General features: G+C 56.1%; 107 protein-coding genes, 8 tRNA genes, 1 other RNA gene and 1 pseudogene (2 of these 117 cut by a window edge). 66 read left to right on the top strand and 51 right to left on the bottom strand.

Annotated features, from left to right (window positions below):
- A pseudogene (locus A7Q03_RS01075) lies at window positions 1–219 on the top strand (chorismate-binding protein) (it extends 1347 nt beyond the left edge of the window).
- Between the two features lie 163 nt (window positions 220–382).
- On the opposite strand, the gene thiD reads toward A7Q03_RS01075, so the two are convergent.
- From thiD to A7Q03_RS10695, 5 genes are all read right to left on the bottom strand, one after another.
- A complete protein-coding gene (gene thiD, locus A7Q03_RS01070) occupies window positions 383–1222 on the bottom strand; it encodes a bifunctional hydroxymethylpyrimidine kinase/phosphomethylpyrimidine kinase (protein ID WP_067446603.1) in 840 nt (279 codons plus the stop codon).
- Between the two features lie 22 nt (window positions 1223–1244).
- Complete coding sequence (gene thiM / locus A7Q03_RS01065; RefSeq protein ID WP_067446601.1) at window positions 1245–2045, bottom strand: hydroxyethylthiazole kinase; 801 nt, start codon at window positions 2043–2045, stop codon at window positions 1245–1247.
- Window positions 2046–2714: 669 nt separating this feature from the next.
- A complete protein-coding gene (greB, locus tag A7Q03_RS01060; RefSeq protein ID WP_067447339.1) occupies window positions 2715–3206 on the bottom strand; it encodes a transcription elongation factor GreB in 492 nt (163 codons plus the stop codon).
- Window positions 3207–3245: 39 nt separating this feature from the next.
- Window positions 3246–4637, bottom strand: a complete 1392-nt coding sequence (locus A7Q03_RS01055) for a DHA2 family efflux MFS transporter permease subunit (protein ID WP_082880636.1) — start codon at window positions 4635–4637, stop codon at window positions 3246–3248.
- 2 nt (window positions 4638–4639) lie between these two features.
- Window positions 4640–4771 (bottom strand): hypothetical protein, encoded by a 132-nt coding sequence (locus tag A7Q03_RS10695; RefSeq protein WP_255361280.1) that lies wholly within the window; start codon window positions 4769–4771, stop codon window positions 4640–4642.
- 146 nt (window positions 4772–4917) lie between these two features.
- Here A7Q03_RS10695 and A7Q03_RS01050 point away from each other — a divergent pair, with 146 nt between their 5' ends.
- From A7Q03_RS01050 to rarD, 3 genes are all read left to right on the top strand, one after another.
- On the top strand, window positions 4918–5958 hold the full coding sequence (locus A7Q03_RS01050) for a type IV pilus twitching motility protein PilT (RefSeq protein WP_067446597.1): 1041 nt from the start codon (window positions 4918–4920) through the stop codon (window positions 5956–5958).
- A gap of 483 nt (window positions 5959–6441) precedes the next feature.
- Window positions 6442–7608 (top strand): PilT/PilU family type 4a pilus ATPase, encoded by a 1167-nt coding sequence (locus A7Q03_RS01045; protein WP_369799156.1) that lies wholly within the window; start codon window positions 6442–6444, stop codon window positions 7606–7608.
- 212 nt (window positions 7609–7820) lie between these two features.
- Window positions 7821–8777: an EamA family transporter RarD gene (gene rarD / locus A7Q03_RS01040; RefSeq protein ID WP_231863692.1), complete on the top strand. Its 957-nt coding sequence runs from the start codon at window positions 7821–7823 to the stop codon at window positions 8775–8777.
- A 110-nt stretch (window positions 8778–8887) separates the two neighbouring features.
- Here the strand turns inward: rarD and A7Q03_RS01035 are convergent, their stop codons facing one another.
- The gene (locus tag A7Q03_RS01035) at window positions 8888–10381 is read right to left on the bottom strand and encodes a patatin-like phospholipase family protein (RefSeq protein ID WP_067446588.1); all 1494 of its coding nucleotides are present in this window, start codon (window positions 10379–10381) and stop codon (window positions 8888–8890) included.
- 189 nt (window positions 10382–10570) lie between these two features.
- Here A7Q03_RS01035 and ppx point away from each other — a divergent pair, with 189 nt between their 5' ends.
- The 12 genes from ppx to A7Q03_RS00975 all read left to right on the top strand — a co-directional run bounded on the left by ppx (window position 10571) and on the right by A7Q03_RS00975 (window position 23919).
- Entirely contained in the window at window positions 10571–12064 is a 1494-nt protein-coding gene (gene ppx, locus A7Q03_RS01030; RefSeq protein ID WP_067446585.1) for an exopolyphosphatase, read from the top strand.
- Window positions 12065–12313: 249 nt separating this feature from the next.
- A complete protein-coding gene (locus A7Q03_RS01025; protein ID WP_067446582.1) occupies window positions 12314–13504 on the top strand; it encodes a lysozyme inhibitor LprI family protein in 1191 nt (396 codons plus the stop codon).
- A 53-nt stretch (window positions 13505–13557) separates the two neighbouring features.
- Complete coding sequence (locus A7Q03_RS01020) at window positions 13558–14094, top strand: NUDIX hydrolase (RefSeq protein ID WP_067446579.1); 537 nt, start codon at window positions 13558–13560, stop codon at window positions 14092–14094.
- A gap of 42 nt (window positions 14095–14136) precedes the next feature.
- Entirely contained in the window at window positions 14137–14448 is a 312-nt protein-coding gene (locus tag A7Q03_RS01015) for a hypothetical protein (RefSeq protein ID WP_067446576.1), read from the top strand.
- Window positions 14448–14627 carry a cbb3-type cytochrome oxidase assembly protein CcoS gene (gene ccoS / locus A7Q03_RS01010; protein WP_003822854.1) on the top strand — a complete coding sequence of 60 codons (180 nt, stop codon included), beginning with the start codon at window positions 14448–14450 and terminating at the stop codon, window positions 14625–14627. The genes A7Q03_RS01015 and ccoS overlap by 1 nt, the downstream gene beginning before the upstream one ends.
- Window positions 14624–15934, top strand: a complete 1311-nt coding sequence (locus A7Q03_RS01005; protein WP_067446573.1) for an MFS transporter — start codon at window positions 14624–14626, stop codon at window positions 15932–15934. Before ccoS ends, A7Q03_RS01005 begins: the two co-directional genes overlap by 4 nt.
- Window positions 15935–16085: 151 nt before the next feature.
- Complete coding sequence (mltG, locus tag A7Q03_RS01000; RefSeq protein WP_064084722.1) at window positions 16086–17081, top strand: endolytic transglycosylase MltG; 996 nt, start codon at window positions 16086–16088, stop codon at window positions 17079–17081.
- A gap of 1 nt (window position 17082) precedes the next feature.
- A complete protein-coding gene (locus A7Q03_RS00995; RefSeq protein WP_067446570.1) occupies window positions 17083–17685 on the top strand; it encodes an inner membrane-spanning protein YciB in 603 nt (200 codons plus the stop codon).
- A gap of 19 nt (window positions 17686–17704) precedes the next feature.
- The gene (gene tmk, locus A7Q03_RS00990) at window positions 17705–18325 is read left to right on the top strand and encodes a dTMP kinase (RefSeq protein ID WP_067447337.1); all 621 of its coding nucleotides are present in this window, start codon (window positions 17705–17707) and stop codon (window positions 18323–18325) included.
- 109 nt (window positions 18326–18434) lie between these two features.
- The gene (tkt, locus tag A7Q03_RS00985; RefSeq protein ID WP_067446567.1) at window positions 18435–20417 is read left to right on the top strand and encodes a transketolase; all 1983 of its coding nucleotides are present in this window, start codon (window positions 18435–18437) and stop codon (window positions 20415–20417) included.
- A gap of 412 nt (window positions 20418–20829) precedes the next feature.
- Window positions 20830–22857 (top strand): OPT family oligopeptide transporter, encoded by a 2028-nt coding sequence (locus tag A7Q03_RS00980; RefSeq protein ID WP_067446564.1) that lies wholly within the window; start codon window positions 20830–20832, stop codon window positions 22855–22857.
- A 414-nt stretch (window positions 22858–23271) separates the two neighbouring features.
- On the top strand, window positions 23272–23919 hold the full coding sequence (locus A7Q03_RS00975; RefSeq protein WP_082880635.1) for a DUF4189 domain-containing protein: 648 nt from the start codon (window positions 23272–23274) through the stop codon (window positions 23917–23919).
- Window positions 23920–23976: 57 nt separating this feature from the next.
- On the opposite strand, the gene A7Q03_RS00970 is transcribed toward A7Q03_RS00975, so the two are convergent.
- Window positions 23977–25380 (bottom strand): chloride channel protein, encoded by a 1404-nt coding sequence (locus A7Q03_RS00970; protein WP_067446559.1) that lies wholly within the window; start codon window positions 25378–25380, stop codon window positions 23977–23979.
- 284 nt (window positions 25381–25664) lie between these two features.
- On the opposite strand from A7Q03_RS00970, the gene A7Q03_RS00965 reads away from it, so the two are divergent.
- Window positions 25665–25758 (top strand) — tRNA-Ser (locus A7Q03_RS00965).
- Window positions 25759–26054: 296 nt separating this feature from the next.
- Here the strand turns inward: A7Q03_RS00965 and A7Q03_RS00960 are convergent.
- The 5 genes from A7Q03_RS00960 to A7Q03_RS00945 form a co-directional block, all read right to left on the bottom strand.
- Window positions 26055–27704, bottom strand: coding sequence for an electron transfer flavoprotein-ubiquinone oxidoreductase (locus A7Q03_RS00960; RefSeq protein ID WP_067446556.1), 1650 nt, complete (start codon window positions 27702–27704; stop codon window positions 26055–26057).
- 234 nt (window positions 27705–27938) lie between these two features.
- Window positions 27939–28049 (bottom strand): methionine/alanine import family NSS transporter small subunit, encoded by a 111-nt coding sequence (locus tag A7Q03_RS09630; protein ID WP_035580098.1) that lies wholly within the window; start codon window positions 28047–28049, stop codon window positions 27939–27941.
- The gene (locus A7Q03_RS00955) at window positions 28046–29578 is read right to left on the bottom strand and encodes a sodium-dependent transporter (RefSeq protein WP_067446553.1); all 1533 of its coding nucleotides are present in this window, start codon (window positions 29576–29578) and stop codon (window positions 28046–28048) included. The genes A7Q03_RS09630 and A7Q03_RS00955 overlap by 4 nt, the downstream gene beginning before the upstream one ends.
- A 305-nt stretch (window positions 29579–29883) precedes the next feature.
- On the bottom strand, window positions 29884–30765 hold the full coding sequence (locus tag A7Q03_RS00950) for a DMT family transporter (RefSeq protein WP_067446550.1): 882 nt from the start codon (window positions 30763–30765) through the stop codon (window positions 29884–29886).
- Between the two features lie 80 nt (window positions 30766–30845).
- Complete coding sequence (locus tag A7Q03_RS00945; RefSeq protein ID WP_067446547.1) at window positions 30846–31820, bottom strand: SIS domain-containing protein; 975 nt, start codon at window positions 31818–31820, stop codon at window positions 30846–30848.
- An 82-nt stretch (window positions 31821–31902) separates the two neighbouring features.
- Between A7Q03_RS00945 and tal the strand changes: the two genes are divergently transcribed.
- From tal to yfaE, 9 genes are all read left to right on the top strand, one after another.
- Complete coding sequence (gene tal, locus A7Q03_RS00940) at window positions 31903–32928, top strand: transaldolase (RefSeq protein WP_067446544.1); 1026 nt, start codon at window positions 31903–31905, stop codon at window positions 32926–32928.
- Window positions 32929–33036: 108 nt separating this feature from the next.
- Window positions 33037–33492 (top strand): GNAT family N-acetyltransferase, encoded by a 456-nt coding sequence (locus tag A7Q03_RS00935; protein ID WP_067446542.1) that lies wholly within the window; start codon window positions 33037–33039, stop codon window positions 33490–33492.
- 183 nt (window positions 33493–33675) lie between these two features.
- Window positions 33676–34404, top strand: a complete 729-nt coding sequence (locus A7Q03_RS00930) for a YebC/PmpR family DNA-binding transcriptional regulator (RefSeq protein ID WP_067446538.1) — start codon at window positions 33676–33678, stop codon at window positions 34402–34404.
- Window positions 34405–34525: 121 nt separating this feature from the next.
- On the top strand, window positions 34526–36388 hold the full coding sequence (locus tag A7Q03_RS00925) for a hypothetical protein (protein WP_067446536.1): 1863 nt from the start codon (window positions 34526–34528) through the stop codon (window positions 36386–36388).
- Window positions 36389–36551: 163 nt separating this feature from the next.
- On the top strand, window positions 36552–38003 hold the full coding sequence (locus A7Q03_RS00920) for an NAD-dependent succinate-semialdehyde dehydrogenase (protein WP_067446533.1): 1452 nt from the start codon (window positions 36552–36554) through the stop codon (window positions 38001–38003).
- A gap of 266 nt (window positions 38004–38269) precedes the next feature.
- On the top strand, window positions 38270–39409 hold the full coding sequence (obgE, locus tag A7Q03_RS00915; protein WP_067446530.1) for a GTPase ObgE: 1140 nt from the start codon (window positions 38270–38272) through the stop codon (window positions 39407–39409).
- 30 nt (window positions 39410–39439) lie between these two features.
- Window positions 39440–39769, top strand: a complete 330-nt coding sequence (locus A7Q03_RS00910; RefSeq protein ID WP_067446527.1) for a hypothetical protein — start codon at window positions 39440–39442, stop codon at window positions 39767–39769.
- Window positions 39770–39806: 37 nt separating this feature from the next.
- Entirely contained in the window at window positions 39807–40289 is a 483-nt protein-coding gene (locus tag A7Q03_RS00905; protein ID WP_067446524.1) for a copper resistance protein NlpE, read from the top strand.
- A 117-nt stretch (window positions 40290–40406) separates the two neighbouring features.
- Entirely contained in the window at window positions 40407–40712 is a 306-nt protein-coding gene (gene yfaE / locus A7Q03_RS00900) for a class I ribonucleotide reductase maintenance protein YfaE (RefSeq protein WP_067446521.1), read from the top strand.
- Window positions 40713–41020: 308 nt separating this feature from the next.
- On the opposite strand, the gene A7Q03_RS00895 is transcribed toward yfaE, so the two are convergent.
- Together A7Q03_RS00895 and A7Q03_RS00890 are read right to left on the bottom strand one after the other, a co-directional pair.
- A complete protein-coding gene (locus A7Q03_RS00895; protein WP_067446518.1) occupies window positions 41021–41536 on the bottom strand; it encodes a single-stranded DNA-binding protein in 516 nt (171 codons plus the stop codon).
- Window positions 41523–41732 carry a hypothetical protein gene (locus A7Q03_RS00890; protein WP_153705463.1) on the bottom strand — a complete coding sequence of 70 codons (210 nt, stop codon included), beginning with the start codon at window positions 41730–41732 and terminating at the stop codon, window positions 41523–41525. The genes A7Q03_RS00895 and A7Q03_RS00890 overlap by 14 nt, the downstream gene beginning before the upstream one ends.
- A 15-nt stretch (window positions 41733–41747) precedes the next feature.
- Between A7Q03_RS00890 and A7Q03_RS10690 the strand changes: the two genes are divergently transcribed.
- Entirely contained in the window at window positions 41748–41876 is a 129-nt protein-coding gene (locus A7Q03_RS10690; RefSeq protein ID WP_255361279.1) for a hypothetical protein, read from the top strand.
- 713 nt (window positions 41877–42589) lie between these two features.
- Here A7Q03_RS10690 and A7Q03_RS00885 read toward each other — a convergent pair.
- Window positions 42590–43219: a lytic transglycosylase domain-containing protein gene (locus tag A7Q03_RS00885; protein ID WP_067446511.1), complete on the bottom strand. Its 630-nt coding sequence runs from the start codon at window positions 43217–43219 to the stop codon at window positions 42590–42592.
- Between the two features lie 386 nt (window positions 43220–43605).
- On the opposite strand from A7Q03_RS00885, the gene A7Q03_RS00880 reads away from it, so the two are divergent.
- A complete protein-coding gene (locus tag A7Q03_RS00880) occupies window positions 43606–44436 on the top strand; it encodes a basic amino acid ABC transporter substrate-binding protein (RefSeq protein ID WP_067446508.1) in 831 nt (276 codons plus the stop codon).
- Between the two features lie 591 nt (window positions 44437–45027).
- Here A7Q03_RS00880 and A7Q03_RS10330 read toward each other — a convergent pair.
- The 8 genes from A7Q03_RS10330 to frr form a co-directional block, all read right to left on the bottom strand.
- Window positions 45028–45231, bottom strand: a complete 204-nt coding sequence (locus tag A7Q03_RS10330) for a DUF4261 domain-containing protein (RefSeq protein WP_067446505.1) — start codon at window positions 45229–45231, stop codon at window positions 45028–45030.
- Between the two features lie 807 nt (window positions 45232–46038).
- Window positions 46039–46854, bottom strand: a complete 816-nt coding sequence (gene pflA / locus A7Q03_RS00870) for a pyruvate formate-lyase-activating protein (protein ID WP_067446502.1) — start codon at window positions 46852–46854, stop codon at window positions 46039–46041.
- 197 nt (window positions 46855–47051) lie between these two features.
- Window positions 47052–49331, bottom strand: coding sequence for a formate C-acetyltransferase (gene pflB, locus A7Q03_RS00865; protein WP_067439495.1), 2280 nt, complete (start codon window positions 49329–49331; stop codon window positions 47052–47054).
- 839 nt (window positions 49332–50170) lie between these two features.
- Window positions 50171–50246 (bottom strand) — tRNA-Thr (locus A7Q03_RS00860).
- Between the two features lie 12 nt (window positions 50247–50258).
- Complete coding sequence (gene efp / locus A7Q03_RS00855; protein WP_067439498.1) at window positions 50259–50819, bottom strand: elongation factor P; 561 nt, start codon at window positions 50817–50819, stop codon at window positions 50259–50261.
- Between the two features lie 2 nt (window positions 50820–50821).
- On the bottom strand, window positions 50822–51436 hold the full coding sequence (locus A7Q03_RS00850; protein ID WP_197474737.1) for a hypothetical protein: 615 nt from the start codon (window positions 51434–51436) through the stop codon (window positions 50822–50824).
- A gap of 84 nt (window positions 51437–51520) precedes the next feature.
- On the bottom strand, window positions 51521–52267 hold the full coding sequence (locus A7Q03_RS00845) for an isoprenyl transferase (protein ID WP_067446498.1): 747 nt from the start codon (window positions 52265–52267) through the stop codon (window positions 51521–51523).
- An 88-nt stretch (window positions 52268–52355) separates the two neighbouring features.
- The gene (gene frr, locus A7Q03_RS00840) at window positions 52356–52913 is read right to left on the bottom strand and encodes a ribosome recycling factor (protein ID WP_064083836.1); all 558 of its coding nucleotides are present in this window, start codon (window positions 52911–52913) and stop codon (window positions 52356–52358) included.
- A gap of 364 nt (window positions 52914–53277) precedes the next feature.
- Here frr and A7Q03_RS00835 point away from each other — a divergent pair, with 364 nt between their 5' ends.
- Window positions 53278–53760, top strand: coding sequence for a hypothetical protein (locus A7Q03_RS00835; RefSeq protein ID WP_067446495.1), 483 nt, complete (start codon window positions 53278–53280; stop codon window positions 53758–53760).
- A 316-nt stretch (window positions 53761–54076) separates the two neighbouring features.
- Window positions 54077–54547, top strand: a complete 471-nt coding sequence (locus A7Q03_RS00830; protein WP_067439514.1) for a Dps family protein — start codon at window positions 54077–54079, stop codon at window positions 54545–54547.
- A 342-nt stretch (window positions 54548–54889) separates the two neighbouring features.
- Here A7Q03_RS00830 and pyrH read toward each other — a convergent pair whose 3' ends face one another.
- From pyrH to A7Q03_RS00815, 3 genes are all read right to left on the bottom strand, one after another.
- A complete protein-coding gene (gene pyrH / locus A7Q03_RS00825) occupies window positions 54890–55603 on the bottom strand; it encodes a UMP kinase (RefSeq protein WP_067439517.1) in 714 nt (237 codons plus the stop codon).
- 156 nt (window positions 55604–55759) lie between these two features.
- Window positions 55760–56260 (bottom strand): SMI1/KNR4 family protein, encoded by a 501-nt coding sequence (locus A7Q03_RS00820; RefSeq protein ID WP_255361788.1) that lies wholly within the window; start codon window positions 56258–56260, stop codon window positions 55760–55762.
- Window positions 56261–56412: 152 nt separating this feature from the next.
- The gene (locus tag A7Q03_RS00815; protein ID WP_067446492.1) at window positions 56413–57384 is read right to left on the bottom strand and encodes a YheT family hydrolase; all 972 of its coding nucleotides are present in this window, start codon (window positions 57382–57384) and stop codon (window positions 56413–56415) included.
- Between the two features lie 266 nt (window positions 57385–57650).
- On the opposite strand from A7Q03_RS00815, the gene A7Q03_RS00810 reads away from it, so the two are divergent.
- A complete protein-coding gene (locus A7Q03_RS00810; protein ID WP_067439523.1) occupies window positions 57651–57935 on the top strand; it encodes a hypothetical protein in 285 nt (94 codons plus the stop codon).
- Between the two features lie 120 nt (window positions 57936–58055).
- On the opposite strand, the gene murA is transcribed toward A7Q03_RS00810, so the two are convergent.
- Window positions 58056–59309 (bottom strand): UDP-N-acetylglucosamine 1-carboxyvinyltransferase, encoded by a 1254-nt coding sequence (gene murA / locus A7Q03_RS00805; RefSeq protein WP_067446489.1) that lies wholly within the window; start codon window positions 59307–59309, stop codon window positions 58056–58058.
- 315 nt (window positions 59310–59624) lie between these two features.
- Here murA and pheA point away from each other — a divergent pair, with 315 nt between their 5' ends.
- The 8 genes from pheA (at window position 59625) to rnpB (ending at window position 66525) form a co-directional block, all read left to right on the top strand.
- On the top strand, window positions 59625–60704 hold the full coding sequence (gene pheA, locus A7Q03_RS00800; RefSeq protein ID WP_067447335.1) for a prephenate dehydratase: 1080 nt from the start codon (window positions 59625–59627) through the stop codon (window positions 60702–60704).
- A gap of 189 nt (window positions 60705–60893) precedes the next feature.
- The gene (locus A7Q03_RS00795; protein WP_067446486.1) at window positions 60894–61334 is read left to right on the top strand and encodes a hypothetical protein; all 441 of its coding nucleotides are present in this window, start codon (window positions 60894–60896) and stop codon (window positions 61332–61334) included.
- A 53-nt stretch (window positions 61335–61387) separates the two neighbouring features.
- Window positions 61388–61792, top strand: a complete 405-nt coding sequence (locus tag A7Q03_RS00790) for a DUF6636 domain-containing protein (RefSeq protein WP_082880633.1) — start codon at window positions 61388–61390, stop codon at window positions 61790–61792.
- A 329-nt stretch (window positions 61793–62121) separates the two neighbouring features.
- Window positions 62122–62742 carry a thiamine phosphate synthase gene (gene thiE, locus A7Q03_RS00785; RefSeq protein ID WP_067446483.1) on the top strand — a complete coding sequence of 207 codons (621 nt, stop codon included), beginning with the start codon at window positions 62122–62124 and terminating at the stop codon, window positions 62740–62742.
- Window positions 62743–62865: 123 nt separating this feature from the next.
- Window positions 62866–63612: a 23S rRNA (guanosine(2251)-2'-O)-methyltransferase RlmB gene (gene rlmB, locus A7Q03_RS00780; RefSeq protein WP_067446480.1), complete on the top strand. Its 747-nt coding sequence runs from the start codon at window positions 62866–62868 to the stop codon at window positions 63610–63612.
- Window positions 63613–63790: 178 nt separating this feature from the next.
- Complete coding sequence (locus tag A7Q03_RS00775) at window positions 63791–64726, top strand: cation diffusion facilitator family transporter (RefSeq protein WP_067446477.1); 936 nt, start codon at window positions 63791–63793, stop codon at window positions 64724–64726.
- Window positions 64727–65097: 371 nt separating this feature from the next.
- Window positions 65098–66003, top strand: a complete 906-nt coding sequence (locus A7Q03_RS00770; protein ID WP_067446474.1) for a patatin-like phospholipase family protein — start codon at window positions 65098–65100, stop codon at window positions 66001–66003.
- A gap of 167 nt (window positions 66004–66170) precedes the next feature.
- Window positions 66171–66525, top strand: an RNA gene (gene rnpB / locus A7Q03_RS00765) — RNase P RNA component class A.
- A gap of 168 nt (window positions 66526–66693) precedes the next feature.
- On the opposite strand, the gene A7Q03_RS00760 is transcribed toward rnpB, so the two are convergent.
- On the bottom strand, window positions 66694–66900 hold the full coding sequence (locus A7Q03_RS00760) for a glycine zipper 2TM domain-containing protein (RefSeq protein WP_067439543.1): 207 nt from the start codon (window positions 66898–66900) through the stop codon (window positions 66694–66696).
- Window positions 66901–67062: 162 nt separating this feature from the next.
- On the opposite strand from A7Q03_RS00760, the gene A7Q03_RS00755 reads away from it, so the two are divergent.
- The 9 genes from A7Q03_RS00755 to A7Q03_RS00715 all read left to right on the top strand — a co-directional run bounded on the left by A7Q03_RS00755 (window position 67063) and on the right by A7Q03_RS00715 (window position 76046).
- Complete coding sequence (locus tag A7Q03_RS00755) at window positions 67063–67296, top strand: hypothetical protein (RefSeq protein ID WP_067439548.1); 234 nt, start codon at window positions 67063–67065, stop codon at window positions 67294–67296.
- A gap of 242 nt (window positions 67297–67538) precedes the next feature.
- Window positions 67539–67964, top strand: a complete 426-nt coding sequence (gene rimP, locus A7Q03_RS00750; protein WP_067446471.1) for a ribosome maturation factor RimP — start codon at window positions 67539–67541, stop codon at window positions 67962–67964.
- Window positions 67965–68003: 39 nt separating this feature from the next.
- A complete protein-coding gene (nusA, locus tag A7Q03_RS00745; RefSeq protein WP_067446468.1) occupies window positions 68004–69500 on the top strand; it encodes a transcription termination factor NusA in 1497 nt (498 codons plus the stop codon).
- 15 nt (window positions 69501–69515) lie between these two features.
- Window positions 69516–72233 (top strand): translation initiation factor IF-2, encoded by a 2718-nt coding sequence (gene infB / locus A7Q03_RS00740; protein WP_067446465.1) that lies wholly within the window; start codon window positions 69516–69518, stop codon window positions 72231–72233.
- A gap of 292 nt (window positions 72234–72525) precedes the next feature.
- Window positions 72526–72858 (top strand): hypothetical protein, encoded by a 333-nt coding sequence (locus A7Q03_RS00735; RefSeq protein ID WP_067447331.1) that lies wholly within the window; start codon window positions 72526–72528, stop codon window positions 72856–72858.
- 21 nt (window positions 72859–72879) lie between these two features.
- Window positions 72880–73251, top strand: coding sequence for a 30S ribosome-binding factor RbfA (rbfA, locus tag A7Q03_RS00730; protein WP_067446462.1), 372 nt, complete (start codon window positions 72880–72882; stop codon window positions 73249–73251).
- A 109-nt stretch (window positions 73252–73360) separates the two neighbouring features.
- The gene (locus A7Q03_RS00725) at window positions 73361–74269 is read left to right on the top strand and encodes a MoxR family ATPase (RefSeq protein WP_067446459.1); all 909 of its coding nucleotides are present in this window, start codon (window positions 73361–73363) and stop codon (window positions 74267–74269) included.
- Window positions 74266–75174, top strand: coding sequence for a DUF58 domain-containing protein (locus A7Q03_RS00720; protein WP_067446456.1), 909 nt, complete (start codon window positions 74266–74268; stop codon window positions 75172–75174). The genes A7Q03_RS00725 and A7Q03_RS00720 overlap by 4 nt, the downstream gene beginning before the upstream one ends.
- Before the next feature lie 89 nt (window positions 75175–75263).
- The gene (locus tag A7Q03_RS00715; protein WP_067446453.1) at window positions 75264–76046 is read left to right on the top strand and encodes a hypothetical protein; all 783 of its coding nucleotides are present in this window, start codon (window positions 75264–75266) and stop codon (window positions 76044–76046) included.
- 131 nt (window positions 76047–76177) lie between these two features.
- On the opposite strand, the gene A7Q03_RS00710 is transcribed toward A7Q03_RS00715, so the two are convergent.
- Both A7Q03_RS00710 and arsC read right to left on the bottom strand, forming a co-directional pair.
- Window positions 76178–76843 (bottom strand): YdcF family protein, encoded by a 666-nt coding sequence (locus tag A7Q03_RS00710; RefSeq protein WP_067446450.1) that lies wholly within the window; start codon window positions 76841–76843, stop codon window positions 76178–76180.
- A 32-nt stretch (window positions 76844–76875) separates the two neighbouring features.
- On the bottom strand, window positions 76876–77238 hold the full coding sequence (arsC, locus tag A7Q03_RS00705) for an arsenate reductase (glutaredoxin) (protein ID WP_067447329.1): 363 nt from the start codon (window positions 77236–77238) through the stop codon (window positions 76876–76878).
- A gap of 227 nt (window positions 77239–77465) precedes the next feature.
- Between arsC and A7Q03_RS00700 the strand changes: the two genes are divergently transcribed.
- Window positions 77466–77960: a TlpA disulfide reductase family protein gene (locus tag A7Q03_RS00700; protein ID WP_153705668.1), complete on the top strand. Its 495-nt coding sequence runs from the start codon at window positions 77466–77468 to the stop codon at window positions 77958–77960.
- Window positions 77961–78060: 100 nt separating this feature from the next.
- Here A7Q03_RS00700 and thrC read toward each other — a convergent pair whose 3' ends face one another.
- Entirely contained in the window at window positions 78061–79473 is a 1413-nt protein-coding gene (gene thrC / locus A7Q03_RS00695; RefSeq protein WP_067446448.1) for a threonine synthase, read from the bottom strand.
- An 80-nt stretch (window positions 79474–79553) separates the two neighbouring features.
- On the bottom strand, window positions 79554–80303 hold the full coding sequence (locus A7Q03_RS00690; RefSeq protein ID WP_067446444.1) for a rhomboid family intramembrane serine protease: 750 nt from the start codon (window positions 80301–80303) through the stop codon (window positions 79554–79556).
- A 230-nt stretch (window positions 80304–80533) separates the two neighbouring features.
- Here A7Q03_RS00690 and A7Q03_RS00685 point away from each other — a divergent pair, with 230 nt between their 5' ends.
- Entirely contained in the window at window positions 80534–81874 is a 1341-nt protein-coding gene (locus A7Q03_RS00685; RefSeq protein ID WP_067446441.1) for a replication-associated recombination protein A, read from the top strand.
- An 86-nt stretch (window positions 81875–81960) separates the two neighbouring features.
- Here A7Q03_RS00685 and A7Q03_RS00680 read toward each other — a convergent pair whose 3' ends face one another.
- The 4 genes from A7Q03_RS00680 to smpB all read right to left on the bottom strand — a co-directional run bounded on the left by A7Q03_RS00680 (window position 81961) and on the right by smpB (window position 84574).
- A complete protein-coding gene (locus A7Q03_RS00680) occupies window positions 81961–82647 on the bottom strand; it encodes a hypothetical protein (RefSeq protein WP_067446438.1) in 687 nt (228 codons plus the stop codon).
- A gap of 151 nt (window positions 82648–82798) precedes the next feature.
- Window positions 82799–83575 carry a type I methionyl aminopeptidase gene (gene map / locus A7Q03_RS00675; protein WP_003823082.1) on the bottom strand — a complete coding sequence of 259 codons (777 nt, stop codon included), beginning with the start codon at window positions 83573–83575 and terminating at the stop codon, window positions 82799–82801.
- Between the two features lie 96 nt (window positions 83576–83671).
- Window positions 83672–84043: a hypothetical protein gene (locus A7Q03_RS00670; protein ID WP_067446435.1), complete on the bottom strand. Its 372-nt coding sequence runs from the start codon at window positions 84041–84043 to the stop codon at window positions 83672–83674.
- An 84-nt stretch (window positions 84044–84127) separates the two neighbouring features.
- The gene (gene smpB, locus A7Q03_RS00665; protein ID WP_255361181.1) at window positions 84128–84574 is read right to left on the bottom strand and encodes an SsrA-binding protein SmpB; all 447 of its coding nucleotides are present in this window, start codon (window positions 84572–84574) and stop codon (window positions 84128–84130) included.
- Window positions 84575–84797: 223 nt separating this feature from the next.
- Between smpB and A7Q03_RS00660 the strand changes: the two genes are divergently transcribed.
- From A7Q03_RS00660 to A7Q03_RS00640, 5 genes are all read left to right on the top strand, one after another.
- A complete protein-coding gene (locus A7Q03_RS00660; RefSeq protein ID WP_067446432.1) occupies window positions 84798–85454 on the top strand; it encodes a GrxB family glutaredoxin in 657 nt (218 codons plus the stop codon).
- 2 nt (window positions 85455–85456) lie between these two features.
- Window positions 85457–86782, top strand: coding sequence for a DUF445 domain-containing protein (locus A7Q03_RS00655; RefSeq protein WP_067446429.1), 1326 nt, complete (start codon window positions 85457–85459; stop codon window positions 86780–86782).
- Between the two features lie 228 nt (window positions 86783–87010).
- The gene (locus A7Q03_RS00650) at window positions 87011–87607 is read left to right on the top strand and encodes an SUKH-4 family immunity protein (protein WP_067446426.1); all 597 of its coding nucleotides are present in this window, start codon (window positions 87011–87013) and stop codon (window positions 87605–87607) included.
- Window positions 87608–87697: 90 nt separating this feature from the next.
- Window positions 87698–88357 carry an NAD(P)H-dependent oxidoreductase gene (locus A7Q03_RS00645; RefSeq protein ID WP_067446423.1) on the top strand — a complete coding sequence of 220 codons (660 nt, stop codon included), beginning with the start codon at window positions 87698–87700 and terminating at the stop codon, window positions 88355–88357.
- A gap of 140 nt (window positions 88358–88497) precedes the next feature.
- The gene (locus A7Q03_RS00640) at window positions 88498–89265 is read left to right on the top strand and encodes a DUF4336 domain-containing protein (RefSeq protein ID WP_067446420.1); all 768 of its coding nucleotides are present in this window, start codon (window positions 88498–88500) and stop codon (window positions 89263–89265) included.
- Window positions 89266–89395: 130 nt separating this feature from the next.
- On the opposite strand, the gene lepB is transcribed toward A7Q03_RS00640, so the two are convergent.
- The 3 genes from lepB to lepA form a co-directional block, all read right to left on the bottom strand.
- Window positions 89396–90433 (bottom strand): signal peptidase I, encoded by a 1038-nt coding sequence (gene lepB, locus A7Q03_RS00635; RefSeq protein ID WP_082880632.1) that lies wholly within the window; start codon window positions 90431–90433, stop codon window positions 89396–89398.
- Between the two features lie 214 nt (window positions 90434–90647).
- Window positions 90648–90983 carry a hypothetical protein gene (locus A7Q03_RS00630; RefSeq protein WP_067446417.1) on the bottom strand — a complete coding sequence of 112 codons (336 nt, stop codon included), beginning with the start codon at window positions 90981–90983 and terminating at the stop codon, window positions 90648–90650.
- Between the two features lie 84 nt (window positions 90984–91067).
- Entirely contained in the window at window positions 91068–92861 is a 1794-nt protein-coding gene (gene lepA / locus A7Q03_RS00625; RefSeq protein ID WP_067446414.1) for a translation elongation factor 4, read from the bottom strand.
- Window positions 92862–93182: 321 nt separating this feature from the next.
- Here lepA and menA point away from each other — a divergent pair, with 321 nt between their 5' ends.
- The 3 genes from menA to A7Q03_RS00610 all read left to right on the top strand — a co-directional run bounded on the left by menA (window position 93183) and on the right by A7Q03_RS00610 (window position 95490).
- A complete protein-coding gene (gene menA, locus A7Q03_RS00620; RefSeq protein ID WP_067446411.1) occupies window positions 93183–94085 on the top strand; it encodes a 1,4-dihydroxy-2-naphthoate octaprenyltransferase in 903 nt (300 codons plus the stop codon).
- Window positions 94086–94151: 66 nt separating this feature from the next.
- Entirely contained in the window at window positions 94152–94484 is a 333-nt protein-coding gene (locus A7Q03_RS00615; protein ID WP_067446408.1) for a DUF1304 domain-containing protein, read from the top strand.
- Window positions 94485–94830: 346 nt separating this feature from the next.
- The gene (locus A7Q03_RS00610) at window positions 94831–95490 is read left to right on the top strand and encodes a hypothetical protein (protein WP_067446405.1); all 660 of its coding nucleotides are present in this window, start codon (window positions 94831–94833) and stop codon (window positions 95488–95490) included.
- A gap of 211 nt (window positions 95491–95701) precedes the next feature.
- On the opposite strand, the gene A7Q03_RS00605 is transcribed toward A7Q03_RS00610, so the two are convergent.
- Window positions 95702–96610 carry an AraC family transcriptional regulator gene (locus A7Q03_RS00605; RefSeq protein WP_067446402.1) on the bottom strand — a complete coding sequence of 303 codons (909 nt, stop codon included), beginning with the start codon at window positions 96608–96610 and terminating at the stop codon, window positions 95702–95704.
- 271 nt (window positions 96611–96881) lie between these two features.
- On the opposite strand from A7Q03_RS00605, the gene A7Q03_RS00600 reads away from it, so the two are divergent.
- Both A7Q03_RS00600 and A7Q03_RS00595 read left to right on the top strand, forming a co-directional pair.
- The gene (locus A7Q03_RS00600; protein ID WP_067438680.1) at window positions 96882–97223 is read left to right on the top strand and encodes a carboxymuconolactone decarboxylase family protein; all 342 of its coding nucleotides are present in this window, start codon (window positions 96882–96884) and stop codon (window positions 97221–97223) included.
- A 73-nt stretch (window positions 97224–97296) separates the two neighbouring features.
- On the top strand, window positions 97297–97683 hold the full coding sequence (locus A7Q03_RS00595; protein ID WP_067446399.1) for a rhodanese-like domain-containing protein: 387 nt from the start codon (window positions 97297–97299) through the stop codon (window positions 97681–97683).
- A 193-nt stretch (window positions 97684–97876) separates the two neighbouring features.
- On the opposite strand, the gene A7Q03_RS00590 is transcribed toward A7Q03_RS00595, so the two are convergent.
- From A7Q03_RS00590 to A7Q03_RS00580, 3 genes are all read right to left on the bottom strand, one after another.
- Entirely contained in the window at window positions 97877–98461 is a 585-nt protein-coding gene (locus tag A7Q03_RS00590) for a biliverdin-producing heme oxygenase (protein WP_067446396.1), read from the bottom strand.
- Window positions 98462–98619: 158 nt separating this feature from the next.
- Entirely contained in the window at window positions 98620–100908 is a 2289-nt protein-coding gene (locus A7Q03_RS00585) for a TonB-dependent hemoglobin/transferrin/lactoferrin family receptor (RefSeq protein WP_369799375.1), read from the bottom strand.
- Window positions 100909–101147: 239 nt separating this feature from the next.
- Window positions 101148–102113, bottom strand: coding sequence for a transferrin-binding protein-like solute binding protein (locus tag A7Q03_RS00580; protein ID WP_067446391.1), 966 nt, complete (start codon window positions 102111–102113; stop codon window positions 101148–101150).
- Between the two features lie 152 nt (window positions 102114–102265).
- On the opposite strand from A7Q03_RS00580, the gene A7Q03_RS00575 reads away from it, so the two are divergent.
- Window positions 102266–103804: a porin family protein gene (locus A7Q03_RS00575; protein WP_067446388.1), complete on the top strand. Its 1539-nt coding sequence runs from the start codon at window positions 102266–102268 to the stop codon at window positions 103802–103804.
- A 193-nt stretch (window positions 103805–103997) separates the two neighbouring features.
- On the opposite strand, the gene A7Q03_RS00570 is transcribed toward A7Q03_RS00575, so the two are convergent.
- Complete coding sequence (locus A7Q03_RS00570) at window positions 103998–104912, bottom strand: hypothetical protein (RefSeq protein ID WP_067446385.1); 915 nt, start codon at window positions 104910–104912, stop codon at window positions 103998–104000.
- Between the two features lie 254 nt (window positions 104913–105166).
- On the opposite strand from A7Q03_RS00570, the gene mpl reads away from it, so the two are divergent.
- The 3 genes from mpl to A7Q03_RS00555 all read left to right on the top strand — a co-directional run bounded on the left by mpl (window position 105167) and on the right by A7Q03_RS00555 (window position 108224).
- Complete coding sequence (gene mpl / locus A7Q03_RS00565; protein ID WP_067446382.1) at window positions 105167–106546, top strand: UDP-N-acetylmuramate:L-alanyl-gamma-D-glutamyl-meso-diaminopimelate ligase; 1380 nt, start codon at window positions 105167–105169, stop codon at window positions 106544–106546.
- Between the two features lie 99 nt (window positions 106547–106645).
- The gene (locus A7Q03_RS00560) at window positions 106646–107755 is read left to right on the top strand and encodes a class I SAM-dependent methyltransferase (protein ID WP_067447323.1); all 1110 of its coding nucleotides are present in this window, start codon (window positions 106646–106648) and stop codon (window positions 107753–107755) included.
- 217 nt (window positions 107756–107972) lie between these two features.
- On the top strand, window positions 107973–108224 hold the full coding sequence (locus A7Q03_RS00555; protein WP_067446379.1) for a BolA family protein: 252 nt from the start codon (window positions 107973–107975) through the stop codon (window positions 108222–108224).
- A gap of 308 nt (window positions 108225–108532) precedes the next feature.
- Here the strand turns inward: A7Q03_RS00555 and A7Q03_RS00550 are convergent.
- The 7 genes from A7Q03_RS00550 to recB form a co-directional block, all read right to left on the bottom strand.
- Window positions 108533–108623 (bottom strand) — tRNA-Leu (locus A7Q03_RS00550).
- A 27-nt stretch (window positions 108624–108650) separates the two neighbouring features.
- Window positions 108651–108728: transfer RNA gene (locus A7Q03_RS10020), tRNA-Cys, on the bottom strand.
- Between the two features lie 81 nt (window positions 108729–108809).
- Window positions 108810–108883 (bottom strand) — tRNA-Cys (locus A7Q03_RS00545).
- Between the two features lie 43 nt (window positions 108884–108926).
- A tRNA-Gly gene (locus tag A7Q03_RS00540) sits at window positions 108927–109002 on the bottom strand.
- Window positions 109003–109033: 31 nt separating this feature from the next.
- Window positions 109034–109109 (bottom strand) — tRNA-Gly (locus A7Q03_RS00535).
- Between the two features lie 24 nt (window positions 109110–109133).
- A tRNA-Gly gene (locus A7Q03_RS00530) sits at window positions 109134–109209 on the bottom strand.
- 151 nt (window positions 109210–109360) lie between these two features.
- Window positions 109361–113068, bottom strand: a complete 3708-nt coding sequence (recB, locus tag A7Q03_RS00525) for an exodeoxyribonuclease V subunit beta (protein WP_067446376.1) — start codon at window positions 113066–113068, stop codon at window positions 109361–109363.
- 448 nt (window positions 113069–113516) lie between these two features.
- On the opposite strand from recB, the gene A7Q03_RS00520 reads away from it, so the two are divergent.
- On the top strand, window positions 113517–114767 hold the full coding sequence (locus tag A7Q03_RS00520) for an NAD(P)/FAD-dependent oxidoreductase (protein WP_067446373.1): 1251 nt from the start codon (window positions 113517–113519) through the stop codon (window positions 114765–114767).
- A gap of 184 nt (window positions 114768–114951) precedes the next feature.
- On the top strand, window positions 114952–115343 hold the 5' portion of the coding sequence (gene yegQ, locus A7Q03_RS00515) for a tRNA 5-hydroxyuridine modification protein YegQ (RefSeq protein WP_067446370.1). It continues 964 nt past the right edge of the window; the window shows 392 of its 1356 coding nt (coding positions 1–392); its start codon is at window positions 114952–114954; its stop codon lies off the right edge, out of view.

Raw genomic sequence — 115343 nt, 5'->3', positions numbered from 1 at the left:
GTGTTCGTCAAATACCAAGGACAATGGCTCACCCCGTCTCTGGATTTGGACATCCTAAACGGCGTCATGCGCCAAGCCGTGTTGCAGCAGCCGCAAACCTACTTGGGCACAAATACAGTCATCGAAACGCACATCACCCGCGACATGCTGGAACACGCCGAAGAAATCCGCCTCTCCAACGCCTCGCGCGGCGTGTTCCGGGCAGAATTGGCACAATAAACAAACGGCTTGGAATCTTGTTCCAAGCCGTTTGTTTCAGCACATCGAGTTTCAGGTAACCTTCCAGCCATATACACGAAGGCTACCTGAAAACATCAGCTCCAACGAAGCCAAATCTTTTCAGGTAGCCTTTGCACACAGCCAAGCTGTCTGCTTGCTTTCTTCACTCTGCACACATCATCGCCCAATGGTTTACCGGCCCGTGGCCATGGCCGATATTGATGGGCTGCGAGATGGCGGCGGTGATGCACTGTTTGGCGGTGCGGATGGCCGCTTCCACCGCTGCGCCTTTGGCCAGCTCGGCGGTGAGGCAGGCGGAGAAGGTGCAGCCGGTGCCGTGGGTGTGCGGGGTGGGGAAGCGCGGGCTTTCCAAAGTGAACTGCCCGTCGGGCATAAACACCCAGTCGCGGCAGATTTCGCTTTGCGATTCGCCGCTGTGGCCGCCTTTAATCACCACGGTTTGTACACCGGCTTCCTGCAAGATGCGGGCGGCGCGTTCGGCGTCGGCATCAGTTTGGATATCGATGCCGGTCAGCGCTTCGGCTTCGGGCAGGTTGGGCGTGAGCACGTCGGCCAGCGGCAGCAAATGCCGTTTGAGCGCGGCCACGGCGTTTTGCTGCAACAGCGGCGCACCGCCCTTGGCCACCATCACCGGATCAAGCACCAGCCGGCCAAACGGTTTGCCTGTCAGTTTTTCCGCCACACATTCAATCACTTCGGCCGTGCCGAGCATGCCGATTTTAAAAGCGGCTACCTGAAAACGAGCATCGCGAGTTTCTGCGAAGCTAAAATCGGCGGCGATGGAATCGATTTGTGCGCGGATAATATCGAGCGGCACGCCGTGGATGGCCTGCACGCCGAGAGTGTTTTGCGCGGTTACCGCCGCCAGCACGCTCATGCCGTACACGCCGCGCATTTGAAAGGTTTTCAAATCGGCCTGAATGCCGGCGCCGCCGCCGCTGTCGGAGCCGGCGATGGTAAGGGCTTGTGCAATTTGCGTCATCTGTTCTCTCCTAATTAAGCCGTTAAATCCATTCTACTTTCGCGCGTGCCGCTACTTCCTGTGCTGATACAGCGGCCAGGCTGTCGATCAGCTCCCATGCGAACGAGCCGCTCTGCGAAGGCTGCAAGCCCTGCGCCGCCAATTCGCCCGCCACGGCATACACGGTGCAGGCTTCGGCCACGGCGTGCAGATAGTCTTCCGGCGCGGCCACAGCGGCAAATGCGCCCACCACCGTGCTCAACAGGCAGCCGGAAGCGGTTACTTTGGGGAACAGCGGCGTGCCGTTATTCAATTTAGCGGTGCGGCTGCCGTTGGAAACGTAGTCAGTTTCGCCGCTGATGGCGGCAACGCAACCGTATTGCTGCGCAATGCGTTGGGCGATGCTGTGCAAATCGGCCGAGCCGCTGCCTGCATCTACGCCTTTGGCATGCCATTCCACCCCGGCAATGTGCGCCATTTCGCCCGCATTGCCGCGCACAGCAGCAAATCGGATTTCTGCCAACAGCTGCGCCGTGGTTTCGCGCCGCAGCTGGGTAAAGCCTGCGCCTACCGGATCAAGCACCACCGGCACGCCCGCACGGTTGGCCGACTTGCCCGCCACCAGCATGGCTTCCACCTTCTGCTTGTTCAGCGTGCCGATGTTCAGCACCACTACCGAACTCACCGCTGCCAGCTCCGCCATTTCGTCCACGCTGTCGGCCATAATCGGCGAAGCACCAATTGCAAGCAGGCCGTTGGCCGAGAAATGGGCCGCCACGATATTGGTGATATTGTGCACCAGCGGATTACGGGCACGAACTTGATCTAGATATTTGATTTCCATATTACTTTATTCCTATTGATTGGCGGCACGGGCAAGAAAAACGCCCGCTATTGGATCGGGCGAGAAATGGTGTTGTATCAAGAGAATATGGCGGGCTCTTCAGCTTCGCTTTCAGGTAGCCTGTTATCAAACTGTACTGTTTGATGCCTAGCCACCCACATAGTTTCCTACGCCAGTATTGGGGCTGTTGGCAATTACTTTTCCAAGTGGATTTTTGTTCCCAAGGCGGTAGATTCAAGGCGGAAACCACAGCAAGGTTGTACACCTTGCGAGGATTGCCAACGCGGAAGATGCTGCTTTGGAAACGAGAAGACGCGGAAACCAGTAATTGCCGGCAGACCCTAGCTGTATCAGGTACAACGGGTATTTTCTCAGCCGCCTCTGCGGCACCCCGACTAATGGCGGCAGATTATAGCCTGCAATATGATGAAAGGCTACCTGAAACTAGCCCATCATTTCGTTTCAGTCAATCTGCTAAATTTCAGGTAGCCTGCAACCTTGTAGGAATAAGTTTTATACCTGTCGGAACACTATCCAAGCATGGCCGTCATCTCTGCACCAGGCCGGCTAAAAACGGATGTTGTTTAAGCATGGCAACACCGCTTTACGCCAGCAAAAGGCTACCTGAAAATTTTCAGGTAGCCTTTCCCTACACGATATATCTGCCCTCTACTCTATCTTCACATAAGCTACAGACAACACTTCGATTTCCTCCCTGCCTTCCGGCCCGTGGAACACAATTTCATCGCCTTCGCGGGCTTTGAGCAAGGCGCGGGCGAGCGGGGAAGTCCAGGAAATTTTGTGGCGGGCGGTGTCGATTTCGTCCACGCCCACGATGCGCACGGTTTGCTCTTCGCCGTTGCCGCGCAGCAGTTCCACGGTGGCGCCGAAAAAGATTTGGTCGGTGGCTTCGCGGGTTTCGGGATCGACCACTTGCGCCGCTTCCAGCCGTTTGGTGAGGAAGCGGATGCGGCGGTCGATTTCGCGCATGCGGCATTTGCCGTAGAGATAGTCGCCGTTTTCGCTGCGGTCGCCGTTGGAGGCGGCCCAGTTGACGATTTGCACGATTTCGGGGCGCTCTTTGTTCACCAGCTGATAGAGCTTGTCTTTCAATGCCTGCCAGCCGACTGGGGTAAGGTAGTTGGGGGTGGTATTGCTCATGATGGCTTTCAAATCTATTCAAATGTGCGGATGAAGGTTTCAGGTAGCCTTACGGTTTAAATGCCCGCCGTCGCCGGAATGCAGTTTGGCCAACAGCCACAGTAGCACCAGGCCGAAGGTAGCCAGCGACAGGTAGGTGTAACTGAAGGCCTGTTCCAGCAGCGCGCCGGTTTCGCCCACGGCGGCACGGTATGCGCCCAAAATCACGGCGGCCACGGCAATGCCGATGCCGATGCCCACCTGCTGCACCACGCTGAGCATGGTCGAGCCCGCGCTGGCTTCTTCGTTCGACAAATCGCCGATGGTAAGAGTGTTGATGGCGGTGAACATCAGGGATTGGCACAGGCCGAAGCAGGTGGCCAGCAGCATGTAAAACGTTATCGAGCTGTGCGAATCGAGCAGCGACAGCGCAGCCACCACGGCCGACATAGCCACGGCCACACCCAAGAGCGTACCTTTATAGCCGAAGCGCACCAGAATCGGCGCAGTAAACGGTTTCATCAAAATCGAGCTCAACGCCACCGGCGCGAGCATCCAGCCCGCCATTTCGGCATTGTAGCCGAAGGCTACCTGAAGCATCAGCGGCACCAGGAAGGGGATGCCGGAAGAGAGCACGCGGAACATCAGGTTCGCTGCCAGCCCGATACTGAAAGTATGCACCCGGAACAGCGAAAGCGGCAGCAGCGGATTTTTAGCACGCCGCGCATACGCGGCATACAGCCACATGGCCGCCGCACCCAGCCCGATAACTACTAGGGCGCGGCGGCCGTTGTGCAGGTTTTCCGCCGCCAGCTCCAGCCCGTAGGTAATCCCCACCAGGCCACCGGCAAACAGCAAAAAGCCCAGCCAATCCAAGGGCTGCACGGCGGCCCGCACATTGGGCATATAGCGTCCGGCAATGGCGATGCCGAACAGGCCGATGGGAATATTGATGAAGAAAATCCAGTGCCAAGAAAGGTTTACCGCCATCCAACCGCCCAAAATCGGCCCGACGATGGGGCCGATGAGGCCGGTCATCGACATTAAATTCCACGCCGCCACCAATTCCGATTTGGGCACGGTGCGGATAATCGCCAGCCGCGCCACCGGCATCATCAGCGCGCCACCCACGCCCTGCAAAATCCGTGCCAGCACCAGCCAGTTTAAAGTGGGCGAGGCGGCGCAGGCCACCGAACCGAGCACGAACACCGCCACCGCCAGCCGGAACACGTTGAGCGTACCCAGCCGGTCGGCCAGCCAGCCCGATAGTGGAATCAGCGCGGCCACAGTAAGCGCATAGCTGATGATGGCCAGCTCCATTTGCAGCGGCGATTCGTGCAGGCTTGCCGACATCACCGGCAGCGCAGTATTCAAAATAGTGGCGTCCAGCGACTGCATAAACAGCGCCATCGCCGCCGTCCAGGCTAGGCCTTTTTGTTGCGAGGTCATCATGATTAAGAAAGGGTGTTTGGAATGGCGTTTGATTGGCCGGTAGATTGCAGGAGGCTACCTGAAAAATAAACAGAATGGATTTTCAGGTAGCCTCTGTCTGACTGGGCATCATCCCGGCCAATAGCCAGAAACATGCCAAAACCCTGTATCCTGTTTCAGATAACCGCCAATTTTACATGAAAATACAAGTTTTCCTTTATTTATCCTGCCATCTGTATTTACAATGAACTGTTTTTAGCAAAACTGCAAAAAAATTACTGAAAAGGGAGTTTCAAACGCCATGCAGATTACCGACCTACTCGCGTTCAGCGTGAAAAACAAAGCATCCGACTTGCACCTCTCCGCTGGCCTACCACCTATGATCCGCGTGCACGGCGACGTGCGCCGCATCAACCTGCCGGAAATGAGCGCCGAAGAAGTGGGCAACATGATCTCTTCCATCATGAACGACCACCAGCGCAAAGACTACCAACAACGGCTGGAAACCGACTTTTCCTTCGAACTGCCCAACATCGCCCGTTTCCGTGTGAACGCATTCAACACCGAACGCGGTCCGGCTGCCGTATTCCGTACTATTCCCAGCAAAGTACTCACACTGGAAGAATTGAACGCGCCCAAAGTATTCCAAAAAATTTCCGACCAGCCGCGCGGCCTGGTGCTGGTAACCGGCCCCACCGGTTCCGGTAAATCCACCACCCTGGCAGCGATGATCAACTACATCAACGAAAACCATCACCACCACATCCTCACTATCGAAGACCCGATCGAGTTTGTGCACCAGAGTAAACAATGCTTGGTGAACCAACGCGAACTACACCAACACACCCACAGCTTCGCCAACGCTCTGCGCTCCGCACTGCGTGAAGACCCGGATATCATCCTGGTGGGTGAGATGCGCGACCCGGAAACCATCGGTTTGGCGCTCACCGCCGCCGAAACCGGCCACCTAGTATTCGCCACCCTGCATACCACCGGTGCAGCCAAAACCGTGGACCGTATTATCGACGTGTTCCCCGCCGGCGAAAAAGAGATGGTGCGTTCCATGCTTTCCGAATCACTGCGCGCCGTGATTTCGCAAACCCTGCTCAAAACCAAAGACGGCAAAGGCCGCGTGGCCGCGCACGAAATCCTGATTTCCACCGCCGCCGTGCGCAACCTGATCCGCGAAAACAAAATCGCCCAAATCGGTTCTGCCCTGCAAACCGGCCAAGCACACGGTATGCAGACGCTCGACCAATCCCTGCAGGCCCTGCTCAGACGCGGCATTATCAGCATCGATGCCGCCCGCGCCAAAGCGCAGAACCCCGACCAACTCGTCTAAACCGACAATCGTACAAGGGAAAACATCATGTCAAACGATCAGCACAAACAAAACTTGGCCGAGCTGCTCTCCGAAATGGCCAACCAACGCGACGACCTACCGCCCGAACCCACTCCCGTTACTGCCGCCATGATGCCGAATGGCAATTTGGCTTCCATGGAAAGCCAGCTGGCCACTGGTACACTCGATATTCCGCCGCTGCCCGATTTGCCCGAAAGCACATTCGGCAAACCGGAATTGATTGAACCAGGTTTCGTGGCACAGCCCATTACGCCGCCTGCCCAACCAGTGCAGCCGCAAGCAGCACAACCGCAGCCGCAACTTAAATCTAAATACGCAGCAGCCCTTGCACCCCATGCCGCCCAACCAATGCAGACCCCAGCCAAACCGACTCTGGCTCAGACTGCCCCGCAGCAGCCTACCGCCCGTCCCGCACCAGCCGTGTCTAGCCATCCGCCGCTGCATGCCGCGCCGGCACAGCCTATTGGCCACGGCCCGAACCAGCACTTAACCCGCGAGCGCGCCAAACTGCACCCGCTACTGGAAAAAATGGCCGATGAATCGCTCAAACGCAACGCTTCCGATATCTTCATCAGCAGCAACTTCCCGCCTTCGTTCAAAATCGACGGTACGCTGGTGCCGATTCCGGTAAAACCGCTCGCCGAAGAAGAAGCCGCACAAATCGTTTACTCCACCTTCAACGACGAGCAGAAAGCCAAATTCCCGGTGGAATGGGAGCTGAACTACTCCCTGCAATCACAAAACGGTATCCGTTTCCGTGTGAACGCCTACCATGAACAAGGCCGCATCGGCTTGGTAATGCGCCGCATCACCACCAACATTCTCACCATAGACGACCTGCGCCTGCCGCAAGTGCTCAAAGAGCTCTCCATGCGCAAGCGCGGCCTGATTATTCTGGCCGGCCCCACCGGTTCCGGTAAATCCACTTCGCAGGCCGCGATGCTCGACTGGCGTAACAAACACTCCGCCGGCCACATCGTAACCATCGAAGACCCGATCGAGTATATTCACAGCCCGATCAAGAGCATCATCACCCAACGCGAAGTCGGCCTTGATACCCACAGCTGGGGTGCAGCCGTGCAAAGCGCCATGCGTCAGGCGCCCGATGTAGTCTGCGTGGGTGAGGTACGTAACGAACACTCCATGGAGTACGCCCTACAACTGGCGCAAACCGGCCACTTGTGCTTCTTCACCATCCACGCCACCAACGCCAGCCAAACCGTTGAGCGTATTATGAACTTGTACCCAGAAGAACGGCATCCGCAAATTCTGATGGACTTGGCGTTGAACCTAGTGGCCATTATCGGCCAGCGTTTGGTGCTGAAAAAAGGCGGCAAAGGCCGAAATGCCATCATCGACCTGCTTATCAACACCCCCGCTATGCAGGATCACGTATTCAAAAACCAGTTGCTTGAGGCTCGCGAGCTGATGGAACGCGCTGAGGACGACGGCATGCAAACCTTCGACCAAGACTTGTTCCGCCTCTACATCAACGGCGAAATCGACTACGACGAAGCCCTGCGCCAGGCCGAATCCGCCAACGACTTGCGCCTGCGCATCAAGCTCTACGAAGAAGGCCGCGAAAGTACGCACATCTTCGAGCGTGTAAGTGATTTGAACCTGATGTAACGGCCAAACGGCTGTATAGAGGCTATCTGAAACCGCCCGACGGATTTTCAGGTAGCCTCTACCGTTCTCGTGTAACCCAAACAAACTGGCTTATAGGTTTCGTTTGATTCGATAGCTAAACACTTATTTTTTCATGTAAGGTAGCAAGCGGCAGAGTACAAGTAATACAGCAAGGTGCATCCACACCGCATGAAAATATAAACACTTAAGCTATGGCCACGCTGAAGCCAACACTTCCAGGTAGTCTCTACACCATCCGCCAACACATCATGAATACCACCCACTCCACCGAATACCGCCGCGGCCTCTACTGCGTCATCGGCTGCTACCTGATTTGGGGCTTTTTCCCGCTCTACTGGCTGCCCCTAGTCGGCCAGCCCATCGGCGCCGGGCAACTGATGGCACACCGTATCGTATGGGCATCGCTGCTCGCCATCGGCGCGGTAGCCTGCTCACCTTCTGCCCGCACCCAACTCGTACAAGCCGTCAAAAGCCGCCAAACCCTCACCGCCTTCGCCATCTGTTCCACCCTATTGGCGGCAAACTGGCTGCTCTATTTGGCTGCCATCACCCAACGGCAGGTATTGCAAGCCAGCCTGGGCTACTTCATCGCACCCCTCGCCAGCATCTTCTGCGGCCGACTGTTTCTGCGCGAAGCCCTGCGCCCGCTGCAAATCGGCGCGATTCTTTTAGCCATCGTGGGCGTGGTGTGGCTTTCCGCATGGGGCGGGCAGATGCCTTGGATTGCACTGGGCATCGGTGTGAGCTGGAGCATATACGGCCTGTTGCGTAAACTTGCCCCGCTGCCAGCCCTGCCCGGCTTCACGCTGGAAACACTGATGTTGCTGCCCTTTGCCCTCCTGTATCTTGGCTGGCATTATTGGCACGGCAGCCTGGTCTTCACCCAATTGCCGCCCCTGCCCTTGGCCATTGTAATCGGCAGCGGTGCCGCCACCATGATTCCGCTGCTGCTGTTTGCCGCCGCCGCGCAACGCATCCGCCTCACCACCATCGGCATACTGCAATACCTCTCGCCCAGCCTGCAATTCCTACTCGGCCTCACCGCCTTCCACGAGCCGTTCAGCCGTATGCAGTTTACCGGTTATCTGTGGGTATGGGCGGGTGTGGCGCTGTTCGTGTGGGGCGCACGTAAAAAGCAGGCTCCCTGAAAGCTGATCAATACGATAAAGCAAGCTAACACTAGCTTAGTTTGATATCCACCCACTATAAAAGGCTACCTGAAATCTTTCAGGTAGCCTTCCAGCTTAACCAACTATCCTCACTCTGCCTCACCTTCCTCCAAACAATCTGCCCTGGTTGCCGCTGTGCCGTTTTTGCAGGCATCTTGAGCCGGCGCAGTCGAGCCTTCTTGTGCCCCTGATTCTGACCCCGCTTCTTTCGATAAGGCAGCCAGCACCCGGGCGTATTCGGGCGATTGGCGCATCAGCACGCGGGCGGCTTCTTTCAGGTTGTTGATGTCCTCACGCGGCAGGTAAAAGCTGGTGGAAATATTGAGCACGTTTTTGCGCAGGGTGGAGTCGGGCAAATCTCGCAAGCTTAGGCTCACGAAATGCAGGCTGATCGGCTGGCCTCGGCGGCTACCGGCCTGGCTGTTCCATTGGTCGGCCACAGCACGGATGCGGCGTAGCGACTCTTGCGAATTTTGGTCGATGGGCACGTTGATGATGGCGCCCAACACATCGTAGAGGCCGGGCACTTTGGCACTTTGGTCGATGGTACTGTCGAGCTGGTTTTGCGCGTTTACGCTGATCACGATGATTTTGCGCACGTTTTGGTTGGCCAGCTGGCGGTGCAGAATTTGGCTGGGATAGATTTCAGTGGCTTCCAGTAGGCCGCGCAAACCGAGGTTGTCGGTGAGACCGCCGTCGAGCAAATGGACATAAGGACGGTTTTTGCTGTCTTGATATAGCGCCAACTCTTGGCCAAACTCGCGGCGGGTTCGGGCTTGCTGCTGCTCGTCGCTACCGTGTTCCAGCGCGTTTTGCAGGCGCGGCGGCAGGGTGTAGCCGCAGTTGCCGCCGTTGTTGTTAATCGTAATCGGGCTGAACACCACGGGTACGGCGCTGGAGGCGGCCACAGCGCGCGCCAGGCGCAAATCGGAAAGGTTGAGGCACATCATGTCGAAAAATTCTTGCGTGAAATCAAAGCGCCGCCCTATCGACATATCGGTGGCCGACACCACGGCAAACGGGCCTTTGCGCCGACTGGCCAAATCACCGAAGGTGGCGTGGCCAAACAGGCTGGCTTCAAACTGCTCCTGCAGCAAATCGCCGCGCCCGAATTCAGGCGAGGTCAGGCGCGGCAGGTTGGCCAGCGAGAACACTTGCCGGCTTACCAGTTTTTGGAAATTCTGCTTCAAGAATTGCTGTTCAAATGCAGGGATGGTATCGCGCCCATGGAGCGAATAATAAGTAGCCAGCACCGAGCCGCCGGACACGCCGTACACCAAGTCCACGCTATCGAGCAGCGGTTTTTCCCGCCCTTCGATGTACACCGGCTGCTTGGCCAGCTCTTCGAGCACGCCGTAGCCCAAAGCCGCCGTGCGCGTGCCGCCGCCGGAAAACAGCAGCACCACGAATACATCGTCGTTTTGCTGCGCAATGCTCTGCTCCAGCCGGTAGCCCTGCGTGGTATCTACTTTCGAAATAGTAGCCACCGGCCGATAGTTCACCAGCGAGCAGGCTCCAAGCAGCGCCAACAACCCCGCCGCCACACCGCGTTTCAGCACAGCATTGCACGCACGAATCCGCATAAACCAACCTTTCACACTCAATCTAAACCATAACGCAGGCTACCTGAAAAATAGAAAACCAATTTTCAGGTAGCCTCAAGCGCATTATAACAAAGCCGCTTCCCCTAGAGGCGAGCTGAAATTCCGCAGCATAATGACACACTAGGCGCCGCAAGGTAAGATACACGCTTTCTATCCAACACAAGCAATATGACCATTCCCGCCAATATGCTGGCCGCGGTAGACCTCGGCTCCAACAGTTTCCGCCTGCAAATCTGCACCAACCACAACGGGCAGCTGCAAATCGTTGATTCCATCAAAGATATGGTGCGCTTTGCCGCCGGGCTGGACGAACACAAACAACTCGACCAAGCCGCCCAAGAGCGGGCACTAGCCTGTCTGGCCAAATTCCACGAGCGCCTACGCGGCTTTCCGCCCGAGCAGGTGCGCGCCGTGGCCACCAACACCTTCCGCGTGGCCAAAAATATCGCTCCCTTCATGCCCCGCGCCGAAGCCGCCTTGGGCTTTCCCATCGAAATCATCGCCGGGCGCGAAGAAGCCCGCCTTATCTACACCGGCGTCATCCACACCCTGCCACCCGGCAGCGGGCAGATGCTGGTGGTTGATATTGGCGGCGGCTCCACCGAATTCGTAATCGGCAGCCGCCTGCAGCCCGACATCACCGAAAGCCTCAATCTCGGCTGCGTAAGCTACAGCCTGCGTTTCTTCCCCAAAGGCAAAGTATCCGCCGAATCCTTCAAGCTAGCCGTCAACACCGCCCGCAGCGAAATCCAACGCATTGCCAAGCTGTTGAAAAGCACCGGCTGGCAGCTGGCCGTGGGCACTTCCGGCACCGCCCGCACCCTGCGCGACCTCATTGCCGCCGCCAATCCCGAAGACAACCGCATCACTCCCGCCGCCCTACAAAAAATTGCCACCCGTCTGATTGAAGCCGGCAGCACCAAAAAAGCCAAATTCGAAGGCATGAAAGCCGACCGCATCGAAGTATTCGCTGGTGGGCTGGCCATGATGAACGCCGTATTTGCCGAGCTCGATATCGACAGCATGACCGTAACCGACGCCGCCCTACGCGACGGCGTATTCTACGACCTCATCGGCCGCCAGCTCAACGAAGACATGCGTGAGCAAACCATCGCCCATTTCCAACAGCGCTACCACGTCAGCCAAAACCAAGCCCAACGCGTGGCCACCCTCGCCGCCCAGTTCTTCAACATGCTCGCCGAACGCGAATCCGAAAAAGAGCGCCACTATTGGCAACAATACCTGCGCTGGGCCGCCCTCGTGCACGAAATCGGCACCGACATTGCCTACACTGCCTATCATAAGCACTCCGCCTACATCCTCGAGCAAGCCGACATGCCCGGATTTTCCCGCCAAGAGCAGCAAATCCTCGCCACCCTGGTGCTCGGCCAGCGCGGCGATTTAAAAAAAATGGCCGAGCTGCCTATCAGCCCCACCATGTGGCTTGCCGTGGCCGCCCTGCGCCTGGCCGTACTGTTCTGCCGCGCCCGCCTGCCACACACCCTGCCCGCAGGCACCCGACTGAGCTACGAAAACAAAAACTACACCCTCGCCATTAGCCGTCAATGGCCGGAAGACAACCTCCTCACCGCCGGCGCACTGGCCGATGATGCCGCCCAATGGCGCAAAATCGGCATCCGCTTCAGGTTGCTGCTGCAATAGCACCAGCATGCCGCAAACTCTCAGGTAGCATTTACCGCCAAACCAAACACAGGCTACCTGAAAAACTACAGCTTCAGTTATAGCCAAGTAATGCTTCTCTCTACCAAGCAGCAAGCTGCCAACAGTATAAGTGGCAAGCCGCAGCAGCAGGAAGTAAAGTGCTTTCGCTGCAAAACCAAAATTTCCCGCCATCGCTCACCATGGCGGGTTAGAATACTGTTATCCATCTCCTAATCAAGGAATCCAAACATGAACCCCCTGATTAAACCCGTCCTCGCCCTCCTGATCGCTGCCTCGCTGGCTGCCTGCGGCAAAGAAGAAGCCAAACCGGCCGCCCTCAGCTGCCAAGCACCCGAAGCGCTCGAACAGCTCAAAGCCCAAATTCAGGCTACTGCCTTCCCGCCTAGCGACAGCGAACTGCCCGCCCCACAGGTTGGTGCCGCCGAAATCCAGGCCGCACTCGACCAGCTCGGCTTCGAAATCACCGACATCCGCACCACCCAAGCCGCTTCCGAAGACAACAAACAACTTGCCTGCGAAGCCACCCTGCGCTTTGCCCCCAAACCGGAAGCCCAAGCCCGCCTGAAACAAAGCATTTCCGACTACATGGAGATCAATGAAAGCGACGGCATCGAATACAACGAAATGATGACCGCCGGCGACCCCACCCTCAAACCCGACGGCCAAGGCGGCTACATTCGCCCGCTCAACTACACCGTCAGCCAAACCGACAGCGGCGACAAACTCGTTATCAACGTAGACAGCAAAACCGCCTCCTCCGGCCTGCAGCCGCCCCTGTCCTTCTACCTCACCGCCCCCGATTTGGCCAAACAAGTAGCCGAAATCCGCCAGAAATCCGCAGCCGAGGAAACCCGCCAGCAAGAGCTAAACACGCTCGACCAAAACCGTCTGCAAGCCCGTATCGAACTTTTGCGCACCGAAAACAAACAGGCGCAAGAAAACCTGAATAAGACTTGGCAAGCACTGCCCGACGCCGTCCAAACCGCGCTCAAAGACGCGCAAAGCCAATGGGCACGTCTGCGGGTGAGCCAATGTACCTACCAAAGCAAGGCCGATTCCACCGATCCGCTAGAGCAAGAAGCACTGCGTATCGAATGCGACACCCGCGAGCTGCAGCAGCGCATCCCCACCCTCAAGCAGGAAGCCGAAACTTTCACCGGCAACCAGCTCACTGAAGCCACCCAGCGTGCCCAAGCCGCCCAGCAGGAATTGCGCAATGTGTGGCAGAGCGTGCCTGCCGATGTGAAAGACATCATCGGTCAAGACTACCAATCCTGGGCCGCCAGCAGCGCAGCCAAATGTGCCCAAGCCGCCCAACAGGCCGGCGGCGGCAACAACGGCCAGCTCGCCCGCCTCGAATGCACCGCCACCGAGGCCCGCAACAAGGCCAAAGAACTGCGCGGCTACGTTTCCCAATAATCTGTTTCTAGAAAAGGCTACCTGAAAATTTCAGGTAGCCTCACCCCACTGCAATGAACCTCACCGAAACCCAACTCTCTTCCGAACCGATTTTCGACGGCAAATTCGTTACCATTGCCCGCGATACTGTGCGCCTGCCCAACGGCAACCAAAACTACCGCATTGTTATCCGCCACCCCGGCGCCGCCTGTGTGCTGGCCGTTACCGAAGCAGACGAAGTGGTGCTGGTGCGCCAATGGCGATATGCTACCGGCCAAGCCCTGCTCGAGCTGCCCGCCGGCAAACTCGATGCCGGCGAGGATCCGGCCGTATGCGCCGCGCGCGAACTGGAAGAAGAAACCCCCTACCGCGCCCAATCCGTGCGCCTACTGCATACCTTCTACACCGCCCCAGGCTTCTGCGACGAGAAAATGTATCTCTACCTCGCCGAAGGCATCACGCCCACCAGCACCCGCAAGCCCGACCAAGACGAATTTGTCGAAACCGTATTGCTCTCGCGCCAAGCCGTGCGGGAAGCCATTGCCAACAACCAGATTCAAGACGGCAAAACCTTGGTCGGCCTGCAATATTGGCTGCTCAACAGCAAATAACACACTCAACTAAGGCTACCTGAAATAAAAGGCTACCTGAAAATGCGCCAATTCACCCTCAGCACTCCCAACGGCACCCTGCTCGGTTTCCTCGTGCTCATTGCCGACAACGACGATGAGCCCATCTCCGGCAGCGCCATGATTCAAGCGCACGCAGCCGCGTTGCCGCCGGAAGATGCCGCGCCTGCCCGTGCATTGGAAGCCCTGGCCGGCCAGCTGCTGGTTTGGCAGCCGCATGGCGAGGGCATTGCCCTGTATGATGCCGAAGGCGGCCTGGCGGCCGATATCCGCCAGCAATACCTGCGCCTCGGCGGCCACACCCTGCTGCTCACCGATTTGGAAGGAAACCTTTGATGGACAGCGTGTTTATCTTGATTCCCATCAGCATCGTGCTAGCCTTCGTAATCGGCTATTTCTTTTGGTGGTCCGGCCACAACGGCCAGTTTGACGATTTGGAAGGCCCCGCCCACCGCATTCTGATGGACGACGATTCCGTCCATCCCGACTCCCCACCCCCGCAGGACAAACCATGAATCCAGGCTTCAAATTTGCCGTATCGCGCCGCTTTGCCCCGCTGTTCGGCACCCAATTCCTCGGCGCACTCAACGACAACCTGTTCAAAATCGCGCTGGCCACCATGATCAGCTTTTATGGTTTGGGCAAAAACGGCTTCATCGAGCCGGCACAAATGATTAACGTGAGTGCGCTTCTGTTTGTGTTGCCCTTCTTCCTGTTTTCCGCCCTCTCCGGCCAGCTGTGCAACAAGTTCGACCGCAGCCGCATGGCGGTGGCGGTGAAGGTGGCCGAAGTGCTGATTATGCTGCTGGCCACGGTGGGCTTCCTCAGCCAGTCGCTGCTGCTTTTGCTGCTCTGCATTTTCCTGATGGGCCTGCATTCCACGCTGTTCGGCCCGCTCAAATACGCCGTATTGCCCGATTATTTGGACGAACACGAGCTGATTGTGGGCAACAGCCTGGTGGAAGGCGGCACGTTTCTCGCCATCCTGTTCGGCCAGATTTTGGGCACTATTCTGGCCGGTATCGGCGGCACCACGGTATCCGTTTTCCTGCTCATCATTGCTGCCGGCGGTCTCGCCTCCAGCCTGTTTATGCCGCGCGTGGCGCCGAAAACCCCGGAAGCAAAAATCGACTGGCACATTGTGCGCAACTCCAAAGCCATTCTGAAACAAGCCTTTGCCAACCGCGAAATCTACGCCGCCATCATCGGCATTTCCTGGTTTTGGTTTATCGGCGCGGTGTACACCACCCAGCTGCCCACCTTCACCAAGCTGCACCTGGGCGGCAACGACAATGTGTTCAACCTGATGCTCACCCTGTTTTCCATCGGCATCGGCAGCGGCTCCGTGCTGTGCGCCAAACTCAGTCACCGCCGGCTCAATCTCGGCTGGGTGGCCGTGGGTACGGTGGGCATGGCCATATTCGGCCTGCTGCTCGTTTCCCTCGTGCATGGCACGCACTATCACGAATACAGCGGCATCGGCAGCTTCCTGTTGCGCGGCGATGCCTATGCCGTGATGCTCTGCATCGTGTTGCTCGGCTTCTGCGGCGGCTTTTTCTCCGTGCCGCTCTACACCTGGTTGCAAACCGCCAGCAGCGAAGAATTCCGTGCTCACGCCATCGCCGCCAACAACATCATCAACGGCCTCTTCATGGTGGCCGCCGCCCTGCTCTCCGCCATCCTTCTATGGCTGTTCGACAGCATCAACCTGCTTTACCTCATCGTGGCGGCAGGCAATATTGTGGTGTTGGTGTATCTGCTGAAAATCGCCCCACCAATCCGCGAAGGCTGGCAACGCTGGTTTGGTAAAGAAGAAGAGTAAAGTTCGGCCTGCAAACCGCAACAAGGCTACCTGAAAAACAAACAAAGCAGTTTCAGGTAGCCTTTGCCCGCCCTCCAAATCAACCGCGCCGCTTCGCATCCGCCCCGCCCTGGGCTATACTGCCGCCCTTTAATCGGCCACACCGAAACCCATGCTGAAAAAAATCCTCTATTCCCTGCTTGCCCTTATCCTGCTGGCCGCCGCCCTATTTGCCGGCCTGCTCTTCGCCCCCAAAGACACCCACAGCCAACGCCTGCGCGTGGAGCGTGGCAGCGGCATCGGCAGCGTGAGCCGCACGCTGGCCGCCAACGATGCCATCTACAGCCGCTGGGTGTTCGTGGCCGCCGCCTACCTCACCGGCACCCACAAACAGCTCCTGCCCGGCAACTACCGCCTCCAGCCCCGCGCCTCCTCCTGGCAAATCCTGCGCCACCTGAAAAACGGCCGCCCCGACACCATCACCGTACGCATTATCGAAGGCATGCGTTTTGCCCAAATGCGCCGTCTCATCAACCAAACCGCCGACATCCGCCACGACACCGCCGGCTGGAGCGACCGCCAACTCCTCGCCGCCATCGCCTCCGATGCCGACGTGCAACATCCCGAAGGCCGCTTCTTCCCCGACAGCTACGAAATCGACTACGACAGCAGCGATTTGCAAATCTACCGCCTTGCCTACCGCCGTATGCAAAGCCAGCTGCAATCCGCTTGGAGCGACCGTGCCGGCAATTTGCCGTATAAAAACCCCTACGAGCTGCTCACCATGGCCAGCATCATCGAAAAAGAAACCGCCCACGAAGAAGACCGCGCCAACGTGGCCGCCGTATTCGTCAACCGCCTCAACCAAGGCATGCGCCTGCAAACCGACCCCACCGTGATTTACGGCATGGGCAGCGCCTATAACGGCCGCATCCGCCGCGCCGACCTCCAGCGCGACACCCCCTACAACACCTACACCCGCGACGGCCTGCCCCCCACCCCCATCGCCCTGCCCGGCGAAGCCGCCCTCCAAGCCGCCGCCCACCCCAGCGGCGCCGACTACCTCTACTTCGTCTCCCGCATGGACAATACCGGCAAAAGCGAATTCAGCCGCACATTAGACGAACACAACGCCAACGTCCGCCGCTATATTTTGAAAAGACCGTAACATGACCGCCCTGCTCGACCTCCTCCCCCTCCTCGCCTTTTTCATCGCCTCCAAGAAATTCGGCCTCTTGGCCGGCGCTGCCGCCGTATTGGCCGCCACCCTGATTGTGTACGGCATCCACCTCGTGCGGCAAAAATGGCGGCTCACCAAACAGCAATGGGTGGTGCTCGTGCTCACCATCCTCTTCTGCGGCGCCACCATCCTCCTGCGCGACGACCTCTATCTGCGCTGGAAAACCCCCATCATCAACCTCAGCTTCGCCCTCGCCCTGGCCGTAAGCGCCCTTATCGGCAAACCCCTGATGCAGCCCGTGGCCAAAGACGTATTCCGCTTCAGCCCGCAAGGCTGGCAACGCCTCACCTACGCCTGGGCCGCCTTCTTCCTCCTGCTCGCCGCTCTGCACTACTGGTTCGGCCTCTACCACTACGACGCCTCCGAGCAGGCCAAAAACCTGTTTATCCACTTCAAAAGCTACGGCCAGCTCATCCTGATGGGTATCTTCCTCGCCGCCCAAGCCTTCGTATTGCGCAAACACCTCAATATCGAAAGCGAGGCCGCGCCTGAAAGTGAAACGCCCGATCAGCCAAACCAACAGCAACACTAAAGCAAAAGGCTACCTGAAAATGACCTCCGCCCATTTCATCACCCTCGACGGCATCGATGGCGCCGGCAAAACCACCCAGCTGGCCGTAATCCGCGAATGGTTTGCCGCACAAGGGCGCCCCGTCTTGTTCACCCGCGAGCCCGGCGGCACACCCTTGGGCGAAGCCTTGCGCCGCCTGCTGCTCAGCCCGCAAACCCAGGCCTGCCTGCGTGCCGAAACCCTGCTCATGTTTGCCGCCCGCGCCCAGCATATCGAAAGTGTTATCCTGCCCGCTCTGGAGCGCGGCGTCTCCGTGGTGTCCGACCGCTTCACCGATGCCACCTTCGCCTACCAAGGCGGCGGCCGCGGCCTGCCAGAAGCCGATATTGCCCAGCTCGAACAATGGGTGCAGGGCAGCCTGCGCCCCAGCCTCACCATCCTGCTCGACGTGCCGTTGGAAATTTCCTTGGCACGCATCGAACGCAGCCGCCACAAAGACCGCTTCGAGCAGGAAAAATCCGATTTCTTCACCCGTGTGCGACAAAGCTACCTAGAGCGCGCCGCCGCCGCACCCGAGCGCTATGCGGTTATCAACAGCAACTGCAGCAAAGCCGTGGTGCGCCGCGATATTGAGGCCGCACTGGAAAAGCTGTTCGCCTGATGTTTTGAACGCACTGCGTAAAAGTGCGATAATTTGCGCCGTTTTCGCTTGCCGGGTAATTTTCAGGTAGCCTCATTACTCTATCTAAACCAATCATTTAGGAAACACTATGCCCTCCCAACTTGCCAACGCCATCCGCTTCCTCTCCGCCGATGCCATCCAGAAAGCCAACTCCGGCCACCCCGGCGCGCCTATGGGTATGGCGGAAATGGCTGAAGTATTGTGGACAAAATTCCTGCACCACAACCCTGCCAACCCCAAATTCTACAACCGCGACCGCTTCATCCTCTCCAACGGCCACGCGTCCATGCTGTTGTACAGCCTGCTGCACCTGACCGGCTACAACCTGAGCATCGAAGACCTAAAAAACTTCCGCCAACTGCACAGCAAAACCCCAGGCCACCCCGAATACGGCTACACCGACGGCGTGGAAACCACCACCGGCCCGCTGGGACAAGGCATTGCCAACGCAGTGGGCATGGCATTGGCCGAAAAAATCCTTGCCGCTGAGTTTAATAAAGACGGTTTGAACATCGTCGATCACTACACCTACGTCTTCATGGGCGACGGCTGCCTGATGGAAGGCGTATCGCACGAAGCCTGTTCGCTCGCCGGCACCCTGGGCTTGGGCAAACTGATTGTTTTATATGATGACAACAATATTTCCATCGACGGCAAAGTGGACGGCTGGTTTACCGAAAACATCCCGCAACGCTTTGAAAGCTACGGCTGGCACGTCGTTCCCAACGTAAACGGCCACGACACCGCCGCCATTCAAGCCGCCATCGAAGCCGCCCGCGCCGAAACCGGCAAACCGTCCCTCATCTGCTGCAAAACCTTAATCGGCAAAGGCAGCGCCAACAAAGAAGGCAGCCACAAAACCCACGGCGCACCTTTGGGCGCGGACGAAATCGAAGCCACGCGCAAACATCTGGGCTGGACTTATCCCGCCTTTGAAATCCCGCAAGAAATCTACGCCGCATGGAGCGCGAAAGAGCAAGGTGCGAAACTGGAAGCCGAATGGAACGAACTGTTCGCGCAATACCAAGCCCAATATCCCGCCGAAGCCGCAGAATTCGTGCGCCGCATGGAACACAGGCTACCTGAAAACTTCGATGCCTATATTCAGACGGCCTTGCAAGACGTGTGCGCCAAAGCCGAAACCATCGCCACCCGTAAAGCCAGCCAAAACAGCATTGAAATTTTGGCTAAAGAGTTGCCCGAACTGGTAGGCGGTTCTGCCGACCTGACCCCGTCCAACCTGACCGACTGGTCTAACAGCGTCTCCGTTACCCGCGACAAAGGCGGCAACTACATCCACTACGGCGTGCGCGAGTTCGGCATGGGCGCAATCATGAACGGCCTTGCCCTGCACGGCGGCATTAAACCGTTTGGCGCGACTTTCCTGATGTTCAGCGAATACGAGCGCAATGCCTTGCGTATGGCGGCGCTGATGAAAATCAACCCTGTCTTCGTCTTCACCCACGATTCCATCGGTCTCGGCGAAGACGGCCCGACCCACCAACCCATTGAGCAAACCGCCACCCTGCGCCTGATTCCGAATATGGACGTATGGCGCCCGTGCGACACCGCCGAATCCTTGGTCGCATGGGCGGAAGCGGTAAAAGCCGAAGACCACCCGTCCAGCCTGATTTTCAGCCGTCAAAACCTGAAATTCCAAGCGCGCAACGAACAACAACTGAACGACATCAAACGCGGCGGCTACGTCATCAGCGAAGCCCAAGGTAACGCCCAAGCCGTCATCATTGCCACAGGTTCCGAAGTCGGGCTGGCTCTGGAAGCGCAAAAAGCCCTCGCCGCGCAAAACATCGCTGTGCGTGTCGTCTCCATGCCGTCCACCAACGTGTTCGACCGCCAAGATGCCGCCTATAAAGCCGCCGTCCTGCCCGAAGACCTACCGCGCATTGCCGTAGAAGCCGGACACGCCGACGGCTGGTACAAATACGTCGGCCTGAACGGCGCAGTGGTCGGCATCAACCGCTTCGGCGAATCCGCTCCTGCCAATGTGCTATTTAAAGAATTCGGCTTTACCGTGGAAAATGTTGTCAATGCCGTGAAATCGGTGCTGTAAACGCCCGCTATTAATCAGGCTACCTGAAATTTTCAGGTAGCCTTTCTCTCTCTTGTCCGCATATAACCCTATCAAACAATTAGCCGGCATCTGCTGCTCTTTCTGCTCAAAATATCTCTTCTACTTTCCCCATCTCTACCATATATCCCTATATCCATATGTAAGTTTACGTTAAATATAAATTAACGCACAACAAGCATTTCCTGATTAATGATTTTTCATACCATGATATTATTTTATTATATATAATTAATTCAATCTATTATCAAAATATTTCAAATAATCATGTATAACTTCTTTTCTGTTATTTTTTAGTAAATTGTAAATAATTATTTACATTTGCTAATTTCCTATTGACATAATCGGAATATCGAAAAAAAATGCAACCTCATTCCAACCGAAGGTAAAGATTATGTCTATCTCAACTCACGACCCTTATGCCAACTACAGGGAGCTTACCCTGCGCGGCATGATATTGGGTGCATTGATCACAGTTGTGTTCACCGCTTCCAATATTTATTTGGGGCTGAAAGTTGGTCTCACTTTCGCCTCTTCTATTCCAGCTGCTGTGATTTCTATGGCAATTTTGAAGTTCGCCAAAGGCAGCAATATCCTTGAAAACAACATGGTGCAAACCCAGGCTTCTGCCGCGGGTACGCTCTCTTCCGTGATCTTCATCCTGCCCGGCCTCTTGATGAGCGGCTATTGGACAGGTTTCCCGTTTTGGCAAACCACTCTGCTGTGTATGGCCGGCGGTATTTTGGGGGTAATTTTCACCATCCCGCTGCGCTATGCCATGGTGGTGAAAAGCGATTTGCCCTATCCCGAAGGCGTGGCTGCGGCTGAGATTTTGAAAGTCGGCAGCGGCGACGGCGTGGTGGGCGAAGAAAATGCCGACACCGCGCAAAAGGCTGACAGTGGTATCGGCGAAATCGTTACCGGTGGCGTGATTTCCGGCATTTTCAGTTTCGCCAGCAACGGCCTGCGCGTAGTGGCCGACAGCGCCAGCCTATGGTTCAAAGCCGGCGCATCTATTTTCCAAATCCCGATGGGCTTCTCATTGGCATTGCTCGGTGCTGGCTATTTGGTTGGTTTGGCCAGCGGTATTGCCATGCTGGTGGGCATTGCGATTGCCTGGGGCATCGCCATCCCCTATTTCTCTGCTACCAATCCGCAGCCAGCCGATATGGAAATGGTCGCTTTCGCCATGCAGCTGTGGAAAGAAAAAGTGCGCTTTATCGGCGCGGGCACCATCGGTATTGCTGCTATCTGGACACTGATTACCCTGCTCAAACCCACCCTCGAAGGCATGAAAATGTCGTTCCGTGCCATCAGAGGCGGCGAGGGCGCTGCACTGGAACGCGTTGAGCAAGACTTGTCGCCCAAAGCCATGATTGCCTACGCACTGGGTATGATGCTGCTATTGGGCTTTTCCTTCTACCACTTCGTGGCTGATGCCAACCTGCCCACAGGCACGGCTTGGCTGCTGGTAGTGGTCTGCACCCTGCTGGCCTTCGTTATCGGTTTCCTGGTGGCAGCCGCCTGCGGCTATATGGCCGGCTTGGTAGGCTCTTCTTCCAGCCCGATTTCCGGCATCGGCATCATCTCCGTGGTGGCCATTTCACTGGTGTTGCTGGGTGTCGGTAGTGCCAATAACCTGTTTGCCGATGAAGGTACACGCAATTTCCTGGTGGCGCTCACCCTATTCTGCGGCTCCGCCGTAGTAGCCGTGGCCTCCATCTCCAACGATAACCTGCAAGACCTGAAAACCGGCTACCTGATTAAAGCCACCCCGTGGCGGCAGGAAGTGGCGCTGATTATCGGCTGTGTGGTGGGTGCATTTGTGGTATCTTCTGTGCTTGAGCTGCTTTACGCTGCCTACGGTTTCACCGGCGCCATGCCGCGCCCGGATATGGATCCGAGCCAAGCTCTGGCTGCCCCGCAGGCCACGCTGATGACCACCATCGCCAAAGCCATCTTCTCGCACTCGCTGCAATGGAACTACATCCTCACCGGTATCGGTATTGGTGTGGTACTCATCATCATCAACGAAATATTCAAACGCAGCGGCTCCAAACTGATGCTGCCCACCCTGGCCGTGGGCATGGGCATCTACCTGCCGCCGGCCATCAATATGCCGATTGCCATCGGTGCCATCATGGCTGCCTTCCTGAAACGCCATATCGGCAAAGATGAGGCCAAACAGAAAGATGCCGAACGCGTAGGCACCCTGTTTGCCGCCGGCCTGATTGTGGGCGAGAGCTTGATCGGCGTGATTATGGCTCTGATTATTGCCCTGTCTGTTACCAGCGGCGGCTCAGACTCCCCACTGGCGCTGAACCTCGAAAACTGGGACACCACAGGCGAATTCCTCGGCCTGGCCTTCTTCATTGGCGGTATGCTTATTTTCATCCGCCGCATTTTGAAAGCCGGCAAATAAGCCACAACAAAACAGCTAGAGAAGCAGCCGCCCGACACATTCAATCGGGTGGCTTTTTTTGCTGCAGCATTTTTCAGGTAGCCTCTTCCAACACAAACAAAGGCTACCTGAAAAACATATCTTCCCATTTTCAGGTAGCCCTTTGCCAACTAAAGGCAATAGCCAACACACAGAAAAATCGATACATGTGCAGGGTGGGCTTTAGCCACCCTGCAGAAAATGGTAGCCCGCAGATCGGGCATTGGTGTCCGACACTTTACAGATACAAACACATAATCCGGCATCAATGCCCGACATGCCCCTGTTTTCAGGTAGCCTTCAAGCAGCGGGATAGATGTTTACAATATCTTGTTTTTTGTTACAATCCAATCATCGGCAATACCCTTATTCCCCTTTCCAAACAGGAGCGGCAAGATGAAGCAATCAATGATGAACACGGCAGCGGGCGTATTGGCGGCAGTGCTATTGGGCAGTGCGGGCTTGGCATATGCCAACCCCTATCCGGTTGGCTCGCAGCAATGGCACAACTTTAATGGCATCATGCAGTCAGAAGCAGATCGGATACAACGCGAGCGCAATGCCACACGGCAACAGCCGATCAACCGCGGCCCCACCGCCGCCGAAATACGCGCCTGGCAGCAGCGCGAGGCAAAGGTGCAAGCACGTATCGCCCGTTTTCGCGCCACGCCGTATTGGATGGCTTTGGCTTGGGACTTTAACAACAGAGGGGTAAGCTGGCCGGGCGGATACCTTTCTGAAGAAAGAGCAGTTGAAGAAGCACAGAAGCAATGCGTTTCTTCTAATTGCCAAGTGTTTGCCACCTTCAGCAATACTTGCGCAGTACTGGTGAAAGCCACGGATAATCCTCGTTCAATCAACGATCTATTCCTTGCCATCAACGACAATGATGTAGTAGCGGCCGAACAGGCCATGAACGCATGTCAGGCGGTACATGGTGTGAGAAACGACCGATGCTTTTATACCGGCACCCGAACAGGCAAAGGAGCGAATGGTACAGCCTTCTGCGTAGGCTACGACCACGGTATTTACAATCAGCGCTAAAACAGCTGCTTGAGGCTGAAAGGCTACCTGAAAAGTATTTTCAGGTAGCCTTTTCCATTACTTTGTCGCTCCTTCCGCCAACCGCGCTTCCTCTTCCCGCTGCAACTCCTCGCGCACGCGCTGGCGGAAACGACCTGCCGCGAAATGATAAAACGGCTGCGGGCAAAACTGGCGGGCAATCACCGAAGCCGCAATCGACGACACCAACATCCAAAACAGCAGCGACTGGCTGCCCGTCATTTCCATCACCACCACGCTGGCCGTGAGCGGCGCCTGCGTGGCCGCTGCTAAAAACGCAGCCATGCACAGCAAGGCTAAAATCGCCACCGGTGCTTCCGCGCCGGCAACTTGGGCAATGTGCACGCCCAAGAGCGCACCGATGGCCAGCGAAGGCGTGAAAATCCCGCCCGGAATGCCCGCCCAATAGGAAAACACCGTGGCTGCCCACTTCGCTCCGGCCAAGCCGTAGGCCAAATCTGTCTGCCCGTGCAGCGCGGCTGCCGCCACATCATAGCCCGTGCCGTAGGTTTTCCCGTTAAACAGTACGCCCAAGGCGGCCAGCATCAAGCCGAACACGCCCGCCAGCCAAATCGGGTGCCGGCGCATCCAGTTGCGCCATTTCGGCAGCGCCAGCCAAGTTGCACCCTTGCTTAAAAAACGCGCAAACAGCCCGCCTGCCACGCCGCACACCGCAGCACAAAGCAAGGCCCAGCGCAACATATGCTCCGCCGTTTGCCCGGCGTTAAAGCCTTGAAAATAGGTGCTGTTGCCCTCAATCGCCACCAAAAAAAAGCCCGAAGCCAGCACGCCAATAAAAATCTGCCGCTCCCAATGCAGCGACACCGAACGCCCCAGCTCTTCAATCGCAAAAATCACCCCGGCCAGCGGCGCATTGAATGCCGCCGCCAAACCGCCAGCCGCGCCTGCCGCCAGCAATTCCTTGTCCTGCAAGCGTTTGAATGCCAAATTGTAGCGTTTGCACCAAGAACCCCAGGCCAGCATCACTGCGGCCCCCACCTGTACCGAAGGCCCTTCGCGCCCGATGGATGCACCGGCCAACATGCCTAAAAACGTGAGCGGTATTTTTAAAGCCGTGCGCCACAAAGCCACCAAACGGTTGCCTCCCTTCACTTTCGGCATCGAAAGCGTGGCCAACACCTGCGGAATCCCGCTGCCCGCCGTATAAGGTGCATACCGGCGCGTGAACCACACAATCAGCATCAGCGATATCGGCAGCACCGCAAATGCTGCCAGCGGATATTGCTGCGACCACTTGGCATTCAAATGCAGCGCATAATCCGCCAATTTGGCAAAGCCCAGCGATACCAGCGACACCAAAGCAGCTCCCATCAACAGCAAAATCACCGCCGCCGTTTTGCGCGACAGGCGCTGCGTCTGTTTGATTTTGTGCGACAGCGCCCTGCCGATACCGCTGCTCAGCTTAAAACCCAATCGTTTCATATTGATTTATCCGTTGCGGCTGAAAAATTTGCTTGTCGGCACAAGCCATTCCCAAACGCAGTAGTACGTTAAATGAACAAAACATTTCTTTGCACATTATAGCAAACAGCGATGAAGCGGTAAGCCATTGGTACATTTATGCTGCTTATCCGTTGCAAACTGCCTGCTATTCTGTCAGCTAAAAATCTTTACACTTCAAATCCATCAAACCCAAACACCCGCCCCGGGTACAAAATATCTTGCCTTTTAGGCACGCTTCCTATATTATCCGCCGTTCCGAACACGGAGTAGTGGCTGAGAGGCTGAAGGCACACCCCTGCTAAGGGTGCATATGGGCTAAAACCTGTATCGAGGGTTCGAATCCCTCCTACTCCGCCAGTATTAAAACTCCCCAACCGGCAAGGTTGGGGAGTTTGCTTTTGCCTGCTTGGTGTGTGAAGCTTCAGGTAGCCTGTTTGTTCAACCTAATTGGGTTTTGAAACCTATTGAACAGAACGTCGAACACTTAGTGGGTATGGTGCCGATATCAGCGAATAGCTATCTACTCTGTGTATAAGGAATATCGGCATAGTTCTGCCGAGCGGCGCCATGAAGGCTACTTGAAAATCAAATCGCCCAATCCGCTGCTTCCTGCCAAACTCATCAAAAAAAGGCTACCTGAAACTTACCGGCCGCTACATCTCGCCGTAATTCGGTCCTCCGCCGCCTTCAGGGCAGCTCCAAGTGATGTTGGCGGCGGGATCTTTGATGTCGCAAGTTTTGCAGTGGATACAGTCGGCAGCATGGATTTGCAGGCGCGGTTCACCGTTTTCCTGCACAATTTCATACACGCCGGCGGGGCAGTAGCGCGTTTCGGTAGCAGCGAAGCGGCGGTAACCCACCTCGATAGCAGTCTGTTCGCTGGCGAGCTTCAGGTGCGGCGGCTGGTTTTCTTCGTGATGGGTGTTGGCCAGATACACGCTGCTGGCGCGGTCGAACGACACTTGACCGTCCGGTTTGGGATATTCAATGGGGCGGCACGCATCGGCAGGCTTCAGGCTGGCACGGTCGCTGCCGTGATGGCCGATGGTCCACGGAGCGCGGCCGCGGAACAGATACACATCCAGCGCATTGAGCCCCATGGCCGGCCAGAAGCCCCATTTAAAGGCGGGGCGGATATTACGGGCGCGGTAGAGCTCGTCGTACAGCCAGGATTGGCGGAAGGCTTCAGCATAGGCCGCAGCTTCGGCGCCCTCTTCCGCCGCATTGTTTTGCAGTACGCCAAACACGGCTTCGGCGGCCAGCATGGCCGATTTCATGGCGGTATGCGCGCCCTTGATGCTGGGCACATTGAGGAAACCCGCCGCATCGCCCACCAGCACGCCGCCGGGGAAAGTGAGCTTGGGCAGGCTCTGCAAACCGCCCTCGGTGAGAGCGCGCGCGCCATAGGCAATACGCCGCCCGCCTTCAAACACGGGACGGATAGCGGGGTGGGTTTTAAACCGTTGAAACTCTTCAAACGGCGAGAGGTAGGGGTTTTGATAGTCCAGCCCCACCACGAAGCCGACGGCCACTTTATTATCGGCCAAGTGGTAGAGGAAGGAGCCGCCATAGGTGCGGGCATCCAGCGGCCAGCCCACGGTGTGCATCACGTTGCCGGGCTGCGACTGTTCGGGCCGCACTTCCCAAATTTCCTTCACGCCCAGGCCGTAGGTTTGTGGCTGGCTGTGGCGGTCTAATTGGAACTTGGCAATCAGCTGTTCGGACAGCGAACCGCGGCAGCCTTCGGCAAACACCGTCTGCCGCCCCCACAGCTCCATGCCGGGCTGGTAGGCATCGGTGGGCTGGCCGTCTTTGCCAATGCCCATATCGCCGGTGGCAATGCCTTTCACGCTGCCGTTTGCCCGGTACAACACTTCGGCAGCAGCAAAGCCGGGGTAAATCTCCACACCCAAACCTTCAGCCTGCTCCGCCAACCAGCGGCACAACACGCCCAAGCTGATGATGTAGTTGCCCTGATTGTGGAAACTGGGCGGCAGGGGCAGCCGCAGCGCGGATTGGCGCGTGAGGAAAAGCAGCCGCTCGCCTTTTACCGGCTGCTTGAGCGGCGCACCGCGCTCGCGCCAATCGGGCAGCAACTCGTTCAGCACCTTGGGAGTGAACACCGCGCCAGACAAAATATGCGCGCCCACTTCTGAGCCTTTTTCCACCACGCACACGCTGATGTCGCTGCCTGCCTCGGCCGAGAGCTGCTTGAGCCGTATCGCCGCCGACAGCCCGGCCACGCCCGCGCCCACGATCACCACGTCATATTGCATATTCTCGCGCGTTATTTGTTCTGTCATATCTGTCAAACTTTCCTGATTGCGGGCCGTTTTTGCCCGTTTCCATACTAAAAACCGAAGGCTGGATTTTACCACTTCGGTGCTGTTCCCGCCCTGCTTATCAGGCTACCTGAAAGGTTTCAGGTAGCCTTGATGCAGATTGGCCGAACTTAATGTCTACTTGCAGTGAGGCTACCTGAAAACTAAAAAAGGCTACCTGAACCTTTCAGGTAGCCTTTGTTCACAATCGGCTGCTTACTCCTGCCCGCTGCCGTGGTCTTCCGGCAGCCGCATGATCGACACAATCAAGCCACCCCAGATCACCACCAGCGCCACCACCATCATCACAATCGCAATCGTGCTCATTGTTCGTCTCCTTCGGTTTCAATAGGGGGTTCTTGCAGTTTGTCTTCGTGTTTCCACGGCAGGAGGGAGAGCAGGAAGGCAAACACCACCACCCCGATGGCCGTGCCCCAGCCGTAGATGTTCACAAACCAGGCCGGGTAGCCGCCATAGCCTTCGGTGAGCAGCGAGCGCGTGTCGGTGAAGAGCATGGCGCCCAACACCAGGGGCGTTACCGCGCCCACAAACAGCAGCCAGGTTTTGCCCACTTTCAGCGAAGAGGTTTTGTTGATATGGCGGGAGAGTACGCCCAGATGGCGGCTCAGCACCACGCACAGCACATACAGAAAGCCGGCGGCCACGATGCCGTAGGTATTCACAAATTTATCCAGCACATCCAACACCGGCAGGCCAGTAGTGGTGCCGAACAGCAACACGGAAGCCGTCATCATCGGTACGCCAACCGCCAAGGTGGCAGCCACGCGGCCGGTTTTCAGTTTGTCCTGCACCGCTGCAATCACCACTTCCAGCACGGAAATCAGCGAAGTGAGCCCAGCAAACACCAGCGAGCCGAAAAACAGCAGGCCGATCAGCGCACCGGCCGGCGCCTGGTTGATGATGGTGGGAAACGCGATAAAGGCTAGGCCGATGCCGCCGGCGGCCACATCGCCCACCTGCTGCCCGTTGGCCGTGGCAATAAAGCCCAGCGCGGCAAACACGCCGATACCGGCCAGCAATTCGAAGCTGCTGTTGGCAAATGCCACCACCATGCCCGTGCCGGTTAAGTCTGAATCACGCTTCATGTAGGAAGAATAAGTAATCATGATGCCGAAGCACACCGAGAGCGAGAAGAAAATCTGCCCATAGGCCGCCACCCACACTTCCGAGCTGGCCAGCTTGCTCCAATCCGGGGTAAACAACACGTCCAAACCCTTGGCCGCGCCCGGCAAAAACAGCGCAATCCCCACCAAGAGCACAAACATCACCACCAACAGCGGCATAAAGAAAGTGGACGCGCGCGCCACGCCTTTTTGCACGCCGAAGGCCAAAATCAGCAGCGTAGCCAGCCACACCAACACCAGCGGCACGGTTACCTGCGCCACAAACTGCATCTGCGCCGACACATCCGAAGCCATCTGCAAATAGTCTTTGAAGAAGAAATCGGCAAGATTCGCGCCCCAGGCCGCATTGAGCGAATAATAGGTATAGCTGGCCGCCCAACCCAAAATTACCGCGTAGTAAAGCCCGATGAGCACGTTTACCAACACATTCCACCAGCCGATGGTTTCAAACCGGCGGTCGAGGCGGCGGAAAGCCAAAGGCGGCGAGCCGCGATAGCGGTGGCCGACCGCATAATCGAGAAACAAAAGCGGGATGCCCGCCGTGAGCAGCGCCACCAAATACGGCAGGATAAATGCCCCGCCGCCGTTTTTATACGCCACATAGGGAAAGCGCCAGATATTGCCCAAACCCACCGCCGAGCCGATGGCGGCAAACATAAACGCCCGCCGGCTGGAGAAGGTTTCGCGCTTGGGATTTTGCGGATTAGACACGTTTGAATACCTCTTAAAATGTGAATGGCGGCCATTTGCCAAAGCTCAGCGGCCGCCGCAACTTACATCAACAACGATTTTGCAAGCAATCGTAAAGAATCGCCTCCGTTCGGTCAAGCACCGCATCGCCAAATATTGGCAATTTTATTTATTCAAACCAAAATTTAAAGCAATAAAACACTACACATACGCTATAAAACAAGGCTATCTGAAAACCAAATGCCACGCATCGGCAGGAATATAGCTTTAATTGGTCAAGCGGGTTTTACTTCGCAGAAACACGCCACATTCATTTTCAGGTAGCCTCAAGCCGTGTTTTTCTTCAGCGAACCCAAATAAATCGCCGCCAAAGTCAGTGCCGCGCCAACCCACTGCCAGCCGTTAATCGGCTTGCTCAGCAGAAAATAATCAATCAGCAGCGCCGCCACCGGCTCGGAAAGCAACAGCAGCCCGGTAAGCGAGAGCGACAGCAGCGGAATCGCATAAGCAATCAAACCCCAAGCAAAACACTGCATCACCACGCCATACACCAGCACCAGCCCCACATCGCGCCAGCCGGCCGGATACAGCGCCCCGCTGTCGAGCAATAGCACCGGCACCACCAATGCCAACGCCCCGCCCGCGCTGAGCACCATCATCATCGGAAACAGCGCCACCCGCTCCGCCTCATGCGTTTTGCGCACAAACACCATCGACAGCGCCAGCATCGCCCCCGAAGCCGTACCGCTCACAAACCCCCACACTGCCTTGCCGTTGTGCCCGAACTCCGGGCTGCCGATAAGCGCCACCCCGGCCACCGCCAACAGCAGGCTCGCCAGCTGCAACTTGCCCAAGCGTTCGCCGTAAAAAATCACGCCGATGGCCGACAAGAAAAAAATCTGCAAACTGTTGAGCAGCGTAGAAATGCCCGGCCCCACCGCATGGATGCTCTCGTGCCACAACGCCAAATCGATAGCCAGAAACACCCCCGCCAATGCAGCAAAGCGCAACGCCCGACGGCTCTGCGGCGGCTTCTGCCCGAAATGGCGCATCAGCAGCCAAAACACCACTGCCGCCACTGCTAGCCGCCAAAATGCCACCGCATACGAGCCCACCTGCACAAATTTCACAATCAGGCTGCCCAGCCCGAACACCACGCAGCCCAACACCAACAGCGGCGCGGCATAAGAAATAGTTTGTTGTTTCATCGAATTTTTCCAAAGATAAAGGCTACCTGAAAACTTAGCTTCGGTTTTCAGGTAGCCTTTATGGCAACCACCCGGCGCGCCTACACAATCCGCGCTTTGAGCAAATCGTGCATATTCAGCGCGCCCAACAGCCTGCCCGCCTCATCGCATACCGGCAAGCCGTTCACGCGGTTTTGCTGCATGGTTTTCAGCGCCTCGGTGGCCAGCCGATTCGGCGTGATGGTTTTCGGATGCTCACCCATCACAGCTTGGGCGGTGAGGCCGGAGAGGTCGCGCTGCTGCTGGAACAGGCGGCGCAAATCGCCGTCGGTAAAAATGCCTTTCAGGTAGCCTGCCTCGTCGGCCACGGCCACCATGCCCAAGCCTTTTTCACTCATGCACACAATCAGGTCGGCAAAAGGCGTATCCGGGCGCACCACAGGCAGTTCGTCGCCCGTGTGCATCACGTCGGCCACTTGCAGCAGCAGGCGTTTGCCCAGGCTGCCAGCAGGATGGCTGAGGGCGAAATCATCGGGCGTGAAAGAGCGGGCACGCAACAGCGCCACGGCCAATGCGTCGCCCAAAGCCAATGCAGCGGTGGTGCTGCTAGTGGGCGCGAGGCCGAGCGGGCAGGCTTCCTGCGGCACGGCCACGGGGAGGTGGATGTCGGCATGGCGCGCCAACGTGGATTCGGGGCGGCCAGTCATACCGATCAGCGTGATGTTTTTACGCTTGAGCGCGGGCAGGATCACGGCGATTTCGTCGCTCTCACCAGAGTTGGAAATGGCCAGCACCACGTCGCCGTCCACAATCATGCCCAAATCACCGTGCGCGGCTTCGGCCGGATGCACAAAAAAGGCAGGCGTACCGGTAGAGGCCAGTGTGGCGGCGATTTTGCGCCCGATATGTCCGCTCTTGCCGATGCCGCTCACCACCACACGGCCTTCGCAGGCCAGCACGGCTTCGCAGGCGCGGGAAAAACTGCCGTCCAACGAGTCGGACAGGGCGCGCAGCGCATCGGCTTCTATCGCCAGCACTTCGCTGGCGTGGGCGAGATATTGTTGTTCACTCATCATTCTTCTTTCTTCATTCCGGCTTGCGGCGGCCGCCGGAATCAGGTAGTTTCCAAAATTTACACATTCAGCAGAGGCTCAAAATATGGCTATTTTGCAGGAAGTCAAACAGCTCGGCCAGCAAATTTGGCTCGACAACCTTTCCCGTTCGCTCGTGCACTCCGGCACGCTGGCTAAGTTGCAGCAAAGCGGCGTGAGCGGGGTTACCTCCAATCCGGCCATCTTCCGCCAAGCGCTGGCCGGCGATGCATTATACACAGCCGAAATCGCTCAATTAAAGCAGCAGCCGCTTTCTGCCAAGGCGCGCTACGAAACCCTGGCTGTGGCCGACGTACAGGCCGCCTGCGATGTGTTTGCCGCACAGTTTGCCGCCGAAGGCAACAGCGGGCTAGTGAGCCTCGAATGCGATCCAGCGCTCTCGCACGACACCGAAGACACCATTGCCGAAGCGCGCCGCCTGTGGAATCTGATCGGCCGCCCCAATGCCATGATTAAAATCCCCGCCACCGATGCCGGCCTCGCCGCCCTGCCCGACTTAGTAGCCGACGGCATCAACATCAACCTCACCCTGCTGTTCTCCCGCGCCCAAACCGTACGCGCCTACCAAGCCTATCAGCAAGGCTTGGCGCAACGCACAGGCCAGGCCGCGCCGCAACTGGTGGCCAGCTTTTTCATCTCCCGCATCGATACCGCGCTCGACCCGCAGCTGCCGCCGCACCTGCAAGGCAAAACCGCGCTGGCTCTGGCGCAGGCCGCCTATCGGGACTGGCAGCAATTCTTCGGCCAACCAAGCAGCACCGTACCCACCGCCCGCCTGCTCTGGGCCAGCACCGGCGTGAAAAACCCCGCCTACTCCGACACCCTGTATGTGGACAACCTGATTGCCCCGCACACCGTCAACACCCTGCCCGATGCCGTGCTGCACGCCTTTACCGACCACGGCCGCGCTGCCGATGCCCTTTCCCGCCCCGCTGCGCCCGCGCAGCCGATTCTGGACGAAATCGCCGCCCTCGGCATTGACCTCGAAGCCTTGGCCGCCAAGCTCCAGCAAGACGGCCTAGCCCAGTTTGAGCAGGCCTTTTCCCAAATGCTCGCCCAGCTGGCCGATTAGGCGAAAGACTACCTGAAACCGCTATGCCATTTTTCAGGTAGCCTCCTACCTCTGTATAGGCGTATATTCACACACGAGATTTCCTTTAACTGTAACTAGGAGCAAAACATGAGTATCGTCATCCGTAAAGCCGTAGAAAGCGATGCCCCGCAGCTGTGGGAGCTGATGAAAGGCTTGGCCGTATTCGAAAAATATATCAACGACTTCGCTATTACCCCGGAAGTGGTGGTGAACAGCGGCTTCCGCAAAAATCCGCCCGATTTCTACAGCTTTGTGGCCACCGACGGCGACAAGCTGGTCGGCATGATTGTGTACTACTTCCTACCCTACACCCTGCATAACCGCCCTGCTGTATATATCAAAGAACTGTATGTAGACGAAGCCTATCGCGGGCAGAACATCGGTGAAAAATTGATGCTTGTGCTAAAAGAGGAAGCCCAAAAGCACAACTGCGTGCAAATCAAATGGACGGTTGCCCCGTGGAACGAAGGCGGCCAGCGCTTCTATGCCCGCCTTGGCGCCAAGCAAGATAACGAATGGCTCAATTATGTGTGGAGCCTGTGATACCGCTTCCATCATACAAAACCGGTCTATATGGCCGGTTTGGTTTTTCAGGTAGCCTCCATTCCCAACAAAAGCTACCTGAAAATCATCCACCCCCTCCTCCCGCGCCCCGCTGTTCAACACGCTACCTGAAAATGCTAAAATCACGCTTTGTCATCCCACCAGATAAACAAGGAAAGCAATATGGCCGGCCATAGCAAATGGGCGAATATCCAACACAAAAAAGCCCGCGTTGATGCCCAACGCGGCAAAATCTTCACCAAACTGATCAAAGAAATCACCGTAGCCGCCCGCCTCGGCGGCGGCGACCCCGCCTCCAACCCCCGCCTGCGCCTGGCCATGGACAAAGCCTGGGACGCCAACATGCCCAAAGACAACGTCCAACGCGCCATCGACAAAGGCACCGGCAACCTCGAAGGCGTGGAATACATCGAACTGCGCTACGAAGGCTACGGCATCGGCGGCGCCGCCCTGATGGTGGACTGCCTCACCGACAACAAAACCCGCACCGTGGCCGACGTGCGCCACGCCTTCAGCAAACACGGCGGCAACCTCGGTACCGACGGCTGCGTCGCCTTCAACTTCAAACACCAAGGCTACCTCCTGTTCGGCCCCGACACCGAAGAAGATGCCCTGATGGAAGCCGCCCTCGAAGCCGGCGCCGAAGACGTCGTTGCCCACGACGACGGCTCGTTTGAAGTCATCACCGCCCCCAACGACTGGGCCGGCATCAAAGCTGCCCTCGAAGCCGCCGGTTTCAAAGCCGAAGACGGCGACGTCACCATGCGCGCCCAAAACGAAACCGTGCTCACCGGCGAAGACGCCGCCAAAATGCAGCGCCTGATCGACGCCCTGGAAGCACTGGACGACGTACAAGACGTGTATACCTCCGCCGTGCTGGAGCTGGAGTAAATAGGCAAAGGCTACCTGAAAGCTGACAATCATTGCTTTCTGGTAGCCTTTAAAACAACTAGGCCTACCCTACTCTATCGTGCAGAAATCCACATAACCGAATTATTTGGAAAATTTTGCCATGGCCCAAGAATGTTATCAGGATTTGGCCGGCAACCTGCTTTTGCAAATCCGCAATCTGGTAAACGGAAACCAGGCAACCGCCGAAGACGTTGTACCGCAAAATCATAGCGGCACGGATTTTATTATCCATGCCCTGGCCGATTGGCGGTTTTATGCCGACTCAGACGACCAAAAATCGGCGGGTAATGCTGCAGCAGAAATACATTTTGGTTCGGATACCGCTGCCTTCGAAGCCCACACCACACAGCTGGCGCACGAAGTGGCAAACAACCGCAATTTGCGTGCTGGCTTTACCAACAAATTGCACAACGCAAACGGGCAGGGTCTGGCTTGGACAGACAACAAACACTCTTTTCACCGTTTTCCAAGCTATTCCGTGCGCGAATACTGCACCACCTGCCGCGGCAGCGGCAAAGTACGCTGCAAATCGTGCGGCGGCAGAGGGCATAACAGCTGTTCTTCGTGCGGAGGGTCGGGCCGACGCAGCGAACAGGTGCCGGAATATGACTACAAAGGCAATTATCGCGGCAACAAAACAGTGTACAAAAGCTGCTATGGCTGCCACGGCAGCGGGCATACCACCTGCAGCACCTGCTCGGGCCGCGGCAAGGTGCGCTGCCGCGAATGCAACGGACACGGTTTTTTCACCCGCATTCGCCACACTTATGCTGAAGCAGCCGCCAAACTGACGTTCAAATTTGAAAATGCAGACTCCATTCCTGCCTATAATGTGTTGTCTGACCTTTTGAGCCACTCCACCGCCAAATTTCTGACCGCCAAAATCCCCTTTGAAACCATATCTGCTGCCGAAACAGGTGCCAATGCCTTTCAGGTAGCCTATCGCGGTGAAAGCCCCGCTATCTGTTTGGATTTCTCCCTACACCAGCGGCAATACGCCTGCTATGCCTTTTCCAACCCGCCCTATCCCTACTTACGGCCACATATTTTTGATGATTTATTCGCAGACGAGCTGGCATACTTAAACCAAAAAATCCCTACAAAAGGCCTTTTGAATAAAAGACGCGCCATTTTGTTTTTCAACCGCTATGCCGGGCAGCCCGTGCTGGACGAAGCCATGCGCCGCATTGCTGCCCATCGTACCGACACCGTACAAAACACCGGACGTATGGTACAGGAAGCCTGCCAATTCTTTATCAGCCGCGAAATGTCGGATGCACTGGCTGTCGCGCTCAACCGCATTATGGACAAAGTCTCGCCCGCTTATTCGGCAGGTGTTTGGCTGCTCTTTGGGGTACCCTTCCTGACACTGCAAACACTGTCCATGATTGCTTATATGCAAGATAACATGGCTCAGCACCCAATAGGCACAATAATTTTCAGCGCGTTGAACGTTGCCATATATACTGCCGTTGCAGGCATACTAATTAGCTTACCCAGCAGGTTGGCAGTGTGGTGGCAGCGGCGTAAAGTTCCCGCTGCCTACCATCAGCAGATACGCAATCGCGAAGCCTTCAGGCTGATGTCCCGTTGGGCAGGTGGCCTGTGGCTGGCAGCCTGCGCCTACGGCTGGGCCGCGTCAGCAGATTATGTACCGAAAATCAACATCTCTTTTGGTAGTGCGGTAGAACAGATATGCCAAAGCGAAACCGCACAAATGTATGCTCCCTTCTGTCGACAGCCCGTACCGACCGAGGCAGACACCGCCTTATCGGAAGCCGAACAGGCACGGCAAATCCAGCAGTTCCTTGCCACACATGGTTATGCAATAAAGGCAGACAGCAAATTTGGTAGAAAAAGCCGCCACGCAGCGCAGCAATATCTGAAAGAATTAGGCATCAATATTGATGAGAATGCACCTGTAGCTGAATATTATCGAGCGGTATTCCCTGAGAAACAGTAAATTTTTCCAAAGACACGTTTCCGTTGACGACTCGATTTACCAAGCTAATGCTATCCGATCCGGCCTACTCAGCCAGGTCAGCTCCCAGCTTGCCGGATGCTGCATCAAACCATTTTTCAGGGTAACTTTCCTATTACTTCCAATCTTTTTCAGGTAGCCTCCCATGACCCAGCCAAACCACCCCGTCCTTCTACGTACCCGGTGCTACATCAACGGCCAATGGCTTGATGCCGACAGCGGCCGTACCATTGCCGTATCCAACCCCGCCACCGGCGAAACCATCGGCAGCGTGCCCGATATGGGCGCGGCGGAAGCCGAACGTGCGGTGGCAGCCGCCCAAGCCGCCCTGCCTGCCTGGCGTGCGCTCACGGCCAAACAGCGCAGCCAAATCCTGCGCCGCTGGTTTGATTTGATGACGGCGGCGCAGGAGGAGCTCGCCACCCTGCTCACGCTGGAGCAAGGCAAGCCGCTGGCCGAGGCGCGCGGCGAAATTGCCTACGGCGCATCCTATATCGAATGGTATGCCGAAGAAGCCAAGCGCGTTTATGGCGACACCATTCCCGGCCCCGCGCCCGACAAGCGTATTTTGGTGCTCAAGCAGCCCGTCGGCGTGTGTGCCGCGATTACGCCGTGGAACTTCCCCAACGCCATGATCACGCGCAAAGCCGCGCCCGCGCTGGCCGCCGGCTGCACCTTCGTCATCCGCCCTGCCTCACAAACGCCGTTTTCCGCTCTAGCCATTGCCGCCTTGGCCGAACGTGCCGGCATTCCGGCGGGCGTGTTCAACGTAATCACCGGCTCGTCGCGCGAAATCGGCCGCGTACTCACCGAAAGCGATACGGTGAAAAAATTTAGCTTCACCGGCTCCACCGCCGTCGGCCGACAGCTGCAGGCGCAATGCGCCTCCACCATCAAAAAAACCTCGATGGAACTGGGCGGCAACGCGCCGTTTATCGTGTTCGACGATGCCGACATCGATGCCGCGGTCTCCGGCGCGATTGCCTGCAAATTCCGCAACGCCGGCCAAACCTGCGTGTGCGCCAACCGCATCTATGTGCAAAGCGGCGTGTATGACGAATTTGTCCGCAAATTCGCCCAAGCAGCAGGCTACCTGAAAGTGGGCAATGGCTTGGAAAGCGACACGGAATGCGGCCCGCTGATTGATGAGGCTGCGCTGGCCAAAGTGGAAGAACACCTGGCCGATGCGCTCGCTCATGGTGGCGAAGTAGTTGCCGGCGGCGCCCGCCACCCGACAGGCGAGCTCTTCTTCCAGCCCACCGTTATCCGCCACGCCCATGCCGGCATGAAAGTGGCATGCGAAGAAACCTTCGGCCCGCTCGCCCCCGTGTTCCGTTTCGAGAGCGAAGCAGACGTGTTGCAACAGGCCAACGCCACCGAATACGGTCTGGCCGCCTATTGCTACACCCGCAGCCTCGGCACAGCCACGCGCATGATGGAAGGCTTGGAATACGGCATGGTCGGCATCAACACCGGCGTGATTTCCAACGAAGCCGCCCCCTTCGGCGGCGTGAAGCAATCGGGCATCGGCCGCGAAGGCGGCCAATACGGGCTGGAAGAATATTTGGAAACCAAATACGTGATGCTGTCGGTTTAAGCAGCAGGCTACCTGAAAGCATCCACTTCAACGCAGTGAAACGATAATTGGCGTAGCCAAAGCCCAGTTTCTGCAAAACTAAAACATGGCACAAATTTTCAGGTAGCCTTTGCGCCAGTCCTTTATAATGTGCATATTTGCATACGGCGGGCTAAACCGAAATCTGGCGCACAGCCATACCAACCCCAGCCGCACGCATCATCTCAATAACGAATTAAGATTTTCAGGTAGCCCCAAGAGGCTACCTGAAAACGGAAAGCACACAAATGAAATTTATCGACGAAGCCAAAATCGAAGTGGCGGCCGGGCGCGGCGGCAACGGCGCAGTCAGCTTCCGACGCGAAAAATACGTTCCGCGCGGCGGCCCCGACGGCGGTGACGGCGGTCGCGGCGGCAGCGTGTTCGCCGTGGCCAACGAAAACGTAAACACGCTGGTGGAATACCGTTTTGTGAAGCGCTATCAGGCCAAAAACGGCGAAAAAGGCCACGGCTCCGACCGCTACGGCGCTGGCGCCGACGATATCGAGCTGCAAATGCCCGTAGGCACACTAATCCGCGATGCCGACACCGGCGAAATCGTGGCCGACCTCACGCGGCACGGTCAGCGCGTTTGCTTGGCGCGTGGCGGCAAAGGCGGCTTGGGTAATATCCATTTCAAGTCCTCGGTCAACCGCGCGCCCAAACAGGCCACGCCCGGCGAACCCGGCGAAGCGCGCCGCCTGCTGTTAGAGCTGAAAGTGTTGGCCGATGTCGGCCTGTTGGGCATGCCCAATGCCGGTAAATCCACTCTGATCCGCGCCGTGTCTGCCGCCCGCCCCAAAGTGGCCGACTACCCCTTCACCACGCTGCACCCCAATCTGGGCGTGGTGCGCGTGGACGAAGACCAAAGCTTTGTGATGGCCGATATCCCCGGCCTGATTGAAGGCGCGGCCGAAGGCGCCGGGCTGGGACACCGCTTTTTAAAACACCTTTCGCGTACCGGCCTCTTGCTGCACGTGGTAGACTTGGCCCCGTTCGACGAAGCCGTCAGCCCCGCCGCCGAAGCGCTGGCCATCATCAACGAGCTGAAAAAATACGACGACGAACTGTTTGACAAACCGCGCTGGTTAGTGCTGAACAAACTAGATATGCTCACGCCGGAAGAGGCTGCCGAACGCAAAGCCGAATTCCTCGAAGCCGTCGGCTGGGACTACCCGGCCCCCGGCGAGCCCGGCTTCAATTGGCAAACCCCGCGCCTATTTGAAATCAGTGCACTCGCCCATCAGGGTACGCAGGAATTGGTGCGGCAAATCGGGCAGTATTTAGTCGAGAAGAAACAACTGGCCGCAGCAGAGGCTGAAACTGATACTCCTCTGGAAACACCTATTACTACTGATATGTCGATTTTTAAAGCAGAATTAAGTTAATAAAATCAACTCATTTAAGGAGATATTTCTATGGACATTGGAAAACTCGTTAGCTGGCTCATCGTCGGGGCTATCGCCTACGGCGGCTACAATTACCTAAGCACCGGCGATATAACTATCACGCCCCCACCGCAGCAAACTGTCCTAAAACTGGCTAATGAGGCCAACCGCAACCTGCCTAAAGGCAGCCATTTAGCCACGGGCAAATCCTGCATCCGTACCGGTGGCGGTAAAGTTAAACGTGGAATTTATACATGTGAAATCAAAGTATTCACCGGCCTCTCTTCCTACGAAGACGCCAAAAACAGTTACAACATTCTCATTACCAAACGCGACGGTCGTTGGCAGCTTACCCGTTAGTTCGTCACAATGCCAAACCATCGAGAAAGGATTTAAGATGCAAACAAGATCCGCCCTCCCCCTTATCCTCCTGCTGGCTGCCTGTACCCCGCAAGACAATACCGCGCCGGCCTCTGTCCCGGCTGCTGCTTCCTCAACTGCTGCCTCCCAGCCTCCTGCCGCGCCTGCCGCATCAGCAGCTTCCACCTCCGCACGACCCGCCGCCCAATGGAGTGGCCGCTACTACGGCGTACTGCCATGTGCCTCTTGCGAAGGTATCGAAACCACCTTGGTATTAAAAGAAGACGGCAGCTACCAACTCACCGAAACCTATAAGCAGCGCCAGCCGTTTACCGAAGAAACTGCCGGCCGCTTCACTTGGCGCAAGCCGCAAGAAGTACTCCAACTCGACAAAGCCGGCGGCGAGCGGCTCTACCAAATCGGCCACGGCCAGATTTGGGCGCTGGATGCAGACGGCAAACAAGTGGAAGGCGAACTGGCCAACCTCTACATCCTGAAGCAGACCGCAAGTCAGCCTTAACCCGAAAAGAAACCCGGCCTTGGCCAGGCCAAACAATTTCAGGTAGCCTTTATGCCTGCCCGCGCATAATAAAGGCTACCTGAAATTTTCACTACACCAAACCAAACACCACACGCCATGCCCCAAATCACCACCCATAGCACCCGCTTCACCCTGCAGGAAGGCGAAACCCTACTCGAAGCCTTGGAGCGCACCGGACACGAAATCGAATACCAATGCCGCAGCGGCTATTGCGGCTCCTGCCGCGTCAAACTCCTATCTGGCAGTGTCGAATACCAAGAAAGCCCGCTGGCCATGCTTCTGCCCAACGAAATTCTCACCTGCTGCTGCACGGTGAAAGAAGACATCCGCATCGACTGCCGACAACAGCAAAGCGAACCGGATTTATTCGACCGCGATCTGTTTGCCGAAAACAGCAACTAACCGGCAATTCCTCTACGGCAAAGGCTACCTGAAAGTTTTTCAGGTAGCCTTTTGCTGCAAATAAACACAGAAATACTTGAGGCGCAAATGTTCAACGATAGCAAGCCAAATTGGCTTGCAATACAAGGCGGCAAGCCGCAGTGAAGTACGGTAGCAGGCCAACATTGCAGCGAAAGTTAAGTTGATCTGCAATGCAGCCCAATCACTTCGCACAGCCCTAACCATAGGCTACCTGAAAAACCCAAACCAAACCCGCCGCCTGTCCACTCGGAAACAGGCGGCGCGGGTTGTGGTATCGAGCTTGCCGTTTAAAATGGAATATCGTCATCGATATCGTCAATCGGTGCCGGAGCAGGTGCTGCGGCTTGGCGGCGGGGCGGAGCAGGCGGCTCGGCAGCGTAGGCCGGTTCATTATAGCTTTGGGCGGGTTGCTGGCGCGGGCTGCCGGGGGCGGCTGCGTATTGGTCGCCGCCTTCGTAGGGGCTGCTGCCGCTGTTGCGGCCGTCGAGCATTTTCATTTCGTTGGCCACAATGTCGTAGGCGGTGCGCTCGATACCGTCTTTACCGGTGTATTTGCGGCTTTGGATACGGCCTTCGATATACACTTTGCTGCCTTTTTTCAGATATTGGCCGGCAATTTCTGCCAAGCGGCCAAACATACTGATATTGTGCCATTCGGTGCGCTCCTGGCGTTGACCGTTGCGGTCTTTCCAGTTTTCGCTGGTAGCGATAGAAAAATTGGCCACGGCATCGCCGCTGGGCAGGTAGCGCACTTCGGGATCGCGCCCCAAGTTGCCGATAAGTATCACTTTATTCAACATGATTTCCTCCTAAAATAATCTGTTTGGCGGCGGCTTCATCAAAACCCTGCTGCCGCGCCTTGATGTAAACGGTTGAACGGTCGGCGCTGAGGCTGGCCGCCTCCACTCCTTCAAACTGCTGCAACACAGCCAAGAGCCGCTCTTCGCAACCCTGCCATACCCGGGGCGCCAGATTGCGCACGCCGATGGATTGCGCCATGTTGTACATGTGGCTATGTCTCTCAAATCCATCGGCGCCACTCTTGATACGATAGACAGCAGGCTGACTTCCAAAATATTGAAGCCGACAAAATACACCACCAGCGATACGCCAATGGCCAAGAGCAAAGCCTGGTCGGCATAAATTCCGCACAAAACCGCTGCAATCAGCATGATACTGGCTACAAACACCTGCTTGAGCCTGTTGCACGTTTCGCCCACCACAATCGACAGATTGGCAAAAATTTCCATTATCACCGCCTGCAGAACGAAAATACCGAAATTGAGCTGCATCAGGCGTTTGTTGCGTAACGCCTCGCTGATGCGGAAGTCTTCATTCCCATATCTTCATGAAAACGGCCCTGCTACAGATTGGACATAATCCACACACCACACTACAGCCAACACACACAATGCACCGGTGAATGCAAACAGGCCGAAAATGTTGACGTAGCGGGTAAACAACGGCAAAACCATTATGCTAGCAGCAAAAGTGAAATCGATAAATGAACCCCATTGGAGCCATGGCACGGGTACGCACTTCTTCGCACGTTAAATCCGCCAAAAGCCCGGCAACCGCCACAATCACTAAACGCTGTACGCAGGCGTACTACTAGGCAGCTCCTTGGCAGGCAACACCAAAAACATACTCAGCATACGCAGCACATATACGCCGGAAAGCTATGTGCTGGCGCACCCCATTCTTTGGACAATAAGGTGGTGCAGGAGATTCAGGGCATGGTGTTCAAATGGAAGTAGTTAGGGAAAAATTCTAGTAATTATACCCGAAGCCTTGCGCCATCGGGAGCTTTTCGGCAAGGGTAGATGTTTGATTAGACTTTCAGGTAGCCTGTTCCACTAAGACCATTGCCAGCGGTTCTGCCACGCGCCGATCACTGCGTCGGGATAACGCCGGCTACCTAGGCTGCCGTTGTAGCGCGCCAATGCCCGCTCCATATTGCCGTTTTCTAGATTGCTGTAGTGGCGCAGGATGGTGCAGCCGTAGCGCAGGTTGGTGCGGATATCGAATAAGTTGTGTTCCGGCTTGCCGATGTAGCGCTGCCAAAACGGCATCACCTGCATCAGCCCGCGTGCGCCCACGCTGCTGATGGCATACTGCCGAAACGCGCTTTCCACCGTAATCAGTCCCAGAATCAACTGCGTATCCAGCCCGGCACGGGTGGTTTCGTATTGGATGTTGATGAGCAGGCGGCGGCGTTCCAGCGGGTCGGGCACAAAACGCGCCAGCCGCAGCGACATATCATTGAGCCAGCGCGGCGCGTTATACGGGTTTTCAAACACCAGGCGCGGCGGATTCACATTATTCACCGAATGGCGCATCACCGAAGTAACATCGTCCGACAGCGTCTCCTCGCGCTGCGCCCCGGCACGGGCGGCTTGAGGCAGGCAGGCAACGGTAGAAACGGCAGCCAGCGAAGCGAGCAGGCGGCGGCGCTCGGGCTGTTCGGGGGCAAACGGATACGGCATGACTAAAGTGCACCAATTAAGATGATAATGGCCCCTATTATAGTGGAGTTTCACCACACGGCGCAGATTGAGCCTGCCTGGGGTGCCAAAGCAGGCTATCTACAGTTCGAAAAACGAAACTACATTTCAGCTTCGCAGAAGCTGACGCTTTCAAGTAGCCTTACCCAATATAGCTGAAGTTATTACTTCTTCCCCAATGCGGTACGTAGACAGCATGAATAAGTCGGCACAGCACGCCCATGCGCTCAGAAGAAATGACGTGCTTTGGCTATATTCTGCAATAAACCTTTAGAATTTCCGCATATGGTTGTATGATGTGTTTCCCGAATGATGCGCACGGGGCGCAATCATTAATTAACATCCAAACCAATCCAGGAGAACCGACAATGAACATGAAAAAATGGCTGGCCACCGCCCTGGCCTGCTCCGCCATCGCCCTCAGCGGCTGCGGCAATTCCGGCGGCACCCAGCAAGCCTCGCAACCTGTCGATGCCAATGCCTCCGGCGCTTCCGCTCCCGGCAGCGAAAAAGTATTGCGCGTGGCCACCAATGCCGAATTCGCCCCCTTCGAATCTAAAAACCCTGACGGCAGCCTCAGCGGTTTCGATATCGACCTCATCAACGCCTTAGCCAAAGAAGCCGGCTACCGCGTGGAATTTAAAGACCAATCTTGGGACAGCCTCTTCAACAGCCTGCGCAACGGTGATGCCGACGTAGTAGTGGCTGCCGTAACCATCACCCCCGAACGCCAACAGAGCATGCTCTTCACCGATCCCTACTTTGAAATCACCCAAGTAGTGGCCGCGCCCGAAGGCAAACAGGTAGCCTCCGTAGAAGATTTGAAAAACCTCAACCGCGTGGGCGTGGTAACAGGCAACACCGGAGATTTGGCTGCCTCCAAACTCTTGGGTGCCACCAATCCCAAAGTAACCCGCTTCGAAAGCCTGCCACTCTTGCTGAAAGAATTGCAAAACGGCGGCGTGGACGCAGCCGTGAGCGACAGCTCCGTGGTGATGGAATTCATCAAACACAACGGCGACAAAGGCTTCACCATGATTAAAGTGCCCGATTTCGAAGCCGAACACTACGGTATCGCCCTGCGCCAAGACGACACCGAGCTGCGAGACACCCTCAATAAAGCCCTGGCCGCCATCAAAGCCAGCGGTGAATACGACCGCATCCACCAGCAATACTTCGGTACCGCCGCTGCCAAATAGCCGGTTCTGCCAATCTTGCACCAAAACTGCCTGCAATTGTTTGCAGGCAGTTTTTTATAGGAGGAAAGGCTACCTGAAAATGCTTTCCGGCACTTTCAGATAGCCTTTATCTATATCGCTAGATGCCCATATTTCTTTTTATTACATGAGCACTTTAATCTGCGTTTATTCCTGATAATCAATAAATCCTAACCGATTGCCCGACAGATCGACAATTTTCACCATCCATCTGGTACGGATGCGGAATGGCTCGCTTAGGAAACGGATATTTCTACCCTATAATGCGGCATATCTTGCCTGCACATCTTCCACTTCAATCCACACAGTAGGAGTCATACCGGGAAACTTTTTCCGTTCTTTGAGAATAATGGCAGCTTCTTCATCGCCTACCCGAAAAGCAACCATGCTGTTTTTAGAAAAAATCGAATTTAACGGGCAAATCCAACACATCTTGGTAAAAGCGGCAGCTCGTAGCAAGATCACTTACAGGAAAAAATTATCATACTTCATTATTTTCCTCCTTATCAAAAAGTTGTTATTACAGCCGTTCTTCCACAATTACGCCGTTAAGATCGTCTGAAACAACACTGTTTAGTAGTCGATTTTCAGGGTTTCTTCAGCCACGCCGGCTACGGCTGGGGAGCGGGTGATGGCGAGTTTTTCTTCGGCACTGAAGCCGATGGTTTCGCCGTCTTGCAGGGTGATGTTTTGCGAGATGAGGTAGTCGCTTATATTGCACAGAAAGGTATGTAGGTCAGTGGGCTCGTGCGTGTTGTTGAGAATTTCGAGCCCCATTTTATTGAATTGCTCCAGACCGATGATGTAGGCATTGCTGCCTTCTTCGCTGCCAGAGAGGCCGATAAATATCCAGGCGAGAATGGGCAGTCCGCCTTCGTGCAGAATGCTGCATACGTCACGGTAGAAATCGGGGCGAAGACGGCGGTGCCTGAGGTATAGATGCCGATGCTGTTTTCGTCGGCAAGGGCAACACTGGCAAGTTTGCTATAGAGGCTCATCACGTCAATTGGGGCGGCGTCGCTAATGGGCATCACGACAAGCAGGATGTGCGTCTTCTTCCACGGCTTCTGGCCAGTAGTAGTTGAAGACGGCGTTTTGCTCGGCTTCACCATCGGCCAGCAAGACGGGCATGAGTAAGAGGGCGCAGAGGAGGCTGTTTATATTGAAGTGAGGTTACCGTCTTCGTTGGTGATGTCTTCGCCTTCGTCTAGGCTGATGCCCCATTCGTGTTACAGGGTGTGCAGGAGGCAGGCAGAGTCGAAGCGTTTTTCTTTTAGGAGGACGAAGCCTTGAGCGTGGCTCATGGTGAGCCTTTCTGGAGTAAAAAAAAGGGGGGGGGGGTGAAATGAACAGTATAAGGGATGTGTCGGTGGGGCTACCTGAAATTCTTGAATTATTGGAAGCTGATGCTTGCGGCAGGCTGCCGGAAAAATCGAAAACAGCTTTTCAGGTAGCCTTTTCACGAATGCTCACCGCCTCCAGCCTATATAGTAGGCATGGCAACTCTGCCCTAGCTTTCTGCCATATGGTAGAAAGCTACCTGAAATATGTTAGCCTCTTTTCAGGCAGCCTATTCGGGCGGGCTTATATGATGGTTTGTTTACCATAGCTTTCGATGATTTCCTTTATCCGCAGGACGGTTTCTTTGGGCGGGGGATGCACGCCTTTGAGCTTGTATTCGTCGCCGCACAGCTCCCATTTGTGGGCGCCTAGTTCGTGGTAGGGAAGGATTTCCACGGTGTCGGCGTTGGGCATATCGGCAATAAATTCGCCGAGCAAGTGGGCGGAACGGTCGTCGTCGGTGTAGCCGGGTACGACGACGTAGCGGATGCGGGTGGGCTGATTTCGTTTGGCAAGATGGCGGGCAAACCGCAAAACTTTGGTGTTGGGGATGCCAACCAACACTTTGTGGATTTCGGGATCGATTTGCTTTAAATCTAGCATGACGAGGTTGGTATTGTCCAACAGCTCTTCCAGGGCACTGTCGTAGTGCAGGGCGTAGCCATTGGTGTCGAGGCAGGTGTGGATGTCGTGCTCGCGGCAGGCTACAAACCAGTCGCGGATGAATTGGTATTGCAGCAGGGGTTCGCCACCGGTGGCAGTTACGCCGCCACCGGTGGCGCGAAAGTAGTGTTTGTAGGAGAGCACTTGCTGCATGAGCTGGGGCACAGTGAAGTGCAGCTCTTTTTCACTGTGCCTGTCCCAAGTGTCGCGGTTGTGACAGTAGAGACAGCGCATAAGGCAGCCCTGCATGAAGAGGACGAAGCGCAGGCCGGGGCCGTCTACGGCACCACCGGTTTCTATAGAGTGGATGTAGCCGATACCTTTGTAGGAGCGGCTGCGAGTGTCGGGCTGTTTTTTCGGTGGGGCACCGGGACTGATGGGGATGGATTCTGGCATGGTGGTTGGTGTGCGTTGAGTTTCAGGTAGCCTTTATGGCTTGTGGTGTTTTGAAAGCCCACCCTACCCTACTTGGACTATACTTGGGCTATAGATTCTCAGGTAGCCTTTACAACAGGAATCAGGCTACCTGAAAACGGGAGGAAACAAAAGTGCCGGAATGAGTTCCGGCACTGATTCCTGCTAGCTGGGCATGATTACATCCGGCTGGTGAAGGTGCGGGTGATCACGTCTTGCTGCTGCTCTTTGGTGAGCGAGTTGAAACGCACGGCATAGCCGGACACGCGGATAGTGAGCTGCGGATATTTTTCCGGGTGTTCCATCGCATCCACCAACATTTCGCGGTTGAGCACGTTCACGTTGAGATGCTGGCCGCCTTCCACACCAGCTTCGTGGTGGAAGTAGCCGTCCATCATACCGGCCAGGTTGCGTTCGCGGGAGCTTTCGTCTTTGCCCAACGCACCGGGGATGATGGAGAAAGTGTAGGAAATACCGTCTTTGGCAAACTCAAACGGCAGTTTGGCCACGGAAGTCAGCGAAGCCACGGCACCGCTTACATCACGGCCGTGCATGGGGTTGGCACCCGGGCCGAACGGAGCACCTGCGCGGCGACCATCCGGAGTATTACCAGTTTTTTTGCCATATACCACGTTAGATGTGATGGTCAGCACAGACTGGGTTGGGATAGCGTTGCGGTAGGTCGGATGAGTAGCCACTTTCTTCATGAAACGCTCTACCAGGTCGCAGGCGATGCTGTCCACACGGTCGTCGTTATTACCGAACTGCGGGTATTCTCCTTCGATTTCGAAGTCCACGGCAATGCCGTTTTCGTCGCGGATCGGTTTCACTTTAGCGTATTTGATGGCAGACAAAGAGTCGGCAGCCACAGACAGGCCGGCAATACCGCAAGCCATGGTGCGGCGCACGTCGCGGTCGTGCAAAGCCATCAAGGCGGCTTCGTAGCTGTATTTGTCGTGCATGTAGTGGATGCAATTCAGAGCGGTAACATATTGAGTGGCCAACCAGTCCATGAATTTATCCATGCGATCGAACACAGTGTCGTAGTCGAGCACTGCGTCTTTAATCGGCTCGGTTTTCGGACCGACTTGGTCTTTAGATTTTTCGTCCACGCCGCCATTGATTGCATACAGCAGGGTTTTGGCCAAGTTGGCTCGCGCACCGAAGAACTGCATATGCTTACCGACCACCATAGGGCTCACGCAGCAAGCAATGGCGTAATCGTCACTGTTGAAGTCGGGGCGCATCAGGTCGTCGTTTTCGTATTGGATAGACGAAGTATCGATAGACACTTTGGCACAGAACTCTTTGAAACCTTGCGGCAGTTTTTCAGACCACAATACGGTGATGTTCGGCTCGGGAGATGGGCCCATGTTGTACAGAGTGTGCAGCACGCGGAAGTTGGTGCGGGTTACCAATGTGCGGCCATCCAAGCCCATACCACCGATGGATTCGGTGGCCCAAATCGGGTCGCCGGAAAAGAGCTGGTCGTATTCGGGCGTGCGCAGGAAACGAACCATACGCAGTTTCATCACCAAATGGTCGATGAATTCTTGTGCTTGGCTTTCGGTGATAATGCCGTTTTTCAGGTCGCGCTCGATATAAATATCCAAGAAGGAAGACACACGACCAAACGACATGGCTGCGCCGTTTTGCGACTTCACGGCGGCGAGGTAGGCGAAGTAAGTCCATTGGATGGCTTCTTGCGCGTTTTTGGCTGGGCCGGAAATATCGAAACCGTAAGAGGCAGCCATTTCTTTCATCTGCTTCAGTGCAATATGCTGCTCGTTGATTTCTTCGCGCAGGCGAATAACGCTTTCCAAGTTTTTGCCAGATTCCAAATCGGCTTGTAAAGAATGATACTGCTCGGTTTTGTCTTGCATCAGGCGGTCGATACCGTAAAGGGCCACACGGCGGTAGTCGCCGATAATGCGGCCACGGCCGTAGGCATCGGGCAAACCAGTTAAAACGCCTGATTTCCGACAGCGGCGGATGTCGGGCGTGTACACATCAAACACGCCTTGGTTGTGGGTTTTACGATATTTAGTGAAGATTTCTTCCACTTCGGGATTTAGCTCCACGCCGTAAATCTTACAGGAATCTTTCACCATCTTCAGACCGCCGAAAGGCATGATGGAGCGTTTCAGCGGCTCATCGGTTTGCAGGCCGACAATGGTTTCCAAGTCTTTGTCGATATAGCCGGGCGCGTGGCTGGTGATGCCGGAAACAACTTGCGCGTCAATTTTATACGGAGCGTGGGTTTTATTTTCCACCTTGATGCCTTCCATCACTTCTGCCCACAGCTTGGTAGTGGCATTGGTGGCCGGCGCTAAAAAGCTACCATCGCCTTCATAAGGCGTGTAGTTTTTTTGGATGAAATCGCGTACATCAATGCTATTTTCCCAATCACCGCTAACAAAGCCTGTCCAAGCAGCCGGACGCTCTATTGCTGAAGCCATAATAACCTCCTGTTTAATATAAATAAATAAAACAACGTTACAAATTAGAATTCACCATTAAAGAATGGCATTCTTCATGCCGTTTTGGGCAGAAAACTCTAACCAATAGCGCTTCTCTTAACCTAAATCAAACTTGATATCTTTTATTATTACTTATCAATACACTAAAATCAAGAAATTTTTCAGGTAATCTCATTTCCCAGCCAGGGGCTACCTTTGCTTCCGATGTGGTTAAATTATCCACCTATTCAGTCTCATCCTCAAGCAAACAAACAACCGTCTCCAAATAGGGGCCCGCCTTGTTTCATGTTCGATTGGAACAGCTATTAATCCTACTTAAACCAATTTTCCAGTAAATATAACACCCCCAAGCTACCTGAACATACCCTTCATAAATCCTTTCACGACTACCTCCGCCCCTGAAAGCTGTTTTTTCGTGCCTGCGGCATCGCCATCTTTATTGCCAGCTCCTACCTCCTGCCCGCGCCCTACTGGGACACTCCCATCAGTTTCCCGATGGCCTTAGCACCTACTTTTTCCGCCCCCACCAACTCACGCACACTGGCACGCCGGCAGTGGAAATACCTGCCGCTAGCATTGTTTGGCATGTGGTTTTCCGTCGATGGCATCTACTGGCTGTATTGGTCGTGGCACGATCCGGTAGCACTCGAAATGATGCGCAGCGGCAATGCCCCCGCATCTGCCTGCCTGTATGCCCTATGCGCCATGATTTGGCTGCACGACGGCGCACTGCGCGACATAGTTGCGCTTGAAGAAATAAAGCACATAGGCTACCTGAAATCTACCTGGCAAAAACCCCGCAAAAGCGGGGCCGGGATTGGTGCCGGTAAAGGGAGTCGAACCCCCGACCTTCGCATTACGAATGCGCTGCTCTACCAACTGAGCTATACCGGCCAAGTTCGGCAATTAGGCGCGTTTGCGGAACTCACCGGTACGGGAATCGATTTCCACTTTATCACCGTTTTCAATATAGGCCATCACTTGGATCTCGGTACCACCCACGAGGCGTGCGGGTTTCATCACTTTGCCGGAAGTGTCGCCTTTAACGGCGGGCTCGGTGTATTCCACTTCGCGCACGATGATGGTGGGCAGCTCCACGGAAATCGGGTTGCCTTCGTAGAAGGTTACTTCACACACGTCTTCCATGCCGTCTACGATGAATTTCATGTTGTCACCGATGTTTTCACCTTCGATTTCGTATTGGTTGAACTCTTCGTCCATGAATACATACATCGGGTCGGCGAAATAGCTGTAAGTGCATTGTTTACGGTCGAGCTGGATAACGTCGAACTTGTCATCGGCTTTCACGATGGTTTCGCTGTTTGCGCCGGTGAGCAGGTTTTTTAGCTTCATGCTCACTTTGGCAGAGGAGCGGCCGCCTTTGATGTATTCGGTTTTCTGTACCACCATCGGCTCGCTGCCCACCATGAATACGTTGCCGGCGCGCAATTCTTGTGCGGTTTTCATAATTATATCTCTTTCAGTCGAATCAGGGAAAAACGGAAAACACGGCATTTTAGCGCAAACAGTTTTGCCTGTCCAAAGTAAAGGCTACCTGAAATTTTCAGGTAGCCTTTCGCGCTACTTATTCGTAATAACGCCCCAAGTCCAACAAATCGCCCAACAGCGACCAATCCTCTGCCACCGCTGTCTTCCTCCCTCAAACTGTCTTCCAGCCCCTGCGCGCCGCATTCCAAAAGGGTGAGCGGGTCGGAGTTGTACCGGCTATAGCCGGTTTCGGAGGTGATACCGTAGTGGCGCAATTCGTTTTGCAACTCTTGGCCACGCATGCGGTGCAACTCGGCTACCTGAAAAATAATCACGGCGCAGGAGTATTGCCACGGATCGCTTGTTTTCAGCTGCTCATCGGGCATCTGACGGATGAGCAGCCATTGTTCGTTAAACGGCGCAGGCGAAGCAGTAAAGGCTTCTTGCAGTAGGCTGAGGCAGAGGGTGGGTGTGCAAACGGCATCCTGTTGACTTTGCAACAGGGCATGAAGCGCCAGGAGATAGTCTTCGAGATTACGGTTGGCGAATGATTGGCGGAGGTTTTCGATCTGAATAGAAAATTCGCTGTGGTTCATAGAATGGGCATGGGTTGTAGCGCTAAAACAAAGCGGCAACAGGCATCCGCCCATCGCCGCCCTGCCCGATTGAAAACCAACAACTCAACCGCGCTGTTGTTCCGGCGGCAGCTGTTCGCTGGTGCGGCCGAAACGGCGTTCGCGCACGCGGAAGGAAGAAATGGCACGATCGAACTCGGCAGCATCGAAATCCGGCCACAGCGCGTCGGTAAAATAAAATTCGGCATAGGCCATTTGCCAGAGCATGAAGTTGCTGATGCGGGTTTCGCCGCCGGTGCGGATAAACAGGTCAGGCTCGGGGGCTTCGGCCAAGGAAAGGCGCTGAGAGAGGTCGTCTTCGGTGATTTCGCTTTTGCCTTCGGCAATCAGCCGGTTGGCAGCTTGCAGGATATCCCAGCGGCCGCCGTAGTCAGCAGCCACGGTGAGCGTGAGGCCGGTGTTGCCGGCAGTGAGCCGTTCGGCAGCTTCGATGCCGGCCACAATGGCGGCAGGAAAGCGGCTGCGATTGCCGATCACTTTGAGCCGCAGGTTGTTTTGGTGCATTTTATCCACCTTCCCATCCAGTGCCTGCAAAAACAGTTTCATCAAAAAGGAAACTTCATCTTCGGGCCGACGCCAGTTTTCAGTGGAAAAGGCGAATACGGTGAGGTATTCCACGCCGAGCTCAGCACAACGGGCGGCTAGGTTTTCCAGGGCGGTGAGGCCGCGTTTGTGCCCCATCACACGCGGCAGCAGGCGTTTTTTCGCCCAGCGGCCGTTGCCGTCCATAATCACGCAAACATGGCGCGGGATATTGGTGCGTTCGGGGATGCTTTGGGTGCTGCTGCTCATATGCTTTCCTCGGGCTGGGCAGGTTTCAGGTAGCCTGAGGCGGCACGGGCAAATATATCAGCCCGTGCCGCCGTATCGCTCGGATGGTTTACACCACCATCAAATCTTCTTCTTTATGCTCCAGCAGTTTATCTACTTCGGCGATGTATTTATCGGTGAGCTTCTGGATCTGCTCTTCGCCGCGGCGGGCATCGTCTTCCGACACTTCTTTGTCTTTCAGCAGTTTTTTGATGTGGTCGTTGGCATCGCGGCGCACATTGCGGATAGACACGCGACCGTCTTCAGCTTCGCCGCGCACTACTTTAATCAGGTCTTTGCGGCGCTCTTCGGTGAGCATCGGCATCGGCACGCGGATGAGGTCGCCCATAGAAGCAGGATTCAGGCCGAGGTTGGAATCGCGGATAGCTTTTTCCACGGCGGCGGCCATATTGCTCTCATAGGGCTTCACGCTGATGGTGCGCGCGTCAAGCAGGGTTACGTTGGCCACCTGGCTCACCGGCACCATGCTGCCGTAGTATTCCACTTCCACCTGGTCGAGCAAGCCGGTGTGGGCGCGGCCGGTGCGCACTTTGGCTAGATTTTCGCGCAGCACTTCCACCGAACGCTGCATCTTGGTTTCGGCTGAGGTTTGGATTTCTTTGATCATAGGGTTTCCTTAATTGAGATGTTTTCAGGTAGCCTTCCGGCTGCCACGGCATATAGTGCATAACGGGCGGGATACTACCTTGCTTTGCCCGCTGCGGCAAGGTTTTCCGGCTGCCGGGCGCGCCGCCACCATAAACCGCACACCCGCCAGCTCTCCGGCCTGATAATACTGCATCTGTATCCGGCTTAACGCCTCGCCGCACAAACGGACAAATCCCGCCCACAACAACACCAAACCGCTATACAAAACTGCACAAACCGCTTTCCTATCAAGCCAGCATTTGCTAAATTCCACAGCAGCAAATTATGCCATATTCCCAGCCTCGCTATATAAAAGGCTACCTGAACCCACGAGAATAACCCCCATGCGCCGCCCCATCTTGCTCTCCGCCCTCCTCCTCACCGCCTGCCCTCTGCCCTATTGCCCCGTGCGCCCCATCCCGCCCAACACCCCCAAACTCCACACCAAAGCCCCGAGCAGCACTGCTTTTGCCCGCGAAAAACAATCCGAACCCAAGCTCCCCGATGGCGACACCATGCGCATCGGTAGCGAATGCATCACCGTCCACAACCAAACCCTCACCCTTCGCCCCTGCCGCAACATGCCCAATCAATATTTCGAACGCATCATCCGCAACGGCACCATCCGCCAAAACGGCCAATGCCTCACCCAAACCGGCAGCAACATCACCCTCGAATCCTGCACCGGCAACCGCAATCAAGAATGGTATAGCGATGGCAAGCGCCTGTGCAGCCGCAGCGCCAATGCCCAATGCTGGAGCGTCGGCCAACACGGCGTACGCCTGCAACCCCGCAACGACTCGCCCGAACAGGAAGTGCTGCGCTAAAGCAGCAGCGGATGCCCGCACTCATCTTTAATAGTGCAGGATCATTCATTTTTCAGATAACCATTTCTTCCCCCGCCAATAGGCTACCTGAAATTCCCCCCTTCCTGCCTGCCATTCTTTAGCAAACCAATCTTTCAAATGTATCAAAACTTAGCGAAGGCTACCTGAACCCTTTCAGATAGCCTTCTTTCTAGTATTGAAATAAAAAATTAATCAAAGAGTAATTTTTAATTGGAAAAATAAAATATACAGCACTACAATGGCTGCCAATCAAACAGTAATTCTTTTCCCCAACTCTGTTTAATAAGGAGCCATCATGAGCATCAACATCGGTATCAACGAAACCCAACGCCAAACCATCGCCCAAGGCCTGTCTAAGGTGCTGGCCGACACCTATACTCTCTATCTGAAAACCCACAACTACCACTGGAACGTGGAAGGCCCGATGTTCCACAGCCTGCACACCATGTTTGAAGAGCAATACAACGAGCTGGCGCTGGCCGTGGACGAAATTGCCGAACGCATCCGCGCACTGGGCTTCAAGGCGCCAGGTTCCTACAGCGAATTTGCCAAACTCACTTCCATTCCAGACGGCCAAAGCAGTAACGATGCCCCTGCCATGATCCGCGAACTGGTGGAAGGCCAGGAAACCGTGATCCGCACCTGCCGCGAGCTGTTTCCCGCTGTGGACCAAGCCAACGACGAGCCCACTGCCGATCTGCTCACCACCCGCATGCAAACCCACGAAAAAACCGCCTGGATGCTGCGCGTGTTGCTGCAAAAATAAGCAGGCTTGCCCAACACACCAACGCCCGTTGTTGCAACGGGCATTTTTTCTGCGGCACAAAAGACTAGCCGAAACAAGATTGCCAAAGGAAGCTGAGCTTCTGTGGAGGCCAAATTTGGGTTGGGCGGATTTTAAGCAAGCCAAATTGACTTTCGCTACAGCGTTGGTTTGCCTTGCCGTACTTCCGTACTGCTTACGGCTCACCGCCTTGTATCGAAAGTCAATTTGGCTTGCTATATATTAGTGCTTTTCAGGTAACCTCACCTCTATAGCAGGCTACCTGAAACCCAAAACATCAGGCCGCCTCCTAATGGGAAGCGGCCTATAATCTTGCCAATTCAATCAAATATGCACCAAAGTGCCTTCGTCTTCGCCCAGCACCACCCGTTTGAGCGCGCCTTCTTTGGCGATGCCGAACACCACGATATTCAGTTTGCGCTCGCGGCACAGCGCCAAGGCAGTAGCATCCATCACTTTCAGGTTTTTCACGATGGCTTCGTCAAACGTGATGTCTTGATAGCGCGTGGCCGAAGCGTCTTTTTTCGGGTCGGCGGTATACACGCCGTCCACATTGGTGGCCTTGAGCATGATGTCGCAGTTCATTTCTGCACCACGCAGCGCGGCGGCGGTGTCGGTGGTGAAGAAGGGGTTGCCCGTGCCAGCGGCAAAAATCATCACTTTACCTTCTTCCAAATATTGGATGGCTTTGGGGCGGGCATAGGTTTCGACAATCTGCTGCATGGAAAGCGCCGATTGTACGCGCGCAGACTGGCCAAGGCTTTCAAACGCATCTTTCAAAGCCAACGCGTTCATCACGGTAGCAAGCATGCCCATGTAATCGGCAGTGGCACGGTCCATATCGCTGGCTTGTGCGGCCACACCGCGAAACAGGTTGCCGCCGCCCACCACCACACCCACTTCCACGCCCATTTTGGCGATTTCCACAATCTGCCCGACAATGCCCATAATCGTGGCACGATTGATGCCAAAGGCATCGTTACCCATCAATGCCTCGCCGGAAAGTTTCAATAAAACACGCTTGTAGCGGATAGTCATGGCAGCCTCTCTTCATGGTTGGAAAATTCAAACGGCAGGCATTATACGCGCTTTCGACTGCGTCGGCTGGCTGATTGTAGCAGTTTATTAAATCAAGACTACCTGAGAATATCGGTTTTCAGGTAGCCTCTTTACCACGGTATCTATTAACTCTGCTTAAAAATCGTCTTCATGAATAAAATCGTATCTATCTTCAATTAAGGCAAGCAGATATTCATCGAAACTGTCGGCAATCACTTCCAGCTCGTCGGGATCGTGCAGGTAGCGGACGAGTTGCCCAGCCTTGCCGGATGCCGATGGGGTGAGATCGATAAACAGCTGCGAGGTGCCACCGTTGTTCATGCAGTCGGAGAAGTGTAGCCAGCAGGCATTGGCTACATCGCGGGTGATACGATCATCCACGGCCACGTCTTCAGCAGGGTAGACTCGGTTGATGTAGTCGGACAAATATTGTGGATTTTTGCTTTCCAGCATCTGCCGAGCGGAGAGCAGATAGTAGGGATATTCCATAATATCAGAGCCGAGCAGGAACAAGCTGACTGTTTCGCCTTGGTATTCGCGCCAGTAGGTGCCGTCGGCGAAAGAGAGCAGCTCAAGCAGGGAGGCAGGCGTTTGCGGATAGGTGGCTTGCAAAGCATGGACATCTTCAGGGGCGATACCGTGCTTGATGTCGACAAAGTGTGTCTACTCGTCTGTATCGCCGCATTTAACGTAGGCTTGCTGCAAACCGGCGAGATAGTTTTGGGTAATGGTCATGATGTTTCCTTTCAACTCTGGTTAGAGGCTACCTGAAAAATCTTCCTACCTTTTCAGGTAGCCTTTACTGCCACGCCGTCGAAATAACGCAACACGGTATCCGGCAGCCAATCTAAATCAGCCGTGCCGGGAAAGCCGGCGTGGCCGCCGTATTCAGGCTGCAACAGGGTAACGGCTGGCGACACATCGCCCGCCTGCGGCAGTGATTCGGCGGGAATGAAGGGGTCGTTCAGCGCATTTAAAATCAGGGTAGGTACGGCGATTTGGCGCAACAGGGGTTTGGCGCTGGATCGGCGGTAGTAGTCGGTGGCATCGGCAAAGCCGTGTAAGGGGGCGGTGAAGCTGTTGTCGAAATCGGTGAGGCTGGCGGCGGCTTGCACGGCAGCGGCATCAATATGCGGAAAACGGGCGGCGCAAGCAGCGGCTTTAGGCAACAGCGAACGCAGGAAATAAGGTGCATACAACATTTTGCTCAAGCCCTGCTCCAGCCGATGCGAGGCGGCGGTTAAATCTAACGGCGCGCTCACCACGGCTGCAGCCTGCGGAATGGCACGGTTGCCCTGCTCGGCCAAGTATTTGGCCAATGCGTTGCCGCCCAAGGAAATGCCGACGGCGCAGATGCGCGGGTAGCGCGAGTGCATTAATTGCAACATGTGCGCGACTTCGGCGCTGTCGCCGGAGTGATAAAACACAGACGCGCGGTTTTCCACTTCGCCGCAGCTGCGGAAATGCGCCACCACACCGTGCCAGCCGTGCCGTTGCGCGGCAAACATCAGGGCGCGGGCATAATGGCTGGCGCTGCTGCCTTCCAGCCCGTGAAACAGCATCAATAGCGGGGCATCGGGGCGTTTGCCATCCACAAAATCGTAGGCCACTTCGGTAGCGCCCAGGCTGTCGGGCAAAAGCTCACGCCGATAGGCCGGGCTACCAATGCGCACCAGTTTCGGCCAAATGCTCTGCAAATGCCCGCCGCGCAGCCAAAACGGCGGCCGGTAGGCAGGCAGGGGGGAATTGTTTCGGTTCATGTGTGGCAATCCATTGAAAATATTTAATCGGCAGTACGCGCTTGGCTATCGACCGCTTCACATCAGGCAACAAATTAGCCAACTAATAGGCTAATTTATAAAGAAATTTATTTAAAGCCATTAGATTACTTGCCCACAAAATGCGACACTTACCGACACTGCCGTAGGTAAAAAGCAGCATAATCATTGTCAACCCTTACTCCGATATAGTAGAGTGTTTCCACAGCTACCGGCAACGGTAGCCATTTTTCACAGGAGAACTAACTATGCAACGCAAATTAACTATTCTGATGCTGGCCTTGTTGCCGATTGCGTCCGCATGGGCCGACGGTGTAAAAATCGGCAACGACTCTTCCGGCCTGCCGTCTGAATTGGTGCAAAACTTGGCGCAAACATCCAAATCCATGGGCGTGAAAGAGCCGATGAATATCAGCACCCGCAACGAAGGCGGTGCACGCTATGCCGTGGTATCCGGCACTTCCGGCACTACTTGCCGCATCAAACTGTCCAACGGCAACCCGCCCACCATCTTGGGCTTGTCCTGCCGATAATCCAAACCGGCAAATATTTAAAGAACAGCCCGAATATCGGGCTGTTTTTGCTTCCTGATACTTGAGGCTACCTAAAACCCCTACGGTTGGTTTTTCAGGTAGCCTTTACTGTCGAATTGACTACTGTTTCAAACGTTCGATTTTCGCGCCCACTTTGCTCAGCTTCTCTTCAATATGCTCGTAGCCGCGATCCAAGTGATAGATGCGCTCCACGATGGTGTCGCCATCGGCCACCAGGCCGGCAATCACCAGGCTGGCCGAAGCGCGCAAGTCAGTGGCCATCACGGTGGCACCAGAAAGTTGCTCCACACCTTTTACCAGCGCGGTGTTGCCCTCGGCGCTGATATGCGCACCCATACGGTTGAGCTCGGGCACATGCATAAAGCGGTTTTCAAAAATGGTTTCCACCATCCGGCTGCTGCCCTCAGCCACCGCGTTCATCGCCATAAACTGCGCCTGCATATCGGTGGGAAAACCCGGATGCGGCACGGTGCGCACGTCTACAGCTTTCGGACGCTGCGTCATTTTAATGTCGATCCAATTTTCGCCGGTTTGGATTTCCGCGCCGGCTTCCACCAGCTTGTCCAACACCGCTTCCATGGTTTTGGGCGCGGCATTTTGCAGGCGTACCTGCCCGCCGGTCATGGCCACGGCGCAGAGGAAAGTGCCGGCTTCGATGCGGTCGGGCACCACGCTGTGGGTACAGCCATGCAGCTTCTCCACACCTTCAATCGTCATAGAAGGCGTACCGATACCGCTGATTTTCGCGCCCATTTTCACCAGGCATTCGGCCAAGTCCACCACTTCCGGCTCCACTGCGCAGTTTTCTAGCACGGTGGTGCCTTCGGCCAGCGTGGCTGCCATCAGCAGGTTTTCCGTGCCGCCCACGGTCACCATGTCCATCACCACACGCGCACCTTTGAGCTTGCCGCGCGCCTTCACATAACCGTGCTCGATCACGATTTCCGCGCCCATGGTTTCCAGCCCTTTCAAGTGCTGGTCCACCGGCCGCGAGCCGATGGCGCAGCCACCGGGCAGGCTCACTTCCGCCGCGCCGAAACGCGCCAGCGTGGGGCCGAGCACCAAAATGGAAGCACGCATGGTTTTCACCAATTCATACGGCGCGCAAGTGTTGTTTACCGTGCCGCCGTTGATTTTGAGTTCGCTCACACCGTCGCTTTCCACCTCTGCGCCCATGCCTTGCAAGAGTTTGTGCGTGGTTTTCACGTCGGCCAGCATCGGCACGTTGGTCAAATGCAAAATATCTTCAGTTAAAAGCCCAGCACACATCAGCGGCAGGGCAGCATTTTTCGCACCAGAAATCACGATTTCGCCGTGCAACGGGCCATTGCCGGTAATTTTCAGTTTGTCCATGTTTCAGTTGAATTTCTTTAATCTTTAGGTTGAAGCAGCAGCCCTTGGCAACAAAGGCTACCTGAAAACGCAGGATTATAAACGTTTTGCCTTAGCCGTAGGCAGCCTTTGCCCAACTTTTCCCGCAACGCTTTTCAGGTAGCCTCCCGCCCCACCCGAGGCTACCTGAAAACATTCAATCAACACCAACGCCCCATTTTTCTACGCTATAGTAAGCTCATTTAACTTCCGCTACAGCCTTGACTCAACTTGTATCAAAAGGACGCCAATTTGCTATACAATCAGCCCATCCCCATCCCGAACAAAGGCCGTGCCATGCCCGACCAATCCCTCGCCCCCCACCGCCAGGCCATCGATGCCATCGACGCCGAAATCCTCACTCTGCTTAACCAGCGCGCCGCCCACGCCCGTGCCATCGGCGAGCTCAAAGGCACCGGCATCGTTTATCGCCCCGAGCGCGAAGCCCAAGTGTTGCAGCGCATTCAAAGCCTGAACCAAACCGCCGCCGGCCTCCTGCCCGACGAAGCCGTCGCCCGCCTGTTCCGCGAAATCATGAGCGAATGCCTCGCCGTAGAACGCCCGCTCACCATCGCCTACCTCGGTCCCGAAGCCACCTTCACCCAACAAGCCGCCGTGAAGCACTTCGGCCACGCCGCCCGCACCCAGCCCTGCCCCTCCATCGACGAATGCTTCCGACTGGTGGAAGCCCGCCAGGCCGACTACGTTGTCGCCCCCGTGGAAAACTCCACCGAAGGCCCGGTCGGCCGCACCCTCGACCTTATGGTTTCCACCCCCCTGCGTGCCTGCGGCGAAGTGTTCCTGCGCATCCAGCATCATTTATTGCAGCAGCACGGCGCTAACGGGCAGCCGGAAAAAGTGTATGCCCACGCCCAAGCGCTGGCCCAATGCCACGAGTGGCTCAACCGCCACCTGCCCCATGCCACCCGCATTTCCGTGGCCAGCAACGCCGAAGCCGCCCGCCTCGCCGCTGCCGAGCCGCAAGCCGCCGCCATTGCCGCCCAGGCCGCCGCCGAGCATTACAATCTGGCCAAACTCGCCGCCAACATCGAAGACGAGCCTAACAATACTACCCGTTTCCTCATCTTCGGCCACAACAGCACCCAGCCCTCCGGCCGCGACAAAACCTCCCTCATCGTCTCCGCCCCCAACCGCCCCGGCACCGTGCACCGCCTGCTCCAACCCTTCTCCGAGCACGGCATCTCCATGACCAAGCTCGAAAGCCGCCCCAGCCGCGCCGGTCTGTGGGACTACATCTTCTTTATCGACATCGAAGGCCACGCCGACAGTCCCCAAATCCAGCCCGCCCTCGAAACCCTTGCCGAATGCGCCGCCTTCGTAAAAATCATCGGCGCCTATCCGCAAGCCGTGCTGTGAAACCCTGAAATATTTTTCAGGTAGCCTCTTTAGAATGCAGCAAAAGACTATCTGAAACAAGCTTTTCGAAGGAAGTCGAGTTTCTGAGAAATTATTTAAAGAAGCTAAAACTAGTTTTTACAAAGCTAAAAAAACATCCAACTTTGAGATACAATTCTCCTTTCCCAACCACTCTAATAGAGCAACACCATGCGTACCTTACCCATAGCAGCCGCAGCCATCCTACTCGCCGCCGCCGGCACCCATGCCAGAGTGGCATTCTTCCACAGTGTAGATGGCCAAATCACCTGCCGATACGGTGGCTACGTCCCCCAACTCACCTGCGAAATTCCCCCGCCTACCAAACCCATTCCTGTAGAATGCGAACCTCAAGACTGCCCCTTCGGAACTTGGAACGGCCAATGGAGCGGCAATATCTCCCTATTTGCAAAAGGCTCCGCCCACCTCAACTGCAACCACCACAACTACGCCAAATTCCAAGCAGGCAGCTATGCCCTCCCCGACAACCAGCCCTTCAAACTCTTTAACCAACCCGGCTGGCAATGCACTGCCCAATCCGGCAGTCTAAGTTGCACCAATACCGAAGGCCACGGCTTCCAAATCAGTCCAGACAGCCTGTACCGCTTCTAACTATCTGTTTACCAATCACTTTTCCAACCACTCTCTATATAAGGAGTAACATCATGCGTACCCTCCCCCTTACCGCCGCAGCCATCCTGCTCGCCGCTGGCACCGCCCATGCCGACATCAAACTTTTCCGCAGCCCCAGCGGCAACATCAACTGCATGTACGACCATTCCCCCGGCGTAGTGGAATGCCAGATTCCCCAGCCCGACCGTCCCATCCGGCCCAAACCGCGCGATTGCGAGCTCGATTGGGGCGGCAATTTCTCCATCTCCCGCACCGGCCGCACCCAAATGGGCTGCGTTGGCGATAGCCTCGCTAGCCCCGACAGCCGCGTGCTGCCCTACGGCCAAACCCTGCGCGGTGACGGCTGGCAGTGCACCAGCCGCACCAGTGGCATGACCTGCACCAACAGCCAAAACCACGGCTTTGAAATCAGCCGCCGCCGCCAACGCCTGTTCTAAGCTCTCTAATGCACACAAAAGGCTACCTGAAAGTTCCAGGTAGCCTTTTATTATATTGAGGCACAACTATTCTCATACAAGACAACAAACCATGAACATACAGCCTCACGCAAAACGTGCCGACGTCGTAGCATGCCTATTTCGACACGACTATATGCTCAGGCAACCGCCATCTCTGCCCTAAAGACTACCTGAAAGCTCCAATTTATTTTCAGGTAGCCTTATATATTTCATGCCGTCGGGGCTAGTCCTGACAGTATCTTTCCCATCCTGGCCATTGGCAGCTGCGCTATAATAGCCACCCCGCAACCACCCGCAGGCCGCCCGCTATGCAACCATTTCCCTCCATCATCCGCCCCCTCAAATTCTACGCTGTAGTGCCCGATGCCGATTGGGTGGCGCGTATGGCCGATGCCGGCGCGGACACCGTGCAGCTGCGCAGCAAAACCCTCACCGGCGAAGCCCTGCGCCAGGAAATCCGCCGTGCCATCGCCGCCACCCGTGGCTCGCATAGCCAACTTTTCATCAACGACCACTGGCAGCTCGCCCTCGAAGAAGGCGCCTACGGCGTACACCTCGGCCAAGAAGACATGGACAGCGCCGACTTTGCCGCCCTTGCCCGCGCCGGCATCCGCTTGGGGCTGAGCACCCACGACGAAGCCGAAATGGCACGTGCCTTGGCCGTGCAGCCCAGCTACGTGGCCTGCGGCGCCGTATTCGCCACCAACACCAAAGCCATGCCCACCGAACCGCAGGGGCTGGACAAACTGCGCCGCTACGTGCAACAAGCCGGCAATACCCCCACCGTGGCCATCGGCGGCATCACGCTGGAAAACGCGCCCGCCGTGCTCGCCACCGGCGTGTCCTCGCTGGCCGTGGTCAGCGCCGTCACCCACGCTTCTGACCCCGCCGCTGCCGTGCGCGCCTTCCAAAAATTGTGGCCGGAATAAGGCCGCGCACCACGCGGCCATCCGCAAGCGCAAGCTGCCGCGTAAATTAAACCCCAATATCCAAAAGGCTACCTGAAACCGCATCCGCTTTTTCAGGTAGCCTACATCACGAAAGCAAACCATATGTCCAACCGCCGCCTGATCTACGGCTTCCACGCCGTCAACGCCCGCCTGTGGCAAAACCCCAAAAGCCTCACCGAGCTCTACGCCCTATCCGGCCGCCACGATGCCCGTATGCAGCAGGCCTTGGAAAAAGCCGCGCAGGAAAATATTCCCGTTCACTTCGTGGAAGCCGCCCGCCTCGATAACCTGTGCCGCCACGCCCGACACCAAGGCATCGCCGGCTTTATCGACGCTTCGCACAACCACGTCCACCTCGACGACGTGCTCGACAACCTCACCGAGCCGCCCCTGCTGCTCATCCTCGACGGCATCACCGACCCGCACAATCTCGGCGCCTGCCTGCGCGTAGCCGACGCCATGGGCGTGCACGCCGTAATTGCACCGAAAAACCGCAGCGTCGGCTTGAATGCCACCGTGAGCAAAGTGGCCTGCGGCGCCGCCGAAACCGTGCCCTACATCGCCGTCACCAACCTTGCCCGCACCCTGCGCGAACTCAAAGAGCGCGATATCTGGATAGTGGGCACCGACATGGGCGGCGAAGCCGACCTGTTCCACTACGACATCCCCGCCGCCGTGGCCTGGGTGATGGGCAACGAAGGCGAAGGCATGCGCCGCCTCACCCGCGAACACTGCGACGCGCTGGTTTCCATCCCCATGCTCGGCACGGTGGAAAGCCTCAACGTATCCGTGAGCACCGGCATGGTGCTGGCCGAAACCCGCCGCCAGCGCGTGCTGAAGGCAGACTAGCCCCAGCGGCTGCAAATTTTCAGGTAGCCAGTTAGGCAAGCAAGCCGTGGGATGAACACTCGCTGCCTATACATTTTTATTCCTAAGGCTACCTCACTCCACGCGGGCATTTATGCCCGCTTCTATTGTCTTCTCATTTTCAGGTAGGTAGCCCCACCCTGTCCCCCAAGGAGTGTCCATGTCCTTCCACAGCCACGAACACAACCATTCCCACGTCCACAGCACCAACACCCATATCCTGCGCGTATCGTTAGCCGTGATTGCCGGCTTTATGCTGGTGGAAGCAGCGGCAGGCTGGCTCAGCGGCAGCTTGGCACTCCTCTCAGACGCGGGACATATGTTTTCCGATGCCGCCTCGCTCACCCTGGCGCTTTTTGCCTTCAAATGGGCGGAGAAGGCCGCCAACTCGCAGAAAAGCTACGGCTATCAGCGTGTAGAAATCCTTGCCGCCACGCTCAATGGGCTTACGCTGGTGGTGATGGCGGCGTGGATTGTGGTCGAAGCCGTTATCCGCGCCTTCAAGCCCGTGCCCGTAGCAGGCGGCGCGATGCTGATGGTGGCTGCATTCGGGCTGTTGGTAAACCTGTTTATCGCGTGGTATATGCTGCGCGGCGAGAAAGACAACCTGAACATGCGCGGCGCATTTTTGCATGTGGTGGGCGATTTGCTCGGCTCCGTTGCCGCAGTAGCGGCCGGCCTGTTGATACAGTTTTATGGCTGGGACTGGGCGGACTTGGCCGCCAGCGCGGCGGTGGCGCTGCTGATTGGCAAAAGCGGCTGGGGCGTGCTTTCAGGTAGCCTGCACATCCTGATGGAAGGCACGCCCCAAGGCACGGATTTGGTGAAAATCGCCGAAGACATTCAGAAAATCAACGGCATATTAGGCGTACACGATTTGCATGCCTGGACAATTACCAGCAAAAAACACGCCATGTCCTGCCACATCATCGTGCGCGGCAACCTAACCGTGGCACAAGCCGCCACTTTGGCGCAACAAGTGCAGGCAACGGTGCAAACTCACGGCATCGGGCACATCACCGTGCAGACCGAACCCGCCAATACCGGCGCAGCATGCTGCCAAGCGTGCGAACAGCCTACGCATGAGCATAATTAACAGCCGATATGGTTTTGGCACTTAGTTAGTGTGACTCCTAACAGCCGACAAACCGAAGATAGCTTGAGTGGCAGCAAGAAGAGCCAACACCACATCATTCCTATTTTAACTTCTCGTTTTAGCCTCTCGTTGCAGCTGCGCTTTCAGGTAGGTTTGTTCTTTAGCAATACTCCTTATCGTTCCAACGCCAACATCAGCAACTCGCCGGCAATCATAGCGATCCGCTATAGCGGACTAAATCAACTTTCGATACCAGGCGGCAAACCGCAGACAGTATAAAACTACAATAAAGCAAACCAAGGCCGTAGCGAAAATTGAGTTACTTTGCTATACAATACCGGCTCCCCCGCTTAATAACAGAGGATTCCCCCATGAACAGCCTATTGCACCGCAGCCTCGGCATTTCCCTGCTCACCTTAACCCTCTCCGCCTGCAACCTCATCAGCGGCAACTCGCAGAACCCATCACGCCAGCCGCTCACCGCCACCCGTAAGCCCCAAGTCGTCATCGGCTTGGCCTTGGGCGGCGGCGCATCCAAAGGCTTCGCCCATATCGGCGTGATTAAAGTATTGGAAGAAAACAATATTCCCATAAAAATCGTTACCGGAACCAGCGCCGGCGCCCTGGTGGGCAGCCTCTATGCCTCCGGTATGAACGCCCCCCGCCTGCAGCGCGAAGCCGAAAATCTGCAACGCGCCGATTTGGTGGACTTAACCCTTTCCACTAACGGATTTATCCGTGGCGAAAAACTGCAAAACTACATCAACCGCCAAGTGGGCAATCGCCCCATCCAAAACCTGCCGCGCAAATTCGCCGCCGTGGCCACCGAATTCGACTCCGGCCGCAGCGTGGTATTTCGCAGCGGTAACACCGGCCAGGCCGTGCGCGCCTCCGCCAGCATCCCCAACGTGTTCCAGCCCGCAGTAATCAACGGCAAACGCTATGTGGATGGTGGCCTCACCGCCCCCGTACCCGTATCCGCCGCCCGCCAGATGGGTGCCAACGTGGTGATTGCGGTGGACATTTCCGCCAAACCCGCCCGCCTATCCCAAAGCGGCTTCTTCTCCTACCTCGACCAAAGCCTCAACATTATGAGCACCCCCGCCCTCAACAGCGAGCTGGCCAAGGCCGACGTGGTGATCAAACCACAGGTGCAGCATCTCGGCGCCGTGGGCGGCTTCGATGAAAAAGCCCACGCCATCAAACTCGGCGAAGACGCCGCCCGCGTCGCCCTACCGCAAATCCGCGCCGTATTGCAGCGCTATCAAGTACACTGACAAGTGTGCAGAAGGCTACCTGAAAATTTTAGCTTCACAGACACTTATTGCGCTGCATTTCAACTTCGTTGAAGTTTGACTTTAGCTCCGCATAAACTCAGCTTCCTTCGGAAACTTCGTTTTCAGGTAGCCTTTCCCGCCCAATCCGTTATAATCACGCCCGTACCGCAGCAGGCCAGACAGTCGCCGCGCCTTTGGGTGGGGAGGAAAGTCCGGGCTGCACAGAGCAGGATGCCGGCTAACGGCTGGGCGCCGCGAGGCGACGGAAAGTGGAACAGAAAGCATAACCGCCGATGGCTGCGGCAACGCAGCACAGGTAAGGGTGAAATGGTGCGGTAAGAGCGCACCGTGCGGCTGGTAACAGCCCGTAGCAGGCCAAACCCCATCCGCAGCAAGACCAAACAGAATGCAACGACGCTGCTCGCCGAGCATTCGGGTAGGTTGCTTGAGCCGCTTGGTAACAATCGGCCTAGAGGAATGACTGTCCAACGACAGAACCCGGCTTACCGGCCAGCTGCGGTACACATTATCTCTAACCGTTTCGATCAAACCGATACAGCCTTAGTTTACCCTGCCTCAGCCTAATCGGAATGATTTAATATCGAAACCGTACTAGTCTATAAAATATCAAAACAATTGCAGGCAGAAGTGCTTTCACACTTCCGCCCGCATCATCACAAGGGTTTAAGCTTATTGAATCAAGCTACCGGCCACACCACCCAACGCGGCACCACCCAAGGTTGAGCCGGTATCACCGCCGATCACGTTGCCTGCCACCCCACCCACTGCGGCACCGATGGCGGCGTTGCGCTGTCTGGTGGTCATACCAGTGCAAGCGCTCAGGGAGGCGGCCAGCAGCATAACAGTGAAAATAGAAGTAACGGTAGATTTTCTCATGGTATATACCCTTTCTGTCAGTATCAGAGAGGCACGGCGAATTTAACCGCCCTACCTGCCTGTGAGAGTATCGTACTTTTCTGTGATTGCATCAAAAGGCAGGTAAATGTCTGTTTACTCCGTTGCACACATCATTCACTGATATTTTGTGCCATCATCTTCATGGGCGGGATGCTGTTTGAGTCGCTGGTTTTATCGGTACTGTACACCAAAAAAGTTAACCGCGAGGCGCAGCGCGAAACGGAACGGGTGCCGTCTGCGCAGGCAGTGAAGGTGATGCCGTGGGTGGTCAGGCTGCTGTTTCCTTCCGGCCTGGTGATGATGCACCGCTACCTGCAAATCCTGCACAACCCGATTGTGTTTCTGGCCAAAGAGATGTTTTACATTGCGTGGTAAAGAAGGCTGCCTGAAAGTGCTACTGCAACGAAGTTAAAAAACCAAACAAAACACCCTGCTCCATTATACTTCTTCATTGTTGCACGATTCTTACAACCCGCCCACCATCCTGTGTACCAAGCGAAAACAGAATTGCCAAACTGGCGAATATGGTTTAGAATTACACCGTTTTTCAGTTATTTATACAAGATAAATGAGAAATGGCCCCGAGGCCATTTTTTTGTTTTCCAACTAGGGAATTCATGGATATTCAAGCCGTTTTAGAAAAAACCCTGCCCGGCCTGGGCTACGAACTGGTGGATTTCGAACTCACCGCGCAAGGCAATTTGCGCGTGTTTATCGACAAACCAGAAGGAATCACTGTGGAAGACTGCGCCACCGTCAGCAACCATTTGAGCCGCCTCTTCATAGTGGAAGACGTGGACTACAAACGGCTGGAAATCTCCAGCCCCGGCCTAGACCGACCGCTGAAAAAGGCGGCCGACTTCATCCGTTTTTCAGGTAGCCTCGTCAAGCTAAAAACCCGTTTGCCGATTGAGGGGCAGAAAAACTTCATCGGCCGCATCGAAAACTTTGAAAACGACGTGCTAACTATTGCCTTCGACGGCAAAACTGCTGTCATCGAATTATCCAATATCGACCAGGCACGCCTGAAGCCCGAATTCTAATTTGCCTATTTATCAATTAATAATGGAGAGTTCATTCCCATGAGCCGCGAAATGTTGCAACTGGCCGAAGCATTGGCCAGCGAAAAAAACGTTGAATCCGAAGTGGTATTCGAAGCATTGGAGTTCGCCCTGTCGGTGGCTGCCAAGAAAAAGGACGACCGCGAACACATGGACGTGCGCGTGAGCATCGACCGCAATACCGGTGAATACCATACTTTCCGCCGCTGGTTAATTGTGGCCGATGAAGACTACACCTACCCCGACACGCAGAAAACCATCGAGGAAATCCAAGAAGAATTCCTCGATTCCACGCTACAAATTGGCGAGTATTACGAAGAAGAGCTGGAAAACGTGGCCTTTGGCCGCCAAGCCGCACAAACTGCCAAGCAAATTATCCTGCAACGCATCCGTGATGCCGAGCGTGAGCAAATTCTGCAAAAATTCCTTGCCCGCCGTGAAGACGTGGTAATGGGCACAGTAAAACGCGTTGAGCGCCACGGCATCATTGTGGAAGTCGGCCGTTTGGACGCACTGATTCCGCGCGACCAGTGTATCCCACGTGAAAACTTCCGCAGCGGCGACCGCATCCGTGCCCTCTTCCTGCGCGTGGACGAACAAGGCAACAGCGGGCGCAAACAAGTTATCCTCAGCCGCACCTCGCGCGAATTTTTGGTAAAACTGTTTGAGCAGGAAGTGCCGGAAATTGAAGATGGCCTGTTGGAAATAAAAGAAGTCGCCCGCGACCCCGGCCAGCGCGCTAAAATCGCCGTCAAATCCAATGATACGCGTATCGACCCACAAGGTACCTGCATCGGTGTGCGCGGCTCGCGTGTGAATGCCGTATCCAACGAATTGGCCGGCGAGCGTGTGGACGTGGTGCTGTGGTCGCCCGAAACCGCCCAATTTGTGATTAACGCGCTCTCCCCCGCCGAAGTCAGCCGCATTTTGATTGATGAAGATAACCATTCGGTAGACGTTATCGTAGCCGACGACCAGCTCGCGCCCGCCATCGGACGCAGCGGCCAAAACGTGCGCCTCGCCGCCGATCTCACCGGCTGGCAGCTCAACATTATGACTGTACAGGAAGCCGAAGAGCGCCACGAAGCTGAAGACGCACAAATCCGCAACCTGTTCATGCAGCACTTGAACGTGGACGAGCAAACTGCTGACCTGCTGATTGAAGAAGGCTTCGCCGCCTTAGAAGAAGTGGCCTATGTGCCCACTGCCGAACTGGTGGAAATCGGCTTCGACGAAGCCACCGTGGAGACCCTGCACAACCGCGCCCGCGATGCCATTCTTACCCTGGCCATCATGTCGGAAGAAAAACTGGACGAAATAGAAGAAGAGCTAAAAAACCTAAACGGCATCGATCTAGACATGCTGCGCGATCTGGCACAGGCCGGCATTACCACCCGCGACAGCCTGGCTGAGCTTTCCACCGACGAATTGATTGAAATCACCGGCGTGAGCGAAGAAGATGCCAAAACCGTTATTTTGGCCGCCCGTGAACATTGGTTTGCCGAAACACAGGAATAAGGAGGCCGGAAACTTATGAGTAATACCGTACAACAATTTGCTGCTGAACTGAAAAAAACCGTACCCACACTCTTAGAGCAGCTCAAAGCCGCCGGCGTGGAGAAAAACAATGGTGCCGACAGCATCAGCCCGGCAGACAAACAAGCCCTACTGGCGTACCTACGCAAGCAGAATGACAGCGGCACTGTATCCATCAGCGTGAGCCGCACCCGCACCGAACGCAGCATCGTGGCTGGCGTACAGGTAGAAACCCGCCGCCGCCGCCGTGTAGCCGTGCCGCCAATTGAATCAGCTGCCGAGCTTGTTGTACTACCCACTGCCGAGCCGGCCACTCCGGTTAAAACTATGGCCACTATTGTTGAAACTGCCATCGAGCCCGCTGCCACAGAGATTCAAATAGCCTCCAAAAACCTTGAAGCTGACACTGTACTTGCTGCCAAAGAAAAACCAGCCAAGGCGAAAACCGAAGCTGCTGCCGAAGTCAAACCAAAACGCAGCCGCAACCCCAAAAAAGAAAAAGCACCCAAACCACTACCGCAGCCTGTGGAAGTAGTCAGTGCCGCCGAACAGGTCATGCGTAACGAAGAAGCCCGCCGTGCCGAAGCCTTGCGTGCGCACCAGCAAGCCCTATTGAAAGAAAAACAGGAGCGCCAAGCTCGCCGAGAAGCTGCCAAACTGCAAGCGCAGCAGGAAGCCAAGCTGGCCAAAGAGCAGCAGTCTGCCCCGCGCAGTGCTGCGCCAAGCGAAAAAACCCCTCTTTCCTCTGGTAGCGCCGCCCCTGGAAGTAGCCGCCCAAAAAAAGGCGAACGCCACCAGCGCGACGACGATATGCCGCGCGGCCATTCCGCCAAAAGCAAAGGCAAAGAACGCAATAACCGTGGCGATGAAGAACGTGTGCGCAGCGGTAAAAAAAGCAAAAAACAGCTCAAGCTGGAGCCTAATCAGCACGCCTTCCAAGCCCCAACCGAGCCGGTGGTGCATGAAGTGCTCGTACCCGAAACCATTACAGTGGCCGATTTGGCACACAAAATGGCGGTTAAGGGCGTGGAAGTGGTGAAAGCCCTGATGAAGATGGGCATGATGGTTACCATCAACCAATCGCTCGACCAAGAAACCGCGCTGATTGTGGTGGAAGAAATGGGTCATATCGGCAAACCCGCCGCCGCAGACGATCCCGAAGCCTTCTTGGATGACACCGAAACCGCCGTTCAAGCTGAAGTCCTGCCGCGCCCGCCGGTGGTAACCGTAATGGGCCACGTGGACCACGGTAAAACCTCACTGCTTGACTACATCCGCCGTGCCAAAGTGGTACAAGGCGAAGCCGGCGGCATTACCCAGCACATCGGCGCCTACCACGTGCAAACCCCGCGCGGCGTCATCACCTTTCTCGACACCCCCGGTCACGAAGCCTTTACCGCGATGCGTGCACGCGGCGCACAGGCTACCGATATCGTGATTCTGGTGGTGGCTGCCGACGACGGCGTGATGCCACAAACCATCGAAGCTATCGCCCACGCCAAAGCAGCCGGTGTGCCAATGGTGGTGGCCGTGAACAAAATCGATAAGGAAGCCGCCAATCCCGAACGCATCCGCCAAGAGCTGACTGCTCACGAAGTTATCCCCGATGCTTGGGGTGGTAATGTGCAGTTTATCGATGTTTCCGCCAAACAAGGCATCAATATCGATGCGCTTTTGGAAGCCGTGCTGCTGGAAGCCGAAGTGCTCGAACTGAAAGCCCCGGTAGACGCACCCGCCAAAGGCATCATCGTGGAAGCCCGCCTTGATAAAGGCCGCGGTGCGGTGGCTACCCTGCTGGTGCAAAGCGGCACGCTGAAAAAAGGCGATATGCTCCTGGCCGGCACTGCATTCGGTAAAGTACGTGCCATGGTGGATGAAAACGGCAGACAAGTACAGGAAGCCGGTCCCTCCATTCCGGTGGAAATCCTCGGTCTCTCCGACGTACCCAATGCCGGCGAAGATGCCATGGTATTGGCCGACGAGAAAAAAGCACGTGAAATCGCCCTATTCCGCCAAGGCAAATACCGCGACGTGCGGCTGGCCAAACAGCAAGCTGCCAAGCTGGAGAACCTATTTGCCAACGCCGACGACGGCCAGGCAGCACAGCATTTGTCGGTAATCATCAAAGCCGATGTACAGGGTTCGTACGAAGCACTTTCAGGTAGCCTCAAAAAGCTGTCGAACGACGAGGTGAAAGTGGAAGTGTTGCACAGCGGCGTAGGTGGCATTACCGAAAGCGATGTAAACTTGGCCATTGCCTCCGGCGCATTCATCATCGGCTTCAACGTGCGCGCCGACGGCTCTGCCCGCAAGCTGGCCGAAAACGAAGACATCGAAATCCGCTACTACAACATCATTTACGATGCCATCGACGATGTGAAAGCGGCCATGAGCGGCATGCTCGCCCCCGAGCAGAAAGAGCAGCAGACCGGCACGGTGGAAATCCGCCAGGTCATCAATATTTCCAAAGTGGGCAACATTGCCGGCTGCATAGTTACCGATGGCATCATCAAGCGCGACAGCCGTGTGCGCCTCATCCGCGACCATGTGGTAATCCACACTGGCGAGCTCGAATCGCTAAAACGCTTCAAAGACGATGTGAAAGAAGTGCGTATGGGCTTCGAATGTGGCCTGATGCTAAAGAACTACAACGATATCCAAGAAAGCGATATGCTGGAAGCCTTCGATATTGTGGAAGTAGCCCGCACTCTGTAAACAGGCACAAGACGAAACAAGAGGCTGCCCGAACCCGTTTCAGGTAGCCTCTCGCTACATTTTCCGCACTGCAGGCTATATTGAGAGAGTTGTGGAGCAGTGAACTGTTTGGCAAATAAGAAAACGCAGCCAAACCCCACCGTTCGGTTATGGTTTTTTAGCAGTTTGGCTATATATGTAAAAAAATAAATGCTTAGGCCTATACCCAGTCGGCGATGGTTATCGTATCATATCGCTTGTTTACACCATGTTTGCCCACCATACCCACCGCTGCCCTGATGAGTACGCGAAAATGAACGACAAACAAACATATGCCTTTGAAACTTTTACCCTAATCCGCGAAATACGCCAACGCGAAAACGACGAACCGATCATCGTGGCCACCCTTGTCATGCCCGACAACTTCGTGCTCACCAGGCGGCTGCCTCTGCGCCCTGTCGATCGCGAAAATGACCTCAATATTATCCGCTTTTTGGAAAAGTCCTTCGACCTGAAGCCCTATTTCAAAACCCGCACCTTTGAAGAACAGCTGGGTGAATTCGACCAACTGCGCATCCAACACCGTAAAAAACAATACGACTCGTTGATGGATGCCCTGCTCGACCGCACCAGCGAACTGAAATAATCCCTGATCAAGAAAGACCATATGGCCAAAATCCACCGCGGCTATGCCCGCCAAGACCGCGTGCGCGAACAAATCCTGCGCGAGCTGGCCGAGCTCGTCCGCACCGGCCTCAAAGACCCGCGCGCCGGTTTCATTACCATCAACGAAGTCGAGCTTGCCCGCGACTACAGCCACGCCACCGTGTATTACACCGTGCTTGACGATGCCACGCGCGAGATTACCGCCGAAGCGCTCGAACATGCCAAGGGTCATCTGCGCAGCGAGCTTTCCTACTGCATCAAGCTGTTTAAAACGCCCGAGTTGCACTTCAAATACGACCAATCTCTTGAACGCGGCATGAGCATCTCCCAGCTGATCGAGCAGGTTGCCGCCGAAGAGCCGGTGCACGATTAGTCTGCCTGGGAATATGCCCTGTTGATTGAACAGGGCTTTTCTTCATACCGCCACAGCAAAAATATTTTCAGGTAGCCTCACACACATAACAACTCAGATAATCCACACTATGAATCCCCACTTGCAAAACGTCTTCTCCCAACTCAACAGCCTGATTCTCGGCAAAGAAACCGTTCTCCAACACCTGATGGCCTGCATCCTGGCCGACGGCCACGTTTTGCTCGAAGACGTGCCTGGCGTGGGCAAAACTACCCTCGCCCACGGCCTGGCCGCCGTGCTCGGCCTCGACTACCGCCGCGTCCAGTTCACCAACGACATGCTGCCCGCCGATCTTCTCGGTATCAACGTCTTCCAACCTGCCGACGGCCAATTCAAATTCCATCCCGGCCCCATTTTCCACCACTTCCTGCTGGCCGACGAAATCAACCGTGCCTCGCCCAAAATGCAGTCCGCACTTTTGGAAGCCATGGAGGAAAAACAGGTTTCCGTAGACGGCAAAACCTACCGCCTGCCCAAACCCTTCTTCGTAATCGCCACCCAAAACCCCATCGAACAACTCGGCACCTTCCCCCTGCCCGAATCCCAGCTCGACCGCTTCATGATGCGCCTCTCACTGGGCTACCCCTCCGCCGAAGCCGAACGCCGGCTCTATGCCCAAGGCGACCGCCGCCAACTGCTGCCCGCGCTCAAAGCCGTGTGCAACGCCGAAATCCTACTCCAATGGCAGGCCCAGGCCACCCAAGTGAAATGCTCTCAGCAGGCCGCCGATTATGTTTACCGGCTGGTGCAATCCACCCGACAGCCCGGCCTGTTCGTTACCGGCCTCAGCCCGCGCGCCGGACTTGCCGTGGTTAAAGCTGCTAAAGCCTGGGCCTTCCTCGCCGGCCGCGATTATGTGCTACCGGAAGACATCAAAGCCGTATGGATAGCTGTGGCCGGACACCGCCTGCAAACCTTGCAACCCCAATCCATCCCCCAGCTGTTGGAACAAATGCTGCTTCAGGTAGCCGTATCGTGAGCACCAACCAATACAGCCCGCGCCTGCGCGACCTGCGCCTGCGACCCACCCGGCTTGGCATCAGCCTGGCCGCCATGATTGTCCTGTTGTGGCTCGTCGGGCTCAACTATCAGGTAAACCTCGCCTATATCGTCGCCTTCTGGCTCGCCGGCTTCCTGTTTGTCGGCACCCTGCTCAATTGTCTCCAACTGCTCGGCCTGCGCCTAGACCTCACCCTACCCGAAGAACTCTTCCAAGGGCAGCCTGCCGATATCCAACTCTTCCCTGCCCCTTCCGTCAAAGCCCGCCACCGCCAGCTTTGGTTTGCCCCCGAGAGCCGCCGCAATACCGATCCCGAATACCGCACCGCCCTCTTCACCGCCAAGCAGCCCCAACCCTTCATCTGGCCCGTGCTGCCCGCACGGCGCGGCCGCCTCATCCTGCCCCCGCTGCGCTGCGCCAGCGTGTGGCCGTTTGCCGTGAGCAGCGTGGAATGCGTATGGCACTGGCCCGCCAACGGCCTCGTCTATCCCGCCCCCCAACCGCACACCGCCCCGCCAGGCAGCACTCCCGCCGAAGAAGGCGAGCCACGCCACAAGCTCGGCGGCAACGAAGACCTCGCCTTCCTGCAAGACCACCAACCCGGCACGTCTCTGCAACACATCGCCTGGAAAAGCTACGCCAAAAGCGGCCGCCTGCTCGACAAACACTTCGAAGAACCCGCCTTCCACGCCGCCGACCACATCATCAGCTATGCCGACTACCCCGCCGGCACCAGCGCCGACCGCCTCGCCAGCCTCCTGTGTTACCGCGTGCTCGAAGCCCACGGCCGCGGCCACCGCTACACTTTAATCCTGCCCGGCCAAACCATCCCTCCGCAAAACGGCCAGCGCGAAAAATGTTTGGCCGCGCTGGCGGTGATGTAAGCACTTGTATACGACAATAAAAAAGGCTACCTGAAAAACCAAACCGCAGTTTTCAGGTAGCCTCCAACCCGCATAAAAAGGAAACCGCCATGCAAGCTCTCAAATTAGCCCTCATCCTATCCGCCGCCGCCCTGCCTCTTGCCGCCCAAGCCAAGCAACCCGCCCGACAAGCCGCCGGCCTGCCCCAATTCATCCGCAGCATCAACCGGGACGCGCCCATCAAATCCGGCCCCATCACCATCCGCCGCGCCACCGCGCAAGGCGGCAACATCCTGATCGATGCCGCCATCGACAGCCAACTGCTCCCCCTGCCGCCCAACGCCGAACGCGCGCCCACCGTCCAAGCCCTGCAAACCCTTGCCGAAGCCTCCTGGTGCGAACACCCCCAATTCCCCGCCCTCAACCCAACCCGCGGCCTCACCATCCGCTACACCATCAGCGGCGAAACCGACCCCATCAACATCAACATCCCCGCCGGCCGCTGCGCCCAAATCCAAAGCAGCCAAAGCCCCGCGCAACAGGAAGAGGACGGCCAAACCGCCGCCCTCATCCTCCTCATCCCCGGCATGAACCAACGCCTCCCCCTCACCGAAGAAAAACTCACCCTGCAACGCGTCCGCTTCGACCACACCGCGCGCACCATGCACAAATACCTCACTCTCAACGATCCTGAGCTCGCCAAACAGCCAGCTGCACAAATCCGCGCCAAACTGCAAACCGAAGCCCGCGCCCTTGTGTGCGAAGACCCCCTGCTCGCCCAAAGCAACCTCTACTACCCCACCACCCACCATTTCACCCTCACTGGTCACCCCGAAACCTTCAAAGCCGCCATTGCCAAAAACAGCTGCACCCAAACCGAAAACACAAAATAAGCCACCCAAATCATGCAAAAGGCTACCTGAAAATTATGTGAACTGAATAGGGAGAAATACCGTTGCCTCTCTATCCCTTTTCCTGCCGGCTGGGAGATAATGGCGGCAGCAAAGAAGCGGTGTGCTGAAAACTACTGCCCTGCCTGCCGCGAAAGCAGGTAATCCCGCCCGTAGGCAGCAGCGGTTTCGCTCAACCGCCACCATTGGAAGGCCATCAGCGACAGCACTTCGCTGACTATGAATTTAGCACGGTTCTGCCCGCTGTAGCGGCTGGTGGGCGTGGGCTCGGTTTGGTAATCCAGCCCCACATAATCGGCCACGGCGGCGGCGCGGGCGAGATGGTAGGGGTCGCTGATGATAACCACGCTTTCTAAGCCGTTGTTATACATTAAGGTTTTGGTATTTTCCAAATTCTGCTGTGTGTCGCGCGACGTGGTTTCCAGCAGGATGTCTTTATTCGGCACGCCGTGGCTGCGTGCGTAGCGGCGGGCCACTTCGGCTTCGGTCATATAGCCCGCCTTGGGCGTGCCGCCGGTGAAAATCAGCTTGCCCACTCGATTGCTGCGGTAGAGCGTGATGCCGTGGTTGATGCGCTCGCGGAACACAGGCGAAGGATTTTTGCCCCAGGCCGCCGCGCCCAGCACCACCGCTGCATCTGCCCGCCGGGAAGCGGTGCGCGTGCTGTAACTGTACACCAGCCAAGTGCACCATGCGGCCTGCACCAGCAACACCAGCAGACAGAGCTTGATGCCCCGCCAAACTTGGCGCAACAGGGAACCGCAGAATATGGCCAGCATGGTGGTCTCACATATACTTACAACTCAATCAGTTAATCGAACAAGGCAATAATGTTTTCCAACGGCCGCCCGATGGCGGCGCGTTGTCGGTATACCGCAATCGGGCGTTGCAGCAATGCCGGATGTTGGTGCAGCGCGGCAATCAGCTCGTCTTGGCTCAAATCCGGCTTGTCCAAACCCAGCTCGGCATAGGCCGCATCGGCAGTGCGCATGATGCTGCGCACATCTTGGGTGCCGAGCTGTTGTAGCAACCCTCGCAAATCGGCTTCGAAAGGCGGATTGGCACAGTAATCCAGTGTTTGCACGGCCATGCCCGGCTGCTGTTGCAGCCACTTTAAGGCGGCACGGGATTTGGAACAATTCGGGTTGTGATACAGCAAAACGGTTTCGCTCATGGGGTGCTCGCAGAGAAATGATGATTTAAACAGCGGTTTGTCGGCAGAGATAGTTGATGCAATTATTTTTTCATACATAAGTAAGCTAATTGCAGACTAGTACAAACTATACGCTAAGACGAGTCAATGCGGCAGGAAGGAATAGCTACATCAGCATCGGTCGATTCAATTCTAAGCCACTATATCGTACAATAGCCACTCTTGTTTTCACAATTTGGAAATCTGTTTTGAAAAAATATGTTGGATTGGCCGCCCTGCTGGCCGCTGTGCCGCTGTATGCGGCAGATTTGGTGAACCATTCAGACAACCGCCCTGCCTCGCTCGATACTGGCGCGCAGAAGCGGGTGCAGGTAGTAAACGTGTGGGCGACATGGTGTGTGCCATGCCGGCGCGAGATGCCGGCGCTTTCGCAATGGTATGCCGCCGAAAAACGGCAGCGGCGCGGAGTGCGCGTGGACATGGCAGGCGTGGCACTGGATAAGCCTGCCGATGTGAGCCTCTTTTTGCAGAGCGTGCCAGTGCACTACCAAATCCTGCGTTACACCGGCAATGACAGCACCGCCTGGATGCGCGGCTTGGGCAACCAAACCGGCGCCCTGCCCTTCACCGTAATCCGCGCCCCGGCCTGCGGCAACTACCGCAAAACCCTGCTGGGCGAAGTATCGCCGCAGCAGCTTACACAAGCGGTGGAAGCAGCGGCAGTGCAATGCCGCTCAGGCTGAAGCGTTTGTACCGGCTCATAATACACCCAAAGGCTACTTGAAATTGGCTTGAGCTCCGTTGAAGCCGATATTTTCAGGTAGCCTTTTCATTGTCTGTCAATTAAGCCAAAGCCTGCTCAATCAAGCTTTTCACTGCTGCCGCACTGTTGGGCAGTACGGTAACGTGTTGTGGCAGGTTTTCCAACCCGGCAAGTGCGGCGGGGCGCGGGGGTTTCACTTCATGCCCGGCGGCTTCGCTGATGGTGTCAGCAAACTTGGCCGCCAGCGCGGTTTCCAGGCACACGACGGTTTCGCCCACCTCGCGCAATTCGCGCGCCACTTTCATGCCGTCGGCGGTGTGCGGGTCGAGCCATTCCCCGTCGCTTGTGTGTATGGCGCGGATGGTGGCGAGGCGGTCGGCATGGCGGCTGGAGCCGGACACAAAGCCGAAAGTGTCGCGGATGCGCGGCAGTTCGGCAGATAAATCGAAACCTTCGCCGGCCGCCACCTGCTGCCACAAGGAGGCTACCTGAACGCTGCCTCTCCTCAATAAATCAAACACAAAACGCTCAAAATTGGAGGCTCTGGAAATATCCATCGAAGGGCTGGAGGTAACGTAGGTTTTAGCGGCGCTGCGCGGGCGATAGCGGCCGGTGCGAAAGAACTCGTCCAGCACGTCGTTTTCATTGGTGGCCACCATCAGGCGGCGGATGGGCAGGCCCATCTGTCTGGCGATATGCCCGGCGCAGATGTTACCGAAATTGCCGCTGGGCACGCAGAAGCTCACTTCTTCACTATTGCTTGCGGTGGCGCGGAAATAGCCGGCAAAGTAATACACCACCTGCGCCACGATGCGCCCCCAGTTGATGGAATTTACCGTACCGATGCTGTATTGCTGCTTGAAGGCGGCATCGTTTTGCAGCGCTTTGACAATGTCTTGGCAGTCGTCAAACATGCCTTCGATAGCAATATTGTGGATATTGGCATCGGCCAAGCTATACATTTGCGCCCGCTGGAAGGCGCTCATTTTACCGTGCGGCGACAACATAAACACATGAATGCCGGCCTTGCCGCGCAGGGCATATTCGGCGGCAGAGCCGGTGTCGCCGCTGGTGGCGCCGATGATGTTCAGGCATTTGCCTTCACGCACCAGCACATATTCGAAGGCGTGGCCGAGAAACTGCATGGCCATGTCTTTGAAAGCCAGCGTGGGGCCGTTGGACAGGGCTTGGATTTTGATGCCGTCGGAGAGGGTGCGCACAGGGGTGATTTCGCGCGTGCCGAACACGGATTCGGTGTAGGTGTTGCCCACCAGGCGGCGCAAATCGGCTGCCGGAATATCGTCGATAAACAAGCTCATGATTTCAAATGCCAATTCGGCATAGCTCAAACCGCGCCAGTGCTGCAGCGTGGCTACATTCACCTGCGGATAACGCTCCGGCAGCATCAGGCCGCCATCGGGGGCGAGGCCCATAAGCAAAACTTCGCTGAAAGATTTGGGCTCGGTTTGCCCACGCGTGCTGATGTATCTCATAAAAACACTGTTGGAATAATAAGTTGTATAAAATGGCTACCTGAAAACAAATGCAGTGCGTTTCTGCGAAGCGAGAAAGGCTACCTGAAATCTGAAGCGCCGAAATCGGTAAACGACACTGGATCGCGGCGGCTGAGCCAATACCAGGCCAAAAGCGCGCCGCACACCGCGCCCCCCACGTGTGCCAAATGTGCGATATTGTCGCCAAACAGCGATACCCCGCCGAACTGGGCAAACAGCTCATACCCCACCGCCACCGGCACCAAATACTTAGCCTTAATCCGCATCGGCAGAAACATCACCGTGAGCGGTGCATCCGGGAAGCACAGCGCAAACGCCGCGAGCACGCCAAACACCGCGCCAGATGCGCCCAGCAGGTGCGTATAAAACGCCATAGCCAAGCCGTCGGGCACATTGGGCAAGCCACCGGAGAGTAGCGCTGAACGCACCGTGGCCTCGTCTAGCCCGATTTGCTCGGCCACATTGCGCACACCGTTGGCAATCAGGTATTCGTTCCAGCCCGTATAAAGCAGCGCCCCGGCCAAGCCGCACAGCAAATAAAGCAGCAAAAAACGCCGCTGGCCGAAGCGTAGCAGCAGCATCGGCGCAAACGACCACAACACCACCATATTAAACAGCAGATGCGTGAAATTCGCATGCAAAAACATATGGCTCAGCCACTGCCAATAGCGGTAGCGCAGGTGCTCCAACGGCCACAACGAGCCGGCCAGCTGCAAAAATTCAAAACCCGGCAGCTGCATCAACACAAACACCAGCCCATTCAACGCCAGTAAGGCATACAGCACCGTAAAATCAAAACGGAATCGCATAAGGAAAGAATCAGTCAAGCGTTAAAAACAGCCCATACTTGGGCTATTTTGGGAAAATCGGAAACACAGCTTTCAGGTAGCCTTTCAGTATCCGCAGCCAATGCGCTTAAGGCTACCTGAAACCCATCGCGCCGCATCATACCACAACCAGCCCGTTCCCCCAGAAGCCGCCGCACAGAATTTGCTATAAAATCCACCCCAACGCCTTACCACTTTTCAGGTAGCCTGCCATGCCCAACGACCTCTTCGCCCAAACCCCCGCCGCCCCCCTGGCCGAACGCCTGCGCCCGCACACGCTCGACGACGTAGTCGGCCAGCAGTACCTGATCGGCGCGGGCAAACCCCTGCGCGTGGCCGTGGAAGGCGGACAACCCCACTCCATGCTGCTGTGGGGGCCGCCCGGCGTGGGCAAAACCACTCTCGCCCGCATCCTCGCGCAGAGCTTCAACGCCCAATTCCTGCCCGTATCCGCCGTGTTTTCCGGCATAAAAGACATCCGCGAAGCCGTAAACAAAGCCGAAATCGCCCTCCAGCAAGGCCGCGCTACTATTTTGTTTGTTGATGAAGTGCACCGCTTCAACAAAGCCCAGCAAGACGCCTTCCTGCCCTATGTGGAAAGCGGCCTGCTCACCTTCATCGGCGCCACCACCGAAAATCCCTCCTTCGAAGTCAATCCCGCCCTGCTCAGCCGCGCCCAAGTTTACGTATTGCAAGCCCTTTCCGCAGACGAACTCGCCGCGCTCACCGCCAAGGTGCTCGCCCTGCCCGAATACCGCAGCTTCAGCCTCGAAGAAGACGCACAAAAACTGCTCATCCAAACCGCCGACGGCGATGCCCGCCGCCTGCTCAACCTGCTCGAACAGCTCCTGCGCGCCGCAGCCACCCGCCGCATCAGCCATCTCAACGCTGACTTTCTGGCCGACAGCCTCGGCAGCCAAATCCGCCGTTTCGACAAAGGCGGCGAAAGCTTCTACAACCAAATCTCCGCCCTGCACAAATCCGTGCGCGGCTCCCACCCCAACGCCGCCCTCTACTGGCTCTGCCGCATGCTCGACGGCGGCGCCGACCCTCGCTACCTCGCCCGCCGCATCGTCCGCATGGCCTGGGAAGACATCGGCCTAGCCGATCCCCGCGCCCTCACCATCGCCAACGAAGCCGCCCACACCTACGAACGCCTCGGCTCCCCCGAAGGCGAGCTCGCCCTCGCCCAAGCCGTGCTCTATCTGGCTGCTGCCGCCAAATCCAACGCCGGCTACACCGCCTACAACCAAATGCGCCAATTCGTGAAGCAACACGGCAGCGCCGAAGTACCACCCCACCTGCGCAACGCCCCCACCAAGCTCATGCAAGAACTCGGCTACGGCCGCGCCTACCGCTACGCCCACGACGAACCGCACGCCTACGCCGCCGGCGAAACCTATATGCCCGAAGGCCTGGCCGAGCCCGATTTCTACCAACCCGTGCCACGCGGCCTCGAAGCCAAAATCGCCGAAAAATTATCCTGGCTCAAAGATTTGGACGAATCCACCCCAAGCAGCACCACGCAGCCGGAAGACAAAAAGGCTACCTGAAACATTTTTCAGGTAGCCTTTCTTGCTGTTTAGCTGGCATAAACCCCACCCTATACGCTTTCAGGTAGCCTTTCGATGGGCTATGCCTAGTGCCTTGGCTGGCGGTAGTTGTCGAGATCAACGATGCGTTCGAGCAGCATGTCGCACAAGTCGTCCATGCTGTCTTCGTCGAATGCGCCGTTTTCGGCCACGAGGTCTTCGAGCCAATCGAGGCTGCGGCAGAGGCGCTGGTAGTTGATTTCGGTGTAGGCGGCGGGGCTGGCTGGGAGTTCGCTTTGCAGGAGGGCGAGGCCGTCGTCGCAGAGGTTGTCCCATGCGCCGAGGCGGCAGGATTCGCAGATGTCTTCGGCGGTACGCGCCATTTCGCCGGTGTCGCCGCTGCTTTCAAACAGGCGTTGGGCTTCTTTGCCGTAGGGGGTGTCTTCAAAATATTCTTGCCAGGGCTGGAAGCTGAGGCCTTCGAAGTTTTGCGGCACGAATTCTGCGGGCAGGTTGTCCAGGAGCTCGAGCAGCTCTTCGGCGCTGTAGAAGCGGCCGTGTGCGCCCACTTTTACGGGGTCGGGGATTTCGCCCCAGTAAAAGCCGCTGAATTCTTCGAGCAGGATTTGGAAGGTGTTGTCGTGCCGGTCGATGATGCCGAGGAAGTCGTGGTGCTGCTGCAGGCTGCTGAAATATTGGGGCAGCTCGGCAGCAGATACGGTAACGGGGCTGCCGCCGTCGATGTGGGCATCGTCGGTGTAGAAGGAATAGAAGATTTGGTAGGTGCGGTTCATGGCGGGGCTTAACGAAGGGAAAAGGCTACCTGAAAGTGCTGTGGAATCAGGTAGCGCTGGTGTTTATGGCAATGAAATCAGTGCCGTCGGTTTTCCTGGCGCGGCTGGAAACTGAATCTGCTCCGGCCAGGGCAAACCGGATTGGGCGGGATTAGGGCCGGCCGGTGCGGGGGCTGATGGTGAGGATTTCGTAGCCGGTGTCGGTAACAAGCACTTCGTGTTCCCATTGGGCGGAGAGTTTGCGGTCTTTGGTCACCACGGTCCAGCCGTCTTCGAGGATGCGCAGGTGGCGTTTGCCTTGGTTGATCATGGGCTCGATGGTGAAAATCATGCCGGGCTGCAACACGGGGCCGGTGCCTCTTTTGCCGTAGTGGACGACTTGCGGGTCTTCGTGGAAGCTGCGGCCGATGCCGTGGCCGCAAAATTCCTGCACCACGGAATAGCCGGCGTTTTCGGCGATTTGCTGGCAGGCGTAGCCGATGTCGCCGAGGGTGGCGCCGGGCTTCACGGCTTCGATACCGGCCATCATGCTTTGGTGGGTGATGTCGATCAGGCGCTGTGCCTGCGGGCTGATGGTGCCCACGGTATACATGCGGCTGGAATCGCCGTGGAAGCCGTCTTTTTTGATGGTGATGTCGATATTGAGGATATCGCCGTTTTTCAGGGGCTTATCGTCGGGGATACCGTGGCAGATAACGTGGTTTACGGAGGTGCAGCAGGATTTGGGGAAGGGGGGATTGCCGTAGTGCAGGGGCGCGGGGTAGCCGCCTTGCACGTTTACATGATAATCGTGCACCAGCTGGTTGAGTTCGTTGGTGGTAACGCCTGGTTTGACGAAATCGCCGATGTAGTCGAGGGCTTCGGCGGCCAGGCGGCCGAGTTCGCGCATTTTTTCGATTTCTTCTGGGGTTTTGATGATGATGGCCATATTGTTTTTCCTAATAATTTCAGTAACGGGCTACCTGAAAACAAGACCTTGGCCGGGCTTTTGCCAGGCCAAAACTTTTTCAGGTAGCCTTTAATGTTATTCCTGTTCGCCGTTGCGGCGTTTGCGGCGCAGCGGGATGCCGTGGGCGCCGTATTTTTGCGGCACGATGCCGCTACGGGCGAGCAGCATGAGTGCGCCAAGCAGCATCATGCCGAGCGCGGCCAGCGGGGCTGTGTTGATAAACATTTGGTTGCGCAGGTAAATAGCGGCGCCGATATACATCAGCATGGGGCCGTACACGATACTTTGGGTGTTGATGCCGTCGAGCAGCAGCAGGGCAAGGCCGCCCAATACCAGCGCGAGAGCCAGCAGCGTGGCGGTGGTGGGCAAAATGTCGGTGCTGCTGAGGAACCAAACGGCGCCGAAAATAATCAACACGATGGGGAGGGCAAGGGAGGATTGTTTCATAAGGGGCTCCTGCTGAAGGTGGGGCTACCTGAAACTTGGCGGCATGGCGCTTTCAGGTAGCCTTTAATCGGACACACAAGCAACTCAGCGGTTTTTCAGCAGCCGCTGTTTTTCGCGCTTCCAGTCGGCTTCTTTCATGCTTTGGCGTTTGTCGTGCTGTTTTTTGCCTTTGGCCAGGCCGATGTCCATTTTAATGTAGCCGCGCCGATAGTGCAGGTTGAGCGGCACGAGGGTGTAGCCGCTGCGTTCTACTTTGCCGATCAGCTTGTTGATTTCGCTCTGCTTGAGCAACAGTTTGCGCTGGCGCACCGGATCGGGCTTAACGTGGGTGGAGGCGGTGGGCAGCGCGGTGATGTGGCAGCCCACCAGGTAAAACGCGTCTTTTTTCCAGTGGATATAGCTTTCTTTCAGCTGCACGCGACCGGCGCGCACGGCTTTCACTTCCCAGCCGTCGAGCACCAATCCGGCCTCGAGCTGGTCTTCGATAAAATAATCGTGAAAGGCTTTTTTATTGTTGGCGATACTCATGATGCTTTGCCGTTTCGTTACAGAAAGCGGATTTTAACAGCAAACCGCGCCGCTGAACATTCGCCCGGCGCTGCTAGACCAACGGCTTTGGCAGGCAGACATAGTGAATAAAATTTAAGAATGCTACAGCGTTAGCTCCTTTTTAATCCGCGATACTTTCAGGTAGCCTTCTGCCTCCGTGCTACAATCTCCCTGCTTGCAATCAATCCCTGTCAAGGAAACTATTATGAAGCTCTATCTCTACGACCACTGCCCCTTCTGCGTGCGCGCCCGCATGATTTTCGGCCTGCGCAACGTGCCGGTGGAAGAAATCGTTTTACTGAACGACGACGAAGCCACGCCCATCGGACTGATCGGCGCCAAACAAGTGCCCATCCTGCAAAAGCCCGACGGCAGCCACATGGGCGAGAGCCTCGATATCGTGCGCTATGTAGACGAGCTCGCCGGCCAAGCCCGATTGGATGAAACCATCCGCCCCGCTGTGCAGGCTTGGTTTGACCAAGTAAACAAATTCTACAACCATCTGGTGATGCCGCGCGAAGTGCGACTCGAGCCGCCACTGCCCGAATTCGCCACCGCCGAAGCCATTGCCTACTTCGTGCAGAAAAAAGAGCAAAACATCGGCAGTTTCGAGCAAAACCTGGCCGAAACCAACACCTATCTCGAGCGCATCCATATCGCCCTGCCCGAGCTGGCCGCACTGTTGGGCGAGCAGCCTTATCTCAACGGTAGCGCCCCCGGCATGGAAGACATCATCATTTTCCCCGTGTTGCGCAACCTCACCCTTGTGAAAGGCATCCTCTTCCCCGCCAAGCTGCAAGCCTATATCGAACGCCTGTCGGCCGAGAGCAAAGTACCGCTCTATTCCGAGCGCGCCCTATAGCCATGAACATCCTGTCCGGCCACGCCCAAGAAGCCGCCGCCCGCGCCAGGCTGCAACGCAGCCGCCGCCAGGCCGGCGGTCTGCTGCTGGCTGCCGTATTGCTGTTTATCGTTTCCGCGCTGTTTGTGCAGCGCCACCCCGCGCTGGGCTACCTGAAAGCCTTCGCCGAAGCCGCCACCGTCGGCGCGCTGGCCGACTGGTTTGCCGTAACCGCCCTCTTCCGCCACCCACTCGGCCTCAAAATCCCCCACACCGCCATCCTGCCACGCAACCAAAACCGCATTGCCGACGAGCTCGGCCGCTTCATCGAAACCAACTTCCTGCCCGAGCGCCCCATCACCATCCGCATCTACCGCCTGCGCATCGCCGAAAAACTGCGCCGCTGGCTGGCCCGCAGCAGCACCCGCCAAGAATGGCTGCCCGCCCTCGCGCGCCAAATCCCCGCCGCCCTGCAAACCATCCCGCCGCCAGAAGCCGCCCGCCTCGGCGCCGCCTTTTTAACCACACACGGTAACGGCAAACAACTCGGCACCGCCCTCTCCCAAGCCCTGCTCCTGCTCGATCAGCAAGGGCTACCTGAAAGCCTGCAAACCGCCCTGCTCGGCCAAATCCGCCATTGGATCAAACAGCCAAACACCCGCGTTTTGCTCGAAGAAAACCTCCGCGCCTGGGCGGAAAAAATCGAAACCAGCCAGCCCGACACCTGGGACAAACTCAAAGCCCAGCTGCGCGGCCGCCTCGTTGGCCAAATCGACAGCTGGGTGGCGCAAAAAGCCCTCGACTGGGCCGACAACTACCTCGAAGCCGCCCTCACCAGCCCGCAGCACGAGCTGCGCACCGCCTTCCGCCGCCAATACCGCGCCCTCGCCCAAGAGCTCGCCACATCAGAAGCCTGGCAGCGCAAACTCGCCCTGGCCAAACGCCGCCTGGCCGACTCTCCCGAGCTGCAACAGCAAATCGCCCAACTGTGGCAAAGCCTCACCACCCGCCTTACCGCCGATGCCCAACGCCCCGATTCCGCCGCTGCACGCCGGCTGAACAGCCTGCTCACCTACCTGCTGCAACAACACGCCGCCACCCCGCAGCAGCTGCGCCGCCTCAACGTCCGCCTCGCCCTGCTCGCCCGCAGCCTGGTGCGCCGCCACCGCCACGCCGCCGCCGAATTTATCGCCGACAAAGTGAAAAGCTGGGACAGCCGCCAAATGAGCGACAAACTCGAGCTTTCCATCGGCCGCGATTTGCAGTTTATCCGCATCAACGGCACCTTGGTCGGTGGCCTAGTCGGCCTGCTGATTTACACCCTCAGCCAATGGCTGCCCGCACTGTAGGCCGATTTCAGCTACAAAAGGCTACCTGAAAGCGAAGTTTCGGCTCAGCTGAAGCTGAGTTTCTGCAAAACTTCACTGCAGTTAAATCCATAGCAAAATTTTCGGGTAGCCTTGCTGAAACAAGCTGCCTGAAAGTACAACACATCCAGCCATAATCGATCCAAACCTTAGTTTTAACTTGGCTTTCAGGTAGCCTGCCCATCGACAACGCCAAACCCCAATACCGCCATGAACCTAGCCCGCGCCCTCGCTGCCGACCGTATCCCCATCCTCCGCCCCGCCGCCTATAGTATTGGAGAGCCGGCCAGCCTCGATGCTGTTTTCAAAGATGGCATCGCCTATCTGGCCGACTATCCGCCCGCCCGTTTCCACTTCGTCCGCCTCCCCGATGAAACCATCGCCATCCAAACCCCGCGCGGCGAAGCCCGCTGCTTCGGCAAATACGGCTATGGCGGCAGCTATTTCGTGGTGGCTGCAGATGATGCGGTGTGGCTGTATTCGCCGCGCGCCGAAAACGCTTGGAAGCAGGAATGGGTATTGGTTAACAGCAGCCTGGCCTTGTTTGTGCAAACTTATTGCCGGCTGATGTCGGCCGTATTCCTGCTCAAAGCCGATTTCGCCCAAGGCTACAACTTTAATCAAGGCGCAGCCCTAGCCGCACAACTGCAAAGCTGGCTCGCTCAAACCGACCCCGATGCCGCTGCCGACCACGCCTTTTGGAACCACCCGCTCTACGAAATCGAAGACGGCTTCTTCCATCTGGCAAACAACCCCGTCAGCCGCCAAATCGGCATGCCCGAACACCGTTATCAAGAAAACGAATAGGCTACCTGAAACATACACCGCGCAAGCTTCTGCGCCGCCCAAACCAATCATCCCTTCGATAAACATGCAACGCCATAGAAAGAAATCATCATGATCCTCACCCGCCAGCAAGCCCTCGATATTTTCCGCCGCCGCGTTTCCACCCGCTACTACGACCCCGAGCGCAAAATCAGCGCCGAAGATTTCGCCGCCATCCTCGATTTCGGCCGACTCTCGCCCAGCTCCGTCGGCTCCGAACCGTGGAAGTTTCTGGTGATCCAAAACCACGAGCTGCGCGAAAAAATCAAGCCTGTGGCCTGGGGGATGCAAGGCGCCATTGCCGAAGCCAGCCACCTAGTGATCCTGCTGGCGAAAAAACACGCCCGCTACGACAGCCCCTTTTTCAGCGAGCTGATGAACCGGCGCGGCTTCACCCCCGAGCAGCGCGCCGCCGCCCTTGAGCGCTACCGCAGCTTCCAAATCCACGATATCGCCATCGCCGACGACGAACGCGCCCTGTTTGACTGGGCAAGCAAGCAAAGCTACATCGCCCTGGCCAATATGCTCACCGGCGCCGCCATGCTCGGCATCGATTCCTGCGCCGTGGAAGGCATGGACTACACCGCCGTGGAACACATCCTCGCCCAAGCCGGGCTGCTCGACCCCACCGAATACGGCGTGTCCGTGGCCGCCACCTTCGGCTACCGCGCCCGCGATATTCAGCCCAAACCACGCCGCGATGCCGCCGAAACCGTGGTTTGGGCGGAATAGAGCAGGCAGATAAGCCGATAGTTTCAACTTCACAGAAGCTTGCAATAATTGCTTTCAGGTAGCCTCAATGTGCCAACAGGCTACCTGAAAGCAGCGGCTTCAACGAAGCGAGCGCCGCTTAGCGCCAGCAAGGAAACCGTATGAGCGCCCCCATCCACCTCTACCGCCCGCTCCACACTCTCAAACCCTTCGGCAACAATATTTGGATTGCCGATGGCGGCATTGTGCGCATGGCCTTTCCGCTCGGCCTGAGTATCCCTTTCAGCACCCGCATGACGGTTATCCGCCTCGCCGATGGCGGCCTCTGGTGCCACTCCCCCATCGAACCAAACCCAGAACTGTTATCCCAAATCAACGCGCTGGGGGAAGTGCGCCACCTCGTCTCGCCCAACCGCATCCACTACGCCCACATCCCCGCTTGGCAAAAACACTACCCCCAAGCCACCGCCTGGGCCAGCCTCGGCGTACGCGAACGCGCCACTGCCCAGCGCATTGCTGTATCCTTTGATGCCGATTTGGGCCCCAGCGCCCCAGCCCAATGGGCAGACGACATTGCCCAGCTCCCCTTCCTCGGTAGCTCGGTCATGACTGAAACCGTATTCTTCCACCGCGCCAGCCGCACCCTGATCCTCACCGACCTCATCGAAAACTTCGAGCCCAACAAATTCCCCAGCCGCTTCTGGGCGCAGGTAATGAAATGGGTCGGCATCGCCGAGCCCGACGGCAAAACCCCGCCCGACTGGCGCGCCACCTTCCGCAACCGCGCCGCCGCTCGCGAGAGCCTGGCACAAATACTCGCCTGGCAGCCCGACAAAATCATCCTCTCCCACGGCCGCTACTACGAAACCAACGGCACCACCGAACTGCGCCGCGCCTTCCGCTGGCTCCAGCCGGATCAATCCAAATAGTCACCACCAGGAGTGAAGCAAGGCACCATATCCCTCTGATTTACAACTAGGATAAAGGCTACCTGAAACTTTCAGTTAGCCTTTTACATAAATAGCAAAAACCGGCCAGCCGGCCGGTTTGTCTTTCCTATCAGCGGATAGTGTTGCCGATGCGCGAAGTGTCGCCCACGTTCATCCACACGAAAAACGCTTTGCCCACAATCAGCTTGTCGTCCACAAAGCCCCAGTAGCGCGAATCGGCGCTGCTGTCGCGGTTGTCGCCCATGGCGAAATACTTGCCTGCCGGCACGGTGCATTTAAAGCCGCTGCCGTCTGCCTCGTATTCGCAGTTTTCGCGCAAGCCGCTTTGGTAGCCGTTTGCAGCAAAATCATTAGCGGATTCAGCCAAGAAGGGGATGGAAACCGTGGGCACATTTTCATTTTTCAGCACATCGAAATGGCGGCCTTCCCAATCAGTGGAAAAGCGGGTGGCTTCTAGAATCCGATCCGGCTTGTAATCATCTGGATATTGGTAGCCGCCCACCAAATTATCCTGCTCAGTTTTGCCGTTTACCGTCAGCACCTTATTGCGATACTCCACCACATCACCCGGCAGGCCGACAATGCGTTTGATGTAGTTGGTATCCGGCTCCACCGGATAATTAAACACCACCACATCGCCACGCTGTACCTGACCCACCGGAATCAGCACATTATTCAACACCGGCACGCGGATGCCGTAGCTAAACTTGTTCACCAGCACAAAGTCGCCCTTCACCAGCCCCGGCCGCATCGAGCTGGAGGGAATCTGAAACGGCTCGGCCACAAAAGTGCGCAGCACAAACACCACCAAAATCAGCGGGAAGAAGCTGCCCATATAATCGCGGAAATGGTTGTCGTCTTGCTCTGCTTCGGCATAACCAGTTTGTTGCCTGCGCTGCTTACGTGCCGCACGCGCCCACAGCCATACCGCGCCGGTAAACAGCACCAGCAGCAGCAGCACTGCCGTGAGGCTCATCAGCTTGGCCAGCAGGCCGAACGAGCCTACCATCATCAGGAGGTAGCCCCATTGCAGGCCGCTGCTCCATTCACTGTTTTCTTGCCGCGTTTTCCTGCTCACGGCAAACAGCACGATACCGGCCACCAGAGCAGCTATAGCGGCATAAAGGATTGTGTTGGATTGTTCCACTTTTATATTTCCTGTATTGAAATGAGTTTGATAAGCTTTAGGCTACCTGAAAACTGGCAGCCCGCCTAAAATCTTTGTTCATAGCTTCCTGCCGCTGATGGTTACACCTTCGATAAAACTGAGGCCATAGCCGAAACCGACTCTACCACTAATTTTTTGCGCCTCACCGGCTCTAAATCGCTCGTCCTTAACGGCTGATTCCTGAAAACGGAAGTCATAGCTGCCGGAAACACCGCATCACCTCAACTGCAGCCCTCAAAGCCAAAACACGGCTGCGGTGGTCTGCAGCTAAATTATCTGTATCTGGCGTGCTATCTGCCCAGCCCCACACCAAAGCCATAGGCGGTTTCACCATCTGCCCCTGGCGGCAGGCTACCTGAAAATATTGCTGCTGAGGATCGTATTCATTCAAAAACAGCACCGGTGTGCCTTGCGGGCAGAATTGGCGGAATTGTTCCAACGCTTCCGGCGCGGCAGAAACGGCAAGGTTTTCGGATAGCGTCGGCTTTTCCATCTGCAGGTTGGGCGTGGCATAGGCGGAGGAAGCCATATAAATCGCCAGTATCAAAAAATGTTTTTCATTATCAGGCTTCCTTTCATTCAGGCTCTCGTTTTTCAGGTAGCCTGAATGTGGCTACTTATCCCCCACCTGCAAAATCGCCAAAAATGCGCTCTGCGGGATTTCCACATTACCCACCTGCTTCATGCGTTTCTTACCGGCCTTTTGTTTTTCCAGCAGTTTTTTCTTACGCGTGATGTCGCCGCCGTAGCATTTCGCCAATACGTTTTTGCGCAGCGCCTTCACGTTTTCGCGAGCGATAATCTGGCTGCCGATAGCAGCCTGCACGGCGATGTCAAACATTTGGCGCGGAATCAGTTCGCGCATTTTTGCTGCCAGCTCTCGGCCTCGGTGTATGGCATTTTGGCGGTGCACAATCAGGCTGAGCGCATCTACTTTGTCGCCATTCACCATAATATCTAGTTTCACCAAATTGGCGGCACGGAACTCTTTGAAATGGTAGTCCAGCGAGGCATAGCCGCGCGAGGTGGATTTGAGCTTGTCGAAAAAGTCCATCACCACTTCGTTCATCGGCAAATCATAAGTGAGCATCACCTGGCGGCCGAGATACTGCATATTGATTTGCACGCCACGCTTCTGGTTACACAACGTCATCACATTACCCACATATTCCTGCGGCACCAGAATGGTGGCGGTGATAATCGGCTCCAAAATGGATTCCACCGTGGCCAAATCCGGCAGTTTAGAAGGATTTTCCACTTCGATATGCTCGCCAGTCTTCAAAATCACTTCATACACCACGGTAGGCGCGGTGGTAATCAAGTCCATATCGAACTCGCGCTCCAGGCGTTCCTGCACAATTTCCAAGTGCAAGAGGCCGAGGAAGCCGCAGCGGAAGCCGAAACCGAGCGCTTGAGACACTTCCGGCTCGAATTTTAATGAAGCGTCGTTGAGTTGCAGTTTTTCCAGCGCATCGCGTAGGGCTTCGTAGTCGTGGCTTTCCACCGGATAGAGGCCGGCAAATACCTGGCTTTGCACTTCTTTGAAGCCAGGCAGCGGCTCAGCAGCGGGATTTTGCACCAGCGTTACCGTATCGCCCACTTTGGCTTGGCCGAGCTCTTTCACGCCGGTAATCAAAAAGCCTACTTCGCCCGCTTTAAGCTCTTGTCTGTTCACCGATTTCGGCGTAAACACGCCAAGCTGCTCCACTTGGCTTTCGGCTTTGGTGGACATAAAGCGCACTTTATCTTTCAGTTTCAGACGGCCGTTTTTCACGCGAATCAGCATTACCACACCGACATAGTTGTCGAACCACGAATCGATAATCACGGCTTGCAGCGGCGCGTTTTCGTCGCCTTCCGGCGCGGGGATTTTGGCTACGATTTCTTCCAGCACGTCTTCCACGCCCAGCCCGGATTTGGCCGAGCAGGTTACCGCGCCCACCGCGTCGATGCCAACGATATCTTCAATTTCCTGCGCCACGCGGTCGGGGTCGGCGGCGGGCAGGTCGATTTTGTTCAGCACCGGCACGACTTCCACGCCCAAATCAATCGCGGTGTAGCAGTTGGCCACGGTTTGCGCTTCCACGCCCTGCGACGCGTCCACCACCAACAGCGCGCCTTCGCAGGCAGAAAGCGAGCGGGACACTTCATAGGAGAAATCGACGTGCCCGGGGGTATCAATCAGATTCAAAAGATAAGTTTCGCCATTGCGGGCTTTATAGTTCAGCGCGGCGGTTTGCGCCTTAATCGTGATGCCGCGCTCTTTTTCGATGTCCATGCTGTCCAAAACCTGCGAACTCATTTCGCGGTTTTCCAAGCCGCCGCAGTGTTGGATGAAGCGGTCGGCGAGCGTGGATTTACCGTGGTCAATATGGGCGATGATGGAGAAATTGCGGATATTGTTCATATTTTGGCAAAAAAGTAAGCGGTCGTGATGGTAGGCAAAAGCATCGGTTTGGCCGATACGGGCTACCTGAAAAGCGGAGCTTCAGCAAAGTTAAAACAGGGTGGCAACACAGCAAGCCGTGCCGAAACCAAACTGCGTATTTTAGCCGAAAACGCTTGAAGCTGCCCGACAATTTGTTCACTCTCCCGCTTGACCCAACACAAGCAAAAAGCGCAAGCCCCAGCCCGATAGCGCAGAATCGGTTATCATGCCCGTTTTCCGTATCAGGCTACCTGAAACTGCCAATTGAATTTTTCAGGTAGCCTCCAAGCCACTCCCGCCATGCACGTCCTATTCCGCCTCATTCGTCCGCGCACTCTGCCGCTGGCCCTTGCCGCTGTTTGCTGCGGCAACGCCATTGCTTGGCACGGCAGCCCCGCAAGCTGGCGCGGCAGCGTGTTCCTGCTCAACCTGCTCACCGCGCTGGCTCTGCAAATCGTTTCCAATATTGCCAACGATTACGGCGACGGCATACGCGGTACCGACCGCCACCGCGCCCCCGATGCGCCAGAACGCCTCACCACTAGCGGCCAAATACCTCTCCCACACATCCGCCGTCTCCTCGCCGCCAGCGTATTGGCCGCCCTGCTCCTCGGCAGCACGCTCATCGCCCTCAGCTTGCGCCACCCGCAGCAATGGCTCGCCTTCCTGCTCTTAGGCAGCCTCGCCCTCGCCGCCGCCCTCACCTACACCCTCGGCCGCCATGCCTACGGCTACCACGGGCTGGGCGAAATCAGCGTATTCCTATTTTTCGGCCTGCTCGGCGTGCAAGGCAGCGCCTACCTGCAACAAGGCAGCTGCCCGCCCGAAGGCTGGCTGCCCGCCGCCGGCTGTGGCCTGCTCGCCGCAGCCGTGCTGCACATCAACAATATGCGCGACATCGAAAGCGACCGCCAATCCGGCAAAACCACCCCCGCCACTCGGCTGGGCTTTGAACGCAGCAAAACCCTGCACCGCCTCCTCCTCACCGCCGCCCTCATCTGCTACGCTGCCCTCGCCCCGCAAATTCCTAGCGGCCTCTTCTGGTTAACCGCACTGCCGTTGGCCGCCACTCACCTGCACCGCCTGCAAACCGCCACCAACCCTGCCGCCGCCGGGCGGGAACTGCCACACATCGTACGTTTCACCTTGGCCGTCAACCTACTCTTCGGCAGCGGCCTGCTGCTTGAATCTGTTCTATTCTAACCAGCTCCAAAACTAAATCTCCCAATAACTCATACACACCATAACTAACGAATAAAAAAGTAAAATATGTCTACCCTCTCGCAAATCCTCGCTTTACTCACCGCCACTCTGTTCGGCTACATCATGTATCTCGAAACTTTCGCCACTACTTCCCCCCCCACCACCCGCGTATTCAAAATCACGCTTCAACGTGTGATGCGTAACCAAGGCATCTACAACGGCTGCACTGCCCTCATGCTCGTCTACGCCATCCTGTTTGCCTCCCAGCCGAAAGAATTCGCCGCCGTTTTGCTGCTCAACTGCATCACCGTTACCGCCTGCGGTGCGCCCCCCAACAAAAGCATTCTGTTCAAGCAAGGCGGGCTGCCTATTTTGGCTTTGATCAGCCTGTGGTTTTAGTAGACAGGAAAAAGGCTACCTGAAAAAGATAGATTCGGTTGCAGATAGCCTATGATATTTACAAACTCCTCGTCTTTTAAAGTGTAGTTTAAAACAAGCAAACAGAGTGCGCAGATACATCGAAAATAGACAGCATCCGAAAACGCATTATGAAGAAATACGCCAAAAACGAGGCCTTATAAATGCATCAATCCTTATATTGTGCGAGCCAACATCTAACAACCAAATTTTGGGTGGATACCGTGTCTTATCGGCTACGATTTTGAAAAACACAGCAATTTTCTTTACAATACCGCCCAGCAGCAATGCTGACTTATCCAACCAATATTGAAGAAGGGATGACTTTATGAAATCTAAACAAGCACTTTGGTTGTTGTGTGTATCTGCCGTACTCGGCCTTTCCGCCTGTGGTGGCAAAGGCGGCGATGAACAAGCCCCCGTGCAACAGCAACAAGCTTCGCAAAGCCAGGAGGGCAGCCAGCAGGCTGAGAGCGGCAGCCAGCAGGAAGCAGCTTCTATGGATAACTTCCTGAGCAATGCCCAAGCTTTGCAGGCAGCGGAAGATTCCCTCAAAGCCCTGCCGCAGTTTTCCGGCAAGGAATTGAATGTATTTCAAAACGTTCAATTCTATGGCAGCAACCGTCCGCGCATTGAAATCGACATCCAAGACCCGGAAAAACCGGATAATATCGACCACTACACCTATGAAGACGGCAAGTGGAGCGAACCGCAACCGGTGCAGATTTCCGGCGGCGGCGACATGAAAGACAACGTTACCCCCCTGAACGACATCAAGTTTGCCACCGTGGCCACCATCGCCAAAACTTGGAACGAGAAAGCCAAGGAAGTGGAAGCCACCGAAACCGAGCTGACTTTCACCAGCTTCCAACTGTGGGTGCCGGACCAAACCCGCCGCTGGATTACTTCCACCATCGAAACCCCGCGTGCCAAATACTCTATCGATTTCAACATGGACGGCACTTTGAAAGACTTCAGAAAACAGTAATATAAAGAACAGTTTATAAAGTAAACAAAGGCCACCTGAAAACGTAGCGCAGGAAATTTCTGCGAAGCTAAAAGTTTCAGGTAGCCTTTTATCTGGAATAGGTAAAACCAGATATACCGCCATATGCAACTAAAGGCTACCTGAAAGCACAGCGAACACAGCGCATGTTTTCAGGTAGCCTTCATTAATTAAAACACTATTCTCACTATTCTCAAGCCACAGCCTTCTCTGCCTCTTCCAGCTGCTGTACGCGGTATTGCTTCGGTGTTTGCCCGAAATACTGTTTAAACGCGCGGTTGAAATGCGATTCCGACACAAAGCCGTTTTCCAACGCAATGCGCAAAATCGTATCCGCACTTGCCGCCAGCTGCACTGCCGCCTGCTGCAAGCGGATAGACAGCACAAAGCGGTGCGGACTCACCCCGGTTACCGATTTAAACAAACGCATCAGCTGTGCCCGCGAAAGTTTCGCCATTTCCGCCATCCGTGCAATTGGCCACTCATCCTGCGGCGCTAGCAACACCGCCTGCAACAGCCCGCTTAGACGTGGGTCTTCCAGCTGCGACAAAAAAGATGGGGCACTGCTCTGCTGCCGATAGCGTCGCAGCACGGCCACCAGCATCACCTGCGAGAGCGCGTTCACCACCGTACCGCTACCATAGCGCAGCCTTTCCGCCTCATCCAGCATCATCGATGCCGTTTGCCGCATTTCCGGTAGCGGTAAAAGCAGGTATTCCGGCATACCCAGCCACAGCGCTGCATGGCGCGTATAGCGGTATTGGCCGCACAACAGTTGCAAGCGGTTGCCGCCGCAGTCTTTCACTGCCAACACTCCGTTTCCGTGAAGCTGCGGCTTGCCCGCTGGTTGCGCCAAACCCTCCAAACTGTCGGTAATACTGTGTGCCGTATCATAGGGAAGCAGTACCGCATCGCCCGTATGCAAAGCCACTACTTGCCCGTCACCTACCCGCAGCCAGCCGCTGCCCGACACCACCCAATGCAGCCGCGCTGTTTCCGGCTCGGTTTCGTGTACCAAGTGAAATCCACCGCCCAGCCGGCAGCACACATCAATCCGACCACGCAGCCATGCCAGATAAATTAATTTGTCTAACACATCCATTTTCATTCTCCTTATTGGCCGATGGCGGAAATATATCGCTAAAACACTTATTCCTTCATACAGCGTTGGCTCGCCTTGCCGTACTTTTACCGTTCATGGCTCGTCGCCTTGTAGGAAAAAATAATTGTTTCAGCTATAGCACGCAGTCAAAAGAATGAGACGATCAGTCAATTCTTACTCTAAAACTTATGCCATCATGCACCACATCAGACAGTTTCGATAAAAGCTATCCGTTCAAATTTCATTTGAGTTTATTGCTAAGGATAACATCATGTTTTTAGATTGGAAAAAACACGCTACCCACGTTAAACAATCCTTTACCAAACTCGGCAAAGACCACCCCAAAATGCTAGCCGGCTATGCCGCCCTCGAAAGCGCTGCCGCAGCCGAAGCGCTGGATGCCAAAACCCGCGAACTCATCGCCCTGGCCGTGGCCGTTACCACCCGCTGCGAAAGCTGCATTTCCGTACACGCCCAAGCCGCTGTGAAAGCCGGTGCCACCGAGAGCGAAGTGGCCGGTGCGCTCGCCACCGCCATTTCCCTCAACGCCGGTGCCGCCTACACCTACTCCCTGCGCGCCCTCGAAGCCGTGGAAGACGCCCGCGAAGCCTAAACCGGTTTTCAGGTAGCCTTTAATGAATAACAGGCTACCTGAAAAACTCCCCCGCCATCAAGAAAGGTACATCATGAAGAAAACCCTCTCTCTAGCCGCCATCGCCCTGTTGACCGCCCTGCCCGTTGCCGCTTCCGCCCACGGCCAGCACAGCCGCAAGCCTGCCCAACAACAGAGCCAGCCGCGCCACGCCCCCGCCCGCCAAGAAGCCGTGTGGATCGACGTGCGCACGCCCGAGGAATATGCCGCAGGCCATCTGGAAAACGCCAAAAACATTCCGCACGACCAAATCGGCCAACAGATTGCCGCCCACGTTCCCAATAAAAACACCCCCATCAACCTCTACTGCCGCAGCGGCCGCCGTGCCGAAGCCGCCAAACAAGTGCTCGAAAGCATGGGCTACACCAACGTGCAAAACCGCGGTAGCTATGTACAGCTTACACGAGCCAACATACGATAATATTTGCAGTTTGACCCAATATCTGAAGCACTTATTCCTTCATACGGCGTTGGCTCACCTTGTATCAAGAAATAAGTGCTTCAGCTATATACAGTATCACCAAAAAAGCCACCTGAAAACGCAGCGCAGCGAAGTTCCTGCGAAGCTAAGATTTCAGGTAGCTTTTTGTTATGCCGGATACAGCTGGCAATCCTTACGCGGCTTCGGGCAACGCGAAGATTTCGCGCAGCAGTTTTTTGTAGAAGGCAAAGGCGGTGAGTGCGCCTTGCAGGGCTTGTTCGCGTTCGCTATTGGAAATGTCTAGGTTGTTCAACTGCTCGGCGAAGCGGCGCCAGTGTCTGCCCCGGCCGTCGGCGTGGGGGCCGAGGTGACGGGCACCGTGTTCGGCGTTGTAGCCAAGGTTGTTTTGCGCCTCTTTAAACAAGAAGGCGGCGCCCACATTGGAGCCTTCAGCACAATAAAGCCAGCCCAATGCTTCTGCGCCTTCTGGCTTGGGAATGGGCAGGGAAACGGCTTTTTCGGCAGCGTTCAGGTCTTGTAGGTCGAGGATCACATCATCATAGCGAGCAAGCTCGGCCAAGCCGGTGATTTTTTCGTTGAGCTGCGGGCTTTTGTAGATGTCGTCCACAATTTTATGGAACACGGCTTGCAGCTGCAGGAAGCGGATGTAGTTTTCGGTGTTGTCGAAAGGCTTCACCGACATCACCAGCTCGTCCACGCTGTCGTGGGTGGTGCGGCAGTTTTCTTTCAGGTATTGCTTGAAAGGGATATCTTGCATGGTTTGTTTTCCTTTTTTAAAGTGTGTAGCCAACGTAATTCCAGGTAACCTCCCAAGAAGTGCAGCGACTACCTGAGCGACTACCTGAAAGTGTAAGCTTCAACGCAATTAAAACGAAGCTTCCGCAAGGAAGCGGAGTTTCTGCCATCGGCAAGGATTTAAAACTTAGCTTCAATAACAAGGCTGAAATTGCGGCCCGGGGCGCTGAAGCGTTCGATACCGGCATGGGTTTGGTTGTTCACACGGTTTACGGTGCCGAATTCGCGGATGCTGCGCAGGGTTTCCCAGGTATAGTAGCGGCGGTTAAACAGGTTGTAGATGCCGCCACGTATAGTAATGTGTTTTCTGAACTGGTAATTCGCAGTCAGATCGGCCAGCCAGATGTTGCTGCTGTGGCGGACAAAAGGGAAAGTGCGGCCAGTATCGTCATAGGAGGCGATAGTGTCTTCTGGTTTTTTGCGCGCGAAATAGCTGATATTCAAATCCACACCCCAACGGTTGTCGGGCTGCTGGTAGCCGAAACCGATAACACCGTTAAACGGCTGGATAGCGTTAATCGGAATACGTCCGTCAGCTTCGCCTTTGGTGTAATTGGCGGCCAACGTAGTATACATGCCGGCAGGCAGGCCGATGCTGTCGAGATTCCAGCGTGCTTTCAGCTCCAAACCTTTAATTTCGGCTTGGGAACGGTTTACGTTTTGGTAAACGTCGGCATATTCTCGGTTGCTCAAGGTTTTGTTGGTATAGTTCCAAGTCATAACCTCTCTGTAACCACGATGTACAAAATCGATGAAATCGGTGTAACGGGTGCGGTAGCCAGAAAGGCGTACATGCCCCCAATTGCCATGCACATCTATGCCCAGCTCAACGTTTTTGGAGCGTTCCGCTTTCAGATTCGGATTGGGCTCAACATAAAACAAGGTGTTGGGAAAGTAGAACCACATTTCATCGGTGGTGGGCGCGCGGAAACCGGTGCTGTATTTACTCTGCAAGGTTACAGACGGACTGATATTCCAATCCAGCGCAGCCACATAACTGGGCGAGCTGAAGCGCGCTTGTTGGTTCCAAATACCCTTGGCTTCGAGCTGGCCTTTTACATCGGGGTTGAAGCTTTCCGTATCCAAAGTGTGCATTTTGGTGTGGTCGTAGCGCACACCGAGATTCAGCTTGAAGCGTTCGTTAAAGCGCAGAGTGTTGTTCCAATAAAGATTGTAGTTATTGGATTGGGTGCTGACCAAAAATTCTTTTTCATCGCGGTCGGAAGCCAGACGATCGGGATAGAAAACGAAAGTCCAATAACTGGTGTTACTGTTAGTATTGCGTTTGTGAGATCCACCCACGCCATATGCCGTATCCCACAATACATTTTTGCCAAAATCGAGATGTTTTTCGGCAGCCACTTTGAATTGGTTAGTTTCGTAATTCAGACTACGGCGGATAAAGTAGTTTTCGGCACTGCGTCCCATTCGGCGGATGTAATCTTGAGTGGGAATATCCCAAGTCATGGTGGTCATGCGGATTTTTTGCCGGTCGAGGCTTACGGTCAGCTTATTCCACGGCCCCCAGTCCAGTAGGTTTTCATATTCTAGGCCAACGCGGCGGCGGTAGGCAACATCGCGGCGGTAGCGGTAGCTAGTGCTGTCATAAGCGCCAAAAAGATTAGATAATTCATCTGTTTCCCGATCTTGTCGTGTAGTTTCGTAAATGCCGCTCAGATAGTTGCTGTCGTTGAAGTGGTAACCGAGGCGGAATAAATCGGAATGGTCTTCGGTGTTTTGTGGGTCGGGAATGCCGCGCGCCACGCCGCTATATTTTGTGTTGCCGAATTGGTAGTTATTGTTGAAGCTGAGATTTACATCTTTGGCTTCGCTGTGGTTTTTAGTTTCATGTCCGTTGCGCACGGTACCAACCACCAAAGCGTCAAACTTGCCCAGTCGACCGGCAGCAGTAATGCTGGCCAACCATTGTTCGGAGCGGCTCAGATAACCGGTTTTCATCCCAACATAATAAGGTTTGTCTTCATCCACATAATCGCGCGGCGACTTGGTACGGTAAATCACCGCACCACCCAAAGCACCGCTGCCGGCCGTGATGGAATCCGCGCCTTTGCTGATGGTTACTTCGCTCATGTGCTCCAGCTCAGCGGCGTTGCGGTTGGCATTGAAATTGCCGTATGCACCAAACAGCTCCTGGAAGGCAGAGGAAGAGCGGCTTTCGCCTTGATCAAGACCGTCCACCACAATGGCCACACGGTCTTTATCCACACCCCGGATACTGAAACCGTTGGAGCCGGCCCGGCCGCCTTCGGCCACACTGATACCGGGGTCATAACGCACCATATCGCGGATATCCTGCACCATTTCTTTATCCAGCTGCTCCCGTCGGATACGTTCACGTCCCAGCTGGCGCGGCGTATGTTTGCGGCCTTGGATTTCAATGGTTTCCAATTGGGCAGAACTGGTGTCCTCAGTTTCGCCTGATGCCCAAACCGGGGCGGAAAAGATGCTACACAAAGCCAAGAATAAAATACTTGGTCGGTGTTGATGGATATGTGTTTTCATGATTCTATTAAAAAGTTTGAAATAATAAAGGCTACCTGAAAAACAATTTCATTAATTAGCCAAATATATTGCAGGGTGTGCGCCAAATTGACACATACCCTGCAAAAGGCTACCTGAAAATTAAATTAAGGAGTAAGCGGGGTTAAATCATTTGAAGTGGAGTTTTCATCACGGTAACTGCGCTGTGGTACTGAACCGCCGAATACACTGTTGAGGCTTTGGTTGCTACCGAAAGTGATTTTCCCACCAATTTCGGTACCCGCCGGCCCATAATATCCTTTTTTGCCGAACAGGCCGCCACTTACTTGCCCATCAACGCCACCGGAGGTAACGCTGCCGCTGAAAGTATTGCCACTGAGAGTAACATCGCGGAAATTAATATCCGCGCCGAAATCCGCATTGCCTTTGATGGTGCCGCCCACTTTGCCGGTGTTGAAGTTAACAGTCAGCAAGGAACGTTTGCTTGCGTCTACTGGATTGTATGTGGAAGCCGTTACCGAGCCATCTTTCACACGGAATGCCCATACTTCATAAGTGGCTTTACCAGTAGGCGTAGTAGCACCGTTGCGCTTCTGCATATCAGCCACTGGCGCGGCAATACCGCCGGCAAACATATCGATTTGCCCATTGCCGATCCAAACACCGTAGCGAGTGGCAGTCAAATAGCCGGCGGGCAGGTTGGAATCGAAGCCTTCGCAGCAAACTAATAATTTATTGCCTTCCGGGGTGGATTGAGGGGTAATTTTGGTAGGTTGTGTTTTGTTGGGAACAAAACGGCCTGAAAAGTTTGGCGGGTTGGTAAACCCATCAAAAGCGTAATCTTTACCATCAGGTGCGCGATAGATGAACTTGTCGGTCGGGAAAGATTGACCAAACATCATCTGATTCCACGACACATAACGCAGTTGGCCGCTGCCTGTTTGGAAAACGGTAGGGGTATCGCCACTGGTCGCCGGGCCGAGAATTTTGCTGGGATCAGCCGGCATGAGCGGAGGCACAGGTGCAGTGCCATCGGGAATGGTTACCCCGCCGTTACCCGCACACCCTGCCAACGCAGCAGCCACAGACAAAGATAAAATTAGGTGTTTCATAGTTACTTAAGTAAGTCCTGCCTTCGTTAAAAATAATGGTAATATATCTCGTTTTTGTAGATAAGGAAACTGTTTTGTTTGCATGAAATGTCCAAACTTAACGAAACCCTATCTATCATATTCTCATTATTTTCAAGAGACTATTTGTATATATGCAGATGAAAACGAGTGTGTTTCTGATTATTTCTACGTTGTGTGTTGCGCAACACAGCTGGGGAGACACCACACCAGAACAGGATCAGAAACGTTTTTTACAAACAGGGCAGCAGCAATGGCTGCGGCAGTTGGAAAATAATGTGCAAACGCCTGCAGTAACAGATGGGCAGCAAGCTGCGCCAGTGCTCACACAGCAGGATTTGCTAGCACGGCCACAATTATTGGCGCATATGTTAGTGCAGGTGTTAAACAGCCCACCACAGCCGGAATTGCTGGCGGATTTGACTTCGCTGTATGCGCAAATACCGCAGCCAGACACAGTGTTGCTGCGTCGTGCGCAAGGCATGCAGGCAAAATATACGGGCGATTACGCGCGCGCGGTGCAAATTTACCGGGAATTGGTGGCAGAAGAGCCGCAGGATGTACGCATCCGCCTGGATTTGGCGGCGATGCTGGCAGAAGATAAGCAATGGCACGAATCGGCGCAGCTATTTGAAACAGTGCAGAACAAGCCGGAAGTGCCGGCGGAGGTGCAGAATAATGTGCAACATTATCTGAACCATATCACCAAACAGCAGCAATGGCAGTGGAGCGGTGGGCTTTCCCCTTCATTTGATAACAATGTGAACAACGCGGCGCTGCCGCATTGCAGCCCGTTCGGCTGCAGCCGAGAGCGCGCAGAAGATGCAGTGGGCATAGCCTACAGCCTGGGCTTGGCAAAAAACCAGGCATTGGCCGGGCATCACAACCTGCGCGTGCAGCTAGATGTGAGCGGCACCAATTATTACTGGAGCAACAAGTCGGCCTACGACAGCGCCTACGGCCGCTTGGGCACGGGCTGGCTCTGGCAAGATGCGCGGCAGCGGCTGTTGGTGATGCCGTTTTACCAATTCCAGCTTAGCGGCACAGACAACTGGGAAAACCGCAAACCACAAAACAACCACACGCTGAAAATGTACATGTGGGCGCACGCTTCCGGACTGCGCACGGAATACAACCACCTGCTCACCCCGCGCTGGCAGCTTCATACCGCATTGGATGCCTATCGCCAGTATTACCGAATGAGCGAAAAAGCAGAAATGTATAACGGCTGGTATTTGGGGGAAAGCATTTCCCTGGCCTGGCGCGCCACATCGCGCAACACGCTGTATGCCGGGCTGAATTTCAACCAGATGCTGCCAGAACAGTCCACCCTGCGCAGCAAACCGAACAATGCCGCCTACCACCGCCACGGCATCGGCGCAGGCTGGATTCACGATTGGGATGCTCTAGGCGGCCTCTCCACCCGGCTTAACGTCTCCTTCGCCGAACGCCTTTTCCGCGGCACCGCGCTAAACATCACTCCGCAAGGCTTCCCGCCCGAACAACGCCGCGACCGCGAGATCCAATACTCTGCTTCACTGTGGCACAGAAACTGGACCATCCTAGGCCTAACCCCGAAGTTGAATTTCTCTTGGCAGCGCATCCGCAGCAGCCATGTGTGGGCAGAACGTAAAAGCCGGCAAGTATTTGTAGAATTGGAAAAGCAGTTTTAACGTGAGGCTACCTGAAAGCGAAGCAGAGCGGATACCCGTATCCGACAAAACTTGGGATGCCCTCGCCTACTGCTATTATGGCCGCAATGTCAGAGATGTCTGATTCAGAAATCCGATCTATGCTTAGTAGCTCACAACCATTTATGCACATTAAAACAAAAGGCTATCTGATTATTCAGGTAGCCTTTCCTCATCATTCCCCCGACGGCGCAGCATAATATTCCCGTTCCCGCCGCATCTGTTCACGGCGCAGTGGGGCAAGCAAGGTTTTAAGCAGCGCGCCGATCGGCACCACGGTGAGAATCATCCCCAGCAGAAACACGATATACACGCACAATACCAGCCGCCTCAAGAGCGGCGATACGTGCCCGGCGGCCATCACCAGTCTGCCCCACATCAAAAAGCTGCGGTGCCCCACGCGCTCGCTGACCATCAGTTTTTCGTTTATCTTCACCGCGCCCATGTGTTGCAGCAGCGTTTCGTCTAATGTTTCATCGTGCTGCAAAGCTTCGGCGGTGCGCTGCCCGAAACGCGCCGCATCGGCGATTTCTGCTTCGCTGATGCCCGCAGGCGGCAGCCAATGCACGGCTTGCCGCTTGCCGGTAAACATCCACAGCGGCGTGGTGATGAAGCTGGCCGCGCTGCCGCATTGGTCGATTTTCACCACATTGCCCACTAGCCGTGCGCCCGTATCGGCCAGCAAACGTTTCATTTTCTCCTGCGCCATCAGCCACATATTGCGACAGCCAATCAATGTGATCACCGGTGTATCGCGCAACACCCGCCGTGCGGTTTCGCTTTGCAGAAACGCTGTAATCGGCTGGGCGGGCGACAAAAACCACACGCTGTAGGCAATCACAACCAAGTCATACCGCTCGTGTGCCAAAACAGGCGGCTCGATGGGGGCGGGTTGCAAATGTACGGTTTCGGGGAAGGCATCGAAAAACGGCAGGAAGCGCCAGGGAAAAGCAAACGGCTGCGCCGGCCGCAGTACCACGTCGTCCACTTCAATTCCTGCCGCGCCGCGTATATCGCGCAGAAAACTCTCTTTCAGGCACGCCAGCTGCCCGCTCTGCGAATACGACACCACCAATACACGTTTGCTCATCGTTATCCCGGCTTCCCAATTCAAAACGGCGCGATTCTAAATTTTAGTGGTTTTATTGTCAAATCAACGGGTTTATTCTGAAACAGGCTGGATGAAACCATGCTGAATTCTGCTCAAACATCACTTTCAGGTAGCCTGCTGTACGGTAAGGCTACCTGAAAGCCTAATCTGCGGCATAGCAGGAATCGCCATGCCCGCCGCCGCGCCAATCCGCTATAATTCCGCCTTTCCATTTCCAGATAAGGCTTTCGGCTATGCAACACATCCACATTATCGGCATCGGCGGCACATTTATGGGCGGGCTGGCCGCCATCGCGCAAGAAGCGGGCTTCAAAGTGAGCGGCTGCGACGCCAAAATGTATCCGCCGATGAGCACGCAGCTGGCTGATTTAGGCATTGCCGTACACGAAGGATTTGATGCGGAACAACTGAGCGAATTTCCTGCCGATGTGTATGTGGTCGGCAATGTGGCCAAGCGCGGCATGCCGGTGATTGAGGCCATTTTGAATCGCGGCCTGCCTTATGTGTCCGGCCCGCAATGGCTGGCCGAAAACGTGCTACACGGCTGCTGGGTGCTCGGCGTGGCCGGCACGCACGGCAAAACCACCACTGCCTCCATGCTGGCCTGGGTGTTGGAATATGCCGGGCTGGCTCCAGGCTTCCTTATCGGCGGTATTCCGCAAAACTTCGGCATTTCCGCCCGCCTGCCGCAGGCGCCCAAAGCCGATCCGGCCAGCCGCTCGCCGTTTTTCGTGATCGAAGCCGACGAATACGACACCGCCTTCTTCGACAAGCGCAGCAAATTTGTACACTACCGCCCGCGTACCGCCATTCTGAACAACCTCGAATACGACCACGCCGACATTTTCCCCAACCTCGCCGCCATCCAAACCCAGTTCCACCACCTCGTGCGTACCATTCCCGGCCAAGGCCTGATTGTGTGTAACGGCCGCGAAGAAAGCCTGCAAGCCGTGTTGGCGCAAGGCTGCTGGACGCCGGTGGAAAGCTTCGGCAGCGCAGAAGGCTGGCAGGCCGGCGAGCCGGACGAGAATGGCGCATTCGATGTGCTGCACCACGGCCGAATTGTCGGCCATATCGCCTGGCCGCTGTTGGGCGAACACAACCGCCTCAACGCACTGGCCGTAATCGCTGCCGCCCGCCACGCCGGCGTGAGTATTCAGGTAGCCTGCGAAGCGCTTTCGCAATTCCAAAACGTGAAGCGGCGCATGGAAGTGAAAGGCTGCGTGCGCGGCATCACCGTGTATGACGACTTTGCCCACCACCCCACCGCCATTGCCACCACCGTGGCCGGCCTGCGGCAGAAAGTGGGCGGCGCGCGCATCATCGCCGTGCTCGAACCGCGCTCCAACACCATGAAGCTCGGCAGTATGAAAGCCGCCCTGCCCGAAAGCCTGGCCGAAGCCGACCAGGTGTTCTGCTACGGCGGCGGCGTGGAATGGGATGTGGCCGCCACCCTCGCCCCGCTCGGCGGCAAACTGCATACCGGCAACGATTTCGACGCCTTCGTGCAAAGCATCCTGAGCAACGCCCGAAGCGGAGACCACATCCTCGTGATGAGCAACGGCGGCTTCGGCGGGATCCATCAGAAGTTGCTGGATGGCTTGGCAGAGTAGGTGTGAGGCTGGTAGAAAGCTGAAAATACATTAGTAAAATTTCAGGTAGCCTCTTCCTTGCACAAAGGCTACCTGAAACCCAAACCAAGCGAACCCACTATGCCCCATATCTTCACCTGGCAAGAACAAGGCCAGACCCGTCAAGCCAAATGGCGCAACACCGCCGCGCAGAAGCCGCCTACCGCGCTCACCGTAGCTGAAGCAGGCCTTTCTGCCAAAGCCGCGCTCAAAAGCCTCCGCCAAAGCCAAGCCCTGCTTTGGCGCGGCGATTATCATCAGGCCGTGCAGCTGCTCTCCGCCGTGAAACGCCAGCTTCCCGCCGCCGCCTCGCCCGATTTTCATACTCACCGCATGCAGCAGGCGCAACGCAGCCGGCTGGCCAACATGCTGCTGGTAGAAATCGATGCTGGCTATCAGCTGAACCTGCGGCGCGCTCCCGATGTATCCGCCACCCTGGCCGACGTGTTCGGCGAACCAAACAGCGAGCCATTCCTGCTGCCACTCAACCTGCTGCTCGGCTTCATCGGAGCACACCAATGGCACAAAAAAGGCGTGGAAATCGCCGCGCTTGGTGCGCGCATCCATGTGCCGTTCGGCGTATTCTCCCCCTTGCGCGGCGAATATCTCAGCATGATCGCCGACGCACCCCTACCGCCCAGCGCCCAGAGCGCCTTCGATATCGGCACCGGCAGCGGCGTGATTGCCGCCCTGCTCGCCCGGCGCGGTCTCCAAGCGATTACCGCCACCGACAACAGCCCGCGCGCCGTCGCCTGTGCTAGCGCCAATTTCCAACGCCTCGGCCTGTCCCAAATCAAGCTGCTGCAAACCGATCTTTTCCCCGAAGGCTGCGCCGACCTGATCGTTTGCAACCCGCCCTGGCTGCCCGCCAAACCCGCCGCCGATATTGAAACCGCCCTCTACGACCCCGGCAGCGCCATGCTGCAAGCCTTTTTGCAGCAAGCCCCCGCCCACCTCAATCCCGGCGGGCAAATCTGGCTTATCATGTCCGACCTTGCCGAACACCTCGGCCTGCGCCGACCGAATGAACTGGCCGAACGTATCGCCGCCGCCGACCTCACCGTCAGCCAACGCCTCGACACCTGTCCGCAGCACCCCAAAAGCCGCGATGCTGCCAACCCACTCGCCGCTGCCCGCAGCCGCGAAACGGTAAGCCTGTATATTTTGCAACCTGCCGCAGAGGCTACCTGAAGCTTGAACTTCAACGAAGTGAAAACGCAATAGGGTGCAGCATTAGCCAAATCGCTGCCCGAGCAGGCTGTTCTTCAAACCGTATTAAAGTTTCAGGTAGCCCATTACCCGATATAGGCTACCTGAAACTACCCAACACAAACAAAGCGCACCACAACGGTTTACGGTAGAATACGCCCCTCACACAAACCTCTTAAGAAATCAAAAGGAATCCCACATGCTCACTCCCGAACAAGTCCAAGCCATGATTGGCGAAATCATCAACGCCGAAATGATTCAAGTGGAAGGCGACGGCCATCATTTTTTCGCTGCCATCGTGTCTACCGATTTTGAAGGCAAACCCCGCCTTGCCCGTCACCGCCTGATCAAAGATGGCCTCGCCGACCGGCTGGCCAGCAACGAACTGCACGCCCTTTCCATCTCCATAGCCGCCACTCCTGCCGAATGGGCAGCCAAAAACGAGCAGTAATATAGCGCACATTATTAAGCAACCGCCGGCCTGAAATAATCAGGCCGGCGGTTTTGCTGACAAAACTTCTGCAGAAAAATGAGAAGGACCCACCCGCATACTTGTCAAATACACAACTTAAGCAAATTAACTTTAAACCAGTACCACGTCGGCTTACCTTGCCATATTACTCGTACAAGGTTGCCAGCCGCAGACAACACAGAACTATAGCAAGACAAATTAACTCTGTATGAAGTGAAGGACTTAGCAATATATACTTAAGCAGATATTAATTAGACAAAATAAAAGAACCGCTGAAAAGCGGTTTGTGGTGCCCGAGACCGGAATCGAACCGGTACGCTCGTATTAAGGAGCGACGGATTTTAAGTCCGTTGTGTCTACCAATTCCACCACTCGGGCCGGGCTGCGGCTGGCAGCCTGGATGATTGGAGGCGGGGGCGCGGATTTTAACCGGCCTATGCGAGGGTTGCACCCCACGCAGCATAAACACTCTGCCACCCCGCCGTGCTGATTGATGTATGGTTAATTTAAACTAATACCGCGATGGCTATTTGCTGCCTGCGGCTTACATTCACTATGGTATTTTGGAGGCGGGAGTCGGAATCGAACCGGCGTACACGGCTTTGCAGGCCGCTGCATAACCACTTTGCTATCCCGCCAAATTAGCTTTTGGCCGACTGTATCGGCCAAATTGCTAAAACTTGGAGCGGGAAACGAGTCTCGAACTCGCGACCTCAACCTTGGCAAGGTTGCGCTCTACCAACTGAGCTATTCCCGCATAGCACCCGAACCAACAACTAAGTAGATAGTGGAGCGGGAAACGAGTCTCGAACTCGCGACCTCAACCTTGGCAAGGTTGCGCTCTACCAACTGAGCTATTCCCGCTTGGGATTCGGATGATTGAAAACTTGGAGCGGGAAACGAGTCTCGAACTCGCGACCTCAACCTTGGCAAGGTTGCGCTCTACCAACTGAGCTATTCCCGCTTGGGCGTTTTCCGGCTGCGCCATACTTACGAAAACGGCATATTATAGGTAGATTTGACAAATAGTCAACATCCATTCTGGAAAACTTGGCTAAGGATTGTTATTTATGCTGATTTTTCTGCCACGCCTTTCCCCGTCGGCACGGCTGCGACTATTCGAGCCATTCTTGCAGGGTGGAAACAGGGATGTCCCAGCACCACAGGCCTTCTTGGCCGTGCGGATTCAGGCCGCGCACAAACAGGTAGCGAACATAGATGTATTCGGGCAGGGCATGGCGTTGTTTCAGGTAGCGTGCGGTGGCTACGGCATAAATCAGCGCCTGCAGGTAATAATGGTGTTCGCTCACCGCCGCACTCATGGCGGCTTGGCCGTAATCTGCCAAATGATTGCCCAAGTGGTTGGATTTGTGGTCGATTACGCATACCCTGCCATTTTCGTCTGCCGCAATTAGGTCGATGAAACCGTTGAGGAAACCGTTTACGGTATGGAAATCCAGCTGCAGCAGATGGGCGGCGGCATTTTCAGGTAGCCCGATGTCGGGACGGGCAAACCAACGGCGCAGGCGTTTCAAACCGAAATCGTGCAGGTGTAGCACGAAGCCCATTTCCGCTACGCAGCTATCGGCGGGGATATCAGCCAACTGCATATTCTCTACCAATGGTGCACGGCGCACGGCTTCTACCATTTCCAACACCGCCGGCAGCCATGGTTCGGCCTCAAAGCCGTGTTTGACCAAGATATCGGCATAGGATGCCGCTTGTTCGGCGGTGGGGCAAACGAAATCGGTTTTTTCTAAAATACTGTGCAGGCAGATGCCGGGGGTGGTGCCGGCGGGGAAGGCTAGCAGAGCGGTTTCGGCTTCGTTTGGCCATAAGTCGCCCTGTCCGTTTGGCTGAACTGCATTTTGACCGTTGGAACGCAACTCGTTGTTTGCGCTTTCAGGTAGCCTTTCGGTTTCGGCGGCGGGGTTTTCATCAGCCAGCAGGCTTTCAGGTAGCCACTCTTCGGCAGCAAGGGTTTGGCGGCTCAGGCCGGTAAAGCTGGTGTGGCGGATAAATTGCAGCGGCCGCTCGGGCAGCACGAGGGCGCGGTAGCTGCCCTGTTGTTCATCGCGGGCGTGGTAGCGGGCTTCGGGCGGCTCGTCTTCCAGCCATTGCAGCTGGCCGGGTGCGGCGCTTTGGATGCGCTTAAGCCAAGCCTGTCGCAGGGCTTCGGCTCGGCCTTGGCCTTCAAAACTGCTCCAATGGCTGCGGATGGCATGACAATCGTCCTCACCTGTTTCAGCCAAGAGATAGGCGAAGGTGTTTTCCGGAGTGTTGCTGCAGGGGGCGGCGTAAATCACGAGCTGCTCGCGGGCGCGGGTGAGCGCAACATACAAGAGGCGCAGGCGTTCGCCGAGGTCTTCGGCAAACAGCTGCCGCTCGTCTTCTTCGCCCAGCTGGGCCTTGGCCAACAATAGGTTGCGGCCGTTGCTTTGGCTGATGATGTTCCAGTCTTTTACCAAATCGCGGCTGGCATCCCACACGAAAGGGCAAAACACCAGCGGGTATTCCAGCCCTTTGGCGGCGTGCATGGTAACGATTTTTACCAAGTCTTCGTCGCTTTCCAGCCGCAGCTGGTATTCTTTATTCCCCTTATCCTCCCTATCATTTTTATTTTCTTTGCTTTTCTTGTTTTTCTTGCTACTTTTCAGCCGCATTTCCAACCATTGCGCCAATGCAACTGGGCTGGCACATTCAGCAGTGGCCAGCGCCAGGATTTCGGCCAGCTGCCAGAAATTGGTGAAGCTGTGTTCGTTTCGGGTGTGTAGAAGGTGCTGCTCAAGGCCGCTTTGGCGGGCGAAACGGGTGAGCGCGGTGTAGATGCCGTGCTGCTGCCAGGCTTCAGCGGCGGTTTCGGCCAGGGCGATCCACTCGGCCAGGCGGTTTTCGTTGCCGTTCAATTCGGCCAGGTCTTGTGCGGTGTAGCCATAGAAAATGCCGCCGAGCACGAAGCGCAGGTATTCGGTTTGCTGCGGAGCCAGCCAGAACAGCAACAGGGCGTGCAGAGCTTCGGCTTCGGGCGTGTCGAATACCGATTGCTGTTGCAGCAATACGCTGCGCACGCCCCGGCGTTTGAGCGCGCGCGCAACCAGGGCGGCTTCGCTGTGGGTGCGGACCAATACGGCCACCTGCCCAGGATGCAGCGGCACGTTTCCGCCGCCGTGTCTGCCGCCGATGGAAAGGCTACCTGAAAGCGCCTGATTGAGCCGTGCGGCAATTTCGCGGGCGCAATAATCGGCACAGAGCTCGCGCAAGGCGTCTTTATTCGGCAGCTTTCCTTCGCTTTCGCCCGCCGGATTAATCCAGCGCACGGCCACAGCGGCTTCAGGCGCGGGGCTGAGCAAGCTCTCGGCGCGGGCGGCCTGCACGTCGGGGTAGGCAATCTGCGGCAGCACGAAGGGGCGGCTGCGGGCGGCAAACAGATGGCCGATGCCGTTGACCAAATCGCGGTGGCTGCGGTAGTTGGTGCGCAGGGTATAGCTTTGCTCGGGGGCGGTTTCGGCGGCGGCGGCGAGGTAGGCGTGGATGTCGGCGCCGCGAAAGCCGTAAATGGCCTGCTTGGGGTCGCCCACCAAAAATACAGGCACGCCTTGGCGGATAAAGGCAGTGTGGAAAATGGCGTATTGCAGCGGGTCGGTGTCTTGAAATTCGTCGATGAGCGCCACACGCCATTTGGCCGCCAGGGCTTGGGCGAGCGCTTCGGCTTGTTCGGGATGATCGGGGTTGGACAGGGCGGCGTGCACGTCGAGCAGCAAATCGTCGTAGTCGCGGCGCGGGCTGCGGCGTTTGTCGTCGGCCAAACGGGTTTTCAGGTAGCCCAAACATTCGAGCTTGAGGCGGATGGCGGCTTCCTGCTCCGCATCGCTGATTTCGGCTAAATAGCGCCCGAAAACAGCTAAGGGTTGTAGAGTGGCAATATCAGCATCAGATAGATGCCCAGCTTTATTAAGACTACTGCGGAGGGCCTCTGTTTCAAATTTGAGTAGGTTTTTACTTTTTTCTTTCGGCTTTTGAAGCTCCGGTAGAGCTTCTGCTGCTGCCAGCTGCTTGAGTTCCTTTAATAAATTACCAACAGTCTTGTTAAACGTTGTTTTATTGATTTGCGGCAATATGCGGCAATACATAGCTTCAATTTCATCAAACTTCTGTCGCAACTTCTGCCAAGCAGCATTGTAGCCTTTCTGTATTTGCGGCAGGCGGTTTTCAGGTAGCCTGTAGTCCAAAAAGGCGCGTTTGAGGCTACCTGAAAATTCGGCCAGCACGGAGGCGGGGGTGATGCCGAAGCGGGCGGCGATGCGCGCGTTTTGCGGGTGGTCGGCCACGTGTTCGCGCCAGAAATCCTGTGCGGCCACCAGGCGGGCGGCGGAGTCGGCGGGGCCGGTTTCCAGCTCGAAGGGCACGCCGCACAAGAAGGCATAGTCACCCAGCACGCGCAGGCAGAAGCCGTGGATGGTGTAGATAGCGGCGGTGTCGAAGCCGGAAAGGGCGGCCTGCAGCTGCAGGATGAGCTTGCTGCGCTCTTGTTTGGCCAAGGCTTCAGCCAGCAGGTGTTGCAGAAATTCATCGGCCGGCGTTTCCCCGCTTTGCAGAGCAGCCAGGGCTTCGCCCAGCTGAGCGCGCAGGCGGTTTTTCAGCTCAGCGGTGGCAGCATCGGTGAAGGTAACCACCAGTATGTTTTCCGGCGCCCAGCCTTCGAGCACCACCAAGCGGGTAAATAGCGCGGCAATATTGTAAGTTTTACCCGTGCCGGCGGAAGCCTCGACAAGGTGGGTGCCCTGCGGCGGCAGCGACAGTTGTGCAACGTGGAAATCCTGCATGGCGGGGTCCTTGGAGTTTCAGGTAACCTGGATAACGGGCAATATTGTACGGCCTTCTTGGAACAGTAGAGGATTAAATTTGTCTCCGACATCGGGCTGCGAGCCGCCAACTGCAACTAAGGCACAGCAAGGCGGGCTCACACCACAGCGGAAGCGAAGTTAATCCGCTAATTTGAAAACCAATACGGCTTGGCAGGCTAATTGCTTTCAGGTAGCCTATAGGCCTATTGCTTACTGGGCAACACAGCTCTAGCAGGCAGGAGCGGTGCCGTATTGCTCACGGCGGTTGGTTTCAGACAATTTTTATCTAATTCATTTATAATCAAACCAATTTCTAAGCCATTTAAGCCTTGCCGCCGTGCGTGGGGTGTGCCGACAAAGCAGATGCAAATGAATAATCTTGCCAACGCCCGCAGAGTCGGGCGGAAACGAATAATAAAGGGAAAACATGATTCAGCATTACGACGTCGTCATCATCGGTGCCGGCCCCTCGGGGACGGTGGCGGCCGCTTTGTTGAACAAGCGGGGATTTAATGTTTGCGTGGTGGAAAAGCAGCATTTCCCACGTTTCGTTATCGGCGAGAGCCTGCTGCCGTACTGCATAGAGCTGCTGCATGAGGCCGGTTTCCTGCCCGCCGTGCAAGCCGGCTTCGGCTTTCAATATAAAAACGGCTTTGCCTTATCTTGGGGCGAACACAACACCAGCTTTAAATTCACCGACAAATTCTCCCCCGGCCCTTCTACTGCATTTAATGTAGAGCGTACCCGTTTCGACAAAATCTTGATTGACGAAGCCATCAAGCAGGGCGTAACTGTGCAGTTCGGCTCCACGGTAAAGGCCTTCGACAACCACGGTGATTTCGCCAAACTGGTGGTGCAACAGGAAGGTGGCGACCCTTATGTGCTGGGTGCGCGCTTCGTGCTGGACGCCAGCGGCTACCATCGTGTACTGCCGCGCATGCTCAGTTGGGACATCCCCTCCGACCTGCCCTTACGCCACGTGCACTTCACCCACATCGACGATCACATCACCGACCCAGCCTTCGACCGCAACAAAAACCTGGTGTGCATCCACCCCGAACACCGCGACATTTGGCTGTGGCTGATTCCCTTTTCCAACGGCCGCTCCTCCATCGGTGTAGTAGGACTGCCTGAAAAACTTGGGCTGGAAAGTTCCACCGTTATCCTGAAGAAATTCGCCCTGGAAGTGCCAATCTTGCGCCGCATTTTGAAAAACACGCAATGGGATAACGACTTCCCGTTCATCTACCTGCCTGGCTATTCCGCTAGCGTAAAATCGCTCTACGGTCGCCACTTCGCCCTTTTGGGTAACGCCGCCGAATTTCTCGACCCGGTATTCTCCTCCGGCGTAACCATCGCCACCCACTCGGCCAAACTCGCCGCCGATTTGGTGGCCCGCCAGCTGAATGGCCAGCAGGTAAACTGGCAAAACGAATTCGCCCGCCCGCTGATGTCCGGCGTAAACGTGTTCCGGCACTATGTGGATGCCTGGTATTCCGGTACACTGCAAGACATGATTTTCAGCAGCCAACGCACACCGGAAACCGACCGCATGCTCAGCGCCGTGTTTGCCGGCTACGTGTGGGACCAAAACAACCCCTATGTGCACGACGCACAACTCTTCACCTCGCAGATTTGGGAGCCCGCACCCAAGCATGACTCGGCAGAAACCGGTTAGTCGCTATTTTGCGCTATAATCCGTTTGACTGCCGCTTCTGTGGAAGCCGATGTTTTTCAGGTAGCCTACTTAAGAGGCTACCTGAAAATCTTTAGAGGCTACCTGAAAGTAATGTCTTGGCGTAGCCAAAGCTGATCTTCTGCGAAGCAAAAATCTTTATTATTCCAATTACATATTTATCATCATGAAATCTCCCGAACTCCTTCTTCCCGCCGGCGGTCCCGAGCGCATGCGTACTGCTTTCGATTACGGCGCCGATGCCGTGTATGCCGGCAGCCCGCGCTATTCCCTGCGCGCCCGCAACAACGAATTCGCCAAGCTCGACGTATTGCAGGCCGGCATTACCGAAGCCCATACACGCGGCAAAAAGTTCTACCTCACCGTCAATACCCTGCCGCACAACAGCAAGCTCAAAACCTTTGTGGCCGATATGGAGCCGCTGGTTGCCATGAAGCCAGACGCGCTGATTATGGCCGACCCCGGCTTGATTATGGTTACCCGCGAACGCTGGCCCGATATGCCCGTCCATCTCTCCGTGCAGGCCAACACCACCAACTACTGGGGCGTGAAATTCTG

Origin of the sequence: Eikenella sp. NML99-0057 (assembly GCF_001648535.1) — a bacterium.
In the GTDB taxonomy this organism is placed as follows: Bacteria; Pseudomonadota; Gammaproteobacteria; order Burkholderiales; family Neisseriaceae; genus Eikenella; species Eikenella exigua.
The sequence above is the reverse complement of the archived record's forward strand: the minus strand, read 5'-3'. Positions and strand labels throughout refer to the sequence as shown.

Coding starts and splice junctions, on each gene's coding strand:
- A7Q03_RS00760 (WP_067439543.1), bottom strand. CDS start 66,900: ATGAGAAAATCTACCGTTACTTCTATTTTCACTGTTATGCTGCTGGCC.
- A7Q03_RS00905 (WP_067446524.1), top strand. CDS start 39,807: ATGCAAACAAGATCCGCCCTCCCCCTTATCCTCCTGCTGGCTGCCTGT.
- rlmB (WP_067446480.1), top strand. CDS start 62,866: ATGTCCAACCGCCGCCTGATCTACGGCTTCCACGCCGTCAACGCCCGC.
- A7Q03_RS00630 (WP_067446417.1), bottom strand. CDS start 90,983: ATGGCTTCCTCCGCCTATGCCACGCCCAACCTGCAGATGGAAAAGCCG.
- arsC (WP_067447329.1), bottom strand. CDS start 77,238: ATGAGCGAAACCGTTTTGCTGTATCACAACCCGAATTGTTCCAAATCC.
- A7Q03_RS00790 (WP_082880633.1), top strand. CDS start 61,388: ATGCGTACCCTCCCCCTTACCGCCGCAGCCATCCTGCTCGCCGCTGGC.
- A7Q03_RS00655 (WP_067446429.1), top strand. CDS start 85,457: ATGAACATCCTGTCCGGCCACGCCCAAGAAGCCGCCGCCCGCGCCAGG.
- A7Q03_RS00920 (WP_067446533.1), top strand. CDS start 36,552: ATGACCCAGCCAAACCACCCCGTCCTTCTACGTACCCGGTGCTACATC.
- thrC (WP_067446448.1), bottom strand. CDS start 79,473: ATGAGATACATCAGCACGCGTGGGCAAACCGAGCCCAAATCTTTCAGC.
- A7Q03_RS00685 (WP_067446441.1), top strand. CDS start 80,534: ATGCCCAACGACCTCTTCGCCCAAACCCCCGCCGCCCCCCTGGCCGAA.
- A7Q03_RS00995 (WP_067446570.1), top strand. CDS start 17,083: ATGACCGCCCTGCTCGACCTCCTCCCCCTCCTCGCCTTTTTCATCGCC.
- A7Q03_RS00610 (WP_067446405.1), top strand. CDS start 94,831: ATGAAATCTAAACAAGCACTTTGGTTGTTGTGTGTATCTGCCGTACTC.
- A7Q03_RS00650 (WP_067446426.1), top strand. CDS start 87,011: ATGAACCTAGCCCGCGCCCTCGCTGCCGACCGTATCCCCATCCTCCGC.
- A7Q03_RS01055 (WP_082880636.1), bottom strand. CDS start 4,637: ATGATGACCTCGCAACAAAAAGGCCTAGCCTGGACGGCGGCGATGGCG.
- A7Q03_RS00960 (WP_067446556.1), bottom strand. CDS start 27,704: ATGACAGAACAAATAACGCGCGAGAATATGCAATATGACGTGGTGATC.
- A7Q03_RS00560 (WP_067447323.1), top strand. CDS start 106,646: ATGCCCCATATCTTCACCTGGCAAGAACAAGGCCAGACCCGTCAAGCC.
- yfaE (WP_067446521.1), top strand. CDS start 40,407: ATGCCCCAAATCACCACCCATAGCACCCGCTTCACCCTGCAGGAAGGC.
- A7Q03_RS00615 (WP_067446408.1), top strand. CDS start 94,152: ATGTCTACCCTCTCGCAAATCCTCGCTTTACTCACCGCCACTCTGTTC.
- efp (WP_067439498.1), bottom strand. CDS start 50,819: ATGAAAACCGCACAAGAATTGCGCGCCGGCAACGTATTCATGGTGGGC.
- A7Q03_RS00950 (WP_067446550.1), bottom strand. CDS start 30,765: ATGAAACAACAAACTATTTCTTATGCCGCGCCGCTGTTGGTGTTGGGC.
- A7Q03_RS00980 (WP_067446564.1), top strand. CDS start 20,830: ATGTCTATCTCAACTCACGACCCTTATGCCAACTACAGGGAGCTTACC.
- thiM (WP_067446601.1), bottom strand. CDS start 2,045: ATGGAAATCAAATATCTAGATCAAGTTCGTGCCCGTAATCCGCTGGTG.
- A7Q03_RS00640 (WP_067446420.1), top strand. CDS start 88,498: ATGAGCGCCCCCATCCACCTCTACCGCCCGCTCCACACTCTCAAACCC.
- A7Q03_RS00795 (WP_067446486.1), top strand. CDS start 60,894: ATGCGTACCTTACCCATAGCAGCCGCAGCCATCCTACTCGCCGCCGCC.
- tkt (WP_067446567.1), top strand. CDS start 18,435: ATGCCCTCCCAACTTGCCAACGCCATCCGCTTCCTCTCCGCCGATGCC.
- ccoS (WP_003822854.1), top strand. CDS start 14,448: ATGGACAGCGTGTTTATCTTGATTCCCATCAGCATCGTGCTAGCCTTC.
- A7Q03_RS00660 (WP_067446432.1), top strand. CDS start 84,798: ATGAAGCTCTATCTCTACGACCACTGCCCCTTCTGCGTGCGCGCCCGC.
- pyrH (WP_067439517.1), bottom strand. CDS start 55,603: ATGACTATCCGCTACAAGCGTGTTTTATTGAAACTTTCCGGCGAGGCA.
- A7Q03_RS00810 (WP_067439523.1), top strand. CDS start 57,651: ATGCAACGCAAATTAACTATTCTGATGCTGGCCTTGTTGCCGATTGCG.
- murA (WP_067446489.1), bottom strand. CDS start 59,309: ATGGACAAACTGAAAATTACCGGCAATGGCCCGTTGCACGGCGAAATC.
- A7Q03_RS00735 (WP_067447331.1), top strand. CDS start 72,526: ATGAACGACAAACAAACATATGCCTTTGAAACTTTTACCCTAATCCGC.
- pflB (WP_067439495.1), bottom strand. CDS start 49,331: ATGGCTTCAGCAATAGAGCGTCCGGCTGCTTGGACAGGCTTTGTTAGC.
- A7Q03_RS01015 (WP_067446576.1), top strand. CDS start 14,137: ATGCGCCAATTCACCCTCAGCACTCCCAACGGCACCCTGCTCGGTTTC.
- infB (WP_067446465.1), top strand. CDS start 69,516: ATGAGTAATACCGTACAACAATTTGCTGCTGAACTGAAAAAAACCGTA.
- A7Q03_RS00645 (WP_067446423.1), top strand. CDS start 87,698: ATGATCCTCACCCGCCAGCAAGCCCTCGATATTTTCCGCCGCCGCGTT.
- A7Q03_RS10695 (WP_255361280.1), bottom strand. CDS start 4,771: ATGTTTCTGGCTATTGGCCGGGATGATGCCCAGTCAGACAGAGGCTAC.
- menA (WP_067446411.1), top strand. CDS start 93,183: ATGCACGTCCTATTCCGCCTCATTCGTCCGCGCACTCTGCCGCTGGCC.
- A7Q03_RS00975 (WP_082880635.1), top strand. CDS start 23,272: ATGAAGCAATCAATGATGAACACGGCAGCGGGCGTATTGGCGGCAGTG.
- mltG (WP_064084722.1), top strand. CDS start 16,086: ATGCTGAAAAAAATCCTCTATTCCCTGCTTGCCCTTATCCTGCTGGCC.
- A7Q03_RS00835 (WP_067446495.1), top strand. CDS start 53,278: ATGCGCCGCCCCATCTTGCTCTCCGCCCTCCTCCTCACCGCCTGCCCT.
- A7Q03_RS00670 (WP_067446435.1), bottom strand. CDS start 84,043: ATGAAACAATCCTCCCTTGCCCTCCCCATCGTGTTGATTATTTTCGGC.
- A7Q03_RS00845 (WP_067446498.1), bottom strand. CDS start 52,267: ATGAGCAGCAGCACCCAAAGCATCCCCGAACGCACCAATATCCCGCGC.
- tal (WP_067446544.1), top strand. CDS start 31,903: ATGGCTATTTTGCAGGAAGTCAAACAGCTCGGCCAGCAAATTTGGCTC.
- A7Q03_RS00925 (WP_067446536.1), top strand. CDS start 34,526: ATGGCCCAAGAATGTTATCAGGATTTGGCCGGCAACCTGCTTTTGCAA.
- A7Q03_RS10690 (WP_255361279.1), top strand. CDS start 41,748: ATGTCTCTCAAATCCATCGGCGCCACTCTTGATACGATAGACAGCAGG.
- pflA (WP_067446502.1), bottom strand. CDS start 46,854: ATGCCAGAATCCATCCCCATCAGTCCCGGTGCCCCACCGAAAAAACAG.
- A7Q03_RS00850 (WP_197474737.1), bottom strand. CDS start 51,436: ATGAACCACAGCGAATTTTCTATTCAGATCGAAAACCTCCGCCAATCA.
- A7Q03_RS00815 (WP_067446492.1), bottom strand. CDS start 57,384: ATGAACCGAAACAATTCCCCCCTGCCTGCCTACCGGCCGCCGTTTTGG.
- recB (WP_067446376.1), bottom strand. CDS start 113,068: ATGCAGGATTTCCACGTTGCACAACTGTCGCTGCCGCCGCAGGGCACC.
- A7Q03_RS00725 (WP_067446459.1), top strand. CDS start 73,361: ATGAATCCCCACTTGCAAAACGTCTTCTCCCAACTCAACAGCCTGATT.
- rbfA (WP_067446462.1), top strand. CDS start 72,880: ATGGCCAAAATCCACCGCGGCTATGCCCGCCAAGACCGCGTGCGCGAA.
- obgE (WP_067446530.1), top strand. CDS start 38,270: ATGAAATTTATCGACGAAGCCAAAATCGAAGTGGCGGCCGGGCGCGGC.
- A7Q03_RS00710 (WP_067446450.1), bottom strand. CDS start 76,843: ATGCTGGCCATATTCTGCGGTTCCCTGTTGCGCCAAGTTTGGCGGGGC.
- A7Q03_RS00885 (WP_067446511.1), bottom strand. CDS start 43,219: ATGCCGTATCCGTTTGCCCCCGAACAGCCCGAGCGCCGCCGCCTGCTC.
- A7Q03_RS00605 (WP_067446402.1), bottom strand. CDS start 96,610: ATGGATGTGTTAGACAAATTAATTTATCTGGCATGGCTGCGTGGTCGG.
- A7Q03_RS00910 (WP_067446527.1), top strand. CDS start 39,440: ATGGACATTGGAAAACTCGTTAGCTGGCTCATCGTCGGGGCTATCGCC.
- nusA (WP_067446468.1), top strand. CDS start 68,004: ATGAGCCGCGAAATGTTGCAACTGGCCGAAGCATTGGCCAGCGAAAAA.
- A7Q03_RS01025 (WP_067446582.1), top strand. CDS start 12,314: ATGAACCCCCTGATTAAACCCGTCCTCGCCCTCCTGATCGCTGCCTCG.
- A7Q03_RS00680 (WP_067446438.1), bottom strand. CDS start 82,647: ATGAACCGCACCTACCAAATCTTCTATTCCTTCTACACCGACGATGCC.
- A7Q03_RS00890 (WP_153705463.1), bottom strand. CDS start 41,732: ATGGCGCAATCCATCGGCGTGCGCAATCTGGCGCCCCGGGTATGGCAG.
- rarD (WP_231863692.1), top strand. CDS start 7,821: ATGGCCACGCTGAAGCCAACACTTCCAGGTAGTCTCTACACCATCCGC.
- A7Q03_RS01050 (WP_067446597.1), top strand. CDS start 4,918: ATGCAGATTACCGACCTACTCGCGTTCAGCGTGAAAAACAAAGCATCC.
- A7Q03_RS00580 (WP_067446391.1), bottom strand. CDS start 102,113: ATGAAACACCTAATTTTATCTTTGTCTGTGGCTGCTGCGTTGGCAGGG.
- thiE (WP_067446483.1), top strand. CDS start 62,122: ATGCAACCATTTCCCTCCATCATCCGCCCCCTCAAATTCTACGCTGTA.
- tmk (WP_067447337.1), top strand. CDS start 17,705: ATGACCTCCGCCCATTTCATCACCCTCGACGGCATCGATGGCGCCGGC.
- A7Q03_RS00945 (WP_067446547.1), bottom strand. CDS start 31,820: ATGATGAGTGAACAACAATATCTCGCCCACGCCAGCGAAGTGCTGGCG.
- A7Q03_RS00520 (WP_067446373.1), top strand. CDS start 113,517: ATGATTCAGCATTACGACGTCGTCATCATCGGTGCCGGCCCCTCGGGG.
- A7Q03_RS00555 (WP_067446379.1), top strand. CDS start 107,973: ATGCTCACTCCCGAACAAGTCCAAGCCATGATTGGCGAAATCATCAAC.
- A7Q03_RS09630 (WP_035580098.1), bottom strand. CDS start 28,049: ATGAGCACGATTGCGATTGTGATGATGGTGGTGGCGCTGGTGGTGATC.
- A7Q03_RS01005 (WP_067446573.1), top strand. CDS start 14,624: ATGAATCCAGGCTTCAAATTTGCCGTATCGCGCCGCTTTGCCCCGCTG.
- A7Q03_RS01020 (WP_067446579.1), top strand. CDS start 13,558: ATGAACCTCACCGAAACCCAACTCTCTTCCGAACCGATTTTCGACGGC.
- A7Q03_RS00770 (WP_067446474.1), top strand. CDS start 65,098: ATGAACAGCCTATTGCACCGCAGCCTCGGCATTTCCCTGCTCACCTTA.
- A7Q03_RS00755 (WP_067439548.1), top strand. CDS start 67,063: ATGGGCGGGATGCTGTTTGAGTCGCTGGTTTTATCGGTACTGTACACC.
- rimP (WP_067446471.1), top strand. CDS start 67,539: ATGGATATTCAAGCCGTTTTAGAAAAAACCCTGCCCGGCCTGGGCTAC.
- lepA (WP_067446414.1), bottom strand. CDS start 92,861: ATGAACAATATCCGCAATTTCTCCATCATCGCCCATATTGACCACGGT.
- map (WP_003823082.1), bottom strand. CDS start 83,575: ATGGCCATCATCATCAAAACCCCAGAAGAAATCGAAAAAATGCGCGAA.
- A7Q03_RS00775 (WP_067446477.1), top strand. CDS start 63,791: ATGTCCTTCCACAGCCACGAACACAACCATTCCCACGTCCACAGCACC.
- A7Q03_RS00690 (WP_067446444.1), bottom strand. CDS start 80,303: ATGCGATTCCGTTTTGATTTTACGGTGCTGTATGCCTTACTGGCGTTG.
- A7Q03_RS00880 (WP_067446508.1), top strand. CDS start 43,606: ATGAACATGAAAAAATGGCTGGCCACCGCCCTGGCCTGCTCCGCCATC.
- greB (WP_067447339.1), bottom strand. CDS start 3,206: ATGAGCAATACCACCCCCAACTACCTTACCCCAGTCGGCTGGCAGGCA.
- A7Q03_RS00590 (WP_067446396.1), bottom strand. CDS start 98,461: ATGCAAGATATCCCTTTCAAGCAATACCTGAAAGAAAACTGCCGCACC.
- ppx (WP_067446585.1), top strand. CDS start 10,571: ATGACCATTCCCGCCAATATGCTGGCCGCGGTAGACCTCGGCTCCAAC.
- A7Q03_RS00595 (WP_067446399.1), top strand. CDS start 97,297: ATGAAGAAAACCCTCTCTCTAGCCGCCATCGCCCTGTTGACCGCCCTG.
- A7Q03_RS00830 (WP_067439514.1), top strand. CDS start 54,077: ATGAGCATCAACATCGGTATCAACGAAACCCAACGCCAAACCATCGCC.
- A7Q03_RS00715 (WP_067446453.1), top strand. CDS start 75,264: ATGCAAGCTCTCAAATTAGCCCTCATCCTATCCGCCGCCGCCCTGCCT.
- A7Q03_RS10330 (WP_067446505.1), bottom strand. CDS start 45,231: ATGGGGCTCGAAATTCTCAACAACACGCACGAGCCCACTGACCTACAT.
- pheA (WP_067447335.1), top strand. CDS start 59,625: ATGCCCGACCAATCCCTCGCCCCCCACCGCCAGGCCATCGATGCCATC.
- frr (WP_064083836.1), bottom strand. CDS start 52,913: ATGATCAAAGAAATCCAAACCTCAGCCGAAACCAAGATGCAGCGTTCG.
- mpl (WP_067446382.1), top strand. CDS start 105,167: ATGCAACACATCCACATTATCGGCATCGGCGGCACATTTATGGGCGGG.
- A7Q03_RS00930 (WP_067446538.1), top strand. CDS start 33,676: ATGGCCGGCCATAGCAAATGGGCGAATATCCAACACAAAAAAGCCCGC.
- A7Q03_RS01035 (WP_067446588.1), bottom strand. CDS start 10,381: ATGCGGATTCGTGCGTGCAATGCTGTGCTGAAACGCGGTGTGGCGGCG.
- A7Q03_RS00575 (WP_067446388.1), top strand. CDS start 102,266: ATGCAGATGAAAACGAGTGTGTTTCTGATTATTTCTACGTTGTGTGTT.
- A7Q03_RS00570 (WP_067446385.1), bottom strand. CDS start 104,912: ATGAGCAAACGTGTATTGGTGGTGTCGTATTCGCAGAGCGGGCAGCTG.
- A7Q03_RS00600 (WP_067438680.1), top strand. CDS start 96,882: ATGTTTTTAGATTGGAAAAAACACGCTACCCACGTTAAACAATCCTTT.
- A7Q03_RS00970 (WP_067446559.1), bottom strand. CDS start 25,380: ATGAAACGATTGGGTTTTAAGCTGAGCAGCGGTATCGGCAGGGCGCTG.
- thiD (WP_067446603.1), bottom strand. CDS start 1,222: ATGACGCAAATTGCACAAGCCCTTACCATCGCCGGCTCCGACAGCGGC.
- A7Q03_RS00935 (WP_067446542.1), top strand. CDS start 33,037: ATGAGTATCGTCATCCGTAAAGCCGTAGAAAGCGATGCCCCGCAGCTG.